This is a genomic window from Halolamina pelagica (genome assembly GCF_900115675.1).
GTDB lineage: Archaea > Halobacteriota > Halobacteria > Halobacteriales > Haloferacaceae > Halolamina > Halolamina pelagica.
On the sequence record NZ_FOXI01000003.1, the window covers coordinates 216551 to 326863 of the forward strand.

Genomic DNA, 110313 nt, shown 5'->3' on the forward strand with positions numbered 1-110313 from the left:
CGTCGTCCGGCCGCTGGTACCGATCACGCTCGCGTATCTCGCCATCGCCGCGATCAAACTCGTCGAACCGTCGATGGGCGCCGACGCCAGCAGACTGCTGGGTAGCGTCGCCGTCGCGCTGATCGCGTGGACAGCCGCACAGGGGATCCTGCTACTGAGCGGCCGGAGGGCCCAATGAGCGTCCACGTACTCGCGGCCCAGACCGCCGTCCTCGTCGTCGTCTCGCTGGCGATCCTCTACCCCGTCGTCGCCTACGCCCGGACGCTGCTGTACACCGACGCCGTCTCCCTGTTGGCGGCGTCGGTGCTCGTGTTCACCGCCGGCTCGGTGCTCGAGGAGGGCCTCGGGATGACGACGGCGTCCGAGGGGACGTATCTGTTCTCCTGTCTCTGCTTCGCCGCCTCCGTCTGGCTGTTCGCCCGGGAGTTCGTCCGCGTCGGCGGGTCGTCGTTCGACGCCGACGACGCGCCGGCGTCCTCAGGGTTCGGCGGGGAAACGGGGGACGCGCCGTCCCCGAGCGAGCAGGGGTTCGCCGGCGCCACGGAGGGTGACGATGGCGAGTAGCGAACAGCAGCCACGCGACGAGTGCCCACTCGACCTCCAGCCGGGTGAGGCGGCGCTGGCCACCCTCTCGAACCGTGACTCGCCGATCGCCCACCTCCCGCCGGAAGCGCTCGAGAACCTGCTCGTGGTGACCGTCGCCTCGCCAGAGCGCGTCGAGCGGGCGGTTCGCGAGGCCGGCGGCGACCCGAACGACGTGGGGATCGTTCCGGTTTCGGCGTCGCCGGTGCAGTACGAGGGCCCCTGTTGGATCGCCGAGCGCGTCTCGCCGTCGGACCTCACGGGGATCAGCATCCAGTTCTCGCGGGGCGAGCGCTACCTCGCGGAGGGAACCGGCTGGGTCGTCGTCGAGGGGCTCGGGACGATGCTGATGTACGTCGAGGAGGCGAAGCTCTACCGGCTGCTCTCACACTTCGTCACCCGCGCTCGCGGCCGCCGACTCCGGCACGTCACCGGCCTCGTCGACGAGGTCGTCTCCTCGGAGACGCTCGCGCGGTTCCGGGAACTGCACGACCGATCCGTCTCGCTGAAGTAGCGCGTCGACCGAATCCCGGACGGTCGCGGGCTCTCGGCCCGTTCCAAACGGTTTATACCCTTCACCCGGGAACTTTCACGCATGGCGAAAGAGCAGAAGCAGGTGCGTGAACTGCAGGAGGGGAGCTACGTGATGATGGAGGAATCCCCCTGCGAGATCAACCACTATAGCACTGCCAAGCCGGGCAAGCACGGCAGTGCGAAGGCCCGGATCGAGGGCGAGGGCGTCTTCGACGGGAAGAAGCGGAGCCTCTCCCAGCCGGTCGACGCGAAGGTCTGGGTCCCGATCGTGGAGCGGAAGGGCGGGCAGGTCGTCTCCGTCGAGGGCAACGACGCGCAGATCATGGACCTCGACACCTACGAGACGTTCACGATGCGCGTCCCCGAGGACGAGGAGCTCGAACCGGACGACGAGATCGAGTACCTCGAGTACGAGGGTCAGCGGAAGATCGAGTGATGGGGTTCCCCGGCGCCGTCGCCGAGCGAGCGGACGCCGACTACGCGGTGGTCGGTGCCCCCCTCGACGTCTCGACGACGTTCCAGCCGGGAACCCGGTTCGGCCCGGAACGGATCCGGCGATTCGCCCGAACGTTCGACGACTACGACCGCCGCACCGACCACCACTTCTCCGACTGCGCCGTCCACGACGCCGGCGACGTGCGGGCGTGGGACGACGCGGTCGACTACCTCGAGTTCCTCGGCGGCAGCCTCGCCGATCTCCGCCGCGACGACGTGACGCCGCTGCTCCTCGGCGGTGAGCACACGGTCACCGCGGCGGGCGTCCGCGCGACCGACCCCGACACCCTGGTCGTCCTCGACGCCCACCTCGACCTCCGTGACGAGTACGACGGCAACCCGTGGAGCCACGCCGCAGTCACCCGCCGTGCGCTCGACGGCGATCCCGACGATGAATCACTCTCGACGGTCGGCGGCACCGCCGACCGCGCAATCGTCCTCGGCGCTCGCACTGGCTCAGAAGCCGAGTGGGAGCGCGCCGACCGCGACGACGTGACGGTCGTCCCCCCCGAGGAGGTGACCGACTGGTCGCCCGACTTCAACGACGAGTCGGTCTACCTCTCGGTCGACGTCGACGGCGCCGACCCCTCCGTCGCGCCCGGCACCGGGACGATGGAGCCGTTCGGCCTCTCCGCGCGGGAGATGCGCGACGTGGTTCGACAGGTCGCGCCCCACGCGGTCGGCTTCGACGCTGTTGAGGTGAACGACCGCGACGACGGCCAGGCCGCCGCGCTGGCGGGCAAACTGCTCAAGGAGTTCGTCCTCTCACACGCGGACGGCTGAACCGTCAGCGTCGGACCCGGACCACTAAGTCCTCCGCCCTCCCCTCCCGAACTGAATGCGCGTCACCCTCCTCGGCACCGGCGACACCACCGGCACCCCGACGGTCGGCTGTGACTGTGCCACCTGCGAGCGCGCCCGGGAGCGCGGCGTCGAACGCTCGCGGTTCTCGGTCCACGTCGAGAACGAGCGCACCGGCGAGAGTCTGCTGATCGACGCCTCGCCGGATCTCCGTCACCAGTTCCAGGAAACGGGCGCCGACCTGCCCGACGCCGCCGTCATCACCCACATCCACTTCGACCACCTCGACGGGCTGGGGAACTTCTACCGCCTGCTCGACGACCTGCCGGTCCACGCCGCCAGCGAGGTCGACCCCTTCACCGGCGAGAGCGTCGCCGACTCGGTCCGGGAGCGCTACGACTACCTCGACGTGGTCGAGGTGGTCGGGCAGGCCCCCCTCGCCACCTTCTCGGCCTGCGGCTTCGACCTCACGCTCGTCCCGGTCGAACACCCGCCGATGGCGTGCTACGGGCTGGTCGTCGAGGACCCCGAGACGGGGGCGAAGCTCTCGCTCTCTGGCGACACCAGCTACGACATCCCGCAGGAGAGCCGCGACGCCCTCCGCGACCCCGACCTCCTGCTCGCCGACGCCATCGTCCCGGCGTCGCTGGCGCCGAAACACCCCATGGGCGGCTCGGACTTCGACGACGAGGACGTCCCGATGACTTTCGGCACCAAGCACATGACCCGCGAGGGCGCGATCCGGCTCGGCGAGGACCTCGACGCCGACGAGACGCGACTGGTCCACCTCGCGCACTTCTACCCGCCGGACGAGGCGTTCGAGGAGCCGCTGGCCGTCGACGGCGAAGTGTACGACCTCTGAGCCGCGCCTGAAGCGGGCCGTGTGCAGTCGTGTCACTACGGCTATTTCTCCTCGTGGACCCTCTAGCGTGCATGGAGCCCAGAACCGTCCTCAGACTGGAGGGTGTCGCCGTTTTCCTCGCGGCCACGGCAGCGTACTTCGCGGTCGACGGGCCGCTGTGGCTGTTCCTCGTCCTCGCGCTGGCGCCCGACCTCTCGATGCTGGGGTACCTCGCCGGCGACGGCCTCGGGAGCCGCGTCTACAACGCGTTCCACGCCTACGTCGGCCCGACGGCGCTCGGGGCGGCCGGGATCGGGCTGGACGTCCCGGCGGCGACGTGGGTCGCGCTCGTCTGGGCCGCACACGTCGGCGCCGACCGCGCCGCCGGCTACGGGTTGAAGTACTCGACCGGGTTCAAACACACTCACCTCGCCGCTCCCGACGGGTCGGTCGTCGATAGCGCCGACCCCGCCGAGGTGTTCGAGGCGGAAGCCGTCGACGGCCGCTAGAACTGATCCAACCCGGACTGCTCGCTGGCGACGCCCGCGGGATCGCGGACCCACGCTGTCCGCTCGTCGCGAAGTCGCCGGGGATCGACCGCCGGTTCCTCCCCGGCCTCGTACCCCGGACAGTCGCTCCCGCAGTCCATCGACGGCGCGACAGGGCGGCCGTGGAACGCACAGTACGGGACCGCGTCCTCAGTCGCCGAACAGTTCGCGCAGCCGGGGAACTCGGCGGGGCGCCAGCCCTTCCCCCACGCGCGCTCCGCGATCCGGCGGCGCTGGCGCGCCTTCGCGTCGGCGCTCACGAGGCTCACGTCGGTCCGGAGCGGCTCCTCGGCGCGGAGTTCGACACCGGGGTCGTCGGCGGCGAGCGTCGACGCCGCCCGGACCGTCTCGCGTTCGCCCGTCTCGGGGTCGAACCGCCAGACGCCCACCGAGTCGGGGATGCGGTTCAAGTGCGCGCCGGTGACGTAGCTCTCCGTCGCGAGCCAGACCTCGTCGAACAGCGCGAGCGCGGCGTCGAACCGGAGCTGGAAGTCGAGGTCGCCCGGCCGCCCGAGGTCGGGTTTGTTCTCGATCCCGACGAGCTTCCCGACCCAGTCGGGGTAGCGCGCCGTCCGGCGGACGTACGTGCGGCCGCCGCGGCGCCCGCGCTCGAAGAACCCGATCTCGGCGGCGCGTTCGGCGACGGCTTCGGCGCGTTCGGGCCCGCAGTCGAGCGCGTCGGCGACGGGTACCGCCTCGCCGACGCCGGCGCCGCTCTCGACGGCCAGCGGCGGGATGGTCTCGCCCGTGATGGCGGCGCGCTCAGTGACTGCCGCGGTCGGGGCGACCCCGACGATATCCATCACGCGGGCGCCGGGGCGCTCGACGGCGGCGCCGAGTTGGCGGGCGAGGACCCAGTCGGTCGCGGCTTCGAGGTGGGCCGACAGCGCGAGTTCGAACGCGACCTCCACGGGCGGCCGTGGGTGGGCAGCGGACAAAAGCCCGTCTCTCCGACCGACGCGGGCGCCACGAGGCCGAGAGAACAGCACCTTTATCAGTCGCTCGGGGCGAATTTAGCATAGAATTCCTCTCAGGAGGTCATATGGTGACGGAGAACCCAACACAACCGGAGGTGAACATCGGACTGGTCGGTCACGTCGACCACGGGAAGACCACACTCGTGCAGGCGCTGAGTGGTTCGTGGACCGACAAGCACAGCGAGGAGATGAAGCGCGGGATCTCCATCCGTCTCGGCTACGCCGACGCGACGCTGCGTCGGTGTCCCGAGGAGGAGGAGCCCGAGTGTTACACCGTCGAGGAGCACTGTGACGAGCACGACGTGGACACCGAGGTCGTCCGCGAGGTGTCGTTCGTCGACGCCCCGGGCCACGAGACGCTGATGGCGACGATGCTCGCTGGCGCGGCGATCATGGACGGCGCGGTGCTCGTCGTGAGCGCCACCGAGGACGTGCCCCAGGCCCAGACCGAGGAGCACCTCATGGCGCTGGACATCATCGGCATCGAGAACGTCGTCATCGCCCAGAACAAGGTCGACCTGGTCGACCGCGAACGGGCGCAGGACAACTACCGCCAGATCCAGGAGTTCGTCGAGGGCACGGTCGCGGAGGACGCGCCCATCGTCCCGATCAGCGCCCAGCAGGAGGTCAACGTCGACCTGCTGATCGACGCGCTGGAGCGAGAGATCCCGACGCCGGATCGGGACCCGACCGCCGACTCCCGGATGTTCGTCGCGCGGAGTTTCGACATCAACAAGCCGGGGACGACCGCCGACTCGCTGCTCGGCGGCGTCGTCGGCGGGTCGCTCGTGCAGGGCACCCTCTCGGAGGACGACGAGATCGAACTCCGACCCGGCCGTGAGGTCGAGGAGGGCGGCCAGAGCGAGTGGCAGCCCATGGAGACCACCGTTCGGTCGATCCAGGCCGGCGGCAACCCCGTCTCCGAGGCGAATCCCGGCGGCCTGCTCGGCGTGGGGACGGGGCTCGACCCGTCCTACACGAAGGGCGACGCGCTCGCGGGGCAGGTCGCCGGCGAACCCGGCACGCTGCCCCCGACGCTCGAGGAGTTCGAGATGGACGTCGAACTCCTCGACCGCGTCGTCGGCGAGGACGAGGAGGACGTCGAGGAGATCTCGACGGGCGAGCCGCTGATGCTCACCGTCGGCACCGCCACGACCGTCGGCGCCGTCACCAGCGCCCGCGGGGGCGAGTGTGAGGTGTCGCTCAAACGCCCCGTCTGTGCGGAGCCGGGGGCGAAGATCGCGATCAACCGCCGCGTGGGCGCACGCTGGCGGCTCATCGGCATCGGTACGCTGAAGGAATGAGCGCGACGGCGGTGCTCGACACCAACGCCCTGATGATGCCGGTCGAACTCGACGTGCGTGTGTTCGACGAGCTCGACCGGCTGCTCGGGGCGTACGAGGCCGTCACCCCCCGAGCGGTCGTCGCGGAGCTGGAGAAGCTCCGGGACGGCAACGGGGCGGAGGGCACCGCCGCCGCAGTCGGCCGCGACCTGGCCGAGCGCTGCCGGGTCGTGGAGACGGACGAATCGTACGCCGACGACGCCGTCGTCGCGGTCGCGGAAGCGGCCGAGGGCGAGGTGTACGTGGTGACCAACGACCGCCCGCTGCGCCACCGCCTGCTCGACGCGGGCGTTGACGTAATCGGTTTAAGGGGGCGGAACACACTGGCGATAACTGAAACCTAGCATGTACAAACGGGTACGACTCAAGGACACGGTCGAGGTGCCGCCGCGGAACCTGGCCGACGTGACGGAGGAGCGGGTACGAGCTCTGCTCCAGGACAAACTGGAGGGACGGATGGACGAGGACGTGGGCAGCGTCGTGAGCGTCGTCGACGTCCACGACATCGGCGACGGCGCCGTGCTGCCGAACCGACCGGGCGTCTACTACGAGACGGAGTTCGACGCCATCACCTACGACCCGGACATGCAGGAGGTCGTCGACGGGACGGTCGTCGAGGTCGTCGAGTTCGGCGCCTTCGTCGGGATCGGCCCGATCGACGGGCTGCTCCACGTCTCCCAGATCTCCAACGAATACCTCGCCTACGACGGCGAGAACCAGCAGCTGGCGTCCTCGGACTCCAACCGCACGCTCGGCGTCGACGACGCGGTGCGCGTCCGCATCGTCACCAAGAGCATCGACGAGCGCAACCCCCGGGACTCCAAGATCGGCCTGACGGCCAAGCAGCCGGGGCTCGGCAAGCACGAGTGGCTCGCCGAGGAGTACGAGGGACGACAGGAGGAGGAAGCGTAGATGGCCGACCCGCGACTGGCGTGTCGGGAGTGCCACTACGTCAACGATCCCGACAGCCAGAGCTGTGACTACTGTGGCTCCTCCAGCCTGACCGAGGACTGGGCGGGCTACGTGATCATCAACCACCCCGAGGAGAGCGCCGTGGCCGACGAGATGGAGGTCACCGAGCCGGGGAGCTACGCGCTGAAGGTCCGCTAAGGTGCTCACGCTGCCGCCCGAGCTTCGGTCGGAGTTCAAGGAGCCGTTCGGGCCGCTTTTCACCGACGCCGAGTCGCTACTCTCCGCGGCCGGCCGCCCCATCGTCGCCGTCGGCGACGTCGTCACCTACCACCTCCGAGAGGCGGGCCACGAGCCCCACGTCGCCGTCGTCGACGGACGGACCGAACGCGAGACCGTCACCGAGGAGATCCGTCTCGCGCTCGAAGACGCCGAGCACCACCGGATCGAGGTGGTGAACGAGCCCGCCGAGCTGTCCCGGGAGCTACTTCTCTCGCTCCGCGAGGCCGTCGACGCCGAGGCGAACACCCTGTTGCTCGTCGAGGGCGAGGAGGACCTCGCGACGCTGCCCGCGGTGCTGGCGGCGCCGCTGGGCGGGAGCGTCGTCTACGGCCAGCCCGGCGAGGGGATGGTGTTGATCGACGTGACCGAGGAAAACCGGGCGACGATGCGGGACCTGCTCGTCCGCTTCGACGGCGACGCGGACGCGGCGCTGGCGGCGTTGGGCGTGTAGCGTCGACCGTTCGAGTCGCGAACTCCGACAGTAGCCCTTCGAAATCCTTTTGCCGTTTTCCGGCGCATCTTCGGGCAACTGACCATGGAGATCGAAATCGTCGACGAGGAGGAGAACCCGATGTTGCACCGTACCGACGTCCGCTTCGAGCTCACCCACGACGAGGCCACGCCCTCGCGCCTGCAGGTCCGCGACAGCCTCGCGGCGAAGCTCGACAAGGACTCCGCGGAGGTCGTCGTCCGCAAGCTCGACACCAAGTTCGGCATGCGGAAGACGATCGGCGACGCGAAGGTGTACGAGTCGCCCGATGACGCCCGCGACGTGGAGCAGGACCACATGCTCGAGCGGAACAAGATCGAGGCCGACGCGGAGGCCGAGGAAGCGGCCGCCGACGGCGAGTAACGCCGGATGCGCGTTCTGGGTGTCGAGGGGACGGCGTGGTGTGCGAGCGCCGCCGTCCACGACACCGAGACCGACGAGACCTTCATCGAGTCCGACGCCTACGAACCCGAGAGCGGCGGCATTCACCCGCGCGAGGCCGCCGAGCACATGGGCGACGCGGTCCCGCGGGTGATCGAGACGGCGCTCGCTCGCGCCGACGGCGACATCGACGTCGTCGCGTTCTCGAAGGGCCCGGGACTGGGCCCCTGTCTGCGCGTCGCCGGCACCGCCGCGCGCGCGCTCGCCGGCACGCTCGACGTGCCGCTGGTCGGCGTCAACCACATGGTCGCCCACCTCGAGATCGGGCGCCACGAGTCCGGCTTCGACTCGCCGGTCTGTCTCAACGCCTCCGGCGCCAACGCCCACCTGCTGGGGTTCCACGACGGCCGGTACCGCGTGCTGGGTGAGACGATGGACACCGGCGTCGGCAACGCGATCGACAAGTTCACCCGCCACCTCGGCTGGACCCACCCCGGCGGGCCGAAAGTCGAGGAGGCCGCGAAGGACGGCGAGTACGTCGACCTCCCGTACGTGGTCAAGGGAATGGACTTCTCCTTCTCGGGGCTGATGAGCGCCGCGAAGGACGCCGTCGACGACGTCTCCGCGAGCGAAGCGAGTGGAGGCCCGTCGGCGCACCGCTCCGACGACGGCACGCCGGTCGAGGACGTCTGTTTCTCGCTGCAGGAGCACGTCTTCGCGATGCTGACGGAGGTCAGCGAGCGCGCGCTCTCGCTGACGGGCAGCGACGAACTCGTCCTCGGCGGCGGCGTCGGGCAGAACGCCCGCCTGCGGGAGATGCTCGCGGCGATGTGCGAGCAGCGCGGCGCCGAGTTCTACGCGCCCGAGCCGCGATTCCTGCGGGACAACGCCGGGATGATCGCCGTCCTCGGCGCGAAGATGGCCGCCGCGGGCGACACGATCGCCATCGCGGACAGCGCCATCGACCCGGACTTCCGTCCCGACGAGGTGCCCGTGACCTGGCGTGCGAACGAGTCCGTGGCCGTGGGCCACGGTGTGACCCCGGGAACTTCGATGTCGGGGCTGTCCGACCCCCGGCGCGGCGCCGAGGCCGTCGTCGACGTGCAGGACGGCGTGATCGTGAAGCGCCGGATCCCGAAGGGGTACCGCCACCCGGACCTCGACGCGAAACTCCGGCGGGACCGAACCGTCCTGGAGGCGCGCCTGTTCAACGAGGCGCGTAAAGCGGGCGTGCCGACGCCGCTGGTCCACGACGTGGACGTGCCCGAGGCCACCCTCCGAATCCAGCACGTCGGCGACAGCGACCTCGCGGACGCGCTCACGACCGATCACGCGCGGACCCTCGGCCAGCACTTGGCGCGCCTGCACGGTCGGGGGCTGGTCCACGGCGATCCGACCACGAAGAACGTCCGCGTCGGCGACCGGCTGTTCCTCGTCGACTTCGGGCTGGGCTACCACTCCGGTCACCCGGAGGACCACGCGATGGACCTCCACGTGTTCGAGGGCTCCGTCGCGGGGACGGCGACCGACTCGGCGGCCATCTGTCGGGCGTTCGAGGACGGCTACGCCGCCGTCGGCGACGAGACGGTGCTGGAGCGGCTGGCGGAGGTTCGGGGACGCGGCCGGTACCAGTAGCGTACCAAAACGATTTATCGCCGCCCGCCCACCGGTTACCCATGGCAGACAACGAGAGCGGCAAGCCTCAGTCGGGCGAGCTCTTCGGCGTCCCGTACAACTTCGAGCAACCGAGCATCGGCCGGATGCTCTCGGCGTACTGGCAGCCCGACGAAGGGATGCTGGTGGAGAAACCGTTCGGCGTCGGCTACACGCTCAACCTCGCGAACTGGCGCTCCTGGGTGGTGGGGCTCGTCGTCGTCGGCCTGCTCTGGCAGGAGAGCCAGAAGGATCAGGAGACCGAGGACGAGGGGGAGGAGCCGGTCGAAGTCATCGTCGACGACGACTGAGCGTCGCGGCACCGATCGAGGCGAACGTTCGACGCGGAACCGCGAACCCTTTTCCGAGCCGCGCCGAGGATCGGGTAGATGCTGCGCTACGTCACCACCAACCCCGGGAAGGTCCGCGAGGCCGAGGAGTACCTCGACGCCGCCGTCTCCCAACTCGACTACGACTACACCGAGATCCAGAGCGACGACCTGGGCACGATCGCCGCTCGTGGCGCGCGCGAGGCGTACCGCCACGCCGGCGAGCCCGCCCTCGTCGACGACGCCGGCCTGTTCGTCCGCGCGCTGGACGGGTTCCCCGGCCCGTACTCCTCCTACGCCGAGGACACCATCGGCGTCGAGCGCACGTGGGAACTCGCCCGCGAGGAGGACGACCGCGCGGCCTCGTTCCGCTGTGTGCTCGCGTACTGCGACGGCGAGGGGTTCGACGCGTCGCCGGACCCCGTCGACGTGGACGACCGCGTCGCCGCTGCCGCCGCGGGCGCGGACCCCGAGGCCGACGACGAGCGCGAGGCGCTTCCGGTGAAACTGTTCGAGGGCCGCGTGCGCGGGACGCTGGTCGAACCCCGCGGCGAGGGCGGGTTCGGCTTCGACCCGATCTTCGAGCACGAGGGGACGACGTTCGCCGAGATGGACGAGGCCGAGAAGAACGCCATCTCCCACCGCGGGCGAGCGCTGGCCAAGTTCGCGGAGTGGTTCGCCGAGCGGTAGTCGGTAGCGCGAGGGTCCTGCCTCACGCCCGCGGGTCCCGGTCCGGCCCGGGGTACTCGCCGCCGACCACTTCCGGATAGAGCGTCGCGGGATCGAACAGCGCTGCGAAGGCGTCGGGCGTCCGAACCGCGGTCTCCACGCGGTCGCGGACCATCGTGTTCCCTTTCGCCCCCGTGAGCCGGTCGTCGAAGGAGAGCACGTGCATCGCGCCGCCGTGGAGCGCCGACGCCAGCGCGGGGTGGTCGCCCGCCGGGTGGTCGACCGACTCCCGGCGTTCCGCGATCCGCTCGCGCCAGTCTGCCGCGAGTTCGGGGTCCGCGAGGCGGCCGATCACCGCTTCGGCGTCGTCGAGGAGCGGGTCGCTCGCGACGAGTGTGAGCCACGAGTGGCGCCGGACGTGGTCCAGACACTCCCGGGCGGCGCCGCCGACCAGCAGGTCCGCCGCGAGCACGTCGCTGTCGGCGACGATCCGGGCCGGCGAGGCGTCGGCGTCACTCACCCCTGACCTCCGCGAGCGCGTCGCGAACTGCTGTCACGTCCACCTCGTACGTTGCGGCCCGGTCGAACAGGGACTCCCAGCGTTCAGCCATCGGTTCCCGATCCGGTCGCGTGCGGTATCGGTGTTGCGGGTCGCTGCGCCCTGCTGGCCGTCGCCGCGGCGGGACTGATGGGGGCAGGCGTTCGTCTGACGCGGCTTTAAGTCGATCCGATCGCTGGGTTTCGGTGGGCGTACACCAGCCTGTACGGTGCGCCCGACACGGCTCCTGAGGGACGACCCCTGCCGTCGACCGCTCCCCACCTCCCCCGGTGACGGCCGCGGGCGTCGTCGTTTTCCCCGGCGTGAGCGTTATGAGCGCCGAGTGCCTACTCTCGGGAGATGATGGTCACTACCCACGCGCTGGCGGGGCTGCTGCTGGCGGTTCCGGTCGCGTTCGTCGCGCCGGAGTTCGCCGTCGTCGCCGCCACCGCGGGGTTCTCGGGTGGGGTGTTCCCGGATCTCGACATGCCGGGGCAGCACCGCCGGACGCTGCACTTCCCCGTGTACTACTCGCTTGCGGCCGCGGTGGCCGGCGTCGTCGCGCTGGTGGCTCCGAGCGCCTGGAGCGTCGGCGCCGCGCTGTTCCTGGCGGCCGCGGCGCTGCACGCGGTGAGTGACGCCGCGGGCGGCGGGCTCGAACTCCGGCCGTGGGAGGCGACCGGCGAGCGCGCGGTCTACAGCCACTACCACGGTCGCTGGTGGCGGCCGCGCCGGTGGATCCGCTACGACGGGGCGCCGGAGGACGCCGTCGCCACGCTCGCGCTGGCGGTGCCGGGCGTCCTCGTCTACGACGGTCACGTCGAGACCGCCGTCCTCGGCGCCGTCGCCGTCGGAGTTGGCTACGCGGCGGTCCGTCGGCCGTTGATCGGCTGGGCCGAACGGGTGGTCGATCGGCTCCCGCCGGCACTGCTCGACCGGATCCCGGGATCGCTGCTCACGGACCTCCGTTGATCCCCGCCGACCGCCGCTGCCCGCTCGGCGACGCGTTTTTCGCTCGGTGGTTCCTCCTTCCACTATGCAGACTGTCGATCTCGACGACGCCTTCGCGGCGTTCGAGGAGCGCTGGGCGCCGCGGCTGGTCGCCTCGCTCAACGGTCAGGAGCTGAAAGTCGCCAAACTCGAGGGGGAGTTCGTCTGGCACAGCCACCCCGAAGCCGACGAGCTGTTCTGGGTGATCGACGGCGACCTGACGATCGAACTCCGGGGCGAGCCCGACGAGCAACTCACCGACGGCGAGCTCGGCGTCGTCCCCGCGGGCGTCGAACACCGCCCGGTCGCCGACGGGCTGGCGGAGGTGGTGCTGTTCGAGCCGGCGGGCACCGAGAACACCGGCGACGCCGAGGGGACGGGCCGGACGAGCGAGGTCCAGCGACTGGAGGAGTGACTCAGAGCGGGTCGACCCCGTTCGTTGTCGACGACGGCAGTCGGTCGAGCGCGAACGCGCCCCCGAGGACGACGCCGGCGACGAGCAGTCCGCCCACGGCTTCGTCGACGGTGTGGGCGCCGGTGGTGACCCGACTCCAGACGAGCACCAGCGGCACGGCGAGCAGCGGCGCGAACCGCCGGTCGGCGGCCACCAGTGCGCCCGCGGGGACGGCGGCGTAAATGACGTGATTCGAGGCGTCCCACAGCGGGACGACGACGAGGTGGAGCACCGAGGTGACGACGAGCAACGCGGCGTACGGCGGCACCAGCGACCCCCAGTTCAGGCGACGCCACGCGAGCGCGATGGCGCCGAAGGCGACGATCAGCCCGAGCGCCGCGTAGAAGTCCTCGCCGCCCGGGACGCCCGTGCCGACCACCTGTGGCCCGCCCTGGTAGACGGCGAACGCGAGCACCCACGCGCCGGCGACGACGCCGACTCGGCGAGCCAGCGGGCCCAGTGCGGGATCGATACGGCGTTCGTACCCCACGAGCGACAGCGTCGCGACGAGCACGAACAGCTCCGGTGCGAAAACCGTGGAGACGGTGGTTGCAACGCTCATACCGGAGGCGTGGAGCGCCCCGAAAAAGGCGTTTCGTCACGTCCCCATCCGTCACCGACGGACTCCTGGCCGGCCCAGCCAACGGCTGGCTGTCCGTCGCGACTTCCTCGTAGAGAGCCTAGGCCGGGATTTGAACCCGGGCTCTCGTCCTTACCAAGGTCCTGGTCGATACCGGACCAAATCGGACGCTTCAAGGCTACTATTGCTGGTTCTCGACCGTTTCCGGTCCTTCTCATCCCGAAATCACTACACGAGCCTATAAATAAGCGATGATACATTCTCGGGAGTCACAGGAGCACGTTCCGAAAGACAACCTACAGAACCAGCTAAGGCCACTGAAATTGATGGCATCGAGCGGTCTTGATTAGTTCGAAGCTTAGCAAGCACTTGCGGAAAAACGGAACCTCCTCAGCACAGGAACAGGTACCGTCTCACGAGCATACAGCCAAGTAATATATCCCTGGATAACTGAACAACTGATAAACAAGATGAACCAGCGAGATGTCGTTTTGTTTGCTCTCTACGCTCTTATTGGGGTGCTGGTTTTCGTCACGCGATTACTAACCCTCCCGCTTGAAGCAACAGCCTTGATCGCCCTCATCGCGGCTGTGAGCATCCCCACGGCCCATCGAGTAGAAGACATCTACAAGCGGAGGCGTGACCAGCAAGCCCACCGAAAGCGCATCTCCGAACTCGTGAGTCGTGTGAATAATCGGCTATCTGAGATTGGTATCGAAATAATCGAACAAGACAAAATAATTGACACCCTCGCCGAAGACGAAGAGGAGCCCACACTGGAAAGAGTCTATGAGAATTATATCCGAGAGCATTTCGAAGAGCTCCCCGGCTATAAGCAAGAAATTCTCCTTATCCTCCTCCTGTCACGCGAAGTAGACTCAAGTAGTCAGCCTATCGAGCAAGCCAGATTGAAGACACAGATTGCGTCGCTGTTGTCGAATTTCAATCTCGGTTCCCTCGATAAGCGAACCATCGAGCTACTGGGCGCATACGATAAAATAGAGTATGGACAAATAGAACAGGCGGAAATCAGCGCGCTATTCAATCACGAGCCAGAGAACCCCCGAGACTTGGCCTTAGAGTTCGCTACGGAGTACGGAACTACTGACCAGCTCGCAATTGTTCTATTCAATGACCGTGAGCGTTCCACAGAACTCAGGAAAACACTGGGTCGTCTAATCGCCCGTGGGAAGATCGATACCGAGACCGTCAATCGAGAGACCGCTGAGCGAATCAAAGACGAGATGGAACAGATGGGGGATGGTGCTACGAAGTATCTGGTTTTCTCCCGAAGAATGCACTACAATGATGCCTTCGAGGAAGCTATAGACCGGTTCCCGCACTTGCGTATCGGCACCAAATATCCCGAAAATGGATTTCCAGATGCCGCGGAGTATATGCGAGTCTATATGATCTACCCAGAGCACGACTACGGGAGTGCCGACCGCTTCTTAGAGGAAGCACTGAAGCCGATGGTTCCTGAGGAAATCCTCGATGAACACCCAGATGCGTTTGTTGCCGCGATGCCACTCGAACTTTCGAGACTATCAATCTACCCTGAACACGAAGCCGTCGACGAGCACCTATCGGGGACCCACGAGGCACTGATGTTTCTGAAGACCGGTGCAAGTGAGGACCTATCAGAAGTCGTCTCAGATCGCGTTGTCAGTGACGTAGGCATTTCGGAACTCCTGGCTGTCCTCCCGTTCAATGTCATCACGCCCGACATCAACGAACACGAGAAGGACTTAATCATAAAGCACTACGACGAGCTCCAAGATCGATTTAGTGTATCTGAGCTGTTCGACTGGGCGGATATTGATCCGGAAAGCTTGGCGAATGCCCTTTCAGAAATAGAGAGCGATGTGGACGATGAGCGGTGGGAAGAACTGGCTGAGACGATTGTGGAGAGAGCTGAGAAATACTCAACCGCTACTTATCGCGAGGAGAGTAGTTCTATCACGCCCTGAGAATCTATTACCAGGCATAACACACCTGTTATTTGGGGGATTCTGTGTCAAATTCGATTTCAATATCATCACTTGATTCACCGATTGTCTCACCAATCAGGGACTCCACCAACTGGGATGTGACATCAAATATCACTTCTAAATAAGTACCAAACTCGGCCTTTTCTATCTCATTTGAGCGGAAAGAGCCCTCCAATAACCCCACAGACCAATACAAAGCTTCTCCATCCGCTATAATGATCTGGTGAAGAACGGTTTCATTCTCATTTACAACAGGTAACCGTTCAGTATTGTCGTCAGGAACAATTATTTTGAAAACAGATTCAAACCTCTCGGTTCCGTCGTCTAAAACATCTTTCGGGAAATGGTTGACAAAGAATCTCGCTTCTGAGTCCTTTCTATCTGTGTCTGGAAGCGATACAAGATAAACCAGTGCATCATCTTCTACCCACAGAGAGTTTACTGTACCAACATAATTGTGGAATAGACGTACAGAAGACTCAATATGTGGTGCCTCAGCGAGCTTCTCCAAGCTTGAATCAGTGTTCCACTTTTGGATTATCGATCTCGCCTCCTCGGTAAGTGGTCGGGAATCAAATACCTGATTTGCAATTTGATGTAATGATTCATCCGCCCCACGGGATGTAGAGTCAATACAGGCGTACCAATTTTGTTGATCTGAGGTATGCGAGGATAATCTTGCATCCCCCGAAATCCCTTCTCCAGTATCAACTTCTGATTGGAGTTGTTTGATGAATTTATATCTCGGACCATCATATTCTCGGATGAAGCCGAGAAGCCGCTCACGCTGTCCATCCGTCAAGTCCTCGCTGATTGTATCCAGTGAGGGCGTCCACTCCGGTTCTTCATCAATTGCCGTGCCATCACCAATAGTGTAGAGAAGATTTGCTCCAAGGAGAGAAGTAATCAAATCCGAGGGTATCCTGTCTCCTGGCTCCAAATCCATCCAATCAAATAGGAGCTCGCACGGATAGCGTACTTGGAGCGTTGTATTACCGGAGTGTTTCGTCCACCCTTTCAGATGATATCCATTCTTAGATGAATTAGAGCCATACTGGTGTAGCCGCGCCATATTAACACCCCGTGACAAGGGTACAAATATCCCCTACTGGATTCACTACTACTTACTGACAATAGATGTGCTATCTGGGATCGGATTCAGCGATGAAACCGGTACTTCGTAGTTGTAATGGTCAAAATTCGACTTCTTCCGCTCCGCATTAAGTACCATCTCCTTCGTTGCCGTCCCTACGAGATTCACCGTGACATCTTCTAACGGAGCTTCCAACGCACCCTCCAAGTGGGCGAGAATATAATACTCCGAATCAACACGCCACTCCTTCACCGGTAAGGCATACGGCTCTTTTCGGCTGGTTTTCACATCGACCGTCCGCTCAATGCCATCGATAGAAACCTCGAAATCAACGCCTCCATCTGACCATCGTACAAGTTCCGTATCGATTTCCAGATCAGCGTAAATAGCGAACGCCATCTCACCCAATAGTCCAATTGCGTGCCGGTCTTCCGGGTCTACACCCCACGTTCTGGCACTGTTGTCCCAGTCCTCTCGTTCCTCAAATGACTGGTTCCGCTCACTGGCCTTCCGATACACCGTTCTGACCAGCCGAGGCGGTATTTCCACAGACGTAGACATTCAGGAGTTCCCCTACCCGCTCACTCGCTAAATATCTACTGTGACCCGGTTTTCTGTATGTACATATACACAAGCCCCTATGTACGTACACGAATATGGAGTCGGAGGTCCAGCGAGAACCATCTGTTGCTATATCGGGGGTGATGGCATTCAGCGGTTCCTTGATCAAGGGAAAAGTAGCGCAAGAAGTAGAATAACCGCTAATATCCCCATACCGCCGAGCAAGAGATAGTACATCGCAAGATCACGTCGGAACCGCCGCGTCATCTCGTCATTCCCCTGATCCGGAAGGATACAATTATCTAACCAGGTAGGAGATTCCTCATTCAATTTCACGCCGAAATTCTGTAACTCATCTTCGTCAAAGAATCGATCGTAGAACGTTTCCAAATTTTTGTGGTTTTCTGTTTGAACAACATACTGTTTTTCTATACCCTTGATTCTACGATGCGTTATTACAGTGTATCCTCCCACAATCACAGAGGAGATAGCAAATATAGCATTCTCGCCCAAAACTTCGTTTACCCGAATCACTAATCCCGCTGAAATGACAATAATAAAACCGAATGTTCGGAATAGGTCTCTGGATAGGCCACTCATTAATTCGGAGCGGAGTTCTGAGAGTTGGCTTTGAGTCTGAATAGCGCCCTCAATCATCTCTTGACGAAAGTCCACGAAATCATCTACAGATTCTCGGCGATAATATCGAAGATTCGACCTTGCGGAACTTTCTATGACCTGAGCATCTTCTATTACTTCCGACAAAGATCGAGCGTACAGAGTCACAACATTTCGTAGTATATCAGCTCGGTTTTCTGAACGACCTTCAGAATATACCCAATCGTAGAGTGAGACCACAGAGTCAACCAACCCATCTGATAACTCGATAGAGTCTGTCTCGTCTATCTCAACACTGGTTGCATCGGGGAATGAAAGATGACCTTCTACGAATTGTTTACCCTGAATAAGGATGTTCCACTCGCCTTCTCGTATATGTCGTGAATTACTTGCTATCGCTAAGAGAGAAAACAGTAGTTGATGGCGGTGGAAAAGCGAATTTAACCGAGGCTCCGAATCATTCGTAACAGACTGGAGTTGGAAAACAGATGGTGGGAGGTATGCTCCGACGTTTTCTATGAGTGCGGTAGTTGCGATCTCTTGGGTTTTCTCCTCCCATTCGAGTTCACTTTGCTCCATCTGAGAGAGGACTTCCTCTGTTGAGGCAATACTCGAAATTCCAATTGCTGAGGAGAACTGGACAATCTCGGTCTCCAGAATTGAAAACACACAGCGAGGACTCTCATCAAGATATTTTTGCCGAAAAGCCTCTGGTGGCTGGCTGTTGACCTCGTTAATCAACCGGTCTAACGAAAAGAAAACCGTTGGAGCGACATCGATCGTTGCACTCTCGGCGATACATGCCTCGATATTCGATTTTCTAAGATTGTATGAGGTACTGATCTCGAAGTACTGTTGATTCTCGTACACATCGTTCAACACGCTAAATATCTCCTCTACGCCAGAGATTGTACCAAGAGTTAGCTCCTGAAGTGAGTCCGCGAGGTCTGGATCGCTCGGATATAGTCCTCCAGGATCGTATTGCTCACCATCTACTTGTTCGGCAACAATAGTATCCTCAGAAGGATTGTACTGGATTTGATAGCCATCAGATTCCCCGTCAATATGGACTGTAAGACGACCAGTTTCAATATACTCTGATAGGTGGATCACCGCCTCGACAAAATCCTCAATCTCCTCAAGAGATGGCTCCTCGATTTCAATCGAATATGATTGACTGTCCTCTCCCTCTGAATCATCTCCTAAATCGACTACCCTCGAAACAGCATTTGCTAACTCCTCCATCTTTCTCAGTTACTTCTGTACTGACCGATCTAATGATGAAGCGTGTATTCTAACGGTCCATTGACCGTCCTCGGCGTTTGGCTCCTCTATCACAAGTCGATCTTCAGAAAGAGCACTGATAGGAGCGGAAACCTCTATATCATCGTCGAGCGATAAGACGACAGATTTTGGAGAGTAATCTGGATCGATACGGACATTAGCCTCATTCTGTTCATAGAGCATATCTTCTACCTCCTGTTCCTCATAGTCCTCACCTAATATACGACGAGCCCCTTCGTGTACATCCTCGTTAGTCGCAATATCATCACCCACGCTCGTAATTACGCTCTCAAACTCTCGTATCTCGTCTGGACGGAGACCAGCCCCTGTCTTTTCCTCTTTTAGATCACTCAGCCCATTGATGATCGTTTTCATCTGATCCAAACTCGCGCTACTTGTTAGACATCCCAAGAAGTCCTCAAAGTATTCGGATGGAGCGTCTTCCTGGAGGAACTTCACGTCACCAGTGAGCCCAAATTTCTCGGACTGAAAAACTGGATAAGTGCCGCCCTTCTGTAGACTCTCAGCCTCAGGAAGTGCTCGATTGAGTTCTTCGTATTTGAGCTCGTTTGTGTCTTCTTCTAAAACGGAGCGTTGCTCATCATTAAGATCGAGCTTGAGAAGTCCAACGAATTGTTCACCACCTCGTTCAGCAAGAATCGTGAAAAGCACTCCATCAGAAGATCGAGCATCCATCTCTCCTTTCAGACGGTTAGCTAATTTCAGCGAAAGCTCCTCAAACCGATCATAATTCTCGGAGTCTTCCTCTAAGTCTAATTCCATCTCCTTGATTTCGTCCAGCCAGTGCTGTATTCCCCCATCGTTCTCGTCGTCATCGAAGTGTCCAATTCCGACTTTTTGGGTGTCTCGCTTGTTTATAATCGTAGTTAGGTATTCTCGAAAAATATCTAAGATGCCATCACCGATTGTAACATCGCGCGAACTTTGTAGCCATTCTTCATCTATGTCGTTTCCAACCGGTGAGTAAGCGATCCCATGAATATTGATAGTCATTAACAGTACCCCGTGTGCGCCAACATTTATTCCTTATTACACAGGTGAGGTTACACTACACCCCCTATGCTCTATCAGATTTGGATAATATACGGTAATATTGGGAGTGCTGTAGCGTAGTAGGTCCACAACGGTTGATGGCATCTTCAGCACCATTCTAAGTCACATCCCTGGTCTGACTACGTAGTATCGAACGTCACCTGTGACATCAGCCCGGGTCGGTCGTTCTGATCGTCTTGATCTTCCTCGGGAGCCACAATCATCCAACAGACCAACTTCACCTCGTCTTCCTCAATCGGTGGGAGTGGATCAGGAGCCTCGAACGGCTGTAGCCCCAATTCCTCTACCTTGTCGACCAGCTCCCGTGACTTTTCGATAGGGCCGAGAGACTCGTCCTCGTAGATTTCTCGAAGCTCACGTTCGTACTTGCGACCCCACGGAGCCTCTACAGCCTCCACAGTCTCTTGAAGCTCGTCCTGGGTCATATCATCCGGCCAGTGGTCACGGAGATGTTGGCCCACCTCACGGAACAGTCGGCGGATGTCAGGCTGGACGTTCAACGGGTCCGTTTGCTCTTGCCACTGACGATAGATGTCCTCCTGTGCCGTCTCCCACGCTTCGTAGATTTGGTCTCGCATTCCATCTGGGAGAGCCCGTTCAGTATCACGAGAGCATTCGATGCGCTTCAGACAGGTCAGAGTGTCCTGAACCAGTTCGTCGTCCCCATCCATCTCGTGTGGGACGAACCGCATGAAGACCTCGTCCCCGACCCGAGCACAGAAGAAATAGCCCGGGTCTTCACCGCGGAATCCAGACCCAGCGGCCCACGGAAGTGACGTGATCTGATCCTCACGGTCCTCCAGTCCCTCGCGGAGTTCCTGGCGATATTCCTCCCCGGAATACGCCGCCGCTTCAGCCCCGCCTTGTTCGTAGAAATCCGATTCCTCCCGCTGGATCGAGTCTATTTCTTCGACCTTCTCCGCGAAGTTCTGATTGAGGGTATCCATATCCGGTATAACGCCCCCACTCACGCCGATTGAGCGGGCCGCCTGGGTGAGTTTCTCCCGAACCCGGTGTTCGAGCTCAAGAAGATCGTCCAGTCGATCCTCGGGGAAGAACGAGAATGGATAGATTTCCGAGTGCGGGGAATTAACGCGGTCGATACGTCCGTTCCGCTGAACGACGCGCATCGGGTTCCACGGGAGGTCGTAGTTGATGACGTTTCGCGCCTCTTGGAGGTTGACCCCCTGACCCAGGACGTCCGTCGCAATCAGAATATCAAACTCGTCCGTGGCATCCGGTGGGGCGTCACCTGAGTTCGGTGCAAATCCGTGGACAGCTTCCTCTCGTGTGACGCCGTACTTCGAGCCGTCGCCGGACACAGCGGCAATGCGGCCCTCGTAACACGACAAGTCTTCGTCCTCGCTGACGATGGACTCCAGGTACTCGTAAATCCAATCGACGGTGTCCTCGTAGTAGGAGAACAATAGCACCTTGCGGTTCTGGCGGAAGGCCGCCTCAACATCCTCATCCGAAATCTGTCGCGCCTCAGCGTCCTCTCTCGCTGTCTCAACGATGTCCTCAAGCGTATCACGGAGCGCATAGAGTTTCTCGTCATCTTCTCGGCTGACCGCCTGGGCTCCGTCGCGCCATCGCTCCAGTATCTCGATGTCGTGCTCAAGATCAGCCCGAAGCTCGGCGGGATCAGCATCCGCCGCCGCCAGCGAGATATTTCCGTCGGTCGCGTCATCCAACAGCTCCTCCATCCCTTCATCGCTGTCCGTCTCAACCCACTCATCAATCGCATTCGTCTCCGGGAAGTAGCCCTCGTCCATAAGTTGGAGCGCGATGCGATTTTGCGAGATCATCCCGTCGAGGGTGTTCTTGAAAGCGTAGCTTGACGACTCGAACCGTTTCAGGAGCCCCGTCCGCAACAGCCCGACCAAGGAAAGTTCAGATGCGTCCTCCTCGCCCTCTAAGTAGTAGGACGGTCGGTAACGGGCCAGCGTGAGCTCAGCTTCGTCCCTGTCCCCAGCCGCCAGCCCTTCCGCGACGTCGAGGAAATAGTCGTCACCAAACGTCTCTGTGAACGTGTAGTCGACACGCTTGGGCTTCGGATCCGGGAAATTAATCCGCACTTCGCCGCCGTCGCCATCAGGCATCGTCGCGTTCTCATAGTGGTTCTTGATGAACCGCCGAGTCCGGCGTACCGTCGTCTGGTCGAGAATGTCAAACAGCATATCTGGACTGAGATCCGACGGGTCCTCCGCCTGGGCTTGCTTGAACTGGTCTCGAAGCGACCGGATACCCTCGTTGGCAAAGGTAGCGTCGTTCCGGATGAAATAATTCAGGAGGTAGTACAGGTCCCACAGTGAGTTGTTGACCGGCGTGGCCGTGAGCATAACAACGTCCTTTGGCGGATCTCCCCGGAGGAGCGTCCGGAGTGCGTGGGATTGCTGGGTGCCAGGGTTGCGGAACGCATGAGCCTCGTCAATAACGACCAACTGATACTCGTCGACGGGAAGACTGAGATTGTTGGCGTCCCCACCGAGTTGGCTGTCGTTCCGGAGTTCAGCGTAGGATACCGTCTCAAATTGCACACCCCACTCGGCTGGCTTCTGTGTCCACATCCCGTCCCTGAGATACGCCGGTGCGACGACGAGTGCACGCTGTCGGTTCTCCTGGACGTACTGTTCGAGGAGCTTGCCCCCGATATACGTCTTCCCGAGTCCGACCTCATCGGCAATGATGACGCCGTTGTGCTTGTCGAGGAACCGATTTGCTCTCCTGACGCTGTCCTGTTGGAAATTGGTGAGGTTGATCGCACCCCCGTCGTCCTCTCGTTCCTCCTCCAGTTCATCACCGTACCGTTCGTAGAGCACCCGGAGGTAGATTAGGTGTGGATCGTAGGGCTCGAATCGTTCCTCGTAGAGACTGGCGAGGTCGAACGGTTCGCTTTCTTCCCAGAGGTCTTCGAACCAGTCGTTGATGCGTTCGGTTACGTGAGGGTCGTAAGTGCCGAGGTTCAGCTCCAGATTCGAGTTCAGTCCCGCGCCGGTGAAGTTCGATGACCCAGCAATCGCTCCCTGGCTGTCCGAGAACAAGTATGCCTTCCCGTGGACGAAGCTATCCTCGTGGCGGCGCACCTCAACGCGGTCGCTCCGGAGGAAATCCACGAGTTCCTGAAGTCCTTGGTCGACATCCCGCGAGAAACCAAGCAAGTCTCGGTCACGTTCGAGATTCTGATCCAGCGTCTGGAGTGCTTCCTCGATACGCTTGCGTTCATACGCTTCCCCTCGTGGTTCCTCAGGTTGTCGCCAGCGTTCCTTGCCTTCCTGATCGGGTTGAGCCCCGATGAGGAGATGGACCTGATCGACGTGTTCCAGCCCCTCAGCGACTGAAAAGTACCCTCTTGGGTTGAAGTAGCCGGTGACAATGTCGAGGTTGGGGTCGTTAGCCAGCCGATCATCCAAGTCCGAGAGATAGGCGTTGATTGCGGCGGCAAGCGTATTGCCGTCTCGGTTGTCGACGACTTGCGGCTGTTCAGTCATCGTTTCTGGTGCCAGCCGCTTGTTCTTCCTCACGGTCGGTGTGATCGAGGTCCAGTCTATCCGCCCAACTCGCGTAGTAATCGAGAACGCGTTCTAATCGTTCCTCATAATCCCATCCGTTATGGAAGGTCTCAAAGATGACCTCAACGTGCTCGCGAGTCAGCCCATAGAGGTGTGCGACTACAGCATCCAGCTCGTAGATTTTCTCCTGTTTCGTTTCTTCGTCAAGTGGGCCGTATTCGACATCAACTGTATCCGCCCAGTCCTCGTAACGATCATCGACGGCGGCAAGTCGGCCGGAGAGTTCAGTAACACGTTGGCGGAGCTCATCATTGCGCCCTGGGCGAGGGACCGGGAGGGCATTTAGGATATGATATTTCAGGTGTGTCTCAACGAACCTTCGGACATACCAATCGAATGGAATTGAACTCATTATACCAAGTAGATACGCTTCATCTCTCTCATCCCCACTGGGCCAGATGAAATATGGTGCCATCTCCACTAAGAATACCTCTGGCGGGAGGAGTGAGGGTATACATGTTCTTGTATCTGTACTTCGGGCTACATCTCGGAAGGTAAGTCGAGGTTCAAAACAGGAAAGCGTATTCCTGTCATTCACCCATTCTTCCGGCATATCAGAGAATGGAGAGCGGGATCCAGCGTATTGATATGAGTTTTCTCTTTTCTCCTGTACGTAATCGATCATAACATCTGGATCCGCCCACCCGTACCTAACACCTGTATCCGGCTCCCAAATATTGAATGACCCTCCTTTGAAAATTGGCCAATAACTATCAGCGGGATCGTCAGTGAAATGCATCAGTTGGGTGCCATCGTCTTTTTTCTTATCTTGAGTTGAGTGGAGCTCGGTGTTTGGAACAACATTCCACTCACCATCGGAATCCAGACGTGGATGCCGCGCCATTACTCCAAACACTTCTCCTGTTTCTGGGACAGCGGGTAATAGAGGGAAAGAAGAACTATCTGTCCAGTGTTTTGCCCGGGATTGGTCGAAGTAGTGAGGCTCCTCATTCACACCTTTCTCGAAGGCCTCTATGCTCGGAAATGGCCCTCTAAGCGGTAGCGGCGTATCATCTGAAGGCGTTTCCTTCTTGAAACTAGTAAGGGCGATTGTATATTGTGGATGGACTTCAGAGAATATCCAATTTTGATTATTAACTAAGAACGTGATATCTTTCACAACTGACTCTTCGAGGATTTTCTTCCTGAATTGCTCTGTTGCGGGGCCAACAAACGCACTTCTCGGTAGAACTACGCCGACATGTCCCTTCTTGGAAACGAGATGCCAAAACCGCCAACAAAACGCCACATACATATCTGGATCGCCACCGCCGATGCCTGGATAAGGACCCTCAGTAAGCATCTTAGCACGTTTCTCCTCCTCTAATTTCTCGCTTTTCAGCTCCTCTACGAGATCTGGGCGCTCACTTTCGAGTTCATCAATACGCTCCTCGCGTTTAGTTGAGGAAAGACCACGGAGTCCGGGGTAATGCCTTGCCCAAAACTCGTGCCTCTCCAGCTTTGCTTTTTCCCATGGCGGGTTTCCAACAACAACATCAAATCCTGGGTTTTCGGTGTCAAAAACTTCAGGAAATGCTGTGGGAAAATGGAGTGGACTCGTCGACTCCAGTACTTTTTGAGCTTGCTTATAAGCATCCGTTTTTCTAATCTGTATACTGGTGTCCGAAACCGGTTCAGTATCTATACTTTCATCAATTCGGGATGCGGCCAGTACATCGAATCGTGCCCTAACTTCCTCTAATTTCTCCTCGATCTCGGCCCGGGTTTCTCGGGCTTCTTGCACCTGTTCAGCACTGGCGTCAGCAAAGTTTCCGAGACGAGAAATGTCTTCTCGAATCTCGTTCATTACACTCTGACCTCCAGCGAACATACCCAGTGAGGATTGTTCTACGTCAAGAATATCTGTCACTTCTCCCAGTGTGCCAATTCCCGACAGTGAATCACCAGTCACGAGATTGTAATCGAGGAAGGTCAACGGGAGACCGGGGACAAACGTGTGAACCCAAATTGAAAGACGAGCCAACTCTGTGGCAAGTGGATTTAGGTCCGCACCGTAAACACAGCGTCGAGCAACCTGACGGCGGAGAAGTTGCCCTCGCTCGATATTGGGGGTGTATTCCTCATTTTCAAATGCATCTTCCGCGGCATCTCTGAGATTGTCGAGTTCTTTTTCGACTGGCGTGAGTTGGTTTTCAGTAAGGTATGCTCTGAGTCTCGTTTCAATCCGATCCACCGCTCCAACCAGGAAATGCCCCGACCCCATTGCGATGTCCGAGACACGAATATCGAAGAAAGCCTCCGCGGCGGCGTTCTCACCCTCCTCCTCACGTAGCCGGTCGATGCGTTCAATGTGATCGTCAAGTGCGGGCTCAAGCGAATTATCCAAGAGATGCTCGACGAACCTCGTCTTTGTGTAGTAGGTGCCAGTAGCCTTCCGCTCACCGGACTGGCCGTGGAGGTATACTTCACCCTTCTCAACTACAACGTTCTCATCGTCTTCCCCGAGCGTTTGCTGACCACCACTATCGACCGGCTTGTAGTGTCCTTTCTCGTCAGTCGTCAACGGCTGTTCCGCAACAGAGAGCTCTGATTCGAGGAGACCCTCGTAGATGACACCGAACTCTCGGACGCCAATGTTCCGGAAATCGACCGGTCCTTGGTACCCATCTTCAGTCTCGTCAATGAGTAATCGGAATAGCACTGGGCCAAACTCGGCGTTGTTCAATCGGGTGTCCGAAAGCCGCGCACCCGCTTCGGAGACATCCTCATCTTCGGAGAGAATCCGCCCCTCGTAGGCGGGGAGTCCCATTTCCTCGTGACCGTGGTGGATAGCACGCGAGAGCCGCATCACATCGTCCCAGTGGTCGTAGAATGAGTCGTCAAACTCTCCGCCCTCCTGAACGAATTCGTGGAGATCGTGGGCCTTCTGTTTCAGCGAGTGTTGGTCGTAGCGACCGTTCCGCCGGCGGGGAAGAAACTCCTCGTCTTCGGCGTAAGCGATGAACAAGAGACGGTAGAGGAGAAAGAGCGCCATCTCGTAAGTCTGGTCGAGTTCCTCTTTCGTCGGGTCGTTGATGTCGCGTGCCTCGGCGATAGCCTCGGCGAGGTCGGGAATAACGTCGTCGTAGATGCGATTCCGGAGACGCCCACCGAGGTCAGCGGCGTACTCCTTCGAGTCCTCCATAATCTGATGAAGGGCACCGTCGTCGCGGAGGGCATTCGCCGAGAACAACAGCCAGAGGTACGCCGCCTTCTCGTCGGCCAGGAGGTTCGTGTTCACCTCGACGTACGTGTCAGTCCGACCGCGTGAGCCGAAGCCAGCCTCCGGGTTCGTCGTATAGAGACGAAGCGTGTCACCGCTACTCCCGATGACGTAGTCCAGATTTCGCTTATCGGCCTCATTGAGTGCGTACGCTACCGGCGACTTGTTGACGAACCGATCTTGTTTGCGGTCGAATGACTCGTCTTCCTGGAGGAACATAGCCACGGCCCGCTCGTGGCCGTCACTGGTATCCTTGAGGACGTAGCTCTGGTCGGTAAGCCGGTCTATCTCGTAATTCAGCCCCTTCACCAAGTCTCGCGGGTCGTCCGTGAGTGCCTGTTGAGCGCGTTCAGTAGCATCGTCCCAATCGTCGCGTTCGGGGACACCAACCCTGAGTTCGTGCGTCGATAAGAGGCCTTGGTTCCGTAGGCCCGCAAGTTCCTCGTCAAGCTGTGGGAGCGTGTTAGAAAGGAACGACTGAGCGACGTGTCGATCTGGCTTTTTCAGAGCGGCGTCACAGACGCGCTCAGCTTGGCCGCGGTCGACGTCACGAAACACGGGCGGGTCTTCGCCGCTTGGCCCACACAGGCCGACCTTGTCATCGTATAGCGCGACCACGAGAATCGGGTTGACCCGACCGCCTCGCCGGTCGGTGTAGGTTCGCTGGAGGAAATCCTTGTTCGGCCGTTCGCCGTGATCGACGACGACAATCTCTAACGCACTGGATCCTTCGCCTTGATAGAACTCAAATTCGGCGTCCGTCCTATCGTAAGACCAAGGACGACCATCGCGAGATTGGAGGAAACCTGAAGACATGTTTACACCAGTTGAGTGGACGGCTGATATAGTTTGGTGGTGAAACTCTAAGGCGGAGAGGCAATTGACCACATTTGTCGGGTGGGGAAAACCGATGAGAATCTTCCCTTGGTGACATCCTGATAGTCATCATTCATTCAATATATCGGTGATAGCCTATTCACCCTCTACTCTGGCGTACATACAGTCACCACTCTGTTGCCTGTACTTACGGTATCAGCTTACAGGTCCGAACAAGTAGCTATCGGAAAGCACTCTACAATTCCTTTCATTCGGTATACCTCTAGATGACAGTATGAATTTGTGAAGTGATGTTTGCGAAAGCCTCAGAAGCGGCATCAAGATCAGTAACCCCTGTACAAAGTAACTTCCCACTCGCAAATACGAGAATAATATGATCGGAGCCACGGTACACCAACGCGGGGAACTGTTCCGGCTCGTATTCCGCGGTATTCATCCCCAACTCAAGAGTAAGAAGTTCCAGCGGTATTGGTGAGCCGAAGTCGGTCGTAGCTACGATGTTGTTGATCTCGGTCGCTGGTTTGTAATCGAACTTCAGAATATCACGCATCACTCCATTTATTTGCTCAGTTTTATTGTTGAATTCTTCTATTGAGCCACATCCTGTAATAGAACAACGGCCAGATCGATAGAATGCGACATATGTATTATCAGGCGGAAACCGAGTTTGAAGCCAGTGGTTTTGCGATGGTTCGTACGTTACACTGGTGACATCCTCGCGTTCAGAGAACGTTTCCGCTAAGGCCGCAAGATCCAGCTCTTGCCGGTATGTGATCATACCTGAGACGTTGGCGATCTTCAGGTCAACCACTATTCTGTCATAACCATTGGTGGTAATAAGAGAAGCGGGTTTAGTAGTCACCTGGTATGAGCTACTGGCTACTAATCTACTGAGTTACGGCATCAGTGAAGCCCCATCATCCTGAGATCTCCACTCTTTTCTTCTGTTGATGGCATATCAGCGGTATGCCGTCGTTCCGTTCTACAGTTTCCGCCTGAGGGTGTCGACCGCCCCACTTTCGACGGTTAGAAACCAGACAGAAGGGTCCGAAGCGTCGGTGTTAGTGCTAATGTCTTCTGTCGAACCAGCGTAAAGGAACTCACCATCGTCCCAGTTCGGCCGCTCTGGATCGTGAAGGTGTCCAGACACTACGTAGTCGAAACCACCGAACGGCTTGCTGTTAATTTCGTCTAAGTCTACATCCGCACCGGAGCGGAACGGGACAAGTGTCTGGTGTAGCACGAGGATCGAAACCGAACTCATCAGTAAAGTTGGCACGTCCATCTCCTCAACCGAGAATTTCGATCCGGGCCGGTGATCGTAACCATAGACTTTCAGGTCATCTGTAATGTCTGAGCCCTCCATATCGAGGTGAGTTGCAACGCCTTGACGTTCCCATCGTTTGAGGAGACGAGTCCCACGATCGCACTCGTGATTTCCCAAGATATAGTAGAAATCAATACCGGCATCTTGCATCCGCTGGAACGCCGCATCAACAGTATTGCAATCCTCCTCGGTAGCGTAATCGTGAAACACGTCTCCAGTATGAAGTATGGAATCGGCGTCGTGGGCTATGGCAACCTCAATTGCCTGTTCGAATTTTCCAGCACAGTCAATCGATTGATGGGGCTTGCTGGGGTGTTTCTTTCGTCCAACGTGGCTATCGCCCATAACCATCAGACGACAATCCGGAGTGGAATCCACGCGGTCCGCGCCCCATTTGTCAGAGCTATGTAACTTCTTTTTCCGACCATTGTCCCACGTCTGTCCATACCCCTCCCGGATCACGTATTCCGCTCCTTCCACCCATTCTGTCAGCGGGTTATGCTTGTTCCAGATTTCCAGCTCAAACTGTTTCCCAGAGCTATCTTCTACAGTAAGTCGCCAATCTAACTTCTCATCATTGTGATGAACCGCTTCAACAACAGTTACCGAGATAGAGTCGAGATAAGAACGATCATCAATTGCTTCCCAAGAGGACATATCTAAAGAACCGCAACGGGACGTATCATCTTTCCGGAGAAGTTATTCGGGATCAGGCTTTCCTAAATAGAGATACTAACGTTAAGCCGTGTTTGATGGCATTCAGCTCAGAGATTAGCTATCCATCATCTCTCGAAATTCTTGCTTCAGTTCCTCGGCTCGCTCAAACCGGTCGTCACTCGTTGCCAACGCTTCTTCGGAGGCGACAGGGTCGTCGTTGACAGCCCGCTCGTAGGCCGCACTGTATCGCCACGTCGAAGCTCTCCGAATGAAGCTATAGTACTGTCCGAGTGTGCTGAACAACTCCCATGTCTCGGTGCCGTTTTCGTAGCTTTCGAGCTCGCTGTCAAGAGCTTCCTCAAGCGACTCGTAACTGTTCGTGGCTCGCTCGAAGTGCATCATTGCCCGCGAATAGTCGCTCGCCTCAAGGGCGTCGTTGCCCGACACGTACTGATCAACCGCCTCTTGTTCAGTCGACTCGTGTTCCTCCAGCCACGCGTTCACAACCTCGTCGGGACTTTGCTCATCCGTTGTTTCCGATGTACAGCCCGCAAACAGGATTGTTGAGCCGGCTACGGCCAGTACGTTACGCCGCGTTCGACCAGAGAGATCAGTCATCAGCAACCCTCCTGTTGGCGGCGTCGACGAACCCCTGTCTCCTGAGGTTCTTGCCCCACGTCGAGAGGAACTCACTCAGGTCCAGACCTGATTCGTCGTGCTCGTGGGCCAGCGGGTGCTGTGTGTACCTAACCGCCCGCCACTCGTCGTCGTCGATCATGAACACAACTTCGGGATCGCTCATCAGGTCGCCACGTTGCGTGTAGTAGTGCCCGACACTGAGACGACCATCCCCGATCTTCTCAATAGTCAAGTCTTCGAATCCGTCCACCGTAATCGTGTAGTTCTCGTTGACGTTCATCTCCGCAACCGATGGAACGCCCAGATTGCCCAGCATCTCCGAGATGGCGTCCATCAATCCAACACCTCCGCGCCTTCAGCGAATCGTTCAATCTCGCTCTTGCTCAGTGTCCAGCCGTTCTCTGGGAGTTCCGCGACAACGTTGCGTTTGAACCGTTGGTAGTGAGTTACCGCGAAGTGATCGTTGAATGCGTGAGCGAGAAGCGCAATAGCGAGTTGGGCGGGACCGCTACCCCCGTAGTTCCACTCGAAACCAGCCGGGCTCGCCGACAGTAAGTCGTACCGACAGTCCAACGGCTCGCCATCGACAGTGACAGTACATTCTTCACCAACTGGGGCGGTCCTGTCTCGCTGGCCTCGATAAATCGATTGACTGTCGTGGTCGCTTAACGTATCCTCGGCTGACAGGCCAGATGAAGTCGCCGAAGAGGTCTTTCTTCGGGTCAACCCCTGGGTATCGGGGCTCATCGGGCCACCTCCACTATCCGGTCCAGGGCATCCCGAAGCTCGTGGGCGGTATCCGTGAGTTCTTGAGCCTGAGTTTCAAGCTCGGCGGCATTCGATTCGAGATTGTCCGCCGCCTCGATGAGCTCTGTCTCAAGCGTCTCGACGTCAACCTGACCGACCTCTATCCGTACACGTCGGATGTGCTTACACTCGGAAACAGACTCACGGTACTCGAAGTCCGGACACGTACACGCGGGTTCTCGAAGGTCGACGGTATACTCGGAACCACTCTGAGTTGTGACAGAGAACAGTGATTGTGCCTCCTCGATGACGGTCATATGTTCCGTGGCGGCCCGGAGAGTCCGTGGCCCGATGTCAGGCTGGACTGATTCCGAAGACATCAGACATCACCTCTGTCGTCCTGGACGGGCACCCAGTAGGGCTCGTTGCTGTCGAACTTCTCGACCCGCTTGAAGTGAACATCCTCGTCGGCGAGATCGATTGCTTGCTTCGCCGCCGACAGCGTCAGGGTGCCGGTTCGGAACGTGTAGCCTTTTTCCAGTACGCTGGGGTCAGTCGCCATTCGTACGTCGACGACCGGCCCGAACCGTCGCTTGTTCACACAGCCAGCCCGGGAACTCCACGGCCCTTCGAGCGTGACCTGTTCACCGTCGACGGTCGTAATCTCGAACGACCGACCGGAGAAGCCGCCGTCATTGCCGTCACCGCTCCAGGCGAAGTATTCGACGTACCCGTTATCGATGGCTGTCCACAGACTGTCTTCGTGCTCGAACCGGAGCTCAGACCGTTCTGGAGTTTCGTCAACGAGGACTTCCAGCCGGGGATCATTTCCGACGTCTTCCCGCCAGTCAATCTGGGCGTCGAGAATGTTCATCGCCGATCACCGTCACACTCGACTGGAAGATCACGCTTGCTCAGAACCTCGACGCCGCACTCGATACAGCGGAGGTATCGCTCCAAGTACTCGGTCTGACACTCATGTCGGCGCGAAGGGTCAGGATGCTTTCCAGGTACCCACTCGCTTTTGTCGATCACGAGGTGAGCGTCGACGTGTCTCGCTTCAGGGTGGTTCGGTGCCGATGCGCTTATTCCGTAGCTGTCGCTATCTGACATTGGGTTCTCGTCTCCACGGGTAACCCACAGAATCGGTGCTACTACACCGATTTTTCTCCTCAAACCAGTTGTTTGAAGCTGTAGCTGGGGTTTTCCGTGTTTAGATATACGCGGGGATAGGTGTTAAGTGTTTACTTTCTGTAACTAATGAATCAAGATACTACGGCCAGTTTTTCTTTTATGTCCTTGTTTGATGGTATATCTGAGATGTGTGAGTAACTCGGACTGTATTCCAAACCGTGATACGCGTTAACACTAATGCTCTATGTGGCAAGTCGCCTTACTAATTCGTTAATATGCCACCTTGCCAAGTATAGAGATATTGTTAACTCACCACATAAAATAGTCCGAAGGACCGTTTCCCGGGCACTCAGGGTTGATGGCATTCAGCGGTTGGTCTGTTGATGACTCCGGATTTGTGGTTAGTTTTCGGGGTGGATTCGAAAATGGCCGTGGGGATTGAGGGTGTCGATACCTGTATCGAACCACTCTTTCTTCCCGTTGAATCCGGTTATGCTGTCGACAGCATTCAGGTCCCGAAGGGTGTAGAGATGCTTCCGGACAGTACGTTCACCGTTACCGGTTTTCTCTTGAATTTCAGCCTTGGAGACTGATTCGTTGTTCTTGAGGACTCTCTTTGTTTCCTCGATCTTGTCACTCCACTTCTGTGGTCGCTTACTCACGACTTTACGGGGAATCCAGTCGGGAATGCACGCTGTGTAGACGTAGATGTCCGCCCCAGCGATGTCGTCCTTCCGACCAGCACGGAAGATGGCCTGTGCGACTTCGCTGTGAACCATATGGTGGTAGTACCGGTCGCCAATCTCGCCGTAGCTCTTGTCAACACCGTACTTGCCGTTGCTTTCAATGGCGTAGCCGTCCAAGGCCGCGAGCTGTTGGATGGCACGGTTGCCAGGGTGGAGCGAGCCGAGTACCGCAAGGAGCGTTTCATCCTCGAGTTCGCTGTGGGAACGCACTTTCCCGAGGTGAAGTTCTTTGTTGTCCACGTATTTGCCGTGGATGATGCTTTTCTTAGCCTGGAGACTTGTGATAGTCGGGACCATCCGGTCGTGGTGCTCACTAATTTCGTGGAGGTAGCCGTTGAACTTCCATCGAGAGACATTTTTCGCCTTCGCTGAGAACGCCGTTGTTTCCTCGGTAAGTTGGGTGATCTTGTAGCCGAGGGTATCACGAACGAACTCAGCACGTTCTTCGTCGGTCATAAAGTCCTCGTCGTAGTCGAGCTCACGTCCGAGGCGACCCTCCCAGATTTCCGGGGTTGGTGTTCCGTCCATAGCGATGGCCGCCCACGCACTCGTGAGGGCTTCGGGAGGGTTCCGGATGGTGACCGATGGTTCGTCCCTGTCTTTGCCCTCGTCGTGGAGGAGTACCTTCTTTCCAATCTCCGTACGGCGAAGCCCTGTGTCCGTCACTTCATCGTTCTCGACGGGCTTACCGTTGAGCACAGCCAGCGTGAGGAGTGGAGAATCGGCACGACCGCCCTGATTCGAGTAGCCGATGTCCGGATCGACCAGGAGCTCACGATCCATAATGATCTCAATCCATTCCTCTCGCTGTTCATCGTCGGCACGGATCAGGTCATTCTTTGACCCAGCGTCGATGTCCGAGTGGTGCTCAAGGAACGTAGAGATAGCCGCCGTGTAGACGCTCTGGCTGACAGTGTACTCGAAGGCCCCGCCAGCATCCTCGTCGAACAGCACAGCACGTTCTTCGACATAGCTCAAGATGTTGGCGTGGACTGGGTGACCGATTAGGAGCTCGTAGTCCTCAGCGTCGAAGTCGCACGCGGCCGAGTATTCACACTTGCCATCGTGCTGGCACGGAATCTTGTCGCCCATAAACTCGTGGATGATGCTCGGGGGAACGAGCTGGCGTTGAAGTTCCGCCATCAGTTCGGACCACTTCAGGTCCATCCCGGAGACTTCCTTGCCGTCGTGCTCACCCTTGGCGGTAGGGCACCAACGATTGAAGACGGGAAGCCGCTTGATATTTTCAGGTTCGAGACCGGCCTCAATGGCGTACTCCTCGATCTGTTCACGGGTGTCGATTTGCTTCGTGAACACGGTGAGGGGATAGTCGACGTCGTCGTCAGCCGGGAGGTTGCCCGCACTCCACGTCTTGCCGAGCGTCATCAGAATAGGAAGGAGGTGATTTCCGCCTTGGTTGATGGCATCCTTGATGGTGTTGTAAGACTTGTTTCGCCACTCCTGAAGGGCGTCCACTTTGGCGGAGGTTGGGGTCTGTTCAATTCTCGACATCCAGAGTTACTCGTCCAGCTCAGTAAGCTTCCGTTCGCGTTCGACGTGATAGCCTATAGCGTCATCAGCGAGGTGAGAGAGCTTCGCGTCAGTCCGTTCGAGGAACATCTGGTGAATATCGTCGATGACGATGGTGGTTCGGACATAGTCATTTTCTGGACTTCGCCGTGCGTCTTCTGACGGCATCTCTCGTTCATCGTTGTTGATTGCCTCAATGTGTTGTCGGACGGCTCGGGAGAGCGACAAGGCACTTCCGTCTATGAATTTTTTGTGCGAAGTTTGGATGTTGATTGTCTTCTGGATCATCTTCCTTGCATAACATTATGCAATACCCGTTCAAAAAGTTTCTGTATGGTGATATATCAGGTTACTGGTTTCTCTGAGTTACTTTCATCGAGATACAAACCACCTGTTCGAGGATATACGAGTAGTTCGATACCACTCAATACAAAACCAGAACTGACGATTCTGGGATATATATCGTCTATACAATGACAGACGGCGTACGGCTGGATATGTCGAATAATCGATTCAGATCGTAGAACATTGGTAATGAGATGTACGTAAGTTTGTGGTCTCGTCGCCACCAATCAGCTCACTAATCCGAGCTGACATGCCATCACCCGTATCGTCCAGTACCACGATAGCGGCGAACCTCCCTACATTTTGAGTTTCAGCGGGTCTTTGTAAAATTGGTCGGGGGGTGTCAAAGGCCTTTACCGGGGCGTTTAGGGGCGTCGAAGTTTGGGGGACAACGTCACTTGGAGTCGAGTGTCTCCTGTTCGAGGTTCGGCTCCTCCCACGGATCATCGAAGTCGACTGTGCTGAGTGCGTGATCAAATTCCTCGTGGGTGAACTCCGCGCTGGTATCGTCGGCTTGCCCCACAAGTTCCATATTGATGCTCTTGTACCGCCGTTCGAGATCACTCATCGAATCAGTCCGTGACGAATGGATCAAAAAATGGCCGTAGCCGCGATTTTTTCCCGAGCCAATCGACGTGTGCATATCGAAGGCAACATCGTGTTGACCATCCGGATTGAGTTCGCCAACGGGGAAATCGTATCGTGGCTCACGGCCTTCTTCAGCGGCGGTGACACGCTCCTCAGCAATTCGCTCGAAGGTGTTATTGAGATAGTCACATAGTCGGCTGGATTGTGCCTGGGCACATACTACGGCCGCTCTGAGGGCACAGACACGTCCCCGCTCGTTCTCAGCGGACCAACTGTCGACGACATCTACTTGTCCCGTTCCGAGTTGATAGAGAGATCGGACCTGTGAGGTCACGTCGCTCTCAATACTGGTGTCTTCGGTCGCTATCGTTAGAATCCGCTTCCAGAACATATTGTCGTATCCCGACCTAACGAGCTCCCAGGCGGCCCACGCCGAGGCTTCTTTGTCTGACCGCCTCACTGATTTTTGTAGCAACGAACTCACGTCAAAGATATTGTATCGGGCATCGGTCTGAAACCGTCCAGTGGGATCACCATCATCCCCTACATTCTTTGTTGCCTGTTCGCCCTCCTCGCTTTCCTCTAACTCTCCATCTTCGCCGAAGCGAAGTTGATCGCTGGACTTGTCAGTCACGGGTATTCCCAAGTAAAGATAGGACATATAAGATAATAAACCTTTACTAATTGATACAATTGGCGAAAAATGTGATTTCGGTCGTCGGATGTCAAGGGACAACTACCTTCAATACGTGGTCTGATAGCTAAGTAAGATGGCTCTCGCTGACAATCAACAGCTAACTCGCGTCTGGGATGCATTCGAGGAAAACGAATACCGGATGCAAGATAGCCAGGGTGATATTGTCGATATGGAGACGGCCGATGAGCGCCGACGTGATCGACTCCCACGTCTCCGGGAGCTTATCGACGAGTTCCTTAATGAGAATATGGCGCTGGGTGAGTTCAAGTCGGAGATTGATGGGCAAAACAAGCGATTCCCATACTGGGGATTCAAAGGTATGAACGGGATGATGTTCTTCAATATGCTCTATAGTTCCGCTGGCGAAGGTCGGCGGGACGAGCTTGCTGATCTTCTTCGTAACCTCATCCAACCACCAGAAGACGAAAGTGCGGCTAAAGAGAAAATTCGTACCTTGGAAGGGTTCGTCGAGCGGCTTCGCAATGAGGTGGATGACCTCAGAAAGGCACCTCGACCCGGGTCAATCCCGTACTTTCTCTCGTACTTCTGGCAAATTCACGACCCTGACCGATACCCTATCTATTACACGTCGATGGTGAACGCGCTCTCTGATCTTGCACTCTGGGAGCCGAAAGACGACCTCGCTGATAGCTATGCTGAGTTCTGGGAATTAAACGAAGAGATGCGAGAATCGTTGGCTGACTACACAGGGAGAGACGTACATCTGTGGACCGTTGAGCATGTCTTCTGGTACTGGCAACAGCGCGACGAGTTCGACGAAGATGACGATGATGAGTCGGGGGAGACAACACACCAAACCCTCCCAGATAGCTACACACCGCCGATTGTGTCGATTCTCCCAGACCTTGCGGACAACACCGAGGAGATGGAGGAACTTGCCGAGGAGACAGGTAATGCCGTTGAAACACTATTCGAGAATCGTCTGGCGAAGTGCCTCCGAATGATCGGATTCGAGGTTGAGGAACTCGGCCAGGGGATGGGCCGCAACCCCGACGGTGTTGCCAAAGACCGGATGCACAACTACGCAATCATCTACGATGCGAAAGTCCGTCGCAATGGGTACAGCATTAACACCGGAGACGAAAGACAATTTCAGGACTACATCAACAGAGAGGTTCCGACACTACGGAATCAGGGTTTCCGTAATATCTATTTCGCGGTCATCTCAGGTACGATCTCTGATGAAAGCCAAGAAGCGGTTCGGACTCTCAAGATTACGACGGACATTCAGGAAGTCAGACTTGTCGAAGCCGACGCACTTCTGGCTCTACTTGAGAATCGATTGCGTGATCCGATGTTTAGCCTTGGTCCGGGCGATGCCAGCGGGCCGGGGATTCAGGACTTTTTTGCTGAGAGTGGTATCCTCTCCGCCGCCGACATCCGCGAGGAACTTGGCATCTGATAAAATAACACCATCCCCCCGATGAGCAATCACCTTCTTAGCGAAGTCTTTCCTCACTTTTTCCTAAAACCTACTACGGCCCGCAACCGCCTTCAGCGTACTATTCGAGCCGTAATTTCCCTAACTGATTTCGATCTGGTTAGTGTATCCGAACTGTGTTCGTGGCGGACACCCATGAGCTATGTAGTGAGCGCCGATTAGATCACATTCGACCTCCCCACGCTTGTGAGATGCGTCAAGATCGGTCCGTGATGAGTATGAAAAGAGTGCATCGCCCCCGTAGGTACTTTCGTGCTTGTAGAGACGCCTACTGATGTTTGAACTCTCACCAATATACGCAAGCGGTGGTGCATCTCCCTCATACCATATCCGGTAGAGGCCAACATCAGACGGATCAGCATCGAGGCGGTCAGCCAACCGATACGGCTCCGACCAATCGCTTGCCATCCAGTTCGGATCGGTTACAGTCTCGAAATTGACCCACGGTTCGGGAGAACGTCCAAGCTCGGCATTTGGTTCATTCTCCCCGTTGTTTAATGATCCACCGCGCACGCCACCGCTTCGGTACGAGGATTGCTGATAGCCGGAGATGATTCGCCCGAAGTTAGCCGGCGGACTTTCTCCAGCTTCCAAGCGATACGACGCGATGAGCGCGGCTTCCAAACCCTTGCGTTGCTGATCGTCAGCCGCATATTCCGGCGTCGTGTAAGAGAGTTCGAACCCTGGGCCATCATCATCACGAATCGCCCACAGACAGGGAGCGGCGGTATGCGGATCGCGGAACGGCATCTCCGAATCGTGGACACGCCTTGCCAGCGCCCGAATACGATGCTGTGTGTCTCCTGACTCGCCGATGTAACTGAGTCCTTCTCGGTTCTGGTGCCGTACTCGATAGAGTCCAGGGGCATCAGGGGCGGTAGCGAGAGTATCAGCGTCCAAGTCCATCCACGGAGACCACTCGACACCACCCCACTCCGGGCCGTCGTAGTCTCGCCAACAGACAGGGGGCCGTTGTACCATAGAAACCTATACCGCCCGTTCTGATCCACAACACTTCAATCGACGGGAAAAACGGCTCACAAGAGACGCGAAAGGAATCACCCAGAGGCTCCGGCCGGGCTGTGGTAGCCCGTTACTCACCCTTTCGAAGTGAGCGTCACCAGATTTGTTCAGCGGCGTCGTTCCGCGTTTCCGCGTCTGAGTGAAGATACTTCATCGTCGTCGTGACGCTCTTGTGGCGAAGTTGCTCCTTCGCGTGGTGCGGACCGATGTGATTCGCCCAGTATGTCGCAACCCCGTGACGAATCGCGTACCACGTTATGTCTTTGTGATCTGGGATAGGAAGATCACCGTCGTCGACGAGCCGACTCAGTAGGTAGTTACATGACTTCGAACTGTACGTAGTCCCTTGCTTCGTGAGCCAGAGCTCGTCCCGACCACTGTACTTGTCGTACGTTGCTCGTTCTTCTAACCATCGTTCAAGTACTCTTGCTGTGCGTCCCTTGATCGAACAGTTCCAGTGAGCTTCGTTCTTTGTGGACTCGTCCTTGGGGATGTTGAGCTCGTTGTTCTCAAGGTTAACCCAGTCTGTGGTAGCTCGGCCTACTTCGATGGGACGGAGTCCAGTATCAAGCGTTACAGCGATGATCGACGGTTCTTTCCAAGAGTTGGCCTGTTTGAATTGCTCAGGGCCGACCTCTGACTTTGGTACACCGAGTCGCTGAGAGACGAACGTCTTCAGCCGGTCACGCTCCTCAGAGGACATATCGCTATGGTAGCTCTTGATCGAGTTGTATTCCAGCGCCGCCTGATAGAGTGGCTTGAACGCGGTTCGGCGAAGATAGTCGCGTTCATCCCCGGTTGCTTGACTCAGTTCCGGCTTCGGTTCCCAGTCGTAATCCGTTCCGTGGATGTGGTTCTGGTACTTGAATAGCCGCTGGACAGCTTTCCCGTAGTGAAGTACGCTTGAATCAGCCATCCCATCTGAGCGGTTGAGGAGGCGGATAAAGCGGTCAGCGTGGTCGGGAGTAAACTCTGTCGTGTAGGCGTCTTCGTCTTCCCAGAGCCACCTGAATACGATTTCGAGCTTGTAGTGCGTCGACTGAAGGGTACTCTGTGCGAGGCCCTGGCCTTTCTCTGGGTGTTTCCCGTACGAGCCGAGCCACGAAAGTACCTCCTGTTTGAAGTCGCGGTAGTCGTCGACCATGTTGAGCCCGTATGCTTCGAGGTCTTCGCGTGATCGTTCACTAATGAGCGGGAAATCGAGTTCCACTGGTTCCGGAGCCGATGGAAGGCTGTCCTGAGGGGTGCCATCACCGGCGGGGAGGTTGTCCAGCGGATCGGGCTGGTTGGTCACCCGCGCACACCTCGATTTGTCTGTGTGCCATGACACTTTATCGAATCGCAAGACGGCGCGGCTGTCGGGTTGTAGCGTTTTCGTACGTTATTGGACATCGTTTGGCTCTCCTGAGAAGGGCGAAATCAGCCGAGAGAGCCTGTAAGGCCGCTGAAGCCTAGGCCGGAATTTGAATCCGGGGTCTCGTCCTTACCAAGGACGCGCTTTACCGCTAAGCTACCCAGGCGCGCGTCTTCTCCTACCGCGGTTTCGTCTTTAGTGGTTTCGATTCGCCCCGGCGTCAGGCATCCGTTCCCGTGCCCCGTGCCGCCTCCGGTTCGACGACGCTGTCGGCGTAGCCGGCGAGACGGTCCGCCGTCGACCCGCCCAGCAGCTCCGCCGCCGCCGGGAGCGCCCCCTCGTAGGAGCGGGCGAGATCGCCCGTGAACGCCAGCAGTTCCTCCGAGGGCGTGGCGTCGACGGCAGCGGCGCCGGCGACGACCGCGAGTTCGAACACGTCGACCTCGAGGTTCCGGTCGATCGGGCCGGTCTCCTCGGCGGTCTCGCGGGCCGTCTGGTCGCGGCCGAAAGTCCGGACGGTCTCGACCGCGCGATCGGCGGCCGGCGTGCGGGCCAACAGCGAGAACCCTCGCGAGACGAGCACGTCGGCCGCGACGACCGAGAGGTCGGCCTCGATGTCGGCGTCGGGGTCGGTCGCCCACGGCTCGTCGTGTGCCAACTGGCGGGTTAGCGAGAGCCCCTCGTAGATCAGCTGTACGCCGGCTGCCAGTTCGCCGAGTGCGGCCACGTCGGTCCCGGCGTCGAACGCGCGAGCGGTCGCGAGCGTCAGCGCGCCCGGCGCCATCGACGCCGTTGCCAGCCGCTGGTCGAGCGTCTCACGGAGGGGATCGGGCTCGATCTCCCCCAGCGCGTTCCGGGCCGAGCGGCGGGCCACGGCGGCGTCGTCCATCGTGTAACGGAAGCCGCGGCGAAGTCAAAGGCCTTTGGAAAGCCCACCAAAGCGCCAGCAACGACGGACAACACTGTCAGCCCGTCCGCTCGCCCCGACCACCCGATAGCGAAGGGTTATGGGCGACCAGTTCGGTGGTGGGGTATGGTCGAGTGTGAGTACTGTGGGGCGGCCTTCGACGACGAGGAGGCCTACCTCGAACATCTCGGCGACGAGCACGCCGGGGAACTCGGGCCGATAGACCAGCGCCGGGTCGAGTCAGCGCAGGACGACGAGGAGAGCGTCCCGATCGCGGGGCTGCTCTCCGGCGTCGCGGTGCTGTTCGTGCTCGTCGTCGCCATCTGGTTTTTCTTCCTGAGCGGCGGGAGCGGCGTCGAGGGCGTCGACGCGGAGCCGACGGGCATGGAGGACGACCCGCTCGACGAGCGCGGCGACGACGAGTGGATCTCGCAGGTCGAGACGTTCGAGAGCAACGGCGCCGAGCACCAGTCGGGGGCGGTCGACTACGAACGCGTGCCGCCGCTCTCGGGGACCCACTGGGCCGGGACGGTCGCGGCCGGCTTCTACACCGAGACGCCGCAGCTGGAGGAGCTCGTCCACACGCTGGAACACGGCGCGGTCGTGATCTACTACGACCCGGCGAACCTGACCGACGAGGAGGAGGCCAGCTTGCGAGCGTGGGGCTCGAACTACCAGGGAACCTGGCAGAGCGTCGTCGTCGCCCCGAACCCCAACGACGATCCCCGCGGCGACTACGTGGTGACGGCGTGGACCCACCGACTCGTCCTGGAGGACTACGACGCCGAGGCCGTCCACGCGTTCGCCTCGGAGTACCTCGGCCGTGGGCCGGAGAACCCGGTCCGGTAGCGAAACCGGGCCGCGGTCACTGGTTCACTCGCTGAGCGAGAGCCCCGGCGACGGCGGCATCGTGCGCTTGTGCGCGCTTCCGTCGACCAGTTCGACCACGCGATCGACGTGGTCCTCGCTGACGCCGTCGACGTAGCGGACCGTCGCGGCCTTCGACAGCGGGCCGTCGACGTGCAGCGCCAGCACGGCGTCGAGGTGGTCGTAGTTCAGCCCCATCTCCTCCTCGTCGGTCTGGCCCGCCCACATCTCGGCGGTCGGGGTCTGCATCACCAGCTCGTGGGGCACGCCGACGTGAGCCGCGAGTTGGCGGACCTGCTGTTTGTAGAGGTCGCCGATGGGGTTGCAGTCGACGGCCTGGTCGCCGTACTTCGTAAAGTAGCCGGTCATCGCCTCGCTGCGGTTGCCGGTCCCCAGCACGATCCGGTTCTCGACGTTGGCGACGTAGTAGTTCATCACCGCCCGGGTGCGGACGCGGACGTTACCCGCCGCGGTCCGGTCGTCGACGCCCTCCGGGAACGCCTTGTCGAACTGCTCGGCGATGGGCTCGATCTCGATCACGTCGTACGGGATCCCCAGCGACTGGGCGACCGCCTCGGCGTCGCTCATCAGCTCGTCGTCGCTGACGCGGGCGGGCATGGTGAGCCCGTGGAGCCCCTCCTCACCCAGTGCCTCGACGGCGAGGTAGGCGGTGAGCGTGGAGTCGATGCCCCCGGAGAGCCCCAGCACGGCCCCCTCGGCGCCGGCGGCGTCGACGGTGTCCTCGATGAACGAGACGATCTCCCCGCGGGCGGTTTCGAGTTCTTCCTCCGAGAACCGGAGGTCGAGCGGCGCGTTCTCGGTCAGAACGTCTTCGGACATATGCGGTGGTTCTGCCGCCGCCGGCAAATAGCCACGGCTCGACCCGGGGCCGGTGGACGCGCGTCCGGTTCCGGCGGCGTCGACGCGGCGGGGGTGGCGGATTCCGAAACCGACTTACCGGAGGCTGGCGTTCTGTCGGATACGAGCGCCGTTGGTCCAGTGGTAGGACAGTAGCTTCCCAAGCTACCGGCCCGGGTTCAATTCCCGGACGGCGCACTCCTTCCCTGCGGTCAGTCGTGCGCCCTCCGTAGTCTCACTCGCTCGGCCTTCGGCCTCGCTCGCGAGACTCCCGGACGGCGCATTTCTGCTCACCGCGCTTTCTTGTTCTCGACTGTCGAACTCCGCATATGAATACCGTCTACCACGTCTCCGACGTCGACGCCTACCGCGTCGCCGAGCCGAAAGTCCGGAACCTCCTCGACGACGAGACCCTCGACGTCGACGCCGTCACGGTCGTCGTCGACCGGCCCGCGGTCATCGACGCCGCGGCGGGGGACCTTCAGGAGACGAGCGACGCGCTGGTGGAGATGGGCGCGACCGTGAAGTTCTGTTCGAACGCTGCGCAGGGCGCCGATGCTGGCGAGGCTGATTTCGGCGATGGCGTCGAGTTCGTCTCCTCCGGCGTCGGGGAACTGACGCGACTACAGACGAACGGCTGGGCGTACATCCGGCTTTAGCTGTCGTCGCCGCCCGGCGGGTTCAGGTCCCGCTGGAACTCGTCGAAGACCTCCAGATCGTCGGGGAGGTCGTACTCGATCCGACGCTGCTCCTTGTTGCGTTCGAGTCGGTCTTCCATCGGTTCGGCCACGTCCTCCCACCCCGGCTTGATGCGCACCGACTTCGCCGGCTGCCCGACCGCGACGTGGTGGGCCGGCACGTCGCCGTCGACGATGGCTTTCGCGCCGACGACGGAGTTCTCGCCGAGCTTCGAGCCCGCGCGGACCATCGTGTCGTACGTGAGGCGAACGTCGTCCTCGACGATCGTCCGGTAGTTCTCCACCTCGGTCTGGTCGACGATGTCGTGGTCGTGGCTCAGGACCTGCGCGGAGTCCGAAATCGAGACGCGGTCGCCGATCTCGAGGGCGCCGCGGTCGTCGAGGTGTACGTCGTCGTGGACCACCACGTTGTCGCCGACGCGGATGTTGTGGCCGTAGGTGAACGTGATCCCCTTGAAGAAGCGGCAGTCGTCGCCACACTCCTCGAACAGGTGGTCGGCGAGCATCCCCCGGAACCGCAGTGCGAACTCGACGTTGTCGGCCATCGGCGTCGCGTCGAACTGCCGCCAGAGCCACTGGAGGTGTTTCGAGCGCTGGAAGCGGTCCTCGTCCTTCTCGGCGTAGTACTCCGACTCGAGGGTCGCGTTACACGGGTCGTACCCCTGCAGGCGGACGCGCTCGGCCGGGGTCACGTCGCCGCCCTCCTGCCAGCGTTCGTAGGCGTCGCGGTCGCCGAACAGGTCGACCAGCACGTCCTGCACCACGTCGCACGTCTCCTCGTCGGAAGCGAGCCGCTCGTCGACCTCCTCGATGAAGGCGTCCACTCCTGCCTCGGTGTCCGGCGGGAGCGAGGCGTGCCGTTTAGTCATGCACGGAGACTGGAGTGGCGCGGGCATATGGGTTCGGGTGTTCACATGCCGTGCAAAACCCGTCGGGCGGGGGCGTCCGTGGGGACGCCCGACCCGGCGACGGCACGCGGAAACGACGAAAAACCGCCCTGTCGGTTGTTCAGGCCAGGAACACGTGTCGCGGCCGGTCCGCAAGCACGTCCCGTCCCCACTGGACGGTGTCACGGAACGCGTCCGAGCGGAAGAACTCCATCGCGTCCTCCTGGGAGACCCACTGGCTCGCGATGAACATGTCGTTCTCGTCCGCGCGGTTCATCATCAGGTCCGTCTCCATGTGGCCCTCCATGTCGTCGAGCAGGTCGCCGACCGTGTCGAACTTCTCGACGAACTCCTCGTGGTAGTCGGGCTTGACGGTGTAGAACATCCCCATCGTGCCGAAGCCGGACTCCTCGCCGGCCCGGGAGACGACGCCCGGCAGGTCCGAGAGGAACCCCGCCGCGGTCTCGGCGGCGCTGGCGGTGTCCCAGATGCTCACGACCGCGACGCGGTCGGTGTAGGTGCCCTCGTAGACGGCGGTCTTGACGTGGGTGTCGTAGTGCTCGAAGTTGCCCCGGAGGCCGTCGACCTCGTCGGCGACCTCGTCGGCGTCGGCATCGCTGTAGAGCACCGTCGCGTACACGTCCTCGCCGTGGGGCTGGCCGGCGTAGATGTCGAGGTCCTCGAGTTCGCCCCGGATGTCACCCTCGTCGGCGTCGTCTTCGCCGTCGCCGTGGTCGTGATGGCCGTCGCCATCGCCGTGTTCGCCATCGCCATGGTTGTGGCCCTCATCGCTCTCGGCGTGGTGGTGGCCCTCGGTGTCGCTGGTCGGCACCGTCTCGCCGCGCAGGTACGCGCCCAGGTCGGCGGGCGGGAACCGCCGGCCGACGAAGAAGGAGCCGAACTCGCCGTACTTCGAGGTGGCGTCGTCGAAGCGGAGCTCGTAGACGATGTCCTTGATGTCGGTCGCGTTGCCCGCGAACAGGGTCACGCCCCACTCCCAGTCGTCGAGGCCGAGCGAGGAGGAGATGATCTGGTCGACCTTCCCGCCCCACTTCCGGGCGGTCTCGCCGTGGCCGGCCATCAGGTCCGCGCGCTCGTCGAACGGCAGGTCGTACCAGTTGACCTCCTCGCCGCGGCGCTTGTCCATCGGGTAGAAGCAGACGTACTCGTCGTCGGGCAGCTCGGGCTTGATCTTCCCCTCGATGTACTGCTTCAGCCCCTCGTCGACCTCCTCCTCGTCCTCCGAGAAGTAGGCGTCGGAGACGTAGCCCGAGACTTCGGTCACCGAGACGTAGGCGGTAGCCTGCTCGGTCACCTCGCCCAGCGCCGTGCGCTCGAACCGGCGCTCGGCCGTCGAGAGGTGGTCGAGGCTGGGCCGGAGATGCAGGATCAGCAGGTCGGCCTTGTCGCCGACGACGCTGAACACCGCCGAGGTGCCCTCCTCGGCGTCGACGACGTCCTCGTGGTTCTGGAGGTAGTCGACGCCCTCGGAGATCGTGCGCTCCCGCTCCCGCTCGGGGGCGTCGCGCCAGGCGTCCCAGTCCACGTCACGGAAGTCGTGGAGGACGAACCATCCCTCTTCGGTCTGCGGTGGCTCGGTCATACATGCCGTTGGGAACCGGGGGGCTTGGGCGTTGCGTGTTAGCGCGCTTGCACGCGTGGGCGCGGCCGAGCGCCCGCCACGCGTCGCACGGACGGCCGCGTGCGACGCTGAAGCGCCGACTCTCGAACCGAAACCCTTTCGAAGAGCCTCCACGGTACGCTGAACGATGCGGAAGAGCGGCCCCCCGAAAGGCCTCATCTCGTACATCGTGCTCGAACTCCTCGAGGAGAAACCCCGTTACGGCTACGAGATCCTCAAGGAGATCGGCGACATCAGCGGCGGACACTGGGAGCCCTCCTACGGATCGGTGTACCCGATCCTCTACAAGTTCGAGGACAACGGTTGGGCCGAGCGGATCGAACGCGAGGACGAGCCCGACCGGAAGTACTTCGAGCTCACCCCCGAGGGCGAGGAGGAACTCGCGGAGAAGCGCGTCGAGACTGGCGCCAAGGCCCGGGAGTTCGCCGACGTGATCCTCGGGTTCTACCACGTCTACGTCGCCTTCGCCACCGACGAACGCTTCGACGTGGAACAGCCCGCGGAACACTGGCGCTTCGACGAGACGTTCTCCCGGTGGATCTGCGAGCAGGTGGTCCGCCACCACGAGTACTACTTCGACGACTTCGAGCGCATCGAGGACACCCCCGAGGAGTTCTACGAGCGGATGAACGTCGAGGAGGACCCCAACTAGCGTCGACGCCCGCGCCACCGAAAAGGACGGTTCTCAGCTCAGTTGAGCAGTTGCGGCCCGAACACCACGAGCAGCAGCGAGGCCAGCATCGCCAGCCCCACGCTCGTCGTCACCGCCCGCGTGGCGGCGTGTTTGTCCTCGATCGGGAGCCGCGAGACCACCGCCTCGACGCAGGCCCGGAGGATCCGCCCGCCGTCGAGCGGGTAGCCGGGGATGCAGTTGAAGAAGGCGAGGTTGAGGTTGATCCACCCGGTCCAGAACAGCAGGTTCGCGAGCAGGAACACCCCGCCACCGAGCGGTTCGAGCGGCCCGGTCACCTCGTAGAAGTTCCGGTTGACCGCGACGAAGCCCGCGAAGTTGTACTGGGCGCCGCCGACGGCGCCGATGAAGGGGAGCAGCAGGATCACCAGCGTCGCCCCGATAAGCGACCCCCCGCCGATCGCCGTCTCGCCGCCACCGGTCAACAGCCCGAGGAACTCGGCGGCCGGGTAGCTGTCGACGCCGAGACTGCTCGTCTGGATCCCGCCGTAGCTCGCGAGCGGCGAGATGCCGAGGTAGCCGCCGGCCTCGCCCTCGCGGTAGTCAGCGGCGAGGGTCACCGTCTCGGTCCGGCGCTCGCCGTCGACGACGGCCACGACCTCGATCGGCTCGCCCGCCTCACGGCCGTCGAGGGCGGCGGTCACGTCGGCGGGCGTGTGCGTCGACTCGCCGGCGATGCTGAGCACGGTGAAGGAGTCCTGCGCCGGGAAGCCGGAGGCGTTGAGCGGGTGGTCCTCGGCCGAGCCGCCGACGCCCGGAAGGTCGGGCGAGGTCGCTCGCACGATCACACCCATCGGCGCGGTCGTCGTCCGCCCGTCGTCGGTCCGGAGTTCGACGACCGTCCGGTTCCCGATCGCCTCGCGGAAGCCGCGCTCGGTGCGGACCTCCGTGCCGTTGACGGCGGTGATCGTGTCGTTCACGTCGATCCCCGCCGCGCCCTCGCGGTCGAACGGCGACCCGCCGTGGAGTCTGGTGACGAGCAGCGACCGCTCGACGGTCGTCTCGGTGCCGTCGCCCAGTCGGATCGTCACCTCGCCCGCGGTGCTCGTCGCGAGGTAGGCGTCGAGTTCGCTGGCGTTCCCGATCTCCCGGTCGCCGGCCATCACGATCCGGTCCCCGGGCTCGATGCCGGCGTCGTCGGCTGGGGAACCGGGTGGGACCCCCCCGATCGCGGCGCCGGAGGCGACGCCGATCGAGCCGACGACCGGCCCGAGCAGCAGGGCGAAAGCGAGGATCGTGATCGCGTAGTTGTTCGTGACGCCGGCGGCGAACATCCGGGCGCGGGCGCCGCGGTTGGCCGTCCGCTGGCTCTCCTCGTCGGGTTCGACGAACGCGCCGATGGGGAGGAACCCCAGCGTGACTAGCCCCATCGAATCGATGTCGATGTTCCCGACCCGACAGAGCAGGCCGTGGCCGCCCTCGTGGACGACGAGGCCGATCAGCAGCCCGGCGAGGATCTCGGGGGCGACCGACAGCGGGAGGAAGTCGTTGACGCCGGGGATCACCAGCACGTTCGCGGGCTCGTTCACCGGCGTCGGCGCCGGCGGGTTCTGGAGGATCGAGCGCCCCTGTTGGAGCAGCAGGACGAACATCCCGACCATGATCACCAGCGTCACGCCGAGCCCGACGTTGGTCCAGGCCCGCCAGAACCGCTTGGGGCCGGCGAGCCAGTTCAGAAACGCCCGGCCGCGCTTGGTGTGAATCGTCGTGATCGGCCCCGAGAGGCTGATCGAGTCGGGGATATAGCCCCGGCCGTCGAGCCAGTACGCCACGAGCGTGTAGGCGGTGACGCCGATCAACACCCAGGTTAGCGGGCCGAAAGCGGGAACAGCCTGAAGCAGCCCGTCGATCATCTGCTCGAGAGTCCGGTCCGCCCGGGCAAATGCGTTCGGGTCCCGGGGCGTCGATCAGCCCTCGCGACGGAGCCGCTCGACCACGAACGACCGGTCGAGTTCGCCGAGGAACTCGCCGAGGCGCGGGCCCTGCGTCTTGTCGAAGAACAGGCGGTAACCCGCGGCGAACAGGTCGCTGGTCCCCAGGCCGTGGGCCTCGGCGAGTTCGTAGATCTCGCCCTGAATCGCCTCGCCGCCGTGGCCCGCGGCGACGAAGTCGGCGAGGTCGTCGAGCGCCGCCGCCTCGTCGTCGTCGAGGTCCACGTCCGGCAGGTCGGGCTGGAGCCGGTAGTTGTAGGCGTTGTCACACCGCTCGGCCCAGGAGCGGGCCTTCTCGACACGCTCGAGCGCGTTCTCGACGGCGTCGTCGTCGGCGTCCTCGGGGATGTGGCCCTCGTTGCGGGCCATCCGGACGCGCAGGTCGCGGTCCTCGACCATCCCCAGCACCGCCGCGAACGTGTAGGGCAGGCGGATGCGGTCCTCGCGCACCTCCTCCACCACGAACGGGTACGCCCGCTCGGCGAACCGCGTCAGTTCCTCGTCGTCGACATCGCCGAAGTAGGCCCGCTCGAAGCGGTCGAAGTCGTCGACCAGTTGGTCGAGCCGGGAGATGTCGAAGTCCCGGGCCTTGTTCGGGTCGAGCGCGAAGAAGTACCGCAGCACCTCGGGTTCGAGCAGGTCGAGCACCTCCGGGACGGTGACGACGTTCCCCTCGGAGGAGGAGAGCGGCTCGCCGTTGAGCGTGAACCACTCGTAGGTCATCGGCACCGGGGGCTCGATCCCGAGGACGTTCCGGGCGATGTCCTCGCCGGAGGGCCACGAGCCCTCGGCGTGATCCTTGCCGAACGGCTCGAAGTCGACGCCGAGCAGGCTCCACTGCGCGGGCCACTCGAAGCGCCAGGAGAGCTTGCCATCCCGCAGCGTCGCCTCGCCGTGGTGGCCACAGCCCTCGATCTCGCGATCGCCCGCGGTGATCCCCGTACACTCGTACTCGACGAGCCCCGCGTCCAGATCCGTGACGGCCACCTCGGTGGTGACGATGCCACACTCCTCGCAGACGACGCGGAACGGGGAGTAGGTCTCGTCGACGGAGTCCTGGTACGCCGAGAGCACCTCCCGCGCCGTGTCGACGTTCTCGAGGATCGTCCTGATCTCGGGCTCGAACTCGCCGGTCTCGTAGAGTTCGGTGTTCGAAAGCACTTCGACGGGCACGTCGACCATGTCGGCAGCCTGCGAAAGGAGGTCCGCGAAGTGTTCGCCGTAGGACTCGTGGCAGTCGCCGAAGGGATCCGGAATCGCGGTGTAGGGCTTGCCGAGGTTCTTCCCCAGCGCGCCGGCGTCGACCGCGCCGAGTTCGACGACGTTCCAGTCGGCGTCGGCGAGCCGTCGCGGGAGTTTCCGCAGCGGGTCGCGGTCGTCGGAGGTGAACACCTGCCGGACCTCGTGCCCGCGCTCGCGGAGCACTTCGGCGACGAAGTGGCCCCGGATGATCTCGTTGAAGTGACCAAGGTGGGGGATCCCCGAGGGGGAGACGCCGCCCTTGATCACGATCGGATCGTCGGGGTCGCGGGCCTCGATCTCGTCGGCGACCGCGTCGGCCCAGAACGCGTGGAACTCGTCCTCGCCGCCGCCCTCGCCGGCGTCGCTGCCGGCGGTCGGCCCGGAGGAAGGGCCGACGGCGTCGGCGTCCTGGTCGGGGGTCCGTTCGCTACTCATGCTGGGTCCAGTAGGTGGGTACGTCCGTCTCGCCGGTGGGGACGATGTCGGTGCCGGTGTGGTCGCCGCGCAGGACGGCGTCGACGACGGCCTGGGGGTCGGTGCCGTCGAGGACGATCGTGCGCAGCGAGGAGCGCTGGATGAGTTTCGCCGCCAGCAGGTCGACCGGGGCGGAGGCGCCGGCGCCACGCTCCATCGGCGCGATCACTTCGACCAGTTCGCTGGGGGTGAGCTGGCCGTACTGTTCGGCGTCGTCGTCCTCCTCGGGGTCGGCGCTGTAGACGCCGTCGGCGCTGGTCGCGAACACCAGCAGTTCGGCGTCGACGTACTCGGCGAGCGCTGCGGCGACGGCGTCGGTGGTCTGGCCGGGCGTGATCCCGCCCATGACGGTCGTGTCGCCCCGCCGGATGGCTTCGCCCGCCTCGTCGTAACTGGTCGCGGGCGTCCGCTGGACGCCGTGCCCCATCGCCGCGATGAGCAGCCGGGCGTTGAGCCGCGTGACGCCGATCCCCAACTCGTCGAGTTGGAACTCGTTGGCCGCCAACTCGCGGGCGGCGCCGATGTACTGTCTCGCGACGGTCCCCCCGCCGACGACCGCGCCCAGCTCACAGCCCTCCGACGAGAGCGTCTGCAGGGCGTCGGCGAACCCTTCGACGCGCTCGGGGTCGAGCCCGGGCGCGAGCACGCTACCCCCGATAGAGACGACGACTCGCATTAGGTGAGGTTCCGGCGGTGGCGCTCTTAAGGGCGGTGGTCGGGCGTCGCCGCGAGAAAAGGCCTAAGCCCGTCCCCCTCCGCCTCACAGGTATGCAGAGTCTCTCCATCGTCGGTCCCGGCGCCGCCGAGGTTCGGGACGCGGTCGCCGCCCGTCTCGACGGCCGGGTCGCCACCGTCGGCCGAACCGAGTCGGTCGACGACGCCCCGAACGACGCCGACGGCCGGTTCGAACTGAGCGAGAACGGCGACTGGACTGGCTCGGGCGACGATCGCTCCTTCGCGAACCTGCTCGCCGATCTCGCGGCCGAGTACGACTACGCCGTGATCTCCGGGTTCTCCAAACTCCGGCTCCCGACGGTCGTGATCGGCGACGCGGAGGTACCGGGCGACGTGCTCCGGCGAGTCGCCGACGCGAGCGACCTCGATCCCGGCGACCTCGCCGCCGAACTCGCCGAACTCGACCCCTACGTCACCCTGGAGGCGCTCGTCGCGGAAGCCAAACGGTCGCCGCTCGCGGAGCGTTCGGGCGCCATCGCGACGTTCACCGGACGGGTGCGGGCGAAGGACGCCGAGGACGACAGCCGCACGACCCACCTCAAGTTCGAGAAGTACGAGGGCGTCGCCGAGCAGCGGATGGCCGACATCGCCGCCGAACTCGAGGAGCGCGAGGGCGTCTTCGAGGTGCTCTTCCACCACCGGACCGGCGTCGTCGTCGACGGCGAGGACATCGTGTTCGTCGTCGTGCTTGCGGGCCACCGCCGCGAGGCGTTCCGGACGGTCGAGGACGGGATCGACCGGCTGAAAGACGAGGTGCCGCTGTTCAAGAAGGAGACGACTGAGGACGAGGAGTTCTGGGTCCACGACCGCGCGTGAGGCCGCCCCGGGGCACCGAGCGCGCTTGCGCCCCGGTTTCGACGCTCGGACCTGGATCCCTCTCCCGCCCGGGGATAGGACGATATTACCGGCTCAAAACTGTTTGTAAAACGTCTCGGCGATTTTCATGCGCTCGTTAACGATACGTTTCACGCCGATTTCACGCCTCAATCCGTCTGAAACGGTTCGAATTCCGGCGGACGGTCTGGAATTTATATCCCCCCAAAGGTCGTGGGCCTGAGTGAGGCGAACACCAATGAGCGCAACCCGGAATCCCTCCACCGACGGCGTGACCGCGACCGACGATCTCTCGAAAGAGGAGCGCCTCACGCGCTACCTCCGCGAGAAGGCCGAGGACGGCGAGATGTACTTCAAGTCGAAGTTCATCGCCGACGACGTCGACCTCTCGCCCAAGGAGATCGGCGCGCTGATGGTGAAGCTCAGCGACGCCGCCTCCGACCTCGAGGTCGAGAAGTGGTCGTACACGAGCGCGACCACGTGGCGCGTCGAGACGGCCTGACCGATCCGTACAGTCTCGATACCCACGCCGCCGGGCGACGCGACGCCGGCGGTCCCCACTGACAGTCGCCGAACGCCCTCCGTTCGGTTCCCTCTTCTCCCGTACCAAGCCTTATGCGCGAGCGTCGGTAATCGCGATTGATGGCAGATAGGTCCGGGTCCGAGGAGGTCCCCCGCCCGGAGGCGCTCGAGACGTGGTTCCACCTGACGGCGGTCCGACGAGACGGCGAGCGGATCCGCTACCACGGCGAGTCACTGGTCCCGCGCTCCCGGCTCGCCGAGGAGCTGCGGCCCGCCTTCGAGGCGGCGGGGTACGACCTCCGGTTCTCGGTCGACGAGGCGGGCAACGACGTACTGATCGCTCGCCCCTTCGGCGCATCTACGACTTCCGAGACGAACCCCACCACCAACGTCGCGCTGCTGTTCGCGACGATCGTGTCGACGATGTTCGTGGGCGCGACCGTCTGGTACTACATCCCGCTCTCGGCGATCGCCGAGAACCCGCTCCGCGTGCTGGAGGCGTGGCCGTTCACCGCCGCGGTGCTGGGCGTGCTGTTGACCCACGAGATGGGCCACTACGTCGCCGGGCGCCGGCACGGCGTCGACGTGAGCCTCCCCTACGTGATCCCGTTCTACATCCCCTTCGGCACGATGGGCGCGGTGATCCGGATGCGGAGCCGGATCCCCGACCGCGAGGCGCTGTTGGACATCGGTGCCGCCGGCCCGCTGGCTGGGCTGTTCGCGACGGTCGTCGTCACCGCCATCGGCGTCTCGCTGGACCCGATGTCGGTCCCCCAGCGCGTGCTGGCGGGAAGCGGTGAGGCGATCATCTTCCACAATCCACCACTGCTGACCCTGATCGCCGACCTGCTGGGGCAGCCGACCACCTACGGCGACCCCACGAAGGCGGTTCACCCCGTCGTGATGGGCGGCTGGATCGGGATGTTCTTCACCGTCTTGAACCTGCTCCCGGTCGGCCAACTCGACGGCGGCCACATCACGCGGGCGCTGCTGGGTCGGCGCCAGGAGACCGTCGCGGCGCTGGTCCCCGGCGCCCTGTTCGCGCTCGCGGGCTACCTCTGGTACGTCCGCGACATGGGGATGCAGAACTCGGTCGGCCTCTGGATCCTCTGGGGGTTCATCACCCTGCTCGTCTCCTTCGGCGGCTCCGCGGACCCCGTCGACGAGACGCCGCTGGGCTGGAAGCGCACCCTCGTGGCCGCGCTGACGTTCGGGCTCGGGGCGCTCTGTTTCCTCCCGGTCCCGATCGAGATCGCGACCGTCTGAGCCGGCGGCCGCCGATCACTCCCCGAACCTCAGTGCTCGCCGTGCGTGTACCCTCGGTCCGGTAGCGCATCGCCGTCCGCGACCACGCCGCTCTCGGTCGCCTCGCCGATCACCGTCGCGTCGGTGCCGGTCGCCTCGACGGCCGCCACCGCGGCGGCGGGATCGGGCGTCGTGAACACGAGTTCGAAGTCCTCGCCGACGTGGGCGGCACACTCCCGGCGGTCGGCCTCGTCGTCGGCGACGGCGTCGACGGCCGGGTGGACCGGGAGCCGGTCCCACTCGATCTCGAACCCGCAGTCGCTCGCTTCGGCCAACTGGTGGAGCGAGCGCGCGAGCCCGTCGCTGGAGTCCATCATGGCGCTCGTGTGCCCCCGGAGCGCGCGGCCGGCGGCGACGCGGGGCGTGAACCGGAACAGGTCGTTCCCGGCTTCGGCGTCGTCCGCTGCGAACTTCCGGAGCCCGGCCGCCGTCCGGCCGAGTTCGCCCGTCACGCAGACCGCGTCTCCCGGGGCCGCGCCGTCCCGGTAGATCGGGTCCTCGACGTGGCCGACGGCGGTCGTGGCGGTCGTGAACTCCGTGTGCTCGTCCAGATCACCGCCGACGTACTCGGCGTCGACGCGCTCGCAGACCTCGCTCGCGCCCCGGACGAACGCCGAGAGTTCGGCCTCCTCGAACGCGGGGGCGGCGTAGACCGCGACCGCACAGGTCGCGTCGGCGCCCATCGCCGCGAGATCGGAGAGCGACGCGCCGACCGCCCGCCAGCCGGCGGTCTCGCGGGTCGTTCCCGCGGGGAAGTCGGAGCGCTCGTGGAGCATGTCGGTCGTGATCGCGAGGTCGCCGACGACCGCGGCGTCGTCGCCGGCGCCGGGGAGGGCGGTCGACAGCATCGCCAGCGCGCTTCGCTCGTCCATACGCCCGGGTGGTCGTGAGCGCCGATAAAGGGCCGGCGTCGATGGCCGTCATCGGAGGCTTGAAACGCGCGCCGGGAGTTTCCAGACGCATGGAAACCGACCAGCTCAAGACGACCCTGGTTGGCTTCGTCGCGGCGATCACCGTGCTCGCGGTGTTGCTCTACTTCGTTGGCGTCGGCGACCTGCTCCGAACCCTCCGCGACGCCGACACCTCGACCGTGGGGCTGGTCGTCGTGGTCACCGTCGGCTGGCTGTTCGCGTGGGGGATGGCGCTGCACATCGTCCTCGACGTGCTCGGAACGGCCGTCTCACCGCTCAAGACGTTCCTCGTGTTCGCGGGCGCGACGTTCAACAACAACGTCACCCCCTTCGGACAGGCCGGGGGCGAACCCGTCACCGCGCTGCTGATCTCCGAGGTGACAGACACCGAGTACGGCACCGGACTGGCCGCCATCGCGAGCGTCGACACGCTCAACTTCGTCCCCTCGATCACGCTGGCGCTGCTGGGAATGGGCTACTTCGCGACCGAGACGACGTTCAACACGCGGCTGGAGTCCGCGGCGGTCGTCGTCGTCGGCCTCACCGTCGCGGTCGTCGGCGCCCTCGCCTTCGCGTGGCGGAACCACGAGCGCGTCCAGGCGGCCGTCGTGACCGCCGCTGCCCGCGTCTCGCGGGTCGCCGGCGAGTACGTTCCGCGCGCGACCGACCCGGGACGGGACGCCATCGAGCGCCGCGTCGGCCACTTCTTCGCGGCCATCGAACGGGTCGCGACCAGCCCGCGGGGGCTCGCGCTCGCGCTGGGGTTCTCCGCGCTGGGCTGGTTCCTCCAGATGTCGGGGCTCTGGCTGGCGTTCCAGGCCATCGGCGTCCCGGTGAGCCTGCCGGTGGTGATGTTCGTCGTCCCCATCGGCGCCATCGCGGGGATGACGCCGCTGCCCGGCGGCGCCGGCGGGATCGAGGCGGTGCTCGTCTTCCTGCTCGTGGCGGCGCCGCTGCCGGCGGTGACGGAGTCGGTCGCGCTCGCGGCGGTGGTGATCTACCGCGGCGCGGTGTTCTGGGTGCCGATCGCGATCGGCGGCGTGGTGATGGGGACCGTCGGGGCGGGCGCCCGTGCCGGCGCCTGACACGCCGCGTGGACACCGATACGATGGGTTTATCCGGAACAGGAAAGAATTCCTCCCTATGGTAACCCTCTACGACGTTCCGGCAGAGGACCTCCTCGAGGCCCTCGCCGAGGAGCTCGACGGCCGCATCGAGGAACCCGACTGGGTGGAGTTCACCAAGACCGGCGTCGACCGTGAACTCCCGCCCCAGCAGGAGGACTTCTGGCAGGTCCGTACGGCCAGCCTCCTGCGGAAGGTGGCGATCCGCGGTCCCGTCGGCGTCGAGCGACTCGCGACGGAGTACGGCGGCTCGAAGAAGGGGACGACGCGTTACCGCGTCTCCGGCAACGAACACACCGGCGGCTCCCGGAAGATCATCCGGGTCGCGCTCCAGCAGCTCGAGGAGGAGGGCCTCGTGGAGACGGCCAAGGGTGAGGGTCGACGCGTGACCGACGAGGGCCAGAGCCTGCTCGACACCGTCGCGGGCGAGACGCTCGAGGACCTCGACCGGCCGGAGCTCCAGAAGTACGCCTGAGGACGCCGCAACCGTTTTGCGCGGAGAGCAGTAATACACGCCCATGAGTGGTAACCCCGACGAGGACCGGATCGAACAGCTTCGCCAGGAGCGACTCGAAGAGCTACAGGACCAGGCCGGCGACGAGGAGGCCCAGCAGGCCGCACAGGAGCAACAGGAGCGCGCGAAGGCCCAGCAGGACGCGCTGCTGAAGCAGTACCTCACCGACGACGCCCGTCAGCGGCTCAACGCCGTCGAGATGAGCAAGCCCGAGTTCGCGGAGAAGGTCAAACAGCAGGTGACCGCGCTGGCCCAGAGCGGGCGCCTCCAGGGGAAGATCGACGAGGACCGGATGAAGGAGATCCTCCGCGAGCTGAAGCCCGACGAGAAGAGCTTCGACATCCGCCGGCGCTGATGGAACTGGCGCTTCTCTACAGCGGCGGCAAGGACTCCTCGCTCGCGGCGCTGACGCTCGATCGCTTCTACGACGTGACGCTCGTGACCGCCCACTTCGGCGTCACCGAGGAGTTCGAGAACGCCCGCAGCGCCGCCGACGCGCTGGGGTTCCCCTTCGACACGGTCGAACTCGACCGCGAGGTCGCCGAGGAGGCCGTCGACCGCATGCTCGAGGACGGTTACCCCCGCAACGGGATCCAGCGCGTCCACGAGCACGCGCTCGAAGTCGTCGCCGAACGCGACGTGGTCGCCGTCGCCGACGGCACCCGTCGTGACGACCGCGTTCCGACCGTCTCACGCGCGACCGCCCAGAGCCTCGAGGACCGCCACGGGATCGACTACCTCTCGCCGCTGGCGGGGTTCGGCCGCGGCGCCGTCGACCGACTGGTCGAACGGGAACTCGACGTGGAGACCGGGCCGAGCGAGGAGATCGCCCGCGCCGACTACGAGGGCGAGCTCCGGGAGCTCATCCGCGAGCGCGGCGGCGAGGAGGCCGTCGCGACCGTGTTCCCCGAGCACGATCAGACGATCGTCCGCGGACTGGCCTAACACAGGATTCAAGCGCCGGCGCCCGGAACGCTGGGTCATGTACGACCGGCTGAAGGGGTTCAAGGACTTCTACCCCGACGAGATGGCCGCCAGGCGCGCGGTCATCGACACGACCGAGGGGGTTGCTCGCCGCTACGGGTTCCGGGAGATCGCCACGCCCGCGCTGGAGGACGTCCAGATGTACGTCGACAAGTCCGGCGAGGGGATCGTCGACGAACTGTACAACTTCACCGACAAGGGTGGTCGGGAGGTGTCGCTCACCCCCGAACTGACGCCGACGGTCGCGCGGATGGTCGTCGCCAAACAGCAGGCGCTCTCGAAGCCGATCAAGTGGTTCTCGACGCGTCCGTTCTGGCGCTACGAGCAGGTCCAGCAGGGCCGCTTCCGGGAGTTCTACCAGACGAACGTCGACATCTTCGGCTCCGAGGCGCCCGAGGCCGACGCGGAGATCCTCGCCTTCGCGGGCGACATGCTGACCGAACTCGGCCTGCCCGCCTCGGAGTTCGAGTTCCGGGTCTCCCACCGGGACATCCTCGGCGAACTCCTGCGTTCCTTCGACGAGGACGTCGACGTGCAGGCGGCGATCCGGGCGGTCGACAAGAGCGAGAAGGTCGACCGTGCCGAGTACCTCGGGCTGCTGGCCGACGCCGGCCTCTCCATCGAGGACGCCGAGGCGTTCGACGACCTGCTCGCGGCCGGGAACGGGGACCTGGACGCGCTGCTGGCCGAGGTCGACCGGCCGAAACTCACCGCCGCCGTCGAGAACCTGCAGGCGGTGCTCGACGCGACCGAGGACTTCGGCGTCCGGGAGCACTGTGAGGTCTCCCTCCGGACGGCGCGGGGGCTCGACTACTACACCGGCGTCGTCTTCGAGTGCTTCGACACCGAGGACCGCGTCTCCCGGGCCATCTTCGGCGGCGGCCGCTACGACGACCTGATCGAGTCCTTCGGCGGCAAGCCCACCCCCGCCGTGGGCGTCGCGCCGGGCGTGATGAACTCGACGCTGCCGCTGCTGCTCCAGGAGGCGGGCGTCTTCCCCGACGAGGAGATCTCGACTGACTACTACGTCCTCACGGTCGGCGACACCCGCGAAGTCGCCGCCCGGATCGCCCGGGAGCTCCGGGCGGGGGGGAACGTCGTCGAGACCGACGTGTCCGACCGGAGCTTCGGCGCCCAGATGGGCTACGCCGACTCGATCAACGCCGAGACCGTCGTGATCGTCGGCGAGCAGGACCTCGCGAACGACGAGGTGACGATCAAGGAGATGGAAAGCGGCGACCAAACCACCGTCCCCGTCGACGACTTCCCCGGCGATCGCGAACAGCCACGCTACGAGGACGTCGCGTAGGCGCCGCTGTTCGTCGGCGAACAGGTGACGGATCGCTCCGCGCGGGGGTCGTCACGCTTCCGCCTCGTACCCCGCGCGGTTGTGGTCAGCGCACGCAGGGGCTGGTCACGCCATCCTACGTGAACTCGGCCCCCAGAGTTATGCCCCCGCGAGATCCATCTCCGTGCATGTCTAACACACTGCCTGCGCTGTCGCTGGCGTTACTCCAACTCCCGATCCCGGAGGGGCCGATCGGACAGGCACTGGTGTTGCTGCTCGTCATCGCCGTCGTCATCGTCGTCGGTCGGGTGGTCCTCAGTATCGCCTGGAAGCTCGTGCTGATCGCGTCGGTGATACTCGGTGCGCTCTGGATCGTGACGACGTTCCTGGGCTGACCCCGCCGTCGTCACTCCAGCGCGCCGTCGAGGAAGTTGCCGATCACGTCGTGACCCACCGCGGTCAGCACCGACTCGGGGTGGAACTGCACGCACTCGATGGGGTGCTCGCGGTGGCGGACGCCCATCACCAGTTCTGCCGCCTCGTCGTCGCCGTTCTCGGGGACGTCGACGGTCGTCGCCGTCACCTCGAACTCGTCGGGGACCTCGGTGGCGACCAGCGAGTGGTACCGTCCGGCCTGGAACCCCTGTTCGAGGCCGGCGTAGACGCCCTCGCCGTCGTGTTCGACCGGGAACGCCTTCCCGTGGATCGGTCGCGGGGCGTGGCCCACTTCGCCGCCGTACTCGTAGACGGCGGCTTCGAGGCCGAGGCAGACCCCGAGCGTTGGAACCTCGGGGCTGACCTCGCGGAGCACGTCCATCGTCAGCCCCACGTCGCGCTCGTTCTCCGGGTGGCCCGGGCCGGGGCTGATGACGACGGCGTCGGGGCCGATCTCCCGCACGTCGTCGATCGAGGCCGTGTTTCGCAGGACCTCCACGTTCGCGCCGGGCGCACCCTCGCCGACGTACTCCACGAGGTTGTACGTGAACGAGTCGAAGTTGTCGACGAACAGGACCGTCGGCGCCTCGGCCTCGTCGGTACTCGGGGTGCTCATACGTCACCTCCCTCGATCCGCTCCAGCGCGTCCAGCACGCCGCGGACCTTCTGTTCGGTCTCCTCGTACTCGCTTTCGGGGTCGCTGTCGGCGACGACGCCCGCGCCAGCGCGGACCCGAACCGCGTCCGGCTCGTCGCCGTCGCCGTGTTCGACGGTCGCGGTCCGAATCACGATCGCCGTGTCGGCGTCGCCGGTCCACGAGAAGTAGCCGACGCCGCCGCCGTAGACGCCGCGCGGCTCGACTTCGAGCTCGTCGAGGAGCTCCATCGCCCGGACTTTCGGTGCGCCCGTGAGCGTCCCGGCGGGGAACGCCGCCCGCGTGGCGTCGAAGCCGTCGAAATCAGGCGCGAGCCGCCCGGTGACGGTCGACTCGATGTGCTGGACGTGGCTGTACTTGAGCACGTTCATGAACTCCTCGACGCGCACGCTGCCCTGCCGGGAGACTTGGCGCACGTCGTTCCTGGCGAGGTCGACCAGCATCGTGTGCTCGGCGCGCTCCTTGTCGTCGGCCAGCAGTTCGCCCGCGAGGCGGCGGTCCTCGACGGGGCTGGCGCCGCGGGCGCAGGTGCCCGCGATGGGGTTCGAGACGACGCGTTCGCCCGTGACCGAGACCAGCGTCTCGGGACTGGCGCCGACGACCGAGCGGTCGCCGAAGGAGAGCAGGTACATGTACGGCGAGGGGTTCACCTCGCGCAGCGACTCGTAGAGCCCCAGCGCGTCGAGATCGCCCTCGATCTCGTGGCTGCGGGAGACGACGCCCTGGTACACGTCGCCGTCGAGGACGTGCTCCTGCATCTCGGCGACGGCCCCCTCGTAGTCCTCGCGGGCGCCCGCACTCTCGCGCTCGCGATCGAACCCGCCCGTCTCCGGCGGCGTCGCGGCCGCGAGGTCGGCGGTAACGGACTCGGCTTCGGCGACCAGTCGGTCGTAGACCGCACCGGCGTCGTCTGCTTCGGCGACGATCGGAGTGACCACCAGTTCCACGGTCCCCTCGCGGTCGTCGAACGCGAGCGTCCGGGTCGTGAGCACGAACTGCGCGTCCGGGACGACCGGGTCGGGCCGCTCGACACCCACTTCGGCGAGGTGGAGGTCGTAGACGGCGTCGTAGGCGAGGAAACCGACGAGGCCACCGTCGAGGCGCTGGCGGTCGCCCGCTTCGAAGCCGACGCGCTCGACCCCCGGGAGCGCGAGTCGCAGGCGGTCGAGCGTGTCCGGGTCGTCGAGTTCCGTGCCGCAGGCGCCCACCTCCTCGCCCGCTTCGGCGTCGATGTCGTCGAGGAAGCGCGCCGCGGGGCCGAACCTTTCGACTTCGGTTCGTTCGGGGTAGACCGAGACCAACGCCTCGGGGTCGTAGCCGACGAAGGAGAAGCGCGCGTGGCGGTCGGCCTCGCCGTCGCCGGCAGCCGGATCGCTGTGGCCGTCCGCGGGGGCGAACGCGCCCGCGGGGTCGCTGGAAGCCACTTTCTCGGCGCTCTCGAGCAGGAACGTGTGGTCGCTCCGCTCGGAGAGCGCGGCGTAGGCCGACAGGGGCTCGGTGTCCACGTCGAGCGTCGCCGTGAGCCGCGCGACTGCGGGTCCGTCGGCGTCGGCGAGGAGTCCCTCGAACTCGCTCCGGGAGTGGTCGAACGCCGGCATCAGGCAGTCCCCGTGTGGGCCGTCCGGGTGGCCTCCCGGACGAACGCGCGCAGGGCGTCGTGGTCCTTCCGCCCCGGTTCGTCGGCGCGCTCGACGCCGCTGGCCACGTCGACGGCGAAGGGCTCGACCGTCCCGACGGCCTCGTGGACGTTCCCGGGGGTCAGTCCCCCGGCGAGCACCAGCGGCGTCGAGAGTTCGTGGCGAAGTTCGCGGGTCGCGGCCCAGTCGTGGGTCTCGCCCGTGCCGCCGGCGCCCTCCTCGGTCAGCGAGTCGACGAGGAGTGCGTCGGCGACGCCGTCGAGGTCGCGGGCGCGCTCGGGTTCGTCGGCGCCGAGGGCGACGATCACGTCGACCCCCGCACGCTCGCGGATCGCTCGGACCTCGTCGGGGGCGAAATCGCCGTGGACCTGGAGCGCGTCCGTGTCGACGCGGGCAGCCACGTCGACGGCATCGTCGACGCTCTCGGGGATGGTGACGGCGACGGTCGTGACGAACGGCGGTACGCTCGTGGCCAGTTCGCGGGCGCGGTCGGGGGACACCTCTCTGGGGGTGTCGACGCCAACGTCCGTGATGAACCCCAGCGCGTCGGCGCCGGCGTCGACCGCGGCGTGAACGTCCGCCTCGGTTCCCAGCCCACAGAGCTTCGTCCGGACCATCACTCGGCCTCGACCCGCTCCCCACAGAGCGCGTCGAACTTCGCGGCGGCGTCGCCGCCGTCGATGGCCTGTGCGGCCCGCTCGACCCCGTCGCGGAGGTCGTCGGCGAGCCCGGCGACGTAGATGGCGGCGCCGGCGTTGGCGAGGATCACGTCGCGTTTGGGGCCGGTCACGTCGCCGGTGACGACCCCGCGGAGGTCCGCGGCGTTCTCCTCGGGCGTGCCGCCGGCGATGGCGTCGACGGGCGCGCTGTCGAGCCCGAGATCCTCGGGGGTGATCGTGTACTCGGTGACCTCCTCCCCCTCGACCTCCGCGACCGTGGTGGGCCCGTGGAGCGCAATCTCGTCCATCCCGTCGCCGTGGACGACCAGCGCGTGGTCGACGGGCATGTGGGTCAGCGCGTTCGCGATCAGCGGGACCAGCTCCTCGCTGTAGACGCCGAGCACCTGCGCGTCGGCGCCCGCGGGGTTGGTCAGCGGCCCGAGCACGTTGAAGATCGTCCGCATCCCGAGCTCCTTCCGCGGGCCGATGACGGCCTTCATCGCGGGGTGGAACACGGGCGCGAGCATGAAGCCGATGTCGTCGCGCTCGATCGCGGCCTCGACGGCCGGCGGTTCGGCCTCCACGTCGGCGCCCGCAACTTCGAGCACGTCGGCGCTCCCCGAGGAGGAGGAGACCGAGTAGTTGCCGTGCTTGGCGACGGCGACGCCCGCGCCGGCGGCGACGATGGCGCTGGTCGTCGAGACGTTGATCGTGCTGTAGTCGTCGCCGCCGGTGCCGCAGGTGTCGACGAGCGGCGCGCCGTCGGGGTCGATCGTGCGCGCGGCGTCGCGCATCCCCTGGGCGAAGCCGGCGATCTCGGCCTCCGTCTCGCCTTTGGCCCGGAGCGCGGACAGCAGCGCGCCGATCTGTGCCTCCGTCGCCTCCTCGAAGACCAGCGTCGCGGCCTCGCGGGCCTCGTCGACGCTCAGGTCCTCGCCGTCTGTCACGCGTCGGATGAGTTCCTGCATGGGTGAGGATCCGAATGTACGGATTGGGTGTATAGTGTACAAATTTGTTCATCGACTTAAGGCTGTCGCGAGACGGCGACACACGGAAGCGGCGCTCAATCCCCCGCCGGAGCCGACTTTCGAAAGGTTCAACTAAGGCCGCGGGGTATCTTTGGTTGCGAGGTAAGCCCCGTCGGGTTGGTAGTCTAGTCCGGTTATGACACCTCCTTGACATGGAGGAGGCCGGCGGTTCAAATCCGCCCCAACCCACTTCCTCAACGTTTCTAGCCCAAGTAGACGGTCGTATCGCCGTCCGTGGGTTTTCCCGAGAAGCCCGGTTTCAGTTCAGACGTTCGGGTCACGGTCTTGTCCGATGACGTCGCCGTGCCACGATTCGGCTACAAGTAGAAACTACTGGTGAGTGCCATACTTTGGGCGGATTTCGGCCCCTCCGATATTGACGAGAGTATTGTTCCCAACGGCGCTTCGGCAGTAGTTACTTGTTGATTGACAGTCTGGTGACGAATAGTGCCTTCCGAGGAAACCTCATCTTCAAGTCTTGAGCAGATTAGTGAAAACGCCGAGTTTGTGGCTGACAGCGCCTTCCGGCTACTCAGACTTGACATGGTTCTTATTGGAATATACATCACCGCCGGTGGGTTCATCACCAGCCTTAACCCGAACTTCCAGCAAGAAATCTGGACGAGTCGGTACATGGCCGGTTGAGTCGTATTACTTCTCATGTCTGTTGTAGCCGGCTATCTCACATACGAATCAGCGAGCCGGATTGCGGCTGTCAATATGTACGACGGCCCACAAGAGGTCTACCAGAGGTACAATAGCACCGGAAGGCTGGTCTTCAACCTTCGATATTCGGTATTGCTTGCCCTTCTATCAGGACTTGGCTTCGGGTTCGGAGTGCTTGACGGTGTTTCCCCTGAAGGTGTCCCCCTTAGCGAGGTATTGACGTTCGTCTACGCACTCATCGTACTGACGACGCTGCCTCTTGTCTCAGCACATTTCGGGCTGCGCATCTTTGAGCGGGTTCGGTCTTTTCCGTAGTTCCGACTAACTCTAAGGTGTCTGTATCGGCGGCGGGATGAGGTCTTTCGGTGCCATGACTCGATGAGGCCGGCAGTTAGTACACCAGCCGACCGGGTTTCAGTATTAGTTGGTAACCCGGCTCGCGAGTTTGCCGGGATTTGGCTGGGAGTAGTCGACCTACACCCGGGTTTCGAGGTCGGAGCCTGCGGCGATGTACCCACACGGCCGAACCCGACGCGCGTGGATACGGGCGAGCGCGTTCGAGAATGGCCCACCGGACAGCCGGCTCTCGAACCCAGTTGTCCGGGCGACCCGGGACGCAATTCCGTCTATCCGTTTCCTGGGGAACGGGTGACCAACAGGAGTATTGTGCATTTGATGCAATGATGTTTTATCGCTCCAACGCGTAGCGTGATCCGTTCGATGACAGAACCCGAGCGTGGTGAGGCGACCAGCGACCAAGACTTCCCCGGCAGGTCCAATGGAATTCGATTCCGTAACCCGCCCGAGACGTTGTCGGCGGAAGAATCGCTCGTGCCGGTCGAATTTCGCGCTCGAGACGATCGTGGAGGCGGCCGAACGCATCAGGCGTCAGCGAGCACTCGATGCGGCCGAGTCCCCAGTCCATGCCGTCCCCGCGGATTCCGGACGAGCCGTTGGCCGGACGTAACTACGAGCGAGCACGGTTCGAAAGCGAGACGGAAGGACACTCCTGACGAACCGACTCGCGTGACAGTGGACGACGAGTGGCGTGGTTCCGGAGGCACAACCCGTGTCTGAGGAGGGAACGATCGACGTCGGGACAGTTACACGGGTGTGGTCCGTTGGCTGGCAGTGGCCCTGGGCCGCCATTCTCGTGGTAATGTTAGGCGGCAATTTCCTATTCGCGGCCGACCGGACTGTACTGGGAATCGGCGTGCTGGTCGCCGGTCTGGGAATAGCTGTCGCCGGGGTGCGGGCCGTGAACCGACACAGTGGGGATGCGTTCGCCGACGGAATCAGGAGCGTCCGTCGCGCCGTGGCGGATGAACTCGACCTGGACGATACGTCCACTATACACCCGCTAGCGGTCGGTTCCGACTCCGTGGTCGGCTTCGACTGTTCGAAGCGCTACGACCTCGCCGTCGTGACCCTCGGTGAGTCGGCGCTGACAGTCCACCACGACGGTTCGATGAACCTGCTCAGCAGGACCTGGACGGTGGGGGACCAGACGGAGCGGATTCCGTACGAAGACGTCAGGTCCGTCACGGAGGGGGACGGAACGCTCCGGATGGAACTCGTCGACGGGGAGACGAAGTCGCTTCCCGCGAGCAGTCGACCGGACGACCTTTTGACGGCCCTCGGTCGCCGACTCGAAGGCACCGACGCCGCCGAATAGGCGCGAGCGGTGACGCGTTCTCCGTGACAGACGTGAGCCGTCCGTGCCGATTCGAGAGCGGAAGTCGATTGCCGGTTTGGGAAGCCAGCGAACGTAGCACAGCCTACGATGGCTTAGATATTTTCCCACGTTCGTACCCTTTTCTCGCTGACACTCACGTATTCGTTCAGCGGTTATTCCCATACAGGGGCGTTTCCAATGTCCATTGGAGCGTTCGACGAAGAGGAGCACAAGCGGCGTGAGAAGGAGATCAGTTCCGTCGCTGCCGACTCGTCTACAGCCAATCGACCTTCCTGCGTTCCCGTGCCTGCGCCCTCTCAGTCGCTTCACCGCGGTAATGGTTCGGAAAACGTATCGAGATCGTTCCACCCGCCCCATCGAAGTGCGATCGTCTCGTCGACATCGGCGTTGGCCAGCTGCCCGGCCCATGTCCGCCGGAGACCGTGGAACGTCAGATACCGCCAACGATCCTCGCCAGTTCCATCGACCAACTTTCCTCGAGCTGCCTCGATCCAGTTCCGAAGCGCTCGCGTCGAACGGTCGACGAGGACCTCGCCGGCGTCGACGCCACCGAAACTCGCTGCGGCGTCGACGAGATCTGCGAGCGAATCAGGTATGGGAACCTCACGATACTTCTCGCCTTTCCCCTCGGGGACGACAAGCATTTGTCCCGCCTCACCACCGTCGACGACGTGATCGGGTGTGACTGCGACGATTTCGTGCCTCCGGAGCCCACACTCGGCGGCAAGTCGAAACGCGACCTTCCGCAGTGGGTCGTCGACGACCTCGAGCAGCGCATCGACCTCGTCACGACTCAGCCAGACCCGGCGGCCGTTCTGGTCCTTGTACTCTTCGGTCATCCTGGATAGCTTCCCCTTTGCCGACATCCCGGAAGAATCTCCGCCGAGAACGGTCGAAATTGACCCGGTTTTGGGGTGTCATCGGAGCTGATCGAGCGTTGAACTTCCGATTCTTCCCGGAAGCCGGTTGCGATGAGAAACCCCCACTTTTCCCAGCCTACAAGAGAATGAAACAGCCGCTAAGTGGGATTGCGTACGTCTCAAAACCCCATGTGATTTAACCGCTTTCCCCCGCTATGACCACTATGTCATCCCAGACAACGCTTGGATGGTCGCTTCTGTCATCAGGTATTGTGACAATTATCCTTACACTACTGCCCGGGGATGACCTTTGGTGGGGAATTGGCCTCTGTGTACTCGGTCTCACCGTCTTCTACAAGCGTCGTAATCGAGGCTTCTAACGAGTCAGTTGAGAGTGTCATAGAACTATTCACACGGTATAGTTTTCGGGCAACCTGTCTCGAATCTCCTGCTAAGTGGATCTGCGAATTTATCACTCGATTTTAACTGGCCGCTCCCGCCGTTTCCCTTATCCTCGTTCTCGCCCCATTCGAGTTCGAACTCGATACTCAATTCACCGGGCCCTTCCGATGGTCCTTCGCGCTCGGCTTTGACCTCAAACGCTTCAGTTTGAGTTTCGTTCCCGTGGCCACTCATATCAGGGAAACGGGGGAATATAAACTACTTAACCATTCCCGCGGTCTCGAAAAATGGTGCCGTCCTTGGATTAGTGCCCGTGGCCGAGCGCGCTGTTACACATCTCGTTGAGTTCCGTAATCTTCTCGCGGACGCTGTCGGGCATGTCCTGTGGCGGCTCCTCAAGCGCTGGTTGCCCGTGGGCTTCCGGTTCACCGACGATGATGCTTCCGATCATCCCGACGGTTTCGTGGGGCGTACAGTAGTAGTGGTAGACCCCTTCAGTTTCGAAGGTGTGTTCGAACGTCGCGCCTTCCTCAGAGAGGATGCTGCTGTCCCAGGAGGCGGCGCCGTCGGGGACGAGCTGCGGTTGATCGTTGTCTGGGTGGTAGGCCGTTGCAGAGTGGCTCCCACTTTCGTTGTGGAAGGTCACCGTCCCGCCGACCTTGACTCGCGCCACGTGCGGGGTGAAGTGGTACGTCCCGTCCTTCGTGATCATGTCCACCTGTGCCGTTTCCGTCGGCTCACCGATCTCCTCCTCATGGTGGCTGTCATCACCGTGACCCGCTTCTTCGTCGTTGTGTCCGCCCTCCGTTTCATCGTGCCCATCCGTCTCGCTGTGGCCCCCCTCCGTTTCGTCGTGGCTATCCGTCTCAGAGTGTGCCTCCGTCGCCGTGGGCTCCTCTTCAGTGTCCGCCTGGCTGGCCGAGCAGCCAGCCAGCCCAACGGCTGCCACGGTTCCAGTTATGCTGAGCAGGCGTCGCCGTGTGTGCAGGGAGTCGTTTGTCATGTCATCAGTCACCTTCTAATTCAGGATAGGGGGGCAGGGAGAATGGGTGGATTGCTGTTTTGCACGGGACGCAAAACGGTCCCCTCTTTAAGTAGATTGGAGTAATCATCATCTATTGCGAGGAACCGCCGTGTCCAAAAACGACCGCTCTGACGAACTGTTAGAGCTTCTCGGTAAAGAACGAGTCCGGCAGATTCTGGCCGCGACGAGTGATAAATCCAGGTCAGCGAAGGAACTCAGCACGGAGTGCGATGTTGCTCTATCGACCATTTATCGCCGAGTTGAGGACATGATTGCCAACGACTTGCTCGTTGAAGGGACACGGATCGAAGCAGATGGGAGCCACCACAGCGTCTACGAGGCGAACATCGACCATCTCGACGTAGATATCGACGATGGAACCATAGACGTCAGCATTCACGTGCGTGAGGACGCCGCTCAGCGGTTCTCACGCATCTGGAGCGACATCCGGGAGAGTTGATTCAACCATGCACATCGAACTCGTCATCGCGAAACTCATCACGGTCGGATTAGGGCTGCTGATAACGTACAAGGCCTACAAGGGGTATCGAACGTACGGCAGCGAGCCGATGCTGTACGTCGCTATCGGGTTCCTGTTCATCAGTATCGGATCTGTCATTGAGGGTGTCCTGTTCGATGTGTTGGGCTTGTCGATATTCCTCTCTGGAACTATCCAGACTGCTATCGTCGCATTCGGGATGCTCATCATTCTGTACTCGCTGTACGGTCAACTGCCACAACAAGCGAACGAAGGGGAGTCTCCATGACTGGCCACTGGGAACTTGCATTGATCGCTGTTCGCGTCCTGCTCCTTGGCGTCGGTCTCGCGACCACCGCAATCAGTTTCCGGGCCTACCGGCAGCAACAGACCCGATACCTCCGCGACGCCACGCTCGGATTCGGATTCATCACAGTCGGCGTCCTCATCGAAGGATTTCTCTACCAGTTCACCGAACTGACGCTCACCCAAGTTCACGTTGCCGAATCCGTGGCTCTCGTCTTCGGACTCGGTATCCTTCTTCGATCGTTCCTCGATTAACTAGACAAGCGGCGGTTACGATGGGCAGGTACCGTTGATGCCGACGCACGACGAATGATTCCAACGTACTAACTACAGCTTTCGAATGAAGGACGCGATTCGTGTTCTCTACTGGGCTACTGAACGCCGTCATCGAGAGGCATCGATCGAGTATCAAATTCCAGCAGTACACTGCCTTGTGGACGAAATTATCGAGGATGCCCTACTCGTCGAACGGTTCCGTTTGAATTAGTGTTCGTGGCACCGACGCGTCTATACTCTCGTTCACCGATCCGGGAACGAAAGAGAAACTGCGGGAAGAAGATTTTGTAATTCGAACCGCATTAGATCCTCTGAAACGCCCGAATTCGACTATCGGCTTTTCCCGCTGCTCCACCTTGTTCAAGCTTATCAGCGACGCTTCGGAGATACGATGCGATTTCTTCTCGGGTCTGGTTACTCTCTGATTTGAACAGGACTTCTTCAGGCATACTGAACAATACGCTTCCTCCACCGATAAGTGAATCCCTGCACTTACCGCTGGCCGACTTTCTACTCTCAGTTACTCACGCATAGCTCCTCGAGGATGGCGCGGCCAGGATGATCGTGATGATGCTGGCGCTGACGATCTCGATACAGCTCATCGACTCGAACCCACTCCTCGGCGTCTTTTCCCACCATCGACACCGACAAACAGGGACGATACCCCACTCTACTGGCGAGATTCTGGCCTTTCATTAGGATCAGGACTGACACTGAGATGCGACCCCGCCAACTACGCGCGCACTATAGACCCCCGTAGCGATCGAGCCAGCCGCGGTCCGTGTCGGAGAGCCCGCAGCGGGCGCCGCCGAACTCCACGGGCCAGCGCTTCCAACTCGGCGTGTGGATCAGCCCTTGGCCAGGATCGAAGCCCTTGATGACCTCGGCGCCACTCTTCCCGTCACGCCCCACGTCGTCGATGTTGATGCTCTCTTTCAGCGTCTTGATGCCCTCGTCCTCGTTCGAGAGGACGTTCTTGTGTTCGTCGGCGGCCTGCCAGATGAGCTGCATCCAGAGGTCCATGATCACGTAATGCAGCGCGCCGTGGCCGTCGTCGAGGAAGTTGCAGTTGAGCGCAGCCACCCGATCCTGCGCTTTCAGCACCTCCGCCATGTCGATGTTCGTGTCGGCACCCACGTCCTCGATCAGGCCGTCGCCGGCGTACTGGGCCAGCGTGTTGGCCGCTCGCTGGAGAGTCTCGTCTTCCTCGATCCGGTAGCTAATGTCCCGGAGGCTGTCGTCGTCGGGTTTCTCCATCGTGACCGTCGCCTCCATCTCGCCGGCCATCTCCTGGAGCTCCTCGACGAGCTGATCGACCGTTCCGGTCCCCGATTGAGCGGCCTCGAGCACGCGGTTGATCCGGCGCTCGGTCGAGCCGTTGGCGGGTGTCTTCCCTGCCAGTCGAAGGATGATCTCCGGCGTGAGCGTGTCGACGCCGATCGTGAACGACCGGAAGTTCGATGGCAGCCGATCGGGCACGCCCGGTATCGCGGGGACGTACACCCGCGTGTCGTAGGCCTTCGGCTCCTGGCTCAACCGTTCGAGGCTCCGTCGGATCGCGTCCTCGTCGTTGGGGATCGCGATCATCGGGAGCTCGTTGCGGCCGTCGTCGAGGATGCTCACCCACTTGTAGCCGTGCTGGTCTTTGAGGTTGCCACAAATGCGGGCGTTCGTCGAGTCCTTTCCCTGCCGCGGCGACGCCGTCGTGAGGATGTGGTCGCAGGCTTCGTGCGGGATGGCTGCGCTCATGTACTCGATGCTCGCGGTGGAGTCCTTCCGCATCCGCTTCCGGCCGATCGGGAGCACTTCGTCCTCGTCGACCAGCGAACTGAACCCCTTCTTGTCGATGTGCTCGAGCGTGATCGGCGCGTAGTCGGTCTTGTCCGTCGCCGCCGAGATGTAGCCCTGTGCCTTCGCGACTTCGAGCAGGACCGGGTACTCGTCCTCTGGATCGGGACGGCGCCCGCGGGTGCGGAGGCGGTGAATACGCGTGAACTGGCTGGCCGCCCAGTTCGGGAGCTCGTCGCCCCGAAGGACGTCCGTTCGATCGGGATCGAGCCAGAGCATCCAGTGGGCCCGCGAGAGCAGCTTCTCTGGATCGTCGTCACTCTGACCGACCAGCGCGGCCTCGGCGTCGCTGACGAGCGACCGGACCTCGGCCTCGATCTCGAGGTTCTCCTGGTAGAGCTGGTGTTCGACGCGCTCCTTCAGTAGGTTCTCGGCAGCGGTCGCTGTATCGGTTCGATCGCGGGTCTGAATGGCGTCGTAGCTGTTGCTCATGGATTTTCGTTGACTTCGATCTCCGAGTTGTTCGAATCGCGATTCTCAATCAGCCTGCGGCTCGTGGCCCAGCTTTCGTTTTGCTAAGTGTAATTGGGGATTCATCGGAGGTTTCTGGAGTAATATATGATATCTTATTATATTTGATTACTGACTAGTCGAATACATCAATGGATGTTGATTCGTAGCGAGTCTGCGGATATCTGAGGAGAGTTTAGTGATTATTTATATCAGGAGACTGTCGGCCACCTTGCATGACAGAGAAGACCGACATGTCGAGACGGCTATTCTTAGGTAGTGCTATCACTACAAGTACTATTCTTGCAGGTTGCTCCGGTAGTGGGGGAACGAACACACCTACAGAGACAGCAACGGACACAGCTACTGAGACGGACACTCCTACCCCGACTGAAACGGAAACAGAAACCGAGACTCCTACGGAAGAGCCAACGACGGTTGAGAATTTCCCATACCCTGATGGCGCCAGTCAGGACGGGATTACCCCGACACAGCTTTTCAGTACTCACCGTTCGTCGATAATCAATGGAGGTTCCGCTACTGTCTCTATTGAACAAGCTACCGATCGCGACGATTACACCTCATCCGTCGTGTTCACTAACACGTACAGCTCTAGCGGGATTCTCCGGGTTGAGGAAGGAAGTAACCTGACAGAACGACTCTGGTCGCCGGCTAACAAAGGTGTCGGGTATGTTGAGATGGACACCGGATTCGAACAACGATATCGAATCGACAACCACGCACCTAGCCCACAACAGATTCTTCGTCTTCCAGACGTCGAACAACTTCTCGCAGGGGGCCAGTGGAGCGAAGCAAAATCAATCGCGGAGGATGCTCCTGTCGAGGCAGTCGTATACGAAGCATCTGGAGTTGAGAGCGAAGAGAATCTGCTACGGTTGCTTCCCGGAGACAAAGTGTCTGCGTTTGATGCAACGATCTCTGTGACAGAAGCCGGCTACCTCAACGACCTTACCTATGATATTACCATCGAACGGGATGATCGGACTGTGCAACAGCGGGCAACGGTCACTACTGGAAAGGTAGGTGAGTCGACTGTTGAGGAACCGTCGTGGGCTACGACCGCTCAGGAGAACGGCGCCCAATTCAACGTCGGTGTTACTGACGATAACAAGGCTGTCAGGATGGAATTAGTGAATGGCGAAGTGCCGAGTGATACCACCGTCAACCTCTCTTCGAACCAATTCGGCAGTGCCACTCTCGGTCAGTCCCTCTCTGCAGGGGATTCGTTGTACGCCTCCTTTTCCCAAAACGGTAACGTGCTGCTTGGGATCAATGAAGTACCGAATGGGTCGACCGACCTAGGAAACTTCGTATTCGTTGACCTTCGGGATGGGCAGTTCTCCCTCCTTGAGCAGGATATTTCTACGTAGACCCACCTGCGGATTTCCGTGATTGAGTTGTCCTAAAGGGAGAAATGAGAACGAATCTACGCGTCACGCGACTTTGATTTTGTCCGGCGATTACTATTCGTTATTCGGACGTCGGAACCCGCGAGCCGATTCGTCCGGCTCGACGGCCGGGAGGTCGTAGCGGTCGGGTATCTGCCGGATCGGGAAGCGATCGGAGAAGCTGGCCCGGAGTTTCGCCACGTCCGGCGGCAGCGTCTCCGTCCGGGCGCGGACGGCCGTCACCTCGCGCTCCGCGTCGGGCGCGCTGATGGTGAACTCGTGTTCGACGAGCGTGTTCGGCACGAGCTCGTCGTAGCACTCGGCGACGAGGTCCGGGTCATAGCCCATCCCCACGTACCGGAGCCCTCATCCAGACATGCCGTCGATCGTGCTCGACGACGCGCTGGGCCAGGACCTCCTTCGGGAGCATCCCGTCCTCGGAGTCGAGCACTTCGTTCACGAGCTGGTCCATCACCTGCGGCTTCTCCATGTTCTCCCGCCAGCCGGCGAAGTTCTGGATGTAGCGGTCGAGGCACCAGGCGTAGTGTTCCTCGATCGCTGGTGAGGGGTGGTAACCGTAGGCGCGTTCGAGCGCCCGGGTCGCGAGCGTGTCGATCAGTTCTTCGCGGTCCGTCGACGCGTAGGTGCGACCGGCGAGAAAGCCCATATGGCAGGTCATTCCCCGGCGTCGACGGTCTTCACCAACACCGCGATCTCCTCCCACGTCTCGCCGCCGCGATCCTGCCGGAGACTCCGTAGGCGCCGCTGGCGGAGCCACTGGTCACCGCGATAGACGCCGACGCCGACCAGCAGCGCACCGGCCAGCAGCGACGGGTAAAGCCACCACTGCACCCAGAACCGAACGAGGATGAGCTCGAGGACGAACACGATCGCCGTCGGCACCAACAGCTTCCAGATCACGTCGTCCGTCCGGAGTCCGGTCGCGAGATCCACCGCCAGAGCTTGAACCGCTCGGCGTTGCTGGCGTCGTCTGCGTCGTCGTCAGCCTCTGACTCCGGGTCGCCGTCCGTCGGGGCGGGGAGGTTCATCGCCCCTGATCCGTTGCCGGCCTCGACGTCGTCGACGTCCGCGTCGCCACGATCGTCGCCGCCGAAGGAGATCCGATCGTCGTTCCCGTTGAACGCCTCCCGGATCCGCTCCCGGGCGGTCTCGGTGTCGTCGTCGCCGAAGATGATCGCCCGGTTGGTGCCGTCGGTCGTACGGATCTCGTCGGCCATCTGTCCGACCGTCTGTGGGTCATGGCCAGTCTCGCGAGCAGCCCTCGCAATTCGAGCCTTCCTGATCCCCCAGATGGACCCACGACCGAACACGAGCGCGGCGAAAACGTAGCCCCAGCCTTACGTTGCCCACTCGAGAATGGCGGAAAGGAGCGGCGCACTGGAAGCGGAGACGTCCATTTCGGCCTGCGTCATGAAGAAGACGCCCGCCCCAGCGACGGCGGCGAGGATGAACACCACTGCCAAAAACGAGGGGGGAGAGGGATGGACTTCCAACCGCCTCTGACAAGTGTGCTGGAAGTCAAGAGAGTATAATAAGTGTAGGTACCAGTAGGTGTTGCTTGGTAGGCAAGGAGATTCAAGAGGTAGAGAAAATAACTCGCTCGTCTGGTCCGCTCCCGCCAGCCACGAGTGAACCGGAAACGGTGTAGACGTGATCGAAACCCGCCCCTCCCACTCCTTCGGAATCGGCTCGTCCGAACGCGCACTCGTCGCGTCCCCCTTGCTAACAATCGTCGAGAATCAACTGAGGAAGTCGATACCGGTGATTTCGAACCGTGCACCGCCGGTTTGCGCGTCCGTAGCGACGATGTCCCAGCCGTGGGCGTTGACGATGGTCCGGACGACCGAGAGCCCGTACCCGTGACCGTCCTCCCTCGTGGTGAACCCGTGATCGAAGACCTCCCCTCTGTGTTCGCTGGTGATCCCCGGTCCGTCGTCCTCGACATAGAACCCGGTTTCGAGCGGGCCGACACGAACTCCCACGTCGTCCCCCCCGTGCTCCACGGCGTTTCGGAAGAGGTTCTCGAACAACTCACGGAGCCTGTCGGGATCACTGCTTACCGCTCCGACGGTCTCGTAGTCGAGGGTCGCGCGGGAGTCGGTGGGGAGGCTCTGCCAGGCCGTTTCGATGACGTTCCCGATGTCAGTCGGCTCCGGGTCGCTGACGACGTTGCCCTGTCGTGCCACACGGAGCAGATCCTCGACGAGCCGTGCCATCCTGTCGGTCGTCTCGCTGATCGTCTCGAGATGCTCCCCGTCGCCGGTCTCCTGGTACAGAGCCAGGTTCCCCTCGATAACGTTCAACGGGTTTCGGAGGTCGTGCGCGAGGATGTCGGTGAACTCCTTGAGGCGGTCGTTCTGTCGTTCCAGCATCCGCTCGTACTCCTTCGTCGTCGTCGTGTCCCGACTGATCGCCGCGTATCCGTGACCCGGCTCGTTCCACAGGGGCGACAACGTCAGCGTTCCCCAAAAGACGGATTCGTCCGCCCGTCGGTGCCAGTGTTCGAACTCCATCGTCTCCGCCTTCGGCCCTTCGAAGAACTCCTCGGAGAGCGAGTCGGACTCCCCACCCTCCTCGTCGGCGAACAACACTCCCACGTGCTGGTCGAGGACCTCCTCCGCCTCGTGTCCGTAGAGCGCTTTCGCCGGGGCAGGCCACGTGACGATATTTCCGCCGGGATCGAGCATGAAGATCGCGTGGGTAGAAGCGTTTTCAATGAGCTGACGAGCGACAGTTCCTCCCGATCCGGACCGATCGTTCGGCGAACCTGAAGAACCGAGAGTGTCCGTCATACGCGGATATCCGCCCCCGTTCTAGAACCCTTTCGGGATGGTCTACCAGGGGGTTGAAACTAGCCCCGCCGGTGCGGGTATCCGAGCGTCAATCCGCCAGCTCGACAACCATGATCTCCATATCCGACGCCGTCCCGTCGGTACGATACTCCCACGTACCTCGCGGGTCGATGTCGTTTTCGAGAGCGGAGAGAAGCACCCGGCTGAGCGCCTCCTCGAAGTCTTCTGTACTCGACATCTCGCCGTCGGAAGTGAAGTCGATTGTCATGGTGGGAGCCACACTCGACTGCGGAACGACGCTACTGGGACTGTGTGATCCGTCACACAAACAGTGGAGGCCGCAGTCGTGTGCCTCCACACGATAGAGTACGCCCCCGCACGGGAAACACTACCGAAAAGCATGGCACACCATGTCCAGAAATAGCCGGGAAGACAGGCTCTACCAAGTCTTTAACGGAGGTGCGACAGAACAAACGACTATCTAATGAGTGTCATCGTCGAGCTAACTATTCCATCTGCGGCGTTCGAGCTAGGACGGATCCTCCGGGTCAAAGGAGCGACCCAACTCACACTCGAAACGATGGTGCCGCTGGGCGGGAAGCCCACACCGTTCGTTCGGATCCGGAACGACGCACGGGAGACGTTCGAGCGCTCCGTCCGCGAACACCCGTCGGTGAACGAGATCAACCTCGTCAATACACACGACGACGAATCGTTGTACGCACTGAATTGGGAGCCGTCCGATAGCTCGCTGTTACGACGGATTCTTGATCTTGACGCGGCGCTGCTGGGCGCAACCGCAACTGCCGACACGTGGGGGCTCGAACTCAGGTTCCCGACACACGCGGCGCTCTCGACGTTCCAGGACTACTATCTCGAGGAGGACATCGAAGTGTCCATCGAGCGCATCTACAATCTCACGAAACCCGATGCCGGCCCCTGGTACGGATTGACGGGCCCCCAGCGTGAAACGCTCACCTACGCCGTGGAGACCGGCTACTATTCGCTCCCGCGCCAGATCTCGACTCAGGAGCTCGCAAGTACGTTCGACATCTCGGATCAGGCCGTAACCGAACGCCTCCGGCGCGGGATCTCCACCCTGGTACTGAACACGCTGTTGATCGACGAGAAGGAGGACTGACGCCGACGTCCTCTGCCGGACGGATGGTGAGAGAACGATCCCCCGCGAAACCGTCGACGAGTAGCTATCTACACATCCTATAACTAACTTGTTAGGAGGCCCCCCTGATTACCCGTGAAACGGAGGTGTTCGACCAGGGAGTATCGGCTTACGTGGCGGTTCCGACCGAGCAATCGCCGAAGTGGTGGTGCATTCCCGTCCGTGTTCCGTCGTTCGGACCATCGTCAACGCCCACGGCTGGGACACGTTCGCTACGGACGCGCAAACCGGCGGAGCACGGTTCGAATCGCCGGTACCAACGTTCAAGATCGGTTCGCAAATCGGTCCGTGGTACGAGCGTGCTGGGGGCGGGCTGGAAAGCCCCCACAAAAGCACGGGAGATCCGGTTTACGACTGGTGATGCTGTCGTCGTATAAACTTCCTTACTGACCATCCCCACTCCCCATCTGTTAGCATAACGATAACAATCTCGTGATTACTTTTCAGGAGTACGGTCTCCCGGATCGGGCCCTGGGTGACACTGAAAGCATCGGGAGCGGGCGGGTAGCCCTCCCGCATAACGAAGGCGATTACGGCACGCTCGCAGGGAGTATATTTCACGTTAAGACACGCTTCGCGGTCACCCTGGGTTCATGACTGAGCAACTGGTGTCGTATCTCGAACGGCGTGCTGGAAGCTACCTCCGTACAGTCGCCGTCTACGACGAGGAATCCTGGGAGATCGTGTACCTGCGTGACGACCTCGACAGACGGAGTGCCCGGCAGCAGACGGAGAAGATTTACGGGGGCGTCAAAACGGGACTCGGCCCGAGCGGGCTTTCCGACGAGATCGGCGAGCGGTACGCGACACTCCAAGTGCGCGACGACGCAGTGCTCCTGAACATGCCGTGGAACGGATCGGAAGGCGCGTTCGTGGACCTGGAACCGGGGGCTGCCAGCCAATTGACGGGGTTCATCGACGAGTGCTTGAAACATGGCTATCGTGGCACCGTCTCCCTTCCCCGGTCGCCGAACACTGATTAGTCCGTCCGTTCTGCTGTCCGGACTTCCGCCACTTCCCGGTCAGCCACCCCGCCGAAACGGCGCTTAGGGGAACAGCGAACGCAGGGGCGGATTACCTGTCGCGGTCGACGAAGGATTTCGCGAGTTCAGCGGTTGCGCGGCGAAGCCGGTACGAGACCGTCGACCGGGGGAGGTCGAGGTCGGTGGCGAGTTCGTCGAGGGTGACCTCGCGTGGCGTCTCGAAGTAGCCACGGTCCACCGCTGCCCTGAGAACCTCCTGCTGTTCGGCACGGATCTCGTTCGGGTGGAGGAGGCGGCTCTCCCACTGATCGACCTCCCGCAAGTGGTTGAACGAGAACGTGGCGCAGTCCGTGAGCCGCCCGCCTACCGCGTCGTAGAGGAGGCCAACGTTCTCGTCGTCCTGGACGAGGATGTCCCACGTCGCGCTCCGGCCGCTCCGGGTCTGTCTGAACAGCGCCCCCGCCGAGAAGAAAGTCGCCGCAATAAGCGGGACCGCGTCACAGCGTGTCACGTCGGAGAGATAGGTGAACGTCGTTCGCTGTCGCCGCTTTTCCTCCAGCAGGCTCGTCCGTCGGTCCCCGTCACAACGCCGATCCGTGATCGAGTATCGCTCGATCGAGTCGTCGAGCAGCCGGTCGTCGATCGCGGCCAGCACCTCGGGATCTCCGGTCAGTAGCTCCAGCGCCCACATCTCCGAGGGATCGAGACACGCATAGAGGGTTTCCGATCGGAGCGATCCGTGCTCGATGAAGAGGTCCGAGTACTCACGACAGCCGGGTTCGTACCTGAGCGTGAAACTGAACTCGTACATGTCGTCGGTCGAGTGTCGCCGTCGAGGTCGGATCACCGACGGTTCGGTTCCCGTGGTGCCCGAGTACGCTTTCGGCCGGTATCACCGTTCCGCCCCCGACAACTGGCTGCCGACCCGGAGGGCCCGGATTCCGCCCGTACCCTCATCGGGACGTCACTGTGGGAGCGCTGTCAGTCATCCATCGCTACCTGTCCCCCGTCGCACTCGTCCGACGGTCGGTCGACGGCAACCGAGAAACCCCCGTCCTCGACGGCGATCGCCACGCGCTCGATGTTTCGCTCGTAGACGCTGCACCGTCCGTATCCCGGCTTGAGGATGACTCGTTCTTCGATCAGTTCTGCACGGGTGAGTACGTCGAGCTTCCGGTACACCGTCGAGCTCGGGATGTCGCAATCGTCGGCCAACTCAGCGGCGGCTGTCGGCTCCGTGAGCGTGGACAGGATCCTTCGGCTGGTTTCGTCGCTGAGCGCGTCGAGGAGTCTATCGACGGGATACGACTCGTCGGATTCGACGTCACGGCTACTCATGATTCGGCGAGTTGACGTACGTCGACCCTCCCCTCGTGCGGTTCCGGTACGCTGTTCCGTCGATACCCCCGTCCCGGTTCAGAAGCCGTCTCACCCCTGGAGTTAGGGCACCCGTGAACTAATCGGCCGGGTTGTCGTAGGACAACTTCATTGCGCCGGCGTTCCTGTGCTGTCGGGCCTTGTCACGGACCAAGCGAAACCACCCGGCGCGAGGCCGGGTCGACGCGGATTCCGTGCCGCTGATGGCCCCGGCGACCCGGTCGGTGTGACTGTCGGGCTTCGAGACGGGGACCGCCTCCGTCGAGATGAGGGACTGGTTCCGACTCGATTCGTGCCGTGTCGGACGGTCGGCGACCGGGATCCGGACTGAGCACGCTGTCAGATCGTCGACGTACCGACCATCCGAGGTAGTCGAGTGACCATCGAGGCTCGACTCGTCCGGATCCCGGACCTGACCGAGCCGCTGAACGCGCGGAGATGTCGGCAGAAACGTTCTCGAAAACCGATGGACGCGTTCGGGAACCCGCGTAATCGGGAAACGGGAGTTAGTCGTCGGCGACGGTGCTCTCAGCGGTAGCCGCACAGCGGTTCGGGCCGAGTTCGAGTTCGGTCTCCTCGTCGGCGTCGGCGGGTTCGTACTCGCCGGCGTTGGTCGCGATGACCTGTTCGTAGTTCGGCGGCTTCGAGGGGAGGTTCTCGAACATGTGCTCGACGAACTCGTCCTCGGGTAGCCGAAGGATCTCGTTGTTCTCCCAGAGGTAGCCGACCGTGGAGAACATCGGCTGGCCCGGCGTCACGTCGACGTACTCGCCGTCGTCCGTGACCGAGAAGTGGCCGGGCAGGATCTTCACGTCGTTCGGCTCGGTCATGATCGTCCGGTGGAGTGTCTCGTACTGGATGCGGGCGCCGTCTCGAGCGTCCGCGTCGGCGAACTGGAGCTCGGTGCGGCCGATGGACTCGACGAACAGGGTGTCGCCCGTGAGCAGGGCCTCGTCGTCGACGAGGTAGGAGGTCATGCCCGTCGTGTGTCCGGGCGTGTGGACCGCCTTGATCTCCACGTCGCCGAGTTCGACGGTGTCGTTCGGCTCGATGGGGTCGAACTCGAACTCGGGCTCCCGCGTCTCGGCGGGTGCGCCGAGGTGGTACGGCACGCCCAGTCGGTCGGCGAGACGCCGGCCGCCCGAGATGTGGTCCGCGTGAATGTGGGTGTCGAGGATCTTGGTGACTTCCAGCCCCCGCTTCGCGGCGGCGTCGAGGAACTCGTCGGTCGCACGGGTCACGTCGACGAGCGCGGCCTCGCCGGCCCGCTTCGAGCCGACGAGGTAGCCGAGACAGCCCTTCGACCGCCGCTGGAGCTGGACGACGACGAGGTCGTCGTTCTCGGTGGCGATGGGCACCTCGTCGTACACCATGCTCCACGCTTCCATGCCGCCCTCGACGGATTTGGCCTCGTCCGCGTAGCCCTCCTCTTCGAGGTACGCGGCGAACTTGCCGGCGGAACTCCCCGTGGCACAGATCGTCACGACGGTGTCGTCGTCGCCGATTACGTCGGGGTCGAAGTCGCCGACGAGTTCGTCGTCGTCGCCGGAGTACTCCACGTTTCGCGCCTCGGCGATATGCCAGTCCTCGAAACTGTCGGGCGATCGTGTGTCGAAGAGGACGAACTCCTCGTCCGCGTCGATCATGTCGCGCAACTGTTCTGCCGTGATTGTCTCGACCATCGTCGGTGTATTGCACGATAAGCACACGTATAACCGTTCGAGCGGTGAGGATAATGTGTCACAAGCACGATCGGGCTCCGTCACCACCGAAAATATCTCCGCTACTCTCGTGTCGTGAGCCGCCCCGAGACACCACAATCACCTTTATCCGCGTGCGTAGTGCGCAGTCACCAGTTCAACAACGTCTTTATTACTCCGTGGCGCAATATTGTTCATCAAATGAAATTCTCCGATGCCGAGGACGTGCTCGAGGACCTGCCGCCCAGCTCCAAGTTCATCTACAAGGAGTTGACTCGGGAGGGGTCGATGACCCTGAAGGGGATCACTGAAAGGACCCTATTGGGGTCGCGGACGGCCCGGTACGGGTTGGAGAAACTCCAGGAGGCGGGGCTAGTCGAGAGTGCGCCCGCCATTCACGACGGCCGACAGACCTGTTACAGCATCCGGACCCGGTCGATGGGCGACGACCGGACGGGATACCCCGAACGGCTACTCGTAAGCCCGGACGCCGTCCGGGACATGCTGTCGGCGTTCGAGGACGACGACCCCGAGTTTCGCCTCGTCGAAGTGTCGGGGACGTACGACGAAGGTCACATCCCGGGTGCGGTGGAACTCGACCCGCAACGAGACTTCAGCGACGCCGGTGGCCGAACCGTTCCCGACGGGGAACGCCTCGCCTCGATCCTCGGCGAGCGGGGCATCGCGGGCGACAGCACGGTCGTCCTCTATAGCGACGGGGTCAACGAGTTCGCCGCGTTCGTCTACTGGGTGCTGAAACACTACCGGCACCGCGACGTTCGCCTCCTCGACGGCGGGAAGCAGTACTGGACGGCGAACGACTACCGGACGACCGGGCGGGAGCCGGAGGTCACCCCCGTCGAGTACGACGTCCAGCCCCCGAACGATCAGATCCGGGCGTACCGTGACGACGTCCAGGACGCGCTCTCGACGGACGTCACGCTCGTCGACGTCCGGTCGCCCGAGGAGTACCGTGGGGAGACGAGCGTCCCCGCTCGAGCGTCCGGACACATCCCGCGGACGGTCAACGTCGAGTGGACGAGCGTCGTCCAGGAGAGCGGTCGGTTCGAGCACCGGGAGGCGCTCGAACACCCCTTCGTCGAGGCCGGCGTCGACGGGGACGAGGAGATCATCCTCTACTGTAACGTCGGCGAACGGTCCGCACTCGTGTGGTTCGCGCTCTCGGAACTCCTCGGCTACCCGCACGTCCGGAACTACGACGGCTCCTGGAGCGAGTGGGGGAACCTGGTCGACGCTCCCGTCGAGTCCCCCGAGCAGGACCGGAACTGAGCCCGGTCGCGGACGGGCGGCTCCCGGAAGTTTTTGTGGCTATCCACCGGATCGACCGCCGGATCGCGAGATATTGTCTTTTCCGAAGGAGACAGACGTTCTTACGGTGTATCTGGAGCCGGTATGGATCACATAGTGGTGCTCGGTGCGGGAGTCGGGGGCGCGATGAGCGCGAACATGCTCGATCGCCGCCTCGACGACGACACACGGATCACCGTCGTCGACAAGAGTACGGAACACGCGTATCAACCGTCGTTCTACCTGTTGCCGTTCGGGTACATGGAACCGGAAGACCAGTTCCGTGACGTCCGGGAGATCATGCGCCCGGGCGTCGAGTTCATCGAGGACGAGGTAACCGGCGTCGATCCCGACGCGAAGACCGTCGACCTGGCGGAGGAGAGCCTCTCCTACGACTACCTGATCGCCGGCCTGGGCAACCGACTCGCCGCCGAGTCGACGCCGGGGATGATGGACGGGTGGAAGGAAACCGACTCGGTCTTCCCGTTCTACTACTACGAGGCGGCGATGGAGATGCGGGAGGAACTGGCAGCGTTCGACGGCGGCACGTTCGTCGTCACCGTCCCGGACACGCCGTTCAAGTGCGGGGGCGCGCCGCTGAAGATGACGATGCTCGCCGAGGACTACTTCCGGCGGCAGGGGATCCGCGACGACGTCGACGTGGTGATGACCAAGCCCGGCGACGCCGTCTTCGGCGTCTCCCCGTACCGCGAGAAACTGGAGGAGATCTGGGCGGACCGGGACATCGAGTTCCGCGGCGGCTTCACCGTCGAGGAGGTCGACTACGAGGCCCAGGAGATCCACTCGGAGGAGGGTGAAACCCAGGAGTACGACTTCTACGCGCCCGTCCCGCCGCAGTACGGCCAGCCGGCGCTGACCGAGGGCTCGCCGCTGACCGAGGGCGACGACGAACACGGCGGCGAGTACGTCACCGTCGACGAGAACACGATGCAACACACCGAGTACCCCGACGTCTTCGGGATCGGTGACGCCGGCGACACGCCGAACGCGAAGACCGCGGCCGCGGCCCGGAAGCAGGCCCACGTCGTCGTCGACAACCTCGTCGCCCACATGAACGACGGTCGGATGACCGCCGCCTACCACGGCTACGCCGCCTGCCCCCTGCTGACGAAGAAGGGGAAGGCGATGATCGCCGAGTTCGACTACGAGGACAGCATCTCGGCGCCGGTCGAGAGCCGGGCGAACTGGATACTGGACGTCAACGTCCTCCCGAGCGTCTACTGGAACGCGTGGCTCCGCGGGTACGACCCCCTCCCCTAACAATGGCGAGCGATGACCACACTGCCGACACGACGGTGTCCCTCGAGGACGACAGCGAACTCGCACGCGTCGTCGAGGAGAACGACGCGGAACTGGCCGAGCTGCTCCGGCTCCTGCTGACGGCGGAGGACCTCGCTGGCGACCTCACGCCAGAGCTCCGTGAGGCCGTCCACGAGAACCGGGAGCCCCTCGCCGAGCTCCGGGTGGCCTTCGAGCGGGAGGAGACGCTGACGCTCCTCAGAAAAGTCGGCGACGAGACCGACACGCTCGTCGAACTCCTCGACGTCCTCGCGGTGTCGAAGGACCTCACGGACGACCTCGTTCCCGAACTGCTCGTGGCCGTCCGGGAGAACCGGGAGACGGTCGAGCGACTCCGCGGATCGCTCGAGGACGAGGCGACGCTGATCCTCCTCGAGCGCCTCGGGGACAACGCCGACACGCTGGCGGAGCTGCTCGACCTCCTCGACGCGACGCACGACCTCGCGACCGAGCTCGTACCGGAGTTGCAGGCGGTCGCACGGGACAACCGGGACGTGATCCGGGAGTTCCGGATGGCCGTCGCGGGGTTTACGGACGTGCACGGCGAGCGAGACGTCGACATGTACCAGCTCGGCCGGAACGCCGGCAACATGGTTGCGACCGTGGAGACGCTCGGCGACCCGAAGGTCACCGCCGCCCTCGACGCCACCGTCGAGGGGTTCGCGCGAGAGGACCCCGAACCGGTCGGCGTCCTCGGGCTCGTTCGGGCGCTCTTCGACGCCGACGTACGGCGCGCGCTGGGGCGGCTGGTCGCGGCCGCGCGGGCTCTGGGGCGGGCCGACCTCGGCGAGGACTGAGCCACGCCCCATCGGTTTACGAAAACAGTGTCGCGTTTCGGGAAACCATCTTTCGGAAGCGAGAAAACAGCTCGTAGGCTCGTCGTTTAACGCCGGCAGCCCCGAAGACTAGCCGTGATGAGCGAGCGATCGGAGACGGCGGCCGACGGCGTCACGGCACCGGGAATCGGCGACGAGTTCCCCGACCTCACGGTCGAGACAAGCCGCGGCGAGGTGTCCCTCCCGGACGACTACGAGGGGTCGTGGCTGGTGCTCTTCAGCCACCCGGGAGACTTCACGCCGGTGTGTACCTCCGAGTTCGTCGCCTTCGAACAGCGCCGGGAGGAGTTCGAGAAACTCGACGCCGAACTGCTCGGCCTGTCAGTGGACCGCGTCCACTCACACATCAAGTGGACCGAGTGGATCGGCGAGAACCTCGGGGTCGACATCAGTTTCCCGATCATCGCCGACGATCAGGGTACCGTCGCCCGATCGCTCGGGATGATCCACCCGGGCGCGGGCACCGCGACGGTCCGGAGCGTCTTCGTGGTCGATCCGTCGGGGACCGTCAGACTGGTGTTGACGTACCCGATGGAGATCGGGCGGAACATCGACGAGATCCTTCGATCGCTGCGTGCCCTCCAACGGAGTGACCAGGAGGAAGGCGTCGCCGTCCCCGCCGACTGGCCCGAGAACGAGGCCTTCGGTGACCGCGTTCTCCTCTCCCCGCCCGGGACCGTCGACGAGGCAGAGGCACGGACGGCCGAGGCCGAGGCGACGGAGGGAATGGAAGCGTACGACTGGTGGTTCGTGACCCGGTCGGAATAAGCCGCCTCTCGGGGGGGCCGGCGTGCCGGTAATTTATCTGTCGCCCTTCCCGAGTGACACGAGTAGGCATGGGTACGACCAACGAGGCCGGTGGGACGAACAGAACCGGCGAGACGCCCGAATCGGCGTCGGCGACGGTGGAAGACGGATCGGCCAGCGTCACCGAGGAGGGGTCGGAGCTCGAACGCTCGATCGGCCTCGTCGGCGGGCTCTCCATCGGTATCGGGACGATGATCGGCGCGGGCATCTTCGTGTTCCCGGGGCTCGCGGCCGGGCGCGCGGGACCGGCGGCCGCGGGCTCGTTCGCCATCGGCGCGGTCATCGCGCTGCTGGTCGCGCTGCCCGCCTCCGAACTCGCGACGGCGATGCCGAAATCCGGCGGGGGGTACTACTACATCTCGCGTGCGCTCGGGACGCTGCCGGGCGCCGTGGTCGGCATCAGCATCTGGCTGGGGCTGGTGTTCGCGACCGCGTTCTACCTCGTCAGCTTCGGCAACTACGCCGCCGCGCTGCTCTCGGAGGGCGGCGTGAACCTCGCCGGGCTCCCGATCGTCGACGCGCTGGCGCTGGTGTTCGGCGTCGCCCTCACCGCGCTCAACCTCGTGGGGACCGAGAACGCGGCGAAACTCCAGAACTACGTCGTCGGGCTGCTGTTGACCATCCTCGTGCTGTTCCTGAGCTACGGCAGCCTCGACGTGTTGGGGGTGTTCGGCACGGAGAGCACGCCCGAGCAGTTCATGCCGTTCGGGCCGATGCCGATGTTCACGACCGCGGCGCTGGTGTTCACCTCCTACCTCGGCTTCGCGCAGGTGGCGACGGTCGCCGGCGACATCAAGAACCCCGGTCGGAACCTGCCGCTGGCGATGGTCGGCTCGGTCCTGACCGTGGCCGTGCTCTACGTGGCCACCATCTTCGTCGCGACCAGCGCGTTCGGGAGCGGTCCCCTCGCGGGGTTCGGCGAGACGGCGATCGTCGAGGTGGCGCGGGCCTTCTTCGGCGACGCCGGCGCGTTGGCCATCCTGCTCGGCGGGCTGCTCGCGACGGTGTCGAGCGCGAACGCGTCGATCCTCTCCACCTCGCGGGCTGTGTTCGCGGTGAGCAAGGACGCGCTACTGCCGACGGTCGCGAGCCGCGTGAACCTCCAGTACGGCACGCCCCACGTCGCGCTGTCGATGGCCGGTGGGCCCGTGCTGGTGCTGATCGCCCTCGGCGAGGTCGAAGTGCTCGCGGAGGTGGCCTCGTTCCTCCACCTGATCATGTACGGGCTGATGTGCGTGGCGCTGATCGTGATGCGTCGCGACGAGCCCGAGTGGTACGATCCGGACTTCCGGGTTCCGGCCCATCGACTCGTCGCCGGCGTCGGCGCCCTCGCGAGTTTCGGGCTCATCGCGTTCATGCAACGCGAATCGCAGATCGTTGGCGTCGCCATCATGCTCGGCGCCGCCGGGTGGTACAAGTACTACGCGGCCGACGTCAAACTCAAGGGGGTGCTGTAAATGTCCGAGAACGAATACATGCCGGACCTGACCGTCGAGGGGGAACCACTCGCGATCCGAGAGCCGCCGAAAGTGCTCGTCCCGATCGAAGTGCTCGAAGGCGAGTCGATCTCGGAGTCGCTCGTCGAGTTCCTCGCCCCCGCCGAGGTGGTGCTGCTTGGCTACCACGTCCTGCCCGACCAGACGTCGACCGAACAGGCGAGCCTGCAGTTCGAGGACCGGGCACGGTCAGCCATCGACGAGATCGCCACCGCGTTCCGCGAGCTGGGCGGTGAGGTCGAGACCCGCGTCGCGTTCACTCACGACCGCGACGCGACCGTCGACCGTGTCGCCGCCGATGCGGCGGCGACGGCCGTTCTGCTCCCCAACCCCGTCGGCGATGTCGAGGAGGTCGTCGTGCCGATCCGTGGCGCGATCGACGGCGACCGGCTGGCCGACCTCGTGGCGACGCTGCTCGTCGGTCGCGGCGGGTCAGTGACGCTCTGGGGGCTCGACATCGACGAGTTCGATACGCAGGCGGCCGTCGACCGTGTTCGTGAGACCCTCACCGGTCGCGGCCTCGCCGCGGAGCGTATCCGGACCGAGGTCACCGACGTCGACTCTCCCGTCCGGGCGGTCGTCGACCGCTCGGGCGAGTTCGACGTGATCGTGATGGGCGAGGGCGGCCCCGGGCTGCTCTCCTCGCTGTTCGGCGACCCCTCCGAGCGCGTCGCCGAGGGCGCCGTCGCGCCGGTGCTCGTCGTGCGGGACCGGTAGGAGTCAGGAGAGGACCCGACTCCGGTGTGTCCGGACCATGTGGACCAGTGCCGAGAGACCGAAGGCGGCGCCGACGAGCAGGCCGGCGACGCTCGGCGACAGGGGGGCGAACGGAGGGAGTTCGACGGTGACCGCGATCAGGAACGCGAACGACAGCAGCGAGAGCCCGAGGAAGTAGTCGCTCCAGGGCAGGTCGTTCCCGCTGACGACCTCGAGGTACGCGTCGAGCGTCTCCCCCTCCTCGGTGAGCCGGACCTCCCCCCGGTTCTGCTCGTACTCGACGACCCCGTACTCGTCCATCTTCGGCAGGTGGGACTGGTACAGCGAGGTGTACACTCGTTTTCGCTGCTTGTAGGTCACGGCGGCCTCCTCGACGCCGTTCTCCCACGCCGCGATCTCCGAGGCGAGTTCGCGCACCGTCGCTTCGTCCTCCTCGTTCCGCAGGTAGTACAGCACGAGCCGTCGCCGCCGGTTCGAGAGCAGTTCGAACACGCGATCCCGCGAGAACGACTGTGTCGGCGTCTCCGGACAGTGTTCGGAGCTCGTTGGCAGTTCGGCTGTGCGATCGGCCGCCTCCTCAACCTGTGTGAGTTGTGCCATCCTCCTACTCGCCGTACCACCGTGTGACGGCCGGTGGACCCAGCGTTATCACCCGACAGACCCGACTGCGAAGGGACGCTGTCGGAGCGCCGGTGCGACCGTTCGAATCTTGTATAGTATGATTCACATGATGCCGTATCGTGTTCTTTGTTATCAATTGCACTGAATTTCACCCTGATATTGTTTTTGATGATTCGGGTGAAACAGTGCTTTAGCGACGGACTGTTGTCGAAAAAACGTATCAAGGCACCAATACTTATCTACTCGTGGCCATAGGCTACAGTATCGGTGTGGTTCGACCATGGACATCCAGGACCCGGTTGAGGACGCGGTCGAACTCCTGCAGCAGTTAGGACTGAAGGAGTACGAGGCGAGATGTTTCGTCGCGCTCTCGCAGATTTCGGCCGGGACTGCAAAGGAGGTCGCGGCGATCGCCGACGTCCCCAAAACCCGGGTGTACGACTCCGTTCGCGTACTCGAGGCGCGCGGGCTCGCGGAGGTCCAACACGCGAGCCCGCGGCGGTTTCGGGCAGTCAGGACCGACGAGGCGGTGTCGACGCTCCGGTCCCAGTACGAGAACCGGATCGACCGGCTGACGGAAGCGCTCGATCGAAGCCGGGACGGGCGGCCCGACCCGGTCTCGGAGGCACAGGAGGTCTGGTCGCTCGTCGGGAAGGAGGCCATCCGGAGCCGCGTCGATCGGATGATCGCCGACGCCGACGACCGGGTCGTCGTGATCGCCGGCCACGAGGACCGCGTGACCGAGGACTTCCTGAGCCCCCTCGGCGGTGTCGACGGCCCGGACGTCGTGGTCAGGGTCCCGACGGACCGCGCCGAGCGTCGTGTCCGCGAGCACGCGCCCCGCGTGGAGGTGTCGGTCTCGGCGTTCGACTGGGCTGGCGCCGGCGCCGACGCGGACGGCGCGGCTATCGGGACGCTGCTACTCGCCGACGGCTCCTGCGTACTGGTCAGTACTGTCCTCCCACGGGGGGAGGAGCGGGCGGTGATCGGCACCGCCCGCCACAACGGGCTGGTCGTGCTCGTGCGCCGACTGATCGAACTCTCGATCGACCGGTAGGCGGCCGATAACTACGGCGACTACGCCCCCGGGCATGGGTATGAACTCGGTGAGCCGCATCGAGCAGGCGACCGGCGTCGCATCGCTCAAAGACCCCGAGTACACCGGCCCGAACCGCTGCTGGCCGTGCACGCTGTCGAACCTCGGTATCGCGGCCGTGTTGACCGCAGGGGTCGGCGCGGCGGCGACACGGTGGGTTCCGGCCACGGGCGTGGCGGGCCCCGCGGCGGCCACGGTCGCCGCCGTCTCGCTGGCCGTGATCTACCTCCGTGGCTACCTCGTCCCGGGGACGCCGAGGCTGACCCGCCGGTACTTCCCGGCGTGGCTGCTGGACTGGTTCGGGAAGGAGCCCGAGCGTCCGCCTGCGGCCGTCGACCCCCGGGAAACACTGGTGTCGATGGGCGTGCTCGTCGACGATCCCGCTGCCGACGACGTGATGCTTGACTCCGCGTTCGCGGCCGCGTGGCGCGAGCGCATCGACGCCCACTGGAACGACGAAGACGCGGTCCGCGCGACCATCGGCGACTTCGCCGGCGTCCCCCCCGGAAGCATCGAGTTCGAGTCCTACCCCGGGATGCTGGTGGCGTACGACGGCCCGGAACGGATCGCGTCCTGGGAGTCCCGGCCGGCCTGCGTGGCCGACGCCGCGGCGGCGGCGACGCTCCCGGCGTTCGATCCGGAGTGGGAGCGGCGCCCGCTGGCGGTGCGGGCGGAGCTCCTCGGCGCGCTCCGGCTGTTCGTGGAGGAGTGTCCGGCATGCGGGGGGCAGGTGTCGCTCCGGACCGAGGTGGTCGAGTCCTGCTGTTCGAGCCGCGACGTTGTCGCCGCGACTTGCGACTCCTGTGGCGCCAGACTGTTCGAGGTCGACGCCCCGCCGGACCTCCTCGCGGCGGAGTGAGTCGGCTCAGCGCCGACCGAGCGGCCGTCGTAGGCGGTCGACCCATCCCCGGAACGTTTCCACGAGGTACCACCGCGCCCCCCAGAGCTGGGCGGTGACGGAGGCCGCGAGCACGAAGAGCGACCCGCTCGCCCAGAGCAGCGGGTCCACGGCCGAGACGAGCGGGACCCCGGCGAGCGAGGTCACCACCAGCGTCAGCGTCACCGCCGCCAGCGCCCGGTAGTACTCGTCCCACGTGATCCCGTACGGCGTCGCCACCGACATGTAAACGTTCACGTCGCGGGCGCGTGGCTGGAGCGACACTTCGGCGGTCTCGCGATCGTACCGCACCACGCCCAGTTCCTCCAGCTTCGGCAGGTGGGTCTGGTGGAGCGAGCTGTACACGCTCTCCCGAAGCGCCCGGGGTGGCGGCGAGGTGCCGGCCTCGGCGGCGGCGACGGCCTCCGAGAGTTCGTGGAGCTCGATCGTCGTCGGGTACACGCCATCGCTCAATTGTTGGATCGTCGCCCGTCGGCGCCGGTTCGCCAGTACTTCGTAGATCTCTGACTCCGGTAGCGTGTTCCGTCTGAGCTGCATGGCTGGGATACTCCGAGGGTTTGCTCGGACCACCGTGGTTATGAGTCACGTACCACGTTGTCGCCGACGTGGAGGGGAGGAACCGACCCGATCGTGTTGCCGGGTGCGGTTTTTCGCCCGCAGAGTGTGGTATAATGACACGGTAGTGATTCACACGAAACTCGTACGCACGTCCTTCTCGTCCGGGCGCGGCCCGTAACTGCAGCTTACTCGATCGAACCGCGGGTTCGATGCTGACGGCTTCCCGGCCGACTGCTGGCGATTCTCCCGTTTGACTGTGACATGCTCGCTCGTAACTATCCTCCTCCCGTGATAGGGTGTCACCAACCGAGCGAGGGCCAGTCCCGGCAGGGGGCACCCGACGTTCGGGAGCAACCATGACCGACGACGACAACCCGATCCGACTGTCACGGCGCAAAGTGCTGGGCGGGCTCGGCGGCGTCGGCCTCGCCTCCGCGGGCGCGGGGCTCGGCACCACGGCCTACTTCAGCGACGAGGAATCGTTCACCGATAACTCCCTGACTGCGGGGGAGCTCGACCTCAAACTCGACTACAAGTCGACGTACGCGGGCGGGCCGGGGCGGCTCGACGAGATCGACGAGATGTACCCCGACTTCGACGTCGAGGAAATCGAAGACGGGGTCTACCTCACCGGCGAGGTTCCCGGTGCGGGTGATTACCCCGGTGACTGGTCCGGGGCAGTGCAGGACTGGGACCTGTGTGATCCGGAGCACAACCTCATCAACGGCGACGAGATCCCCGTGTTCAATCTCGAGGACGTCAAGCCGGGGGACAGCGGGGAGGTCACTATCAGCCTCCACATCTGTGACAACGCTTCGTGGGTGTGGATGGGCGGCGAGCTGACCGAGAACGCTCAGAACGGAACCACCGAGCCGGAGAACGAGACGCTGTCGGAGGAGTTCGAGACGATCCCCGATCACGGCCAGCTCGCCGATGCCGTGGACGTGACGATGTGGTACGACGAGAACTGTAACAACGTCTACGAGCCCGGTGGCGAGGGCGAGCCACCCTGTGTCCAGCTCGTACTGGACGCGTCGGGTTCGATGTCAGGCAGCCGAAACGACGAGGCCATCGAGGGCGCGAAAGAGCTGGCGGACCGCATCCTCAGCGAGGCACCCGCCGGCAGCCGCGTCGGCGTGACGTTCTTCAGCGGCGACGGGTACGACTCGGGCGCGAACACGGTCCAAACGCTCACCGACGACCTCTCGGCCGTCCAGGGCGCCATCGACACGCTTCCCGCTGACGGTGGCAGCACCGCAATCGGGGAGGGGATCGCGGCTGGGCAAGCCGAACTCGCGAACTGCGGACCGGACGAGGACCCGGTCATGGTCGTTCTGACTGACGGCCGAAACAACGAGGGACAGGATCCGGCTTCCGCCGCGACCGCGGCCAAGAACGCCGGGACGGAGATCTTCGCGCTCGGTGTCGGTGGTGCACAGACCCAAACCCTCAACGAAATCGCCAGCGACCCGGACGACGCGCACGTCTTCGGGTCGACGACCAACCAGGCGATCAATCAGGCATTCAGCCAGATCGCGGAGACGATCGTCGGCGAGACGGTCATCTTCGAGGGCTCGCTCGCCGAGACGATGGCGGCGCTGGAGGACGGGATCCCCCTCGACGGCAACCGCGCCAACGAGGCGCGCGAGCCGTTCGCCGGCGGGATGACCCAGTGTCTCGGCTTCGAGTGGGAGGTCCCCGCCGACGTGGGCAACGAGATCCAGACGGACTCGGTGATGTTCGACATCGATCTCTACGCCGAACAGTCGCGGCACAACGAGAACCCGACGAACCCGTACAACGAGACGGTGACGGGTAACGGCACGGCGACGCCGAACGGCACGGCGACGCCGAACGGCACGGCGACGCCGAACGGCACGGCGACGCCCAACGGGAACAACACCTCGTAGAGCTGCACAGCCCGTCGACGACCACGCTCCGTGGGCGGGGCCACGAGGCCCGGGCCCAGCGCCGGTTCGACTCCGGCGGCGGAGCTTCCCCGCCAGGGGATGACCAACGATGACTGACGACAACCCGATCAGACTCTCCCGCCGCAAGATGCTCGGTGGCGTCGGCGCCATCGGTCTCGCGAGCGCGGGCGCCGGACTCGGGACGACAGCGTACTTCAGCGACGAGGAATCGTTCACCGACAACAGCCTGACCGCCGGCGAGCTCGACCTGTTCGTCCACGTCGACTACGAGGAGGACCAGGGCGACTACGCCCAGTACAGCACGCCCGACGGCACGTACATCAACGGCGGCGTCGTCGGCGGCGAGGAGGAGGGCGAGCCCCTCCGGATCGAAGTGGAGGACCTCAAACCCGGCGACTCCGGCTGGGGGGAGCTCTGTTTCTCCGTCGTCGACAACCCGGCGTACATGTGGATGTGCGGCGGGCTGACCGGGAACGCCCAGAACGGGACGACCGAACCCGAGCAGGAGACGCTCGAAGGGATGTACGAGACGATCCCCGAGGAGGGCCAGCTCGCCGACGCGATGCAGGTCACGGTCTCGTACTGTTCCGAGAACGAGGACGGCGAAACCGTGATCGGCGACGAGATCGCCTCCGGCTCCCTCGCGGACGTGATGGCGGCCCTCGCGACGGGCGTGCCGCTGGCCGGCGACGGCGACGCCGACGCCGGGGTCGCGAACCGGCCCACCTTCGAGGGCGTCGAGCAGCCGTTCGTGGAGGAGGAGGTCAACGCCGCTGAGACCTGCGTCTGCTTCGAGTGGGCGGTCCCGACCGACGTGGGCAACGAGATCCAGACGGACTCGGTGACGTTCGACTTCTCGTTCTACGCCCAGCAGGCCCGCCACAACGACGGCACGACCAACCCCTGCATCGACGAGTCCTACTCCGCGGAGTACGACAACCCCGACGGGATCACTCAGCCCATCCCCGACGGCGTCGCCCAGGTCGACGTGACCTACGGCGAGAAGTGCGTCGTCTACGGCGTCACGTTCGACGAACCCGACGACAGCCAGTACAGTCTGGCCGACCCTGGCTTCGCGAACACCAACTTCTCGCTCCCGTTCGACGCCGACGCGGACGGCACCTACGACTTCCAGGTCGCGTGGAACGTCGACGGCAACGACGGGTTCCACTACTCGGCGGTCGATCAGAGCGTCCCGGAGTGGGAGAAAGACGCCGCGGCCGGCTGGTCCGCGCTCCCGCCGGGGTTCACCGCGGTCAAGATGGGGAACCAGGCGGCCATCTGTGTCCCGCGCTCGCTGCTCGAAGCGAGCAGCGACGACTTCGTCTTCGGGTTCTTCGCCGGTGCGGGCGGGGAACAGCCGTCGGTTGCCATCCCGACAGGCGGTCCGTACTCCTCCAGCGACAACTGGACCGCGAGCGAGAACGGTCTCGATGCGACACTCCAGTAAGCGTTGAAAACGCGTCGAGGCGCCGACCTCGGCCCCCCACATGGTGTACGGCGGTTCGACTCCGCCGGTGGGGTTCCCGGAGGGGAAACCGACCATGTCCGAGATCGCTCGTGTCCGACCGACCGCCCCACGGCGCGCACCCGGTAGGGAGCGCATTCATATCCCGATTCGGTCCCTGCGTGCCGTTGAGGACGACCCATACCGATGACCCGTCCTGATACACCCGAGCTCAACCGCCGCCGCGTCCTCGCCAGCGCCGGCCTGGTCGGTGCGGGTGCGTTCGGCGGCGCCGTCGGCGTCGCCGACCGCGTCACGCGGGACCCCCGCGAGTACACCCACTACACCTACGCTCGCGTCCCGGCGCAGGTGGACGGTACGGACACCGCGGACCCCCGGCTCCGGGTCGCGTGGGAGAGCAGGTACAACGGCGAGCGGGTCGCCACGAGCGGCGAGGGCCCCGAGTTCGTCGACGACGCCGCGGGCCCGCTGTTCTCGGCGTCGAACGTGTTGCCGGGGGACTACGGCACCGCGAGCATCCGGCTCGCGGTCGAGGGTGACGAGCCGGTGCAGGTCCGCGTCGTCCCCGTCGTCCGGGGCTCGCTCGCGACGGCGGTCTCGGTCCGCCTCGGTTACGACACGGGGGTCTTCGGCATCGGCGCTTGCGACGGCGCCGACCGCCCCGACGACGTGGCCGGGGACGTGACGATGTCGCTCGCGGCGTTCGGGGAGGCCTACGGCGACGAGGGCCTGTCGCTGAACCCGGACTGCCTCGCCCCGGACGAGGAGCTCTGTCTCGGGTTCGGCTGGAAGTTCCCCGCGACCGAGACCAACGAGTGGCAACGGGCGTCGACTACCTTCGAACTGGCGTTCCACGCCGAGGGGTGTTCGGAATGACCGACAACCGCCCCCCAGGGGTCCCCACGCGCCGGCAGTTGCTCGCGGGACTGGGCACGCTCGGCGCCGCGAGCGCGTTCGGCGGCGGCGCCGGGGCGGCGTTGCTCTCGGATTCGGAGGCCATGGGCGGGACGATCACGGCGGGTGACGTGTCGCTGACCGTCGACTGCCCGGACTGTCTCGCCACCCCGGACGGCATCGCGTTCGACCTCGCAGTCGACCCCGGCGAGAGCGGCTCGACGACGCTCTCGGTCGCCCCCGACGGCAACCCCGTCAGGCTGTGGGTCCGGACCACCTGTCCCCCCGTCGGCGACGCGTTCGCCCGGGCGCTCGAGGTGACGCTCGGGCTCGACGCTGACTGCGACGGCGAGGCCGAGTCCACGCTGTTCGAGGGTTCGCTCGCCGACCTCCGGCGTTCGCTCGTCGACGGCCGGCGGCTCGAGGGATCGTCCCCGTGTGTTCCCACCGGCCAGTCGCTCTGTCTCGACCTCGGGTGGGAGCTCCCCGCTGACGTGACGATCCCCGCGTCGTCGACGACGCTCGCCTTCGAGTTCTACGCCGAGCAGTGCCGCCACCAGCCGGAGTCAGCCGTGACCGACCCGTTCGCCGGGACCGAACCCTGCCCCGAGGAGCCGGACTGTCCCGCGTGTGTCGACCTCGGCAAGATCGACGTCCAGGGCGACCAGCTGACCGTCGGCGAGTCGTACGCCTTCACGGACGCCCCGAACGAGCAGTACCGGGACGACGGTCACGAGTACGCGATCGAGGTCCTGTCGGTCACCGACGAGGGCCAGCCCCCGGAGACCGTCGGCGCCGGCTTCCGACTGCTCCGGGACGGTGACCCCGCCGACGACCTGCGGATCTGTGCGGTCGCGGTGGGCGGCGGGCGGCCGGACCCCGATCTCAAGCCGTCGGACCCCGACGCGCGGGTCGCCCGCTACACGTTCGACCCGCCGTCGTCGTCGACGCCCGGGCAGGTGTACGCCGCCCACGGGGCGTACAAGGACGACCCGCTGAGCCAACCCGACGACGATCGCCCGGCGATCAGCAACATCACTGTCTCCGTCTGCGCCGACGGGACGGGGGAGGAGACCGATGACTGAGACAGACGACACCACCGACGAACGAACCGACACGACGGCCACCGCGGAGGGATCTGATCCCGCCGATGCCCCGCCCGACGACCAGGTGCCGTCCGAACCCCGGGACGCCGACGGGTCTGGGAGCGCCCAGCGCGTGACGCTCCGGCGGGTGCTGAACGTCCTCGGCGTCCTCCTGTTGCTCGCCGTGGTGGCACCGTTCGTGGTGTACGCGGTGCCCGGCGTCGTCGGCGCGGACGCGAGCTTCGTCGTCCTGAGCGGCAGCATGGAGCCGGCGATATCCGCGGGCGACGTGGTGGTCGTCGAGTCGGTGCCGCCCGGGGCGATCGCCGTCGACGACGTGGTCACCTACTCCCGGAGCGACGAGGGCGCGACGGTGACCCACCGCGTCATCGAGGTGGACGACACCGGCGACGAGCGCGTGTTCTACACAAAGGGTGACGCCAACGAGGACGCCGACCAGCGGCCGGTGCCCGCGTCGGCGCTCGTCGGCTCGGTCGTACTCACCATCCCCTACATCGGCTACGTGATCCAGTTCGTCGGCACCAGAACGGGGTTCGCGCTGCTGGTCGTCCTCCCCTTCGGCGCGCTGCTGGTCACGGAAGTCGGGTCGTACCTGCGACGCAGGCGCCACGGGGACGGGCAGGCCACGGAGCGGGAATCGCCGGCGCCGGTTCGGACGACCGCAGAGCGGGACGCGTCGACCGAGGCCGTGGCGATATCCTCCACGGACATGCTGCTCACGCTGGGCGTGCTCGCGGCGGTCCTGCCCTACCTGGGCTTCGTCGCCCTCCAACGGGAGTCGGCGCTCTCGATCGGCATCGCCGTCGGGTTCGGCACGGCGTTCGCGCTGCTCGCCGGCGTGTTCATCTCCGCCCGGCTCCGCGAGCGGTCCCAAGCGTCGGGGACGCGAGACTCGGCCGTGCCCGACCGTCCGACCGCGGCAAGCGACGGCGGCACGACGCCGGAGGAGGAACGATGACCCGGACCCACCGTGCCGGGGTGCTCGTGGTGGTCTGCCTGCTGATCGTCGTCCTGGGCAGCGGGATCGGCGCCGAGACGGTCGCGCTCCTGACCGCCAGCGAGACCGTGACGGGGACGTTCTACACCAACGGCTCAGCCGGCAATCAGCCCCTCGCCACCGAGAGCCTCGGCGGAACCGAGCCGGCGTCGGCGAACGGGACTGCGGTACCGAACGGAACGCCGACGCCGACGGCGGCACCGACTCCGACGCCGGACGGAACGGACACTTCGACCCCCGCGTCCACGCCGAACGGGACCGACACGCCAACCCCGACGGCGACGCCCGCGCCCACCCGGACCGCGACACCGACCGAAACAGCGACGCCGACGCCCACCGAGACTGCAACACCGGCGCCGACGCCGACCGAAACAGCGACGCCGACCGAAACCGCGACGCCGACGTCGAACGGGACGGCGACGGCCACGCCGAACGGGACAGCCACCGCCAGCGTCGGCGTTTCGCTGGACGGGCTGGCCGGGGGTGACAGCTGATGATCGGCCCCTTCGACGGATGGTTCCGATCGTTGCTGCTCGGGCGCGTGCCCTCCCCCGTCGTGTTCGTCGACGGGGGGAGCCCACCGATCTCGAAGCGCATGGTGCTGTACCTGCTCTCCCTGCTCCTGCTCGCCGCGGTGGCCCTGGGCTGGGTCTTCCACCCGTAGGGCCGCCGTCGCCGCCGTCGTGGGGCTACCGCGGAAGCTTTACCCTCCGCGGTGTTGCCTCCGGTAACGATGGCTGAGGACTCCGCGACCGATCGGCGCACCTTCCTCTCGGCGGTCGGCGGCGCGGCCGCGGCGGCGATGGCCGGCTGTACTGGCGACGGGACGCCGACTGACCCCACATCGACGACGGCGCCGCCGAGCAGTTCGACCGACGTATCGACGCCGGAGGGTGGCCCACAGCCGGGGGGCACCCTCCGTGTCGGCTTCGAGTCCGAACTCACGGGGCTGGACCCCCACCGTACCGAGAGCGTGGTCTCGTGGGTGGTCGTGTTCAACGTCTGCGAGACGCTGATCACTTTCGAGGACGGCGCGCCGGCCGGCCGGCTGGCGACCGACTGGGAGATCGGCGAGGACGGCCGCACCTACACGTTCACGCTGACGGAGGACGCGCGCTTCCACCCGCCGGTCGACCGCGGGATGACCGCCGAAGACGTGGTCTACTCCTTCGAGCGCATGAACCAGGACGGCGCGATGGGCTCGGACCTCGCCGCCGTCGAGGCCGTCGAGGCCACCGGCGAGTACGAGGTGACGTTCACGCTCGCGGAGACGTTCGCACCCTTCTTCAACTTCCTCGGTCGCGTCCCGTGGGTGATCGTCCCCGAGGAGGCCGTCGAGGAGCAGGGCGGCGACCTCGGCGAGTTCCAGGAACCCGTGGGAACCGGCCCGTTCCAGTTCGACGAGCACGAACCCGGCGACCACCTCACGCTGACGGCGTTCGACGACTACCGCGCGGACGACGTGCCGCTGCTCGACGCCGTCGAGATCACGCCGATCCCCGACGCGGACTCCCGGGTCTCGGCGCTGCGCGGCGGCGACGTCGACATGGTCCGGGGGGTCGGCGGCAGCGACGCCGACGTGGTGCGGAACGACGCGGAGACTAAACTCTCCCGCCAGCGCGGCACGGAGTGGGGCCAGCTCCACATCAACTGTAGCGAGCCACCGTGGGACGACCCGGCGGTCCGGCGCGCCGTCGCCCACGCGATGGACCGCGGCGCGATCGTCGACGCAGCCGTCTCGGGCTACGGCCAGCCGGCGTGGCAGCCCTACGCCGAGGAGAGCGTCTGGCACTACGACCTCGGCGACAGCCGGCGCACCCACGACCCCGAGCGCGCCCGCCAGATCCTCGACGACGCCGGCAACCCCCTCGAGAGCGAGACGCTGACGATCAAGACCAACACGCGCTACGGGCTGATGGAGACCACCGCGGAGCTACTGGTCGCCCAGCTCGCCCAGGCGGGCATCGACGCCGAGACCGAGGTGCTGGAGTGGGGGACCCAGCTCTCGGACTTCGTCGGCGGCAACTTCGGCGCGATGGCCTTCTCGGTCCCGTTCAAGATCGACCCGGACCGGCACTACTACGGCTTCATCCACCCGGAGGGCACGCAGTTCAACCACTACGGGGAGGACCAGCCCGACGCCCAGCGCATGTACGAACTCCTCGAACAGGGCCGCAGCGAGACCGACCGGGACGAACGCGTCGAGATCTACAGCGAGTTCGAGAAACTGGTCAACGAGCACTGTCCGTGGATCTCGGTCGCGCGCGCCGACGGGCTCGCGGGGCTGCGCGCGGACGTGTACGGCGTGCAGCCGTGGCTGCTACCCTACACGCGGTTCTGGACGATGTGGACGGAGGACTGAGAACGCACGGCAATGGTGTCACGGCTCCAGGCGTTCCTGATCCGGCGGCTGCTCTGGGCGCTGCCGGTGCTGGCGCTGGTCTCGGTCGCGATCTTCGGGCTGATCAGGCTCGTCCCCGGCGATCCCGCGATCGTGATGCTCGGCGCCGACGCCCCGCCGGCCCAGCTGGCCGCGGTCCGCGCGGAACTCGGCCTGGACGAGCCCCTACCCGTGCAGTACGTCGACTACGTCGCCGACGCCGTCCGGGGCGACCTCGGCCGCTCCTACGTCGACGACCGCGAAGTGAGCGCGGCGATCGCCTCGCGGCTCCCGACGACGCTGTTTCTCACGGCCGCGGGCTTTCTGGTCTCGCTCACGATCGCGATCCCCGCGGGCCTGCTGAGCGCGACCAACCGGGGGGAGTGGCTCGACGGCGTCGGCCTCGGCTTCGGTCTGCTGGGCGTCTCAGTCCCGAACTTCTGGCTGGGCGTCGTGCTCCTGTTGCTGTTCGGGGTCACCCTCGACTGGCTCCCCGTCGCGGGCTACGTCTCGCCGCTCGAGGACCCCGTCGCGGGGATCCGGTACCTGCTCCTCCCGGGGATCACCTTGGGGACCGCGATGGCCGCCGTCGTGACCCGGATGCTGCGCTCGGAACTGCTGGAGGAACTGCGCCGTGAGTACCTGAACGCCGTCCGGATGAAGGGCGTCGGCGAGCTACGGGTGCTGACTCACGCGACCAAGAACGCGTTCATCCCGGTCGTCACCGTGATCGGGATGCAGTTCGGCTACCTGCTCGGGGGGTCGATCGTCGTCGAGACGGTGTTCTCGATCCCCGGGATGGGGCGGCTCCTGATCGACGCGATCCAGAGCCGCGACTACATCATGCTCCAGGGCGTGGTGCTCGTCTACACCACGTTCTTCGTCGCGGTGAACATCGTCGTCGACGGCGCGTACTTCTACCTGAACCCGAAACTGGGGGGTGAGCGATGAGCGACGCGACCGAGTCCGACGCCGACGGGACGACCGCGGCGCCGGAGCGGCCGCAGTCCCCGCTGGCCCGCCGCACCCGGACGTTCGTGCGACGGTTCCGCCGGAACCGGCTCGCGATGGGCGGCCTCGTCGTGACCGCCGGGTTCGTGCTGCTCGCGTTGCTGGCGCCGGTGCTGGCGCCGTACGACCCCGCGGCCGTCGACGTGCCCGCGCGGCTGCAGGGCCCGAGTCCCGCCCACCCGTTCGGCACCGACCGCTACGGCCGGGACCTGTTCTCGCGAGTGCTCTTCGGCGCCCGGATCGCGCTGCAGGTCGCCGTGGCGACGCCGCTGGTGGCCGGCGCCGTCGGCGTCCCGATCGGGCTGGTCGCGGGGTACGTCGGCGGCCGCGTCGACGACGTGCTGATGCGCCTGATGGACAGCGTCTTCGCGTTCCCCGCGATCCTGCTCGGCCTGACCCTCGTCGCGGTGTTCGGCCAGTCGCTGACCAACATCGTCGTCGCCCTCGGGATCGTCTACGTCCCACAGTTCGCCCGCGTCACCCGCGGCAGCGCGGTCTCGGTCGTCGAGGAGGAACACGTCCGTGTCGCGCGCTCGCTCGGCGCCTCCCACGCCCGGATCGTCCTCGTCCACGTGCTGCCGTTCTGCCTCTCGGCGATCCTCGTGCAGGCGACGGTGACGGCCGCGCTGGCGATCGTGCTCGAGTCCTCGCTCTCCTTCCTCGGCGTCGGCGTCCCCTCGCCGACGCCCTCCTGGGGGTCGATCCTCCGGGTCGGCAAGGGGTACGTCGACAGCGGCGAGTGGTGGTACAGCGTCTTCCCGGGGGTGGCGATCGTGATCGCCGTCCTCGGGTTCAACCTCCTCGGGGACGGCCTGCGCGACGTGCTGGACCCCCGAACCGACCCCAACAGGTGATCCAGCATGAGTGAACCCCTCCTCCGAGTCGAGAACCTCCGCACCCAGTTCGGTCGCCGTGACCCACTCGTCGCCGTCGACGGCATCAGCTACGACCTCCGGGCGGGCGAGACGCTGGGCATCGTCGGCGAGTCGGGCGCCGGCAAGTCCGTCTCCGTGCGCTCGCTCGTCGGCCTGATCGACGACGGCGAGGTCGCGGGCTCCGTGGAGTGGCGCGGCGAGGAACTGGTCGGCGCCAAGCCGCGCGAACTCCGCGCGGTCCGGGGCTCGGGGATCGGGATGGTGTTCCAGAACGCCGAGGCGGCGTTCGACCCGATCGAGACGGTCGGGAGACAGATCGTCGAGGCGGTCCGGGCGAACCGCGACCTCTCGAAGCGGGACGCCCGCACCGAGGCGATCGACCTGCTCGAGGAGGTCGGCATCGGCGACCCCGCGGGCCGGTTCGACGACTACCCCCACGAGTACTCCGGCGGGATGGCCCAACGGGCGGGTATCGCGATGGCGTTGGCGGGCGAGCCGGACCTGCTGATCGCCGACGAGCCGACGACGGGGCTGGACGTGAGCGTCCAGGCCGGCATCGTCGACCTGTTCCGCGACCTCGTCGCCGAGCGAGACATGTCGCTGCTGCTGATCAGCCACGACCTCGGCGTGGTCTCCCAGCTCTGTGAACGGATCATGGTGATGTACGCCGGCCGGATCGTCGAGCGCGGCAGCCGGAAGCAACTGCTCGACTCGCCGCGGCACCCCTACACGGGGGCGTTCCTCCGGAGCGTCCCCGACGTGGACGTGCGAAAGGATCTCGAACCCATCGGCGGCTCGCCGCCGAGCCTCGACGATCCGCCCGCCGGCTGTCGGTTCCACCCGCGCTGTCCCGCCGCGGAGGCGGGAGTCTGTGACGGCGCGGCGCCGCCGACGGTCAGCTTCGAGGACGGCGGTGAGGACGCCGAGCGCCACGAGGCGACCTGCCACGGTTACACCGACGCCCACCCCGGCGGCGACGCGTTCGACCGCGAAGCCGTCGAGTGGATCGAGCCGGCCGACGGGGCGGAGCGGGGTGAACGATGAGCGACCCCCTGCTCTCGGTCCGGGACCTGAAACGCCACTATCCGGTCCGCTCGGGGATCCTCAAGCGGAAGAGGGGGGCGGTTCGGGCCGTCGACGGCGTGAGCTTCGACCTCCAGGCCGGCGAGACCCTCGCCGTCGTCGGCGAATCGGGCTGCGGGAAGTCGACGCTCGCGGAGACGGTGATCGGGCTGGACGAACCCACCGCGGGCGAGGTGCTGTTCGAGGGGGAACCGCTCGCCGGCACGCAGTCGGGCGGCGTGTTGGGGTCGCTCGCCGGCGGCGTCGACAAGGCGTTCCGCCGCCGGGTCCAGATGGTGTTCCAGGACCCGTTCTCGACGCTGAACGAGCGCATGAGCGTCGGTCGGATCGTCGCCGAACCGCTGGTGATCCACGGGGAGCGCGAGGACGACCGCGCGGGATACGTGCGGGAGTTGCTCGAAACGGTCGGGCTCGATCCCGACCGCCACTACGACGCGTTCCCGCACGAACTCTCCGGCGGCCAGCGCCAGCGCGTGGGCATCGCGCGGGCGCTCGCGCTCGAACCCGACCTCCTCGTCCTCGACGAACCCGTCTCGGCGCTGGACGTGAGCGTCCGCGCGGGGATTCTGGAACTGCTCCGGGACCTGCAGGCCGAGCGCGGCCTGACCTACCTCCTGATCTCCCACGACGTGAGCGTCGTCCGGCAGGTCGCCGACCGCGTGGCGGTGATGTACCTCGGCGAGTTCGTGGAGCTCGGCGACCTCGGCGACGTGCTCGACGACCCGGCCCACCCCTACACGGAGGCGCTGCTGTCGAGCGTGCCGCGAGTGTGCGCGGCGCCGGACCCGGACGACCGGATCCGCCTGCCGGGCTCCCCACCTGACCCCTCGGAGCCGCCGGCCGGCTGTCGGTTCCACCCCCGGTGTCACCTCAGGGAGCGCCTCGACGACGAGGACGCCGCGCGCTGTGTCGCCGAGGACCCGGCACTCACCGAGCGCGATGCCGGCGGCGAGCCCCGACCCGGCGGCGACGGCCGGACCGTCGCCTGTCACTTCCGGCCGGCCGCGGTGGGGATTACTGATAGGAATCCACGAGAGTAGTAATTATTAAGCTCCTGCATCCGCTACGACGCCCATGACCGACCGAGTCGCGACCACCCTGGGACTGTACCCGCTCCCGGACTGGGCGAAAGACGAACTCTCGAACCTGAAAGGCCATCAGAAGGCGGACCTCGTCGACGGCAGCGAGGGGCCGGAGGTCCGGGCGGCCTACGAGCGCGTCCGCGAGGACCTGATCGACGACCAGCGCGAGGCCGGCCTCGACCGCGTCGTCGAGGGGCAGGGCCGCTGGGACGACTGGCTCGCGCACCCGCTGGCGGTCCACGAGGGCGTCGAGACCGGCGGCATCGTGCGCTACTACGACAACAACAACTTCTACCGCGACCCGCGGGTCGTCGACGAGTTGACGCCCGACGGCGACGTGGCCGCCGAACTCGACGCCGCCACGGGCCTGCTGAACGAGGGCGACTCCCTGCAGGCGGTTCTCCCGGGTCCCTACACGCTCGCGGAACTCGCGACCGACGAGCACTACGGCGACGAGGCTGATTTCCTCGCCGCGATTGCCGAGTTCCTCGCCGCCGAGGTCGAGGCGCTCCCGCCCCACGAGACGCTGTTCCTGCTCGACCCCTCGCTGGTGACGGATTCGCCGGAGGACGACGCGAACGAGCGCGTCAGCGACGCCGTCGACACGGTCGCGGCCGCGACCGACGCCGACGTGGTGCTCCAGAGCTACTGGGGTGCCCACGCGGAGAAGACCTACGCGCACCTGATGGACGCCGACTTCGACGCGTTCGGCTTCGACTTCGTCGCCGGCGACCGCGACGCCCACCTCTACAACGTCACCGAGTTCGGCACGAAAGACGACGTCTCGCTGGGGCTCGTCGACGGCCAGAACACCGCCGTCGAGAGCCCCGAGACCGTCGCCGAGCGCATCGACTGGGTGACCGAACAGGTCCCGAGCCAGACGTTCGACACCGTCTACGCGACGCCCAACACCGAACTCGCGTACCTGCCCGTCTCGACCTACCGGGAGAAGCTCTCCGTGTTGGCCGACGGGGTTGATCTCGCGCCGGAGACGGAGGTGAGCGCCTGATGGCCCGCGACGCCACCAATCGCGAGCAGTTCCGCCCCGACGACCACGAGCACGAGCACTTCCTGCTGACCAGCGTCGTCGGCTCCTACCCCAAGCCGACGTGGCTCAACCGGGCCGACGACCTCGCCGCGGATTCCGACTCCGCGTTCGACGAGGACGACCTCGAGGAGGCACACGACGACGCCGCCCGCCTCATCACCGAGGAGCACGAGCGAACCGGCCTCGACACCGTCGTCGACGGCGAGATGCGCCGCAACGAGATGGTGGAGTTCTTCGCCGAGCGCATCGACGGCTACGAGTTCAACGGCCCCGTGAAGGTGTGGGGCCACAACTACTTCGACAAGCCGAGCGTCGTCGAGGAGGTTGAGTACGACGAGCCGTGGCTGGTCGACGAGTTCGAGTTCACCGATTCCGTCGCGGAGCGCCCGGTCAAGGTCCCGATCACGGGCCCCTACACGCTCGCGAACTGGGCGTTCGACGAGCACTACGGCGACAGCGAGGCGCTCGCCTACGACCTCGCGGACCTGGTGAACGAGGAGATCGAGAAACTCGTCGAGGCGGGCGCGCGCTACATCCAGATCGACGAGCCCGCGCTGGCGACGACGCCGGACGACCACGCCATCGTCGGTGGCTGTCTGGAGCGCATCGTCGACGGCGTGCCCGACGAGGTCCGGGTGGGCGTCCACGTCTGCTACGGCGACTACTCCCGGATCTACCCCGAACTCAACGAGTTCCCCGTCGACGAGGTCGACCTCGAACTCTGTAACGACGACTACGAGCAGATCGAGACGTTCGCCGACGGCGAGTTCGCGCCCGACCTCGCGCTGGGGGTCGTCGACGCCCACGCCGCCGAGGTCGAGAGCGTCGCGGAGATCAAGGAGAACATCCGGCAGGGGCTGAAGGTGGTGCCGCCCGAGAAACTCACCGTCTCGCCGGACTGCGGGCTGAAGCTGCTGCCCCGCGAGGCCGCCTATCAGAAGACCGAGAACCTCGTGACTGCGGCCCGAGAGGTGGAGGCCGAACTCGACGCCGGCGAGATCGAGGTGCCGGTCTCGACGCCGCCCGCCGACGACTGAGGACGCCGGACCTTTCGTCGATCTCGCTCCAAACATCTATACGGTAGATTGGCGAACGGCCCTACGAGCATGGCCGCGATGAGTACACTCGACTGGCTCGGGGTCGTCGGACCGTACGCGATCTTCTTCGTGATGTTGATCGTGTACTACGTCTGGGAGGGGCGGCGCGAACGCGCGCTCCGGAAACAGTACGAGGAGGGGGAGCATGCATAGCGGCGCGCTCGTGCCGATGCAGGGCACCGGCGGCATCGCGGGCGCCGCGGGGATCTGGGTCCTCGCCACCTTCGCGCTCTACCTCGTCGTCCTCGTCGGGATCGGCCTGTGGGCCTCCCGGTTCATGGACTCCGTCGGCGACTACGTCATCGGCGGCCGCGAGATCGGGCCGGTGGTGACGGGGTTCTCCGAGCGCGCCTCCGAGATGAGCGGCTGGCTCACGCTGGGGGTCCCCGCCGACGCCTACGGGACGGGGATCATGGCGTTCCTCAACGGGCTGGGGATGATCCCGGCCGACCTGTTCGCGTGGGCCGGGATCGCCAAGCGCCTCCGCAAGTACACCGAGATCGTCCGCTCGGTGACGCTGCCGACGTTCTTCGAGACGCGACTGGGTGACGACACCGGGCGGGTGAAGGCCGTCTCGGCGCTCGTGCTCATGCTGTTCGAGGGCGGCTACGTCGGCGCCCAGATCGTCGCCGCCGGGACGCTGCTGCAGGTGCTGACCGGGATCGAGCCCTGGATCGGCATCATCGCCGGCGGGGTCATCGTCATCGGCTACACGTTCCTCGGCGGCTACTTCGCCGTCGCGTGGTCGGACTACTTCCAGGGCGCGATCATCCTGATCGCGTTCATCATCCTCCCGGTGCTCGCGTTCACGGAGATGGGGCTGCCGTTCGAGGCGGTGGCGGCCGCGGCGGGCGACTCCGCGACCAGCATCACCGCCGGGATGGCCGGCTGGGCCGCCGTCTTCGGCGTCATCAGCTACGCCGCGATCGGGCTGGGCGTCCCCGGGAACCCCCACATCATGGTGCGGTTCATGGGGATCGACAAGGTGCGGAACGTCCGCCTCGCGGCGATGGTCGCACAGCTGTTCATGTTCGTCGCGTACGTCGGCGCCGCGCTCGTCGGGCTGTACGCCATCGCGATGTTCGGCGACGGCGCGCTCGCGGACCCCGACAACGCGATGCCCCGGCTCACGCTCGACCTGCTGCCGAGCGTCGTCGCCGGCATCGTGCTCGCGGCCGCGCTGGCGGCGATGATGTCCAGCGCCGACTCCCAGCTGCTCGTGGCGACGAGCGCGGTCGTCGAGGACGTCTACCACGGCTTCCTCGACCGCGACGCGACCCAGGAGGAGCTGGTTCGCTACTCCCGCTACGTCACCTTCGGGCTCGGCGCCGCGAGCGTCGCGTTCGCCTTCATCGCCCAGGACACGCCGATCTACACGCTCGTCCTCGACTACGCGTGGGGCGGGCTCGGCGCCGCCATCGGCCCGACCGTGATCGCGACGCTCTGGTGGAAGCGCGTCACGGCGGCGGGCTCGCTCGCCAGTATGATCGTCGGCACGGCGACGATGGTGCTGTGGACCCAGCTCTCGACGGTGCTGGGCTGGCTCGGCGCGATGCCGCCCGAGTCCGCCGCGTTCTGGTACGGGCTCGTGACGGTGTACGGCCTGTTCCCGGCGTTCATCCTCTCGGTGATCACGCTCGTCACGGTGTCGCTGCTGACCGAGCCGCCGGAGAACGTCGACGAGCACTTCGACATCTTCGACAAGCCGCTCTCGGCCATCGTCGACTCGGAGGGCTCGGCGGGGACGCCCGACTACGTCGCCGACGGCGGCGTCGACGAGACGCGGAGCGTCTCGTCTGCCAGTCAGACGCAGTCTGACGACGTCGACGAGAGCCGAAGGCTCTCGTCTGCCAACCAGAACGCTTCGCGTTCTGGTGACGTCGACACGGGGACCCGCGCCGACGGCGGCGAGGCGACGGACACCTCGCCGAAGGTGCTCACCGAGACCGACAACATCCGCGCCCACGTCGCCGCCTCGGGGTACTGGGCGGACGATGACTGAGCCGGAGCCGGGGGAACTGGGTGCCGACCCGCTCCCGCCCGCCGACCACCCGCTCGTCGGCGACCGCCACGAGGCGGTCGACCTCCCGGTCATCGAACCGGGGATCTCGCGGGATTCGGTCGAGTCGGACGGCCGCGTCGGTGCCGTGGCGTACCCGTTCCGGGTGTACGAGGCCGAGATCGAGGTGGATCGGCCGCTGCTCGCGCCGCGCACCGACCGCCGGGTGATCAGCGTCGACCGCTCGCGGCGGCTCGCGGTCCGGGCCGACACGCTCCCCGAGGTCGAGGAGCGACACGTCAAGGACGTGCTGGTACTGCCCGGCGAGCTCTCGCCGGATCAGGCGGACGAAAAAGCGCGAGAGGCGGCGTTCCAGTGGACGCTTCGGGGGTCGATCCTCGCCGACGCGCCCGAGATCGAGTTCGCGAACGTCGTCGAGGCCTACAAGCTGTTCTGGCTGGCCGACCGTCCCGGCGGGGACGTGATCGTCGACAGCGTGCGCGGCGAGGAGCGACCCTTCGAGGGGTAGCTCAGTCGTCGCTCGACTCGATCACGTCGACGACCGGGCCGTCTTCGACCTCTTCGTCGTCGCCCTCGCTGGGCGTCGGGAGGAACGGCGCGATCAGGGCGGCGACGGCGAGCAGCAGGCCCGCGTAGCGCGTGGCGTCGACGTACCACTCGCTCGGTTCGAGGTCCTCGGGGTTCTCGTAGCCCGCGAGCATCGAGCGGGCGCAGACGTCGAGCAGTTTCTCGGGGCCGGCGGCGCCGGCGATTCCGGTGACGAACGTGAGGGCTCTCAGGAGCATACGGGTGGAGCGACGGGCCGCGAACGGGAGGCGTTTGCGGTTGCGGCGCGGCGGCTCGCCGTTCGGCGAAACGTGGAGAAGACGGAGCGCTACTCGTAGAGCCAGCCTTCGTCGACGCGATCGTAGTCGATCAGTTCCTCGTCGTCGAAGAACAGGTCGATCTCGCGCTCGTTCGAGCCCGGATCCTCGTGATCCGAGGCGTGGATGACGTTGCGACCGAGGTCCAGGCCGAGGTCACCGCGGATCGTGCCCGCGGGGGACTCGGCGGGGTCGGTCTCGCCGACCATGCTCCGGACCTGTCGGGTGGCGTCGGCGCCCTCCCAGACCATCGCGAAGACGGGGCCGGACGTGATGAACTCCACGAGGCCCTCGAAGAACGGCTTGTCGGCGTGCTCGCCGTAGTGCTCCTCGGCGAGGTCCCGGTCGATCCGCATGAACTTGCCGCCGACCAGCTTCAGGCCGCGGTCCTCGAAGCGCGAGACGATCTCGCCGATCAGGCCGCGCTGGACGCCGTCGGGCTTGACCATGACGAAGGTTCGCTCGCGCTCGCTCATTCCTCGTCCTCCTCGTCGTCGGCCGCCGCTTCCTCGTCCGTGGATTCGGACTCCTCGGCGTCTTCCTCGGACGCCTCGACGTCCTCAGCCTCGGCTTCCTCGGACGCCTCGACGTCCTCAGCCTCGGCCTCCTCGGATTCCGCTTCCTCGTCGGCGTCCTCGGTCGCCTCCTCCTCGGGTTCGGTCTCCTCGGGCTCGACGCCGTGGTCGCCGCCCTCTTCGGTCCACTCCAGGTCCCGGGGCTCGCGCCCGAGGTCGGCGTTCTTCTCGCACTTCGCCGAGCAGTAGTGGATCACGCTACCGTTCGTGCGGACGAACATCGTGCCCGTGCCGGGCTCGACGTCGTCGCCGCAGTAGTCACAGGTTCGGTTCTGGGGCATCAGGCACCTCCGATGGAGTCGGCGTCACGCTGGGTCTCCCGCAGCTGGAGGATGTCGCCCTCGCGGACGGGACCCAGCACGTTCCGCGTGATGATTCGACCCTGGTTCGAGCCGTCCTGAATGCGGCACTTGACCTGCATGGCTTCGCCGTGCATGCCGGTCTTGCCGACGATCTCGATCACCTCGGCCGGCGTCGATTCCGTGCCGCTCTCCTCTTCTGCGCTCATAGGTTATCGGAGTTCCTCGACCTTCTCGGAGATGTCCTCCACGTCGTCCTCGGCGTCGCCGGCGTCCACGATGGCGGCGGCGGCGCTGCCGACCTCGAGGCCGGCAGCGTGACCCAGGTCGTCCTGAGTCTCGACGAAGACGACCGCGATGCCCTTCTCCTCGGCGAGTTCGGGCAGGTGCATGACGATCTCCTCGGGCTGGACGTCCTCGGCGACGAACACGAGCTCCGCGTTCCCGCGCTCGACGGCCTTGGTCGTCTCGTTGGTTCCTTTCTTCACGGTGCCGGTGTCCCGGGCGACCTCGAGCGCGTCGAGCGCGCGGTCGGCGAGGTCGGCGGGGGTCTCGTAGTCGACGTAAACTGGCATTGTTGTAGTACCTCGGTCCTGCCTGCGGGCTCGACTGCCCCACCGGAACTGCGTCCCTGACGGTGGGGAGTATCATCAACCCCGGACAGGCTTCGATCCTCGATTCGCCAGCCCCACGTAAAAGCGTGTTCAAACTGCCGGGACCGTGTCAGCGCCCGACAGGGGAGCCGAAACGGGCAAACCGCCGGCGGGCGAATCGCGCCCCATGACCCTCTCCTCGCTCGCGGCCGACCTCCGGACGGAGGCCGAGCGGGCGAACGAGCGCCGCGCGCTCGTGCTCTCGGGCCCGCCCGACGCGACCCGCCGAGCCGCCGTCGACGCCATCGAGGCCGCGGACCTCCCGATCCGCGACTGTACCGCGGTCTCCGCCGCCGAGGACTGGCCGTTCGAACACGTCGGTCCGCGCCAGTCCCGCGAACTCCTCGGCCGAACGCAGCGGGCGATCGTCGTCGACGGCCACGACGAGTGCTCGCCCAACGCCGTCGGCCGCACCGTCGGCGCCGTCGACGGCGGCGGCCTCTACGTCCTGCTCGCGCCCGACCTCGACACTTGGGGCCAGCGCCGCGACGCGTTCGACGAGAGTCTCGCCGTCCCCCCCTTCGGCGTCGACGACGTGACCGGGAACTTCCGGGATCGACTCGTGGAGACGCTCCGAACGCATCCGGGAATCGCGATCTGTGAAGTGGACAACGGCTACGACGACCCGGAGGGCGACGCGGTCGAGGTCCGCGACGACGGGTTGACCGACCCGTGGCCCGCCCGGCCGCGGGAGACGCCGGAACCGCCGGCGGACGCACGGTTCAGGGACGATACCTATCGTGCCTGCAGAACCGTCGACCAGGCCGAGGCGGTGCACGAACTGGAGGCACTCCGGCACGACACCGCGGAAGGTCCTCCCGGAGTCGTCGTCGAGGCCGACCGCGGCCGCGGGAAGTCGAGCGCCGCCGGCCTCGCGGCGGGCGCGCTCGCCCGCGAGGGGCGGGACGTGCTCGTGACCGCGCCGGACCGCCGCGGCGCCGACGAGGTCTTCGCTCGCGCTCGGGAGCGACTCGAGGACGCCGAGGAACTCGCTGCCGGTTCGGACGACCGCATCGACGCCGACTCGGGTGGCTGCGTCAGGTTCGCTCGCCCCCCAGAAGCCGCCGACCTCCCGGAGGA

At 63.9% G+C, this 110313-nt stretch carries 119 protein-coding genes, 3 tRNA genes and 2 pseudogenes (2 of these 124 only partly in view); 69 read left to right on the forward strand and 55 right to left on the reverse strand.

Going from position 1 to position 110313, the window contains the following annotated elements:
• From BMZ83_RS05770 to BMZ83_RS05800, 7 genes are all read left to right on the forward strand, one after another.
• On the forward strand, positions 1-178 hold the 3' portion of the coding sequence (locus tag BMZ83_RS05770; RefSeq protein ID WP_074876582.1) for a hypothetical protein. The gene continues 110 nt to the left of window position 1, outside the view; only the last 178 of its 288 coding nucleotides appear in the window; its start codon lies beyond the left edge, outside the window; its stop codon occupies positions 176-178.
• A complete protein-coding gene (locus BMZ83_RS05775; RefSeq protein ID WP_074876584.1) occupies positions 175-564 on the forward strand; it encodes a hypothetical protein in 390 nt (129 codons plus the stop codon). Before BMZ83_RS05770 ends, BMZ83_RS05775 begins: the two co-directional genes overlap by 4 nt.
• Entirely contained in the window at positions 554-1096 is a 543-nt protein-coding gene (locus tag BMZ83_RS05780; RefSeq protein ID WP_074876586.1) for a DUF7504 family protein, read from the forward strand. Before BMZ83_RS05775 ends, BMZ83_RS05780 begins: the two co-directional genes overlap by 11 nt.
• An 81-nt stretch (positions 1097-1177) precedes the next feature.
• Entirely contained in the window at positions 1178-1552 is a 375-nt protein-coding gene (locus tag BMZ83_RS05785; RefSeq protein ID WP_074876588.1) for a translation initiation factor IF-5A, read from the forward strand.
• A complete protein-coding gene (locus tag BMZ83_RS05790; RefSeq protein ID WP_074876590.1) occupies positions 1552-2394 on the forward strand; it encodes an arginase family protein in 843 nt (280 codons plus the stop codon). The genes BMZ83_RS05785 and BMZ83_RS05790 overlap by 1 nt, the downstream gene beginning before the upstream one ends.
• Positions 2395-2449: 55 nt before the next feature.
• Positions 2450-3274 (forward strand): MBL fold metallo-hydrolase, encoded by an 825-nt coding sequence (locus BMZ83_RS05795; RefSeq protein WP_074876592.1) that lies wholly within the window; start codon positions 2450-2452, stop codon positions 3272-3274.
• 71 nt (positions 3275-3345) lie between these two features.
• Positions 3346-3762 (forward strand): DUF4260 domain-containing protein, encoded by a 417-nt coding sequence (locus BMZ83_RS05800; RefSeq protein ID WP_074876594.1) that lies wholly within the window; start codon positions 3346-3348, stop codon positions 3760-3762.
• Here BMZ83_RS05800 and BMZ83_RS05805 read toward each other — a convergent pair.
• On the reverse strand, positions 3759-4712 hold the full coding sequence (locus BMZ83_RS05805; protein ID WP_074876596.1) for a DUF5787 family protein: 954 nt from the start codon (positions 4710-4712) through the stop codon (positions 3759-3761). The genes BMZ83_RS05800 and BMZ83_RS05805 overlap by 4 nt on opposite strands.
• Positions 4713-4846: 134 nt before the next feature.
• On the opposite strand from BMZ83_RS05805, the gene BMZ83_RS05810 reads away from it, so the two are divergent.
• The 9 genes from BMZ83_RS05810 to BMZ83_RS05850 all read left to right on the forward strand — a co-directional run bounded on the left by BMZ83_RS05810 (position 4847) and on the right by BMZ83_RS05850 (position 10855).
• Positions 4847-6082 (forward strand): translation initiation factor IF-2 subunit gamma, encoded by a 1236-nt coding sequence (locus tag BMZ83_RS05810; protein ID WP_074876846.1) that lies wholly within the window; start codon positions 4847-4849, stop codon positions 6080-6082.
• Positions 6079-6465 (forward strand): PIN domain-containing protein, encoded by a 387-nt coding sequence (locus tag BMZ83_RS05815; protein WP_074876597.1) that lies wholly within the window; start codon positions 6079-6081, stop codon positions 6463-6465. Before BMZ83_RS05810 ends, BMZ83_RS05815 begins: the two co-directional genes overlap by 4 nt.
• Position 6466: 1 nt before the next feature.
• Positions 6467-7033 carry a DNA-directed RNA polymerase gene (locus BMZ83_RS05820; protein ID WP_074876599.1) on the forward strand — a complete coding sequence of 189 codons (567 nt, stop codon included), beginning with the start codon at positions 6467-6469 and terminating at the stop codon, positions 7031-7033.
• Entirely contained in the window at positions 7034-7231 is a 198-nt protein-coding gene (gene spt4, locus BMZ83_RS05825) for a transcription elongation factor subunit Spt4 (protein ID WP_074876601.1), read from the forward strand.
• 1 nt (position 7232) lies between these two features.
• Positions 7233-7763 (forward strand): GTP-dependent dephospho-CoA kinase family protein, encoded by a 531-nt coding sequence (locus BMZ83_RS05830; RefSeq protein ID WP_074876603.1) that lies wholly within the window; start codon positions 7233-7235, stop codon positions 7761-7763.
• An 84-nt stretch (positions 7764-7847) separates the two neighbouring features.
• Positions 7848-8165 (forward strand): 30S ribosomal protein S24e, encoded by a 318-nt coding sequence (locus tag BMZ83_RS05835; RefSeq protein ID WP_049979773.1) that lies wholly within the window; start codon positions 7848-7850, stop codon positions 8163-8165.
• Positions 8166-8171: 6 nt separating this feature from the next.
• Positions 8172-9818: a bifunctional N(6)-L-threonylcarbamoyladenine synthase/serine/threonine protein kinase gene (locus BMZ83_RS05840; protein ID WP_074876605.1), complete on the forward strand. Its 1647-nt coding sequence runs from the start codon at positions 8172-8174 to the stop codon at positions 9816-9818.
• Positions 9819-9859: 41 nt separating this feature from the next.
• Positions 9860-10147, forward strand: a complete 288-nt coding sequence (locus BMZ83_RS05845) for a DUF5808 domain-containing protein (protein WP_074876607.1) — start codon at positions 9860-9862, stop codon at positions 10145-10147.
• Between the two features lie 78 nt (positions 10148-10225).
• Entirely contained in the window at positions 10226-10855 is a 630-nt protein-coding gene (locus BMZ83_RS05850; RefSeq protein WP_074876609.1) for a non-canonical purine NTP pyrophosphatase, read from the forward strand.
• Positions 10856-10877: 22 nt separating this feature from the next.
• Here the strand turns inward: BMZ83_RS05850 and BMZ83_RS05855 are convergent, their stop codons facing one another.
• Positions 10878-11354, reverse strand: coding sequence for a DUF7384 family protein (locus BMZ83_RS05855; protein WP_074876611.1), 477 nt, complete (start codon positions 11352-11354; stop codon positions 10878-10880).
• A 378-nt stretch (positions 11355-11732) separates the two neighbouring features.
• On the opposite strand from BMZ83_RS05855, the gene BMZ83_RS05860 reads away from it, so the two are divergent.
• Both BMZ83_RS05860 and BMZ83_RS05865 read left to right on the forward strand, forming a co-directional pair.
• On the forward strand, positions 11733-12344 hold the full coding sequence (locus tag BMZ83_RS05860; protein WP_074876613.1) for a hypothetical protein: 612 nt from the start codon (positions 11733-11735) through the stop codon (positions 12342-12344).
• 64 nt (positions 12345-12408) lie between these two features.
• Entirely contained in the window at positions 12409-12777 is a 369-nt protein-coding gene (locus BMZ83_RS05865) for a cupin domain-containing protein (protein WP_074876615.1), read from the forward strand.
• Between the two features lies 1 nt (position 12778).
• Here BMZ83_RS05865 and BMZ83_RS05870 read toward each other — a convergent pair whose 3' ends face one another.
• Complete coding sequence (locus BMZ83_RS05870; RefSeq protein ID WP_074876616.1) at positions 12779-13378, reverse strand: hypothetical protein; 600 nt, start codon at positions 13376-13378, stop codon at positions 12779-12781.
• 488 nt (positions 13379-13866) lie between these two features.
• On the opposite strand from BMZ83_RS05870, the gene BMZ83_RS05880 reads away from it, so the two are divergent.
• Complete coding sequence (locus BMZ83_RS05880; protein WP_074876617.1) at positions 13867-15366, forward strand: hypothetical protein; 1500 nt, start codon at positions 13867-13869, stop codon at positions 15364-15366.
• A 28-nt stretch (positions 15367-15394) separates the two neighbouring features.
• Here BMZ83_RS05880 and BMZ83_RS16220 read toward each other — a convergent pair whose 3' ends face one another.
• From BMZ83_RS16220 to BMZ83_RS16235, 16 genes are all read right to left on the reverse strand, one after another.
• Complete coding sequence (locus BMZ83_RS16220; protein WP_143076897.1) at positions 15395-16333, reverse strand: hypothetical protein; 939 nt, start codon at positions 16331-16333, stop codon at positions 15395-15397.
• Positions 16334-16507: 174 nt separating this feature from the next.
• Positions 16508-17041: a hypothetical protein gene (locus BMZ83_RS16225; protein ID WP_143076898.1), complete on the reverse strand. Its 534-nt coding sequence runs from the start codon at positions 17039-17041 to the stop codon at positions 16508-16510.
• Positions 17042-17206: 165 nt separating this feature from the next.
• Complete coding sequence (locus tag BMZ83_RS16230) at positions 17207-18904, reverse strand: hypothetical protein (RefSeq protein WP_143076899.1); 1698 nt, start codon at positions 18902-18904, stop codon at positions 17207-17209.
• Between the two features lie 9 nt (positions 18905-18913).
• Positions 18914-19957 carry a nucleoid-associated protein gene (locus tag BMZ83_RS05885; RefSeq protein WP_074876619.1) on the reverse strand — a complete coding sequence of 348 codons (1044 nt, stop codon included), beginning with the start codon at positions 19955-19957 and terminating at the stop codon, positions 18914-18916.
• 179 nt (positions 19958-20136) lie between these two features.
• The gene (locus tag BMZ83_RS05890; RefSeq protein WP_074876621.1) at positions 20137-23508 is read right to left on the reverse strand and encodes a helicase-related protein; all 3372 of its coding nucleotides are present in this window, start codon (positions 23506-23508) and stop codon (positions 20137-20139) included.
• Positions 23501-27628 (reverse strand): Eco57I restriction-modification methylase domain-containing protein, encoded by a 4128-nt coding sequence (locus tag BMZ83_RS05895; RefSeq protein WP_074876623.1) that lies wholly within the window; start codon positions 27626-27628, stop codon positions 23501-23503. The genes BMZ83_RS05890 and BMZ83_RS05895 overlap by 8 nt, the downstream gene beginning before the upstream one ends.
• Before the next feature lie 283 nt (positions 27629-27911).
• Positions 27912-28511: a TATA-box-binding protein gene (locus BMZ83_RS05900; protein ID WP_245748686.1), complete on the reverse strand. Its 600-nt coding sequence runs from the start codon at positions 28509-28511 to the stop codon at positions 27912-27914.
• A gap of 120 nt (positions 28512-28631) precedes the next feature.
• The gene (locus BMZ83_RS05905; RefSeq protein ID WP_079990118.1) at positions 28632-29633 is read right to left on the reverse strand and encodes a metallophosphoesterase family protein; all 1002 of its coding nucleotides are present in this window, start codon (positions 29631-29633) and stop codon (positions 28632-28634) included.
• Between the two features lie 114 nt (positions 29634-29747).
• Positions 29748-30251 (reverse strand): hypothetical protein, encoded by a 504-nt coding sequence (locus BMZ83_RS05910; protein ID WP_143076900.1) that lies wholly within the window; start codon positions 30249-30251, stop codon positions 29748-29750.
• Complete coding sequence (locus tag BMZ83_RS05915) at positions 30244-30606, reverse strand: DUF6908 domain-containing protein (protein WP_074876631.1); 363 nt, start codon at positions 30604-30606, stop codon at positions 30244-30246. Before BMZ83_RS05915 ends, BMZ83_RS05910 begins: the two co-directional genes overlap by 8 nt.
• Entirely contained in the window at positions 30606-31019 is a 414-nt protein-coding gene (locus BMZ83_RS05920) for a DUF6166 domain-containing protein (protein WP_174955506.1), read from the reverse strand. Before BMZ83_RS05920 ends, BMZ83_RS05915 begins: the two co-directional genes overlap by 1 nt.
• A complete protein-coding gene (locus BMZ83_RS05925) occupies positions 31016-31336 on the reverse strand; it encodes an SWIM zinc finger family protein (protein WP_143076901.1) in 321 nt (106 codons plus the stop codon). Before BMZ83_RS05925 ends, BMZ83_RS05920 begins: the two co-directional genes overlap by 4 nt.
• A gap of 62 nt (positions 31337-31398) precedes the next feature.
• Complete coding sequence (locus BMZ83_RS05930) at positions 31399-31893, reverse strand: hypothetical protein (protein ID WP_074876635.1); 495 nt, start codon at positions 31891-31893, stop codon at positions 31399-31401.
• Positions 31894-32554: 661 nt separating this feature from the next.
• Positions 32555-34411 (reverse strand): hypothetical protein, encoded by a 1857-nt coding sequence (locus BMZ83_RS05935; protein ID WP_074876637.1) that lies wholly within the window; start codon positions 34409-34411, stop codon positions 32555-32557.
• A gap of 6 nt (positions 34412-34417) precedes the next feature.
• Positions 34418-34717 carry a hypothetical protein gene (locus BMZ83_RS05940; protein WP_074876639.1) on the reverse strand — a complete coding sequence of 100 codons (300 nt, stop codon included), beginning with the start codon at positions 34715-34717 and terminating at the stop codon, positions 34418-34420.
• 451 nt (positions 34718-35168) lie between these two features.
• Positions 35169-35996, reverse strand: a complete 828-nt coding sequence (locus BMZ83_RS16235; protein WP_074876850.1) for a hypothetical protein — start codon at positions 35994-35996, stop codon at positions 35169-35171.
• A 136-nt stretch (positions 35997-36132) separates the two neighbouring features.
• On the opposite strand from BMZ83_RS16235, the gene BMZ83_RS05950 reads away from it, so the two are divergent.
• Positions 36133-37482, forward strand: coding sequence for a PDDEXK family nuclease (locus BMZ83_RS05950; RefSeq protein WP_074876641.1), 1350 nt, complete (start codon positions 36133-36135; stop codon positions 37480-37482).
• Between the two features lie 120 nt (positions 37483-37602).
• Here BMZ83_RS05950 and BMZ83_RS05955 read toward each other — a convergent pair whose 3' ends face one another.
• From BMZ83_RS05955 to BMZ83_RS05970, 4 genes are all read right to left on the reverse strand, one after another.
• Entirely contained in the window at positions 37603-38271 is a 669-nt protein-coding gene (locus tag BMZ83_RS05955) for a GIY-YIG nuclease family protein (protein WP_206674322.1), read from the reverse strand.
• A 367-nt stretch (positions 38272-38638) separates the two neighbouring features.
• Entirely contained in the window at positions 38639-39838 is a 1200-nt protein-coding gene (locus BMZ83_RS05960) for a tyrosine-type recombinase/integrase (protein ID WP_074876645.1), read from the reverse strand.
• A gap of 154 nt (positions 39839-39992) precedes the next feature.
• Positions 39993-40064 (reverse strand) — tRNA-Thr (locus BMZ83_RS05965).
• Between the two features lie 54 nt (positions 40065-40118).
• Positions 40119-40787, reverse strand: a complete 669-nt coding sequence (locus BMZ83_RS05970) for a DUF7114 family protein (protein WP_074876647.1) — start codon at positions 40785-40787, stop codon at positions 40119-40121.
• Between the two features lie 144 nt (positions 40788-40931).
• On the opposite strand from BMZ83_RS05970, the gene BMZ83_RS05975 reads away from it, so the two are divergent.
• The gene (locus tag BMZ83_RS05975; RefSeq protein WP_074876649.1) at positions 40932-41654 is read left to right on the forward strand and encodes a DUF3105 domain-containing protein; all 723 of its coding nucleotides are present in this window, start codon (positions 40932-40934) and stop codon (positions 41652-41654) included.
• A gap of 24 nt (positions 41655-41678) precedes the next feature.
• Here BMZ83_RS05975 and BMZ83_RS05980 read toward each other — a convergent pair whose 3' ends face one another.
• Positions 41679-42512, reverse strand: coding sequence for an NAD+ synthase (locus BMZ83_RS05980; protein ID WP_074876651.1), 834 nt, complete (start codon positions 42510-42512; stop codon positions 41679-41681).
• Between the two features lie 145 nt (positions 42513-42657).
• On the opposite strand from BMZ83_RS05980, the gene BMZ83_RS05985 reads away from it, so the two are divergent.
• Together BMZ83_RS05985 and BMZ83_RS05990 are read left to right on the forward strand one after the other, a co-directional pair.
• Positions 42658-42728 (forward strand) — tRNA-Gly (locus BMZ83_RS05985).
• A gap of 131 nt (positions 42729-42859) precedes the next feature.
• Positions 42860-43189, forward strand: coding sequence for a DsrE family protein (locus BMZ83_RS05990; RefSeq protein ID WP_074876653.1), 330 nt, complete (start codon positions 42860-42862; stop codon positions 43187-43189).
• Here BMZ83_RS05990 and BMZ83_RS05995 read toward each other — a convergent pair.
• Entirely contained in the window at positions 43186-44097 is a 912-nt protein-coding gene (locus BMZ83_RS05995) for an acyltransferase (protein WP_074876655.1), read from the reverse strand. The two genes, BMZ83_RS05990 and BMZ83_RS05995, sit on opposite strands and share 4 nt — an antisense overlap.
• Positions 44098-44236: 139 nt before the next feature.
• Positions 44237-45718 (reverse strand): heme-binding protein, encoded by a 1482-nt coding sequence (locus BMZ83_RS06000; protein WP_074876657.1) that lies wholly within the window; start codon positions 45716-45718, stop codon positions 44237-44239.
• A 166-nt stretch (positions 45719-45884) separates the two neighbouring features.
• Here BMZ83_RS06000 and BMZ83_RS06005 point away from each other — a divergent pair, with 166 nt between their 5' ends.
• Complete coding sequence (locus BMZ83_RS06005; protein WP_074876659.1) at positions 45885-46409, forward strand: PadR family transcriptional regulator; 525 nt, start codon at positions 45885-45887, stop codon at positions 46407-46409.
• Positions 46410-46447: 38 nt separating this feature from the next.
• Here BMZ83_RS06005 and BMZ83_RS06010 read toward each other — a convergent pair whose 3' ends face one another.
• From BMZ83_RS06010 to pyrH, 3 genes are read right to left on the reverse strand one after another with little or no spacing between them, the layout of a single operon-like run.
• Entirely contained in the window at positions 46448-48301 is a 1854-nt protein-coding gene (locus tag BMZ83_RS06010; RefSeq protein WP_074876661.1) for a site-2 protease family protein, read from the reverse strand.
• A gap of 54 nt (positions 48302-48355) precedes the next feature.
• On the reverse strand, positions 48356-50056 hold the full coding sequence (gene lysS / locus BMZ83_RS06015) for a lysine--tRNA ligase (protein ID WP_074876663.1): 1701 nt from the start codon (positions 50054-50056) through the stop codon (positions 48356-48358).
• Complete coding sequence (pyrH, locus tag BMZ83_RS06020; protein ID WP_074876665.1) at positions 50049-50771, reverse strand: UMP kinase; 723 nt, start codon at positions 50769-50771, stop codon at positions 50049-50051. Before pyrH ends, lysS begins: the two co-directional genes overlap by 8 nt.
• A gap of 92 nt (positions 50772-50863) precedes the next feature.
• Between pyrH and BMZ83_RS06025 the strand changes: the two genes are divergently transcribed.
• The 3 genes from BMZ83_RS06025 (at position 50864) to BMZ83_RS06035 (ending at position 53452) form a co-directional block, all read left to right on the forward strand.
• Entirely contained in the window at positions 50864-51646 is a 783-nt protein-coding gene (locus BMZ83_RS06025; protein WP_074876667.1) for a molybdopterin synthase, read from the forward strand.
• A 256-nt stretch (positions 51647-51902) separates the two neighbouring features.
• Positions 51903-52166: a DUF7123 family protein gene (locus tag BMZ83_RS06030; protein WP_049979794.1), complete on the forward strand. Its 264-nt coding sequence runs from the start codon at positions 51903-51905 to the stop codon at positions 52164-52166.
• A gap of 140 nt (positions 52167-52306) precedes the next feature.
• A complete protein-coding gene (locus tag BMZ83_RS06035) occupies positions 52307-53452 on the forward strand; it encodes a site-2 protease family protein (RefSeq protein ID WP_074876669.1) in 1146 nt (381 codons plus the stop codon).
• A gap of 29 nt (positions 53453-53481) precedes the next feature.
• Here the strand turns inward: BMZ83_RS06035 and thiL are convergent, their stop codons facing one another.
• Entirely contained in the window at positions 53482-54363 is an 882-nt protein-coding gene (thiL, locus tag BMZ83_RS06040; RefSeq protein ID WP_074876671.1) for a thiamine-phosphate kinase, read from the reverse strand.
• An 89-nt stretch (positions 54364-54452) separates the two neighbouring features.
• Between thiL and BMZ83_RS06045 the strand changes: the two genes are divergently transcribed.
• The 6 genes from BMZ83_RS06045 (at position 54453) to BMZ83_RS06070 (ending at position 58707) form a co-directional block, all read left to right on the forward strand.
• Complete coding sequence (locus tag BMZ83_RS06045) at positions 54453-55487, forward strand: lysylphosphatidylglycerol synthase transmembrane domain-containing protein (protein ID WP_074876673.1); 1035 nt, start codon at positions 54453-54455, stop codon at positions 55485-55487.
• Positions 55488-55545: 58 nt separating this feature from the next.
• Complete coding sequence (locus BMZ83_RS06050; protein ID WP_074876675.1) at positions 55546-56001, forward strand: 30S ribosomal protein S19e; 456 nt, start codon at positions 55546-55548, stop codon at positions 55999-56001.
• A gap of 43 nt (positions 56002-56044) precedes the next feature.
• Positions 56045-56395 (forward strand): DNA-binding protein, encoded by a 351-nt coding sequence (locus tag BMZ83_RS06055; RefSeq protein WP_074876677.1) that lies wholly within the window; start codon positions 56045-56047, stop codon positions 56393-56395.
• Entirely contained in the window at positions 56395-56985 is a 591-nt protein-coding gene (locus BMZ83_RS06060; protein ID WP_074876679.1) for a DUF7411 family protein, read from the forward strand. Before BMZ83_RS06055 ends, BMZ83_RS06060 begins: the two co-directional genes overlap by 1 nt.
• A 37-nt stretch (positions 56986-57022) precedes the next feature.
• A complete protein-coding gene (hisS, locus tag BMZ83_RS06065) occupies positions 57023-58333 on the forward strand; it encodes a histidine--tRNA ligase (protein WP_074876681.1) in 1311 nt (436 codons plus the stop codon).
• 167 nt (positions 58334-58500) lie between these two features.
• A complete protein-coding gene (locus BMZ83_RS06070; protein WP_074876683.1) occupies positions 58501-58707 on the forward strand; it encodes a hypothetical protein in 207 nt (68 codons plus the stop codon).
• An 11-nt stretch (positions 58708-58718) separates the two neighbouring features.
• On the opposite strand, the gene trpG is transcribed toward BMZ83_RS06070, so the two are convergent.
• From trpG to trpD, 4 genes are read right to left on the reverse strand one after another with little or no spacing between them, the layout of a single operon-like run.
• Positions 58719-59363 (reverse strand): anthranilate synthase component II, encoded by a 645-nt coding sequence (gene trpG, locus BMZ83_RS06075; protein ID WP_074876685.1) that lies wholly within the window; start codon positions 59361-59363, stop codon positions 58719-58721.
• Positions 59360-61000, reverse strand: a complete 1641-nt coding sequence (gene trpE / locus BMZ83_RS06080; protein ID WP_074876687.1) for an anthranilate synthase component I — start codon at positions 60998-61000, stop codon at positions 59360-59362. The genes trpG and trpE overlap by 4 nt, the downstream gene beginning before the upstream one ends.
• Positions 61000-61656 carry a phosphoribosylanthranilate isomerase gene (locus BMZ83_RS06085; protein WP_074876689.1) on the reverse strand — a complete coding sequence of 219 codons (657 nt, stop codon included), beginning with the start codon at positions 61654-61656 and terminating at the stop codon, positions 61000-61002. Before BMZ83_RS06085 ends, trpE begins: the two co-directional genes overlap by 1 nt.
• Positions 61656-62666, reverse strand: a complete 1011-nt coding sequence (gene trpD / locus BMZ83_RS06090; protein ID WP_074876691.1) for an anthranilate phosphoribosyltransferase — start codon at positions 62664-62666, stop codon at positions 61656-61658. Before trpD ends, BMZ83_RS06085 begins: the two co-directional genes overlap by 1 nt.
• 174 nt (positions 62667-62840) lie before the next feature.
• On the opposite strand from trpD, the gene BMZ83_RS06095 reads away from it, so the two are divergent.
• From BMZ83_RS06095 to BMZ83_RS06100, 4 genes are all read left to right on the forward strand, one after another.
• Positions 62841-62915: transfer RNA gene (locus BMZ83_RS06095), tRNA-Val, on the forward strand.
• A gap of 258 nt (positions 62916-63173) precedes the next feature.
• On the forward strand, positions 63174-63371 hold the full coding sequence (locus BMZ83_RS16240; protein WP_143076902.1) for a hypothetical protein: 198 nt from the start codon (positions 63174-63176) through the stop codon (positions 63369-63371).
• Between the two features lie 75 nt (positions 63372-63446).
• Positions 63447-63707: a hypothetical protein gene (locus tag BMZ83_RS16245; protein WP_143076903.1), complete on the forward strand. Its 261-nt coding sequence runs from the start codon at positions 63447-63449 to the stop codon at positions 63705-63707.
• Positions 63708-64461: 754 nt separating this feature from the next.
• Positions 64462-65067: a hypothetical protein gene (locus tag BMZ83_RS06100; RefSeq protein ID WP_143076904.1), complete on the forward strand. Its 606-nt coding sequence runs from the start codon at positions 64462-64464 to the stop codon at positions 65065-65067.
• A gap of 326 nt (positions 65068-65393) precedes the next feature.
• On the opposite strand, the gene BMZ83_RS06105 is transcribed toward BMZ83_RS06100, so the two are convergent.
• From BMZ83_RS06105 to BMZ83_RS06115, 3 genes and pseudogenes are all read right to left on the reverse strand, one after another.
• Positions 65394-65954, reverse strand: a complete 561-nt coding sequence (locus BMZ83_RS06105) for a tyrosine-type recombinase/integrase (RefSeq protein ID WP_079990119.1) — start codon at positions 65952-65954, stop codon at positions 65394-65396.
• A gap of 474 nt (positions 65955-66428) precedes the next feature.
• Positions 66429-66548, reverse strand: a pseudogene (locus tag BMZ83_RS06110) (amphi-Trp domain-containing protein); the annotation flags it as partial.
• A 106-nt stretch (positions 66549-66654) separates the two neighbouring features.
• On the reverse strand, positions 66655-67353 hold the full coding sequence (locus BMZ83_RS06115) for a cupredoxin domain-containing protein (RefSeq protein WP_074876695.1): 699 nt from the start codon (positions 67351-67353) through the stop codon (positions 66655-66657).
• Positions 67354-67483: 130 nt separating this feature from the next.
• Here BMZ83_RS06115 and BMZ83_RS06120 point away from each other — a divergent pair, with 130 nt between their 5' ends.
• The 3 genes from BMZ83_RS06120 to BMZ83_RS06130 are packed head-to-tail and all read left to right on the forward strand — an operon-like array spanning position 67484 to position 68413.
• A complete protein-coding gene (locus BMZ83_RS06120) occupies positions 67484-67834 on the forward strand; it encodes an ArsR/SmtB family transcription factor (RefSeq protein ID WP_014052469.1) in 351 nt (116 codons plus the stop codon).
• A gap of 7 nt (positions 67835-67841) precedes the next feature.
• On the forward strand, positions 67842-68141 hold the full coding sequence (locus BMZ83_RS06125; RefSeq protein ID WP_074876697.1) for a DUF7521 family protein: 300 nt from the start codon (positions 67842-67844) through the stop codon (positions 68139-68141).
• Positions 68138-68413: a DUF7521 family protein gene (locus tag BMZ83_RS06130; protein ID WP_074876699.1), complete on the forward strand. Its 276-nt coding sequence runs from the start codon at positions 68138-68140 to the stop codon at positions 68411-68413. The genes BMZ83_RS06125 and BMZ83_RS06130 overlap by 4 nt, the downstream gene beginning before the upstream one ends.
• A 374-nt stretch (positions 68414-68787) precedes the next feature.
• Here the strand turns inward: BMZ83_RS06130 and BMZ83_RS17195 are convergent.
• Positions 68788-68883, reverse strand: a pseudogene (locus BMZ83_RS17195) (amphi-Trp domain-containing protein); the annotation flags it as partial.
• Between the two features lie 295 nt (positions 68884-69178).
• Positions 69179-70714, reverse strand: coding sequence for a hypothetical protein (locus tag BMZ83_RS06140; RefSeq protein ID WP_074876701.1), 1536 nt, complete (start codon positions 70712-70714; stop codon positions 69179-69181).
• A gap of 254 nt (positions 70715-70968) precedes the next feature.
• Here BMZ83_RS06140 and BMZ83_RS16250 point away from each other — a divergent pair, with 254 nt between their 5' ends.
• The gene (locus BMZ83_RS16250; RefSeq protein ID WP_143076905.1) at positions 70969-72123 is read left to right on the forward strand and encodes a hypothetical protein; all 1155 of its coding nucleotides are present in this window, start codon (positions 70969-70971) and stop codon (positions 72121-72123) included.
• A 93-nt stretch (positions 72124-72216) separates the two neighbouring features.
• Here the strand turns inward: BMZ83_RS16250 and BMZ83_RS06150 are convergent, their stop codons facing one another.
• The 6 genes from BMZ83_RS06150 to BMZ83_RS06175 form a co-directional block, all read right to left on the reverse strand.
• On the reverse strand, positions 72217-72489 hold the full coding sequence (locus tag BMZ83_RS06150) for a hypothetical protein (protein WP_074876706.1): 273 nt from the start codon (positions 72487-72489) through the stop codon (positions 72217-72219).
• A complete protein-coding gene (locus BMZ83_RS06155; protein ID WP_074876708.1) occupies positions 72479-72808 on the reverse strand; it encodes a hypothetical protein in 330 nt (109 codons plus the stop codon). Before BMZ83_RS06155 ends, BMZ83_RS06150 begins: the two co-directional genes overlap by 11 nt.
• Before the next feature lie 8 nt (positions 72809-72816).
• Positions 72817-73095, reverse strand: a complete 279-nt coding sequence (locus BMZ83_RS06160; protein ID WP_074876710.1) for a hypothetical protein — start codon at positions 73093-73095, stop codon at positions 72817-72819.
• A complete protein-coding gene (locus BMZ83_RS06165; RefSeq protein WP_074876712.1) occupies positions 73059-73379 on the reverse strand; it encodes a hypothetical protein in 321 nt (106 codons plus the stop codon). Before BMZ83_RS06165 ends, BMZ83_RS06160 begins: the two co-directional genes overlap by 37 nt.
• 522 nt (positions 73380-73901) lie before the next feature.
• Positions 73902-74954: a two-component system sensor histidine kinase NtrB gene (locus BMZ83_RS06170; protein ID WP_074876714.1), complete on the reverse strand. Its 1053-nt coding sequence runs from the start codon at positions 74952-74954 to the stop codon at positions 73902-73904.
• 88 nt (positions 74955-75042) lie between these two features.
• Entirely contained in the window at positions 75043-75222 is a 180-nt protein-coding gene (locus BMZ83_RS06175) for a hypothetical protein (protein WP_074876716.1), read from the reverse strand.
• Between the two features lie 216 nt (positions 75223-75438).
• On the opposite strand from BMZ83_RS06175, the gene BMZ83_RS06180 reads away from it, so the two are divergent.
• Together BMZ83_RS06180 and BMZ83_RS06185 are read left to right on the forward strand one after the other, a co-directional pair.
• Positions 75439-76095: a helix-turn-helix domain-containing protein gene (locus BMZ83_RS06180; protein ID WP_074876718.1), complete on the forward strand. Its 657-nt coding sequence runs from the start codon at positions 75439-75441 to the stop codon at positions 76093-76095.
• Between the two features lie 632 nt (positions 76096-76727).
• The gene (locus BMZ83_RS06185; RefSeq protein ID WP_074876720.1) at positions 76728-77117 is read left to right on the forward strand and encodes a hypothetical protein; all 390 of its coding nucleotides are present in this window, start codon (positions 76728-76730) and stop codon (positions 77115-77117) included.
• 91 nt (positions 77118-77208) lie between these two features.
• Here the strand turns inward: BMZ83_RS06185 and BMZ83_RS06190 are convergent, their stop codons facing one another.
• The 3 genes from BMZ83_RS06190 to BMZ83_RS06200 form a co-directional block, all read right to left on the reverse strand.
• Positions 77209-77928 carry a helix-turn-helix domain-containing protein gene (locus tag BMZ83_RS06190; RefSeq protein ID WP_074876722.1) on the reverse strand — a complete coding sequence of 240 codons (720 nt, stop codon included), beginning with the start codon at positions 77926-77928 and terminating at the stop codon, positions 77209-77211.
• Positions 77929-78098: 170 nt separating this feature from the next.
• On the reverse strand, positions 78099-78455 hold the full coding sequence (locus BMZ83_RS06195; protein WP_074876724.1) for an ArsR/SmtB family transcription factor: 357 nt from the start codon (positions 78453-78455) through the stop codon (positions 78099-78101).
• 545 nt (positions 78456-79000) lie between these two features.
• Positions 79001-80176 carry an MBL fold metallo-hydrolase gene (locus BMZ83_RS06200; RefSeq protein ID WP_074876726.1) on the reverse strand — a complete coding sequence of 392 codons (1176 nt, stop codon included), beginning with the start codon at positions 80174-80176 and terminating at the stop codon, positions 79001-79003.
• Between the two features lie 219 nt (positions 80177-80395).
• Here BMZ83_RS06200 and BMZ83_RS06205 point away from each other — a divergent pair, with 219 nt between their 5' ends.
• From BMZ83_RS06205 to BMZ83_RS06230, 6 genes are all read left to right on the forward strand, one after another.
• Positions 80396-81484 (forward strand): rhodanese-like domain-containing protein, encoded by a 1089-nt coding sequence (locus BMZ83_RS06205; protein WP_074876728.1) that lies wholly within the window; start codon positions 80396-80398, stop codon positions 81482-81484.
• Positions 81485-81607: 123 nt separating this feature from the next.
• Positions 81608-82783 carry an NAD(P)/FAD-dependent oxidoreductase gene (locus tag BMZ83_RS06210; RefSeq protein ID WP_074876730.1) on the forward strand — a complete coding sequence of 392 codons (1176 nt, stop codon included), beginning with the start codon at positions 81608-81610 and terminating at the stop codon, positions 82781-82783.
• A gap of 2 nt (positions 82784-82785) precedes the next feature.
• Positions 82786-83619 carry a DUF1641 domain-containing protein gene (locus BMZ83_RS06215; RefSeq protein ID WP_074876734.1) on the forward strand — a complete coding sequence of 278 codons (834 nt, stop codon included), beginning with the start codon at positions 82786-82788 and terminating at the stop codon, positions 83617-83619.
• Between the two features lie 117 nt (positions 83620-83736).
• On the forward strand, positions 83737-84426 hold the full coding sequence (locus tag BMZ83_RS06220) for a peroxiredoxin (protein WP_074876736.1): 690 nt from the start codon (positions 83737-83739) through the stop codon (positions 84424-84426).
• A gap of 68 nt (positions 84427-84494) precedes the next feature.
• Positions 84495-85922 carry an APC family permease gene (locus tag BMZ83_RS06225; RefSeq protein ID WP_074876738.1) on the forward strand — a complete coding sequence of 476 codons (1428 nt, stop codon included), beginning with the start codon at positions 84495-84497 and terminating at the stop codon, positions 85920-85922.
• Positions 85923-86678 carry a universal stress protein gene (locus BMZ83_RS06230; RefSeq protein ID WP_079990120.1) on the forward strand — a complete coding sequence of 252 codons (756 nt, stop codon included), beginning with the start codon at positions 85923-85925 and terminating at the stop codon, positions 86676-86678.
• A gap of 3 nt (positions 86679-86681) precedes the next feature.
• Here the strand turns inward: BMZ83_RS06230 and BMZ83_RS06235 are convergent, their stop codons facing one another.
• Positions 86682-87278, reverse strand: a complete 597-nt coding sequence (locus BMZ83_RS06235) for a DUF7344 domain-containing protein (protein WP_074876739.1) — start codon at positions 87276-87278, stop codon at positions 86682-86684.
• A gap of 301 nt (positions 87279-87579) precedes the next feature.
• On the opposite strand from BMZ83_RS06235, the gene BMZ83_RS06240 reads away from it, so the two are divergent.
• Together BMZ83_RS06240 and BMZ83_RS06245 are read left to right on the forward strand one after the other, a co-directional pair.
• Positions 87580-88356, forward strand: a complete 777-nt coding sequence (locus tag BMZ83_RS06240) for a TrmB family transcriptional regulator (RefSeq protein WP_074876741.1) — start codon at positions 87580-87582, stop codon at positions 88354-88356.
• 40 nt (positions 88357-88396) lie between these two features.
• Complete coding sequence (locus tag BMZ83_RS06245) at positions 88397-89254, forward strand: hypothetical protein (RefSeq protein ID WP_074876854.1); 858 nt, start codon at positions 88397-88399, stop codon at positions 89252-89254.
• 6 nt (positions 89255-89260) lie between these two features.
• Here the strand turns inward: BMZ83_RS06245 and BMZ83_RS06250 are convergent, their stop codons facing one another.
• Positions 89261-89830, reverse strand: a complete 570-nt coding sequence (locus tag BMZ83_RS06250) for a DUF7344 domain-containing protein (protein WP_074876743.1) — start codon at positions 89828-89830, stop codon at positions 89261-89263.
• A gap of 377 nt (positions 89831-90207) precedes the next feature.
• On the opposite strand from BMZ83_RS06250, the gene BMZ83_RS06255 reads away from it, so the two are divergent.
• The 17 genes from BMZ83_RS06255 (at position 90208) to BMZ83_RS06335 (ending at position 107351) form a co-directional block, all read left to right on the forward strand.
• Positions 90208-91761, forward strand: a complete 1554-nt coding sequence (locus tag BMZ83_RS06255) for a vWA domain-containing protein (protein WP_074876744.1) — start codon at positions 90208-90210, stop codon at positions 91759-91761.
• A 109-nt stretch (positions 91762-91870) separates the two neighbouring features.
• Entirely contained in the window at positions 91871-93232 is a 1362-nt protein-coding gene (locus BMZ83_RS06260) for a SipW-dependent-type signal peptide-containing protein (RefSeq protein WP_074876747.1), read from the forward strand.
• Positions 93233-93436: 204 nt separating this feature from the next.
• Positions 93437-94126, forward strand: coding sequence for a hypothetical protein (locus BMZ83_RS06265; RefSeq protein WP_074876749.1), 690 nt, complete (start codon positions 93437-93439; stop codon positions 94124-94126).
• Entirely contained in the window at positions 94123-95229 is a 1107-nt protein-coding gene (locus tag BMZ83_RS06270; RefSeq protein WP_074876750.1) for a hypothetical protein, read from the forward strand. The genes BMZ83_RS06265 and BMZ83_RS06270 overlap by 4 nt, the downstream gene beginning before the upstream one ends.
• The gene (locus BMZ83_RS06275) at positions 95222-96208 is read left to right on the forward strand and encodes a signal peptidase I (RefSeq protein WP_074876753.1); all 987 of its coding nucleotides are present in this window, start codon (positions 95222-95224) and stop codon (positions 96206-96208) included. The genes BMZ83_RS06270 and BMZ83_RS06275 overlap by 8 nt, the downstream gene beginning before the upstream one ends.
• Complete coding sequence (locus BMZ83_RS16785; protein WP_074876756.1) at positions 96205-96741, forward strand: hypothetical protein; 537 nt, start codon at positions 96205-96207, stop codon at positions 96739-96741. Before BMZ83_RS06275 ends, BMZ83_RS16785 begins: the two co-directional genes overlap by 4 nt.
• Complete coding sequence (locus tag BMZ83_RS16790) at positions 96741-96911, forward strand: hypothetical protein (RefSeq protein WP_166623210.1); 171 nt, start codon at positions 96741-96743, stop codon at positions 96909-96911. The genes BMZ83_RS16785 and BMZ83_RS16790 overlap by 1 nt, the downstream gene beginning before the upstream one ends.
• Positions 96912-96980: 69 nt before the next feature.
• Positions 96981-98609: an ABC transporter substrate-binding protein gene (locus BMZ83_RS06285; protein WP_074876757.1), complete on the forward strand. Its 1629-nt coding sequence runs from the start codon at positions 96981-96983 to the stop codon at positions 98607-98609.
• Between the two features lie 12 nt (positions 98610-98621).
• A complete protein-coding gene (locus BMZ83_RS06290; protein WP_074876759.1) occupies positions 98622-99578 on the forward strand; it encodes an ABC transporter permease in 957 nt (318 codons plus the stop codon).
• Positions 99575-100492, forward strand: a complete 918-nt coding sequence (locus BMZ83_RS06295; RefSeq protein WP_074876761.1) for an ABC transporter permease — start codon at positions 99575-99577, stop codon at positions 100490-100492. The genes BMZ83_RS06290 and BMZ83_RS06295 overlap by 4 nt, the downstream gene beginning before the upstream one ends.
• A gap of 6 nt (positions 100493-100498) precedes the next feature.
• Positions 100499-101557, forward strand: coding sequence for an ABC transporter ATP-binding protein (locus BMZ83_RS16090; protein WP_079990121.1), 1059 nt, complete (start codon positions 100499-100501; stop codon positions 101555-101557).
• Entirely contained in the window at positions 101554-102636 is a 1083-nt protein-coding gene (locus tag BMZ83_RS06315; protein WP_074876763.1) for an ABC transporter ATP-binding protein, read from the forward strand. Before BMZ83_RS16090 ends, BMZ83_RS06315 begins: the two co-directional genes overlap by 4 nt.
• A 34-nt stretch (positions 102637-102670) precedes the next feature.
• Positions 102671-103687: a 5-methyltetrahydropteroyltriglutamate--homocysteine methyltransferase gene (locus BMZ83_RS06320; protein ID WP_074876765.1), complete on the forward strand. Its 1017-nt coding sequence runs from the start codon at positions 102671-102673 to the stop codon at positions 103685-103687.
• Entirely contained in the window at positions 103687-104763 is a 1077-nt protein-coding gene (locus tag BMZ83_RS06325; protein ID WP_074876767.1) for a methionine synthase, read from the forward strand. Before BMZ83_RS06320 ends, BMZ83_RS06325 begins: the two co-directional genes overlap by 1 nt.
• A 78-nt stretch (positions 104764-104841) precedes the next feature.
• Positions 104842-104976 (forward strand): hypothetical protein, encoded by a 135-nt coding sequence (locus tag BMZ83_RS17325; RefSeq protein ID WP_255458089.1) that lies wholly within the window; start codon positions 104842-104844, stop codon positions 104974-104976.
• Entirely contained in the window at positions 104969-106825 is a 1857-nt protein-coding gene (locus tag BMZ83_RS06330) for a sodium/proline symporter (RefSeq protein ID WP_143076907.1), read from the forward strand. Before BMZ83_RS17325 ends, BMZ83_RS06330 begins: the two co-directional genes overlap by 8 nt.
• Entirely contained in the window at positions 106818-107351 is a 534-nt protein-coding gene (locus tag BMZ83_RS06335) for a hypothetical protein (RefSeq protein WP_074876769.1), read from the forward strand. Before BMZ83_RS06330 ends, BMZ83_RS06335 begins: the two co-directional genes overlap by 8 nt.
• A 1-nt stretch (position 107352) precedes the next feature.
• On the opposite strand, the gene BMZ83_RS06340 is transcribed toward BMZ83_RS06335, so the two are convergent.
• From BMZ83_RS06340 to rpl7ae, 5 genes are all read right to left on the reverse strand, one after another.
• Positions 107353-107628, reverse strand: coding sequence for a hypothetical protein (locus BMZ83_RS06340; RefSeq protein ID WP_074876772.1), 276 nt, complete (start codon positions 107626-107628; stop codon positions 107353-107355).
• A gap of 89 nt (positions 107629-107717) precedes the next feature.
• The gene (ndk, locus tag BMZ83_RS06345; protein ID WP_074876774.1) at positions 107718-108182 is read right to left on the reverse strand and encodes a nucleoside-diphosphate kinase; all 465 of its coding nucleotides are present in this window, start codon (positions 108180-108182) and stop codon (positions 107718-107720) included.
• Positions 108179-108562 carry a 50S ribosomal protein L24e gene (locus BMZ83_RS17445; RefSeq protein ID WP_074876776.1) on the reverse strand — a complete coding sequence of 128 codons (384 nt, stop codon included), beginning with the start codon at positions 108560-108562 and terminating at the stop codon, positions 108179-108181. Before BMZ83_RS17445 ends, ndk begins: the two co-directional genes overlap by 4 nt.
• Positions 108562-108789: a 30S ribosomal protein S28e gene (locus BMZ83_RS06355; RefSeq protein WP_049979819.1), complete on the reverse strand. Its 228-nt coding sequence runs from the start codon at positions 108787-108789 to the stop codon at positions 108562-108564. The genes BMZ83_RS17445 and BMZ83_RS06355 overlap by 1 nt, the downstream gene beginning before the upstream one ends.
• Before the next feature lie 3 nt (positions 108790-108792).
• Positions 108793-109155 (reverse strand): 50S ribosomal protein L7Ae, encoded by a 363-nt coding sequence (rpl7ae, locus tag BMZ83_RS06360; RefSeq protein WP_049979820.1) that lies wholly within the window; start codon positions 109153-109155, stop codon positions 108793-108795.
• Between the two features lie 205 nt (positions 109156-109360).
• Between rpl7ae and tmcA the strand changes: the two genes are divergently transcribed.
• On the forward strand, positions 109361-110313 hold the start of the coding sequence (gene tmcA, locus BMZ83_RS06365) for a tRNA(Met) cytidine acetyltransferase TmcA (RefSeq protein ID WP_074876778.1). The gene runs 1360 nt beyond the window's last position; only the first 953 of its 2313 coding nucleotides appear in the window; its start codon is at positions 109361-109363; the stop codon falls past the right edge of the window.

Coding starts and splice junctions, on each gene's coding strand:
- BMZ83_RS05775 (WP_074876584.1), top strand. CDS start 175: ATGAGCGTCCACGTACTCGCGGCCCAGACCGCCGTCCTCGTCGTCGTC.
- BMZ83_RS05780 (WP_074876586.1), top strand. CDS start 554: ATGGCGAGTAGCGAACAGCAGCCACGCGACGAGTGCCCACTCGACCTC.
- BMZ83_RS05785 (WP_074876588.1), top strand. CDS start 1,178: ATGGCGAAAGAGCAGAAGCAGGTGCGTGAACTGCAGGAGGGGAGCTAC.
- BMZ83_RS05790 (WP_074876590.1), top strand. CDS start 1,552: ATGGGGTTCCCCGGCGCCGTCGCCGAGCGAGCGGACGCCGACTACGCG.
- BMZ83_RS05795 (WP_074876592.1), top strand. CDS start 2,450: ATGCGCGTCACCCTCCTCGGCACCGGCGACACCACCGGCACCCCGACG.
- BMZ83_RS05800 (WP_074876594.1), top strand. CDS start 3,346: ATGGAGCCCAGAACCGTCCTCAGACTGGAGGGTGTCGCCGTTTTCCTC.
- BMZ83_RS05815 (WP_074876597.1), top strand. CDS start 6,079: ATGAGCGCGACGGCGGTGCTCGACACCAACGCCCTGATGATGCCGGTC.
- BMZ83_RS05820 (WP_074876599.1), top strand. CDS start 6,467: ATGTACAAACGGGTACGACTCAAGGACACGGTCGAGGTGCCGCCGCGG.
- spt4 (WP_074876601.1), top strand. CDS start 7,034: ATGGCCGACCCGCGACTGGCGTGTCGGGAGTGCCACTACGTCAACGAT.
- BMZ83_RS05835 (WP_049979773.1), top strand. CDS start 7,848: ATGGAGATCGAAATCGTCGACGAGGAGGAGAACCCGATGTTGCACCGT.
- BMZ83_RS05840 (WP_074876605.1), top strand. CDS start 8,172: ATGCGCGTTCTGGGTGTCGAGGGGACGGCGTGGTGTGCGAGCGCCGCC.
- BMZ83_RS05845 (WP_074876607.1), top strand. CDS start 9,860: ATGGCAGACAACGAGAGCGGCAAGCCTCAGTCGGGCGAGCTCTTCGGC.
- BMZ83_RS05850 (WP_074876609.1), top strand. CDS start 10,226: ATGCTGCGCTACGTCACCACCAACCCCGGGAAGGTCCGCGAGGCCGAG.
- BMZ83_RS05860 (WP_074876613.1), top strand. CDS start 11,733: ATGATGGTCACTACCCACGCGCTGGCGGGGCTGCTGCTGGCGGTTCCG.
- BMZ83_RS05865 (WP_074876615.1), top strand. CDS start 12,409: ATGCAGACTGTCGATCTCGACGACGCCTTCGCGGCGTTCGAGGAGCGC.
- BMZ83_RS05870 (WP_074876616.1), bottom strand. CDS start 13,378: ATGAGCGTTGCAACCACCGTCTCCACGGTTTTCGCACCGGAGCTGTTC.
- BMZ83_RS05880 (WP_074876617.1), top strand. CDS start 13,867: ATGAACCAGCGAGATGTCGTTTTGTTTGCTCTCTACGCTCTTATTGGG.
- BMZ83_RS16220 (WP_143076897.1), bottom strand. CDS start 16,333: ATGGATTTGGAGCCAGGAGACAGGATACCCTCGGATTTGATTACTTCT.
- BMZ83_RS16225 (WP_143076898.1), bottom strand. CDS start 17,041: ATGTCTACGTCTGTGGAAATACCGCCTCGGCTGGTCAGAACGGTGTAT.
- BMZ83_RS16230 (WP_143076899.1), bottom strand. CDS start 18,904: ATGGAGGAGTTAGCAAATGCTGTTTCGAGGGTAGTCGATTTAGGAGAT.
- BMZ83_RS05885 (WP_074876619.1), bottom strand. CDS start 19,957: ATGACTATCAATATTCATGGGATCGCTTACTCACCGGTTGGAAACGAC.
- BMZ83_RS05890 (WP_074876621.1), bottom strand. CDS start 23,508: ATGACTGAACAGCCGCAAGTCGTCGACAACCGAGACGGCAATACGCTT.
- BMZ83_RS05895 (WP_074876623.1), bottom strand. CDS start 27,628: ATGTCTTCAGGTTTCCTCCAATCTCGCGATGGTCGTCCTTGGTCTTAC.
- BMZ83_RS05905 (WP_079990118.1), bottom strand. CDS start 29,633: ATGTCCTCTTGGGAAGCAATTGATGATCGTTCTTATCTCGACTCTATC.
- BMZ83_RS05910 (WP_143076900.1), bottom strand. CDS start 30,251: ATGACTGATCTCTCTGGTCGAACGCGGCGTAACGTACTGGCCGTAGCC.
- BMZ83_RS05915 (WP_074876631.1), bottom strand. CDS start 30,606: ATGGACGCCATCTCGGAGATGCTGGGCAATCTGGGCGTTCCATCGGTT.
- BMZ83_RS05920 (WP_174955506.1), bottom strand. CDS start 31,019: ATGAGCCCCGATACCCAGGGGTTGACCCGAAGAAAGACCTCTTCGGCG.
- BMZ83_RS05925 (WP_143076901.1), bottom strand. CDS start 31,336: ATGACCGTCATCGAGGAGGCACAATCACTGTTCTCTGTCACAACTCAG.
- BMZ83_RS05930 (WP_074876635.1), bottom strand. CDS start 31,893: ATGAACATTCTCGACGCCCAGATTGACTGGCGGGAAGACGTCGGAAAT.
- BMZ83_RS05935 (WP_074876637.1), bottom strand. CDS start 34,411: ATGTCGAGAATTGAACAGACCCCAACCTCCGCCAAAGTGGACGCCCTT.
- BMZ83_RS05940 (WP_074876639.1), bottom strand. CDS start 34,717: ATGATCCAGAAGACAATCAACATCCAAACTTCGCACAAAAAATTCATA.
- BMZ83_RS05950 (WP_074876641.1), top strand. CDS start 36,133: ATGGCTCTCGCTGACAATCAACAGCTAACTCGCGTCTGGGATGCATTC.
- BMZ83_RS05955 (WP_206674322.1), bottom strand. CDS start 38,271: ATGCCGTTCCGCGATCCGCATACCGCCGCTCCCTGTCTGTGGGCGATT.
- BMZ83_RS05970 (WP_074876647.1), bottom strand. CDS start 40,787: ATGGACGACGCCGCCGTGGCCCGCCGCTCGGCCCGGAACGCGCTGGGG.
- BMZ83_RS05975 (WP_074876649.1), top strand. CDS start 40,932: ATGGTCGAGTGTGAGTACTGTGGGGCGGCCTTCGACGACGAGGAGGCC.
- BMZ83_RS05980 (WP_074876651.1), bottom strand. CDS start 42,512: ATGTCCGAAGACGTTCTGACCGAGAACGCGCCGCTCGACCTCCGGTTC.
- BMZ83_RS05990 (WP_074876653.1), top strand. CDS start 42,860: ATGAATACCGTCTACCACGTCTCCGACGTCGACGCCTACCGCGTCGCC.
- BMZ83_RS05995 (WP_074876655.1), bottom strand. CDS start 44,097: ATGACTAAACGGCACGCCTCGCTCCCGCCGGACACCGAGGCAGGAGTG.
- BMZ83_RS06000 (WP_074876657.1), bottom strand. CDS start 45,718: ATGACCGAGCCACCGCAGACCGAAGAGGGATGGTTCGTCCTCCACGAC.
- BMZ83_RS06005 (WP_074876659.1), top strand. CDS start 45,885: ATGCGGAAGAGCGGCCCCCCGAAAGGCCTCATCTCGTACATCGTGCTC.
- BMZ83_RS06010 (WP_074876661.1), bottom strand. CDS start 48,301: ATGATCGACGGGCTGCTTCAGGCTGTTCCCGCTTTCGGCCCGCTAACC.
- lysS (WP_074876663.1), bottom strand. CDS start 50,056: ATGAGTAGCGAACGGACCCCCGACCAGGACGCCGACGCCGTCGGCCCT.
- pyrH (WP_074876665.1), bottom strand. CDS start 50,771: ATGCGAGTCGTCGTCTCTATCGGGGGTAGCGTGCTCGCGCCCGGGCTC.
- BMZ83_RS06025 (WP_074876667.1), top strand. CDS start 50,864: ATGCAGAGTCTCTCCATCGTCGGTCCCGGCGCCGCCGAGGTTCGGGAC.
- BMZ83_RS06030 (WP_049979794.1), top strand. CDS start 51,903: ATGAGCGCAACCCGGAATCCCTCCACCGACGGCGTGACCGCGACCGAC.
- BMZ83_RS06035 (WP_074876669.1), top strand. CDS start 52,307: ATGGCAGATAGGTCCGGGTCCGAGGAGGTCCCCCGCCCGGAGGCGCTC.
- thiL (WP_074876671.1), bottom strand. CDS start 54,363: ATGGACGAGCGAAGCGCGCTGGCGATGCTGTCGACCGCCCTCCCCGGC.
- BMZ83_RS06045 (WP_074876673.1), top strand. CDS start 54,453: ATGGAAACCGACCAGCTCAAGACGACCCTGGTTGGCTTCGTCGCGGCG.
- BMZ83_RS06050 (WP_074876675.1), top strand. CDS start 55,546: ATGGTAACCCTCTACGACGTTCCGGCAGAGGACCTCCTCGAGGCCCTC.
- BMZ83_RS06055 (WP_074876677.1), top strand. CDS start 56,045: ATGAGTGGTAACCCCGACGAGGACCGGATCGAACAGCTTCGCCAGGAG.
- BMZ83_RS06060 (WP_074876679.1), top strand. CDS start 56,395: ATGGAACTGGCGCTTCTCTACAGCGGCGGCAAGGACTCCTCGCTCGCG.
- hisS (WP_074876681.1), top strand. CDS start 57,023: ATGTACGACCGGCTGAAGGGGTTCAAGGACTTCTACCCCGACGAGATG.
- BMZ83_RS06070 (WP_074876683.1), top strand. CDS start 58,501: ATGTCTAACACACTGCCTGCGCTGTCGCTGGCGTTACTCCAACTCCCG.
- trpG (WP_074876685.1), bottom strand. CDS start 59,363: ATGAGCACCCCGAGTACCGACGAGGCCGAGGCGCCGACGGTCCTGTTC.
- trpE (WP_074876687.1), bottom strand. CDS start 61,000: ATGCCGGCGTTCGACCACTCCCGGAGCGAGTTCGAGGGACTCCTCGCC.
- BMZ83_RS06085 (WP_074876689.1), bottom strand. CDS start 61,656: ATGGTCCGGACGAAGCTCTGTGGGCTGGGAACCGAGGCGGACGTTCAC.
- trpD (WP_074876691.1), bottom strand. CDS start 62,666: ATGCAGGAACTCATCCGACGCGTGACAGACGGCGAGGACCTGAGCGTC.
- BMZ83_RS16245 (WP_143076903.1), top strand. CDS start 63,447: ATGTACGACGGCCCACAAGAGGTCTACCAGAGGTACAATAGCACCGGA.
- BMZ83_RS06105 (WP_079990119.1), bottom strand. CDS start 65,954: ATGTCGGCAAAGGGGAAGCTATCCAGGATGACCGAAGAGTACAAGGAC.
- BMZ83_RS06115 (WP_074876695.1), bottom strand. CDS start 67,353: ATGACAAACGACTCCCTGCACACACGGCGACGCCTGCTCAGCATAACT.
- BMZ83_RS06125 (WP_074876697.1), top strand. CDS start 67,842: ATGCACATCGAACTCGTCATCGCGAAACTCATCACGGTCGGATTAGGG.
- BMZ83_RS06130 (WP_074876699.1), top strand. CDS start 68,138: ATGACTGGCCACTGGGAACTTGCATTGATCGCTGTTCGCGTCCTGCTC.
- BMZ83_RS06140 (WP_074876701.1), bottom strand. CDS start 70,714: ATGAGCAACAGCTACGACGCCATTCAGACCCGCGATCGAACCGATACA.
- BMZ83_RS16250 (WP_143076905.1), top strand. CDS start 70,969: ATGACAGAGAAGACCGACATGTCGAGACGGCTATTCTTAGGTAGTGCT.
- BMZ83_RS06150 (WP_074876706.1), bottom strand. CDS start 72,489: ATGGGCTATGACCCGGACCTCGTCGCCGAGTGCTACGACGAGCTCGTG.
- BMZ83_RS06155 (WP_074876708.1), bottom strand. CDS start 72,808: ATGGGCTTTCTCGCCGGTCGCACCTACGCGTCGACGGACCGCGAAGAA.
- BMZ83_RS06165 (WP_074876712.1), bottom strand. CDS start 73,379: ATGGCCGACGAGATCCGTACGACCGACGGCACCAACCGGGCGATCATC.
- BMZ83_RS06170 (WP_074876714.1), bottom strand. CDS start 74,954: ATGACGGACACTCTCGGTTCTTCAGGTTCGCCGAACGATCGGTCCGGA.
- BMZ83_RS06175 (WP_074876716.1), bottom strand. CDS start 75,222: ATGACAATCGACTTCACTTCCGACGGCGAGATGTCGAGTACAGAAGAC.
- BMZ83_RS06180 (WP_074876718.1), top strand. CDS start 75,439: ATGAGTGTCATCGTCGAGCTAACTATTCCATCTGCGGCGTTCGAGCTA.
- BMZ83_RS06185 (WP_074876720.1), top strand. CDS start 76,728: ATGACTGAGCAACTGGTGTCGTATCTCGAACGGCGTGCTGGAAGCTAC.
- BMZ83_RS06190 (WP_074876722.1), bottom strand. CDS start 77,928: ATGTACGAGTTCAGTTTCACGCTCAGGTACGAACCCGGCTGTCGTGAG.
- BMZ83_RS06195 (WP_074876724.1), bottom strand. CDS start 78,455: ATGAGTAGCCGTGACGTCGAATCCGACGAGTCGTATCCCGTCGATAGA.
- BMZ83_RS06200 (WP_074876726.1), bottom strand. CDS start 80,176: ATGGTCGAGACAATCACGGCAGAACAGTTGCGCGACATGATCGACGCG.
- BMZ83_RS06205 (WP_074876728.1), top strand. CDS start 80,396: ATGAAATTCTCCGATGCCGAGGACGTGCTCGAGGACCTGCCGCCCAGC.
- BMZ83_RS06210 (WP_074876730.1), top strand. CDS start 81,608: ATGGATCACATAGTGGTGCTCGGTGCGGGAGTCGGGGGCGCGATGAGC.
- BMZ83_RS06215 (WP_074876734.1), top strand. CDS start 82,786: ATGGCGAGCGATGACCACACTGCCGACACGACGGTGTCCCTCGAGGAC.
- BMZ83_RS06220 (WP_074876736.1), top strand. CDS start 83,737: ATGAGCGAGCGATCGGAGACGGCGGCCGACGGCGTCACGGCACCGGGA.
- BMZ83_RS06225 (WP_074876738.1), top strand. CDS start 84,495: ATGGGTACGACCAACGAGGCCGGTGGGACGAACAGAACCGGCGAGACG.
- BMZ83_RS06230 (WP_079990120.1), top strand. CDS start 85,923: ATGTCCGAGAACGAATACATGCCGGACCTGACCGTCGAGGGGGAACCA.
- BMZ83_RS06235 (WP_074876739.1), bottom strand. CDS start 87,278: ATGGCACAACTCACACAGGTTGAGGAGGCGGCCGATCGCACAGCCGAA.
- BMZ83_RS06240 (WP_074876741.1), top strand. CDS start 87,580: ATGGACATCCAGGACCCGGTTGAGGACGCGGTCGAACTCCTGCAGCAG.
- BMZ83_RS06245 (WP_074876854.1), top strand. CDS start 88,397: ATGAACTCGGTGAGCCGCATCGAGCAGGCGACCGGCGTCGCATCGCTC.
- BMZ83_RS06250 (WP_074876743.1), bottom strand. CDS start 89,830: ATGCAGCTCAGACGGAACACGCTACCGGAGTCAGAGATCTACGAAGTA.
- BMZ83_RS06255 (WP_074876744.1), top strand. CDS start 90,208: ATGACCGACGACGACAACCCGATCCGACTGTCACGGCGCAAAGTGCTG.
- BMZ83_RS06260 (WP_074876747.1), top strand. CDS start 91,871: ATGACTGACGACAACCCGATCAGACTCTCCCGCCGCAAGATGCTCGGT.
- BMZ83_RS06265 (WP_074876749.1), top strand. CDS start 93,437: ATGACCCGTCCTGATACACCCGAGCTCAACCGCCGCCGCGTCCTCGCC.
- BMZ83_RS06270 (WP_074876750.1), top strand. CDS start 94,123: ATGACCGACAACCGCCCCCCAGGGGTCCCCACGCGCCGGCAGTTGCTC.
- BMZ83_RS06275 (WP_074876753.1), top strand. CDS start 95,222: ATGACTGAGACAGACGACACCACCGACGAACGAACCGACACGACGGCC.
- BMZ83_RS16785 (WP_074876756.1), top strand. CDS start 96,205: ATGACCCGGACCCACCGTGCCGGGGTGCTCGTGGTGGTCTGCCTGCTG.
- BMZ83_RS16790 (WP_166623210.1), top strand. CDS start 96,741: ATGATCGGCCCCTTCGACGGATGGTTCCGATCGTTGCTGCTCGGGCGC.
- BMZ83_RS06285 (WP_074876757.1), top strand. CDS start 96,981: ATGGCTGAGGACTCCGCGACCGATCGGCGCACCTTCCTCTCGGCGGTC.
- BMZ83_RS06290 (WP_074876759.1), top strand. CDS start 98,622: ATGGTGTCACGGCTCCAGGCGTTCCTGATCCGGCGGCTGCTCTGGGCG.
- BMZ83_RS06295 (WP_074876761.1), top strand. CDS start 99,575: ATGAGCGACGCGACCGAGTCCGACGCCGACGGGACGACCGCGGCGCCG.
- BMZ83_RS16090 (WP_079990121.1), top strand. CDS start 100,499: ATGAGTGAACCCCTCCTCCGAGTCGAGAACCTCCGCACCCAGTTCGGT.
- BMZ83_RS06315 (WP_074876763.1), top strand. CDS start 101,554: ATGAGCGACCCCCTGCTCTCGGTCCGGGACCTGAAACGCCACTATCCG.
- BMZ83_RS06320 (WP_074876765.1), top strand. CDS start 102,671: ATGACCGACCGAGTCGCGACCACCCTGGGACTGTACCCGCTCCCGGAC.
- BMZ83_RS06325 (WP_074876767.1), top strand. CDS start 103,687: ATGGCCCGCGACGCCACCAATCGCGAGCAGTTCCGCCCCGACGACCAC.
- BMZ83_RS17325 (WP_255458089.1), top strand. CDS start 104,842: ATGAGTACACTCGACTGGCTCGGGGTCGTCGGACCGTACGCGATCTTC.
- BMZ83_RS06330 (WP_143076907.1), top strand. CDS start 104,969: ATGCATAGCGGCGCGCTCGTGCCGATGCAGGGCACCGGCGGCATCGCG.
- BMZ83_RS06335 (WP_074876769.1), top strand. CDS start 106,818: ATGACTGAGCCGGAGCCGGGGGAACTGGGTGCCGACCCGCTCCCGCCC.
- BMZ83_RS06340 (WP_074876772.1), bottom strand. CDS start 107,628: ATGCTCCTGAGAGCCCTCACGTTCGTCACCGGAATCGCCGGCGCCGCC.
- ndk (WP_074876774.1), bottom strand. CDS start 108,182: ATGAGCGAGCGCGAGCGAACCTTCGTCATGGTCAAGCCCGACGGCGTC.
- BMZ83_RS17445 (WP_074876776.1), bottom strand. CDS start 108,562: ATGCCCCAGAACCGAACCTGTGACTACTGCGGCGACGACGTCGAGCCC.
- BMZ83_RS06355 (WP_049979819.1), bottom strand. CDS start 108,789: ATGAGCGCAGAAGAGGAGAGCGGCACGGAATCGACGCCGGCCGAGGTG.
- rpl7ae (WP_049979820.1), bottom strand. CDS start 109,155: ATGCCAGTTTACGTCGACTACGAGACCCCCGCCGACCTCGCCGACCGC.